The organism is Lentzea sp. NPDC054927 (assembly GCF_053610285.1).
Genome location: NZ_JBSGXZ010000020.1, coordinates 1 through 111514, shown reverse-complemented (window position 1 = coordinate 111514; position 111514 = coordinate 1). Strand labels below are relative to the sequence as shown.

The window sequence follows — 111514 nt, the reverse complement described above, 5'->3', positions numbered from 1 at the left end:
GGCACCGCCGGCGGGGCAACACCCTCACGCTCGGCGGCTACCAGTCCGCGGGCGGCATCCAGGGCGCGCTCGCACAGAGCGCGGAGGCCGCGTTCGCCACGCTGGACGACTCCGAACAGCACCTGGCCAAGCAGCTGCTGCTCCGGCTGTGCGCCGACGGCACCAAACGCCCCGTACCGCGCCACGAGGTCGTGGGCGAGGAAGTGCTCGACGTGCTCGCGGACACCCGGCTCATCACCGTCGACGAACACACCGTCGAGGTGACCCACGAGGCGCTGTTCCAGGCCTGGCCGAGGCTGCGTGCGTGGCTGGACGAGGACCACGAGGGCCTCAGAACCCACCGCAGGCTCACCGACGCCGCCCGCACCTGGCGGGAGCTGGGCGAGGACACCGACTCGCTCTACCGCAGCACCAGGCTCGCCGAGACGACCGAGTGGGTCGCGCGGACCCAGCCGGAACTGACCGGCACCGAACGCGAGTTCATCGGCGCCTCGAAGGCACGGGAACGCCGCCGCACCCGCCGCCTGCGCTGGACCGCGGCCGGACTGGCGGTGATGCTGGTGGCCACCGCCGCGAGCGCCGTCGTGGCCGTCCAGCAACGCCGTGAGGTCGAACGGCTCGGCTTGATCTCGCAGTCGCAACAGCTCGCGGCGGCGTCGGAGGCCCTCTCCGTCAGCGACCCCCAGCAGTCCGCCCGCAAAGCCGCCGAGGCCTATCGGGCCTATCCCACGCCCGAGGCCCGCAGCCGCGTGCTGAGCGCGTCGGCCTCGGCACGCGGACGCAAGCTCGACCAGCTCAACGCCTGGAGCTTCGCGTTCGGCAAGGACTTCGTCGGTCTGATGGGCCAGGAAGGACTGGTAGTGCACGACATGGCCACCCTGTCGCTGAAAGCCCGCTGGCGGCCGAGCATGATCGGCGTCGTCTTCTCCTGGGCCATCGCGCCGGACGGACGCACGATCGCGGTGTGCCTGCACGACGGCCGGATCGTGCTGTGGACGGGCCCGGACGACGAACAGGTCGTGCTGCAGCGGACCGGCACGCGCGGCGGAGTCGCCTTCAGCGCGGACGGCCGCTCGCTCGTCGTCGGTGGCGACGTCTGGGACCTCGCCACCCGCCAGGTGCGCTACTCGTTGCCGGTCGGGCCGATCAACGGCCCGTTCGACATCGCGGACGACCGGGTGCTGGCGCTCGTGACCGGCGGCGCGATCGCGTTGTGGGACATGGAGACGCGGCAGCGGACGGGCGGCCTGCAGGTGCAGTCCGGCGACATCACCAGGGTGAGGCTGCTGCCGGGCGGCAAGCTGGCCGCGCTCGCCACCACCGAGGGGCAGGTGCAGGTGCGGGACCTCGCGACCGGCGCCGTGGTCGCCACGCCTCCCGCGCACACCGGCGTCGTCAACAGCCTGTCGCTCAGCGACGACGGCAGCATGCTGATCTCCGGCGGTGAGGACGGCCGCGTGCACGTCTGGAACGTCGCACAAGGCACCGCCATCACGACCATCACGATCAACGAACCGGCCCGCAGCGCGCGGTTCGCCCCGGACGGCGGACTGGCCGTGCTCACCCCGCGAGCCCTGCGGTTCTGGCCGCCAGGCAGCGTGCCGCGGACCGCCGGCTACACCGTCCGCGCGCTCACCGTCGACGACGACGGCACGATCGTCACCCTCGACGAAGCCGGCGTGATCGAACGCCGGGACACCACGCTGCGCACGCTCAAACGCATCGAAACCGGTGTGCCGCAAAGCCGTTCGAGCCGCTTCAGCCCGAACCACGATCTGGTCGTCCTGAACGGCGATCTCCAGGTGCGCGACGCCAGAACCGGGGAGACGGTCAGCGAACCGGCCGTCCGGACCGGAAGCACGGTCACCGGCGTCGCGTTCGGCGACAACCAGATCGCCGTGGTGAACTCGGCCGAACCCGACGCGTTGTGGTCGTTGGACAAGCAGAGCAAGCCGGACTTCATCGGCGGTGACTCCAGCGGCCCGCGCACCGCCGTCTCGTTCGGCGGACGCGACGGACAGCTCGTCTTCGCGCGCGAAGACGGCGAGGTGCTGATCCGCGACGCCGGCACGCACTACCAGAACCTGGCACTGCCCCGCACCCACTCCGCGGCGGTGCGGGCGCTCGCGCTCTCGCCGGACCGCAAGATCCTCGCGACGGGCGGCGACGACGGCCTGATCGCGTTGTGGGACACCGCCAGGTGGCAGAAGATCGGCGAACTGCGCGGACACGCCGACGCGGTAAAGGCTTTGGAGTTCAGCCCGGACGGCAGCCGGCTCGCGAGCGGCGGCAACGACCGCGCGGTGGTCGTGTGGAACGTGCGCGAACAGACCGCCTGGGCGACGTTGCGCGGTCACACCCGCGGCGTCACGCACCTGGCGTGGCGCCCCGACGGCTCACAACTGGTGTCCGCGGGTGCGGACGCGATCCAGGTGTGGGGCCTGGACATGGCCCAGGCCCTCCGCATGGTGGAGAACTAACTCTTGGTGGAGTGCTAGCGGACGAGGTCCTTGCGGAGCTCATGCGGCAACGAGAACGTGATCCGCTCGTTCGCCGTGGTGATCTCCTCGACCTCGCCGTAGCCGTGCGACTCGAGGAACTTCAGCAGCTCCATCACGAGCAGGTCCGGCACCGAAGCACCAGACGTGACGCCCACGGTCTCGACGCCCTCGAGCCACGCCAGGTCGACCTCCTTGGCGTAGTCGATCAGGTACGAGGCCTTGGCGCCGTGCTGCAGCGCGACCTCGACCAGCCGGACCGAGTTGGAGGAGTTCTTCGAGCCCACGACGAGCACCAGATCGCACGACGGCGCCATCGTCTTCACCGCGGTCTGGCGGTTCGAGGTGGCGTAGCAGATGTCGTCCGACGGCGGGTCCTGCAGCTCCGGGAAACGGTCCTTGAGCTGCCGGACGCGCACCATGGTCTCGTCGACCGAGAGCGTCGTCTGGGACAGCCAGATGACCTTGTTCGGGTCGCGCACCTCGACCTTGGCCGCGTCCTCGGCGGTGTCGACGAGCTTCACGTGGTCGGGCGCCTCACCGGCGGTGCCCTCGACCTCCTCGTGGCCCTCGTGACCGATCAGGAGGATGTCGTAATCCTCCTTGGCGAAGCGCACCGCTTCTTTGTGGACCTTCGTCACCAACGGGCACGTGGCGTCGATGGTCCGCAACGAGCGGTTCGCGGCCTCTTCATGCACCGCGGGCGACACGCCGTGTGCTGAGAACACCACGAGTGCACCCTCAGGAACCTCGTCCGTCTCGTTGACGAAGATGGCGCCGCGGTCGGACAGCGTCTCCACGACGTACTTGTTGTGGACGATCTCCTTGCGCACGTAGACGGGAGCGCCGTACTTCTCGAGGGCGAGCTCGACCGTCTCGACGGCACGATCAACGCCCGCGCAGTAACCACGCGGCTTCGCCAACAGGACTCGCTTGGGCATGGCTCCAGGGTACCGGGGTGCGTTCCTAGGTCGTGTCCTGCGAGTCCCGTTCGATGAGAGTCACATCCGAGAGGGTTTCTGGCGGTGCCGCCGCGGCTCCCTCATACCGGGCGTATCTGGGAGTTGCGGCGGTGCCGTCAGAAACCCCCTCGGGTGCGGCTGTCGCGGACGGGACTCGCAGGACACGGCCTGTGCATTCGGCGCGCAGTTGCGGCAGGCTAGTGGGCATGAAGCCACTGCCATTGGGTGTCCGCGTCGCCGCTGGACTCGCGGTGACCGCCCTCGAACAGGCGCGCAGGCTGCCGCAGCAGCTCGCCGGACTCCCTCTCACGGTGGTCAGCGAGGCAATGCAGTTGTCCATGCGCGTCCAGCAGCATGTGACCGAACTCGCCATCAGGGGTGACGACGTCCTCTCCGGACTGAGGCCTGCCGAGGACGAGCCGGAGTGGGCGACGTTCGACGAGGACGAGACGCCGGTCACGGCGGTGCCGTCGGACGAGCTCGCCGCGGACGACCCGTGGGAAGAGGAGGAGCGGGCGATCGCCGAGGTCCCCGAGTTCCTGCCGATGTACGACGAACTGTCGATCGCCCAGCTGCGCGCCCGGCTGCGCAACCTGGACGTCGAGCAGCTGGAGGTGCTGTTGCGCTACGAACAGGCGCACGAGTCCCGGCCCGAGTTCGTCGGCATGCTCAACCGCCGGATTGCCACGGTCAAAGCTCAGTGACCGAAGGAAAATCCACGCCGGAGAACCCCTGGCCGGTGCGGACGGTCGCCCGCAAGCTGCTCGACTGGATCAACCGGCTCGGCGACGTCTGGGTCGAGGGCCAGGTCACCCAGCTCAACGCGCGCAGCTCGACGGCGTTCCTGACGCTGCGCGACCCGAGCGTCGACATGTCGATGTCGATCACCTGCAACGCCTCGATGATCCGCGAGCTGCAGCTGACCGAGGGCAGCCGCGTGATCGCGCACGGGAAGATCAGCTTCTACCCCAACCGCGGCACGCTGAGCCTGCGGGCGGACGACATCCGCGCGGTCGGCATCGGCGAGCTGCTGGCGCGCATCGAGCGGTTGCGCAAGCTGCTGCACGCCGAGGGCCTCTTCGACCCGCGCCGCAAGCGCCGGCCGCCGTTCCTGCCGAACAAGATCGGGCTCATCACCGGTCGTGCGTCGGCGGCGGAACGGGACGTGCTCACGAACGCGCGCAATCGTTGGCCTGGAGCGCATTTCCGCGTCGTGAACGTCGCCGTGCAGGGTCCGATGGCGGTCACCCAGGTGATGACCGCGCTGTCCACTCTGGACAGAGATCCGGAGTGCGACGTCATCATCATCGCCCGCGGCGGCGGCAGCGTGGAGGACCTGCTGCCGTTCTCCGACGAGGCGCTGTGCCGCGCGGTCTCCCAGTGCCGCACGCCGGTGCTGTCGGCGATCGGGCACGAACCGGACATCCCGCTCATCGACCACGTCGCGGACCTGCGTTGTTCGACGCCGACCGATGCGGGCAAACGGGTGGTTCCCGATGTCGCCGAAGAGAGTGAACGCGTCCGCCAGATGCGCGATCGCGGACGGCGCGCGCTGCACGGCTGGGTCGATCGGGAACGCAAATTGCTCGACGCTCTGCGCTCACGACCAGTACTTTCGGACCCGTACGGTCCCCTGGACCGCAGAGCCGAAGAGGTGAACAGGCTTCGCGAACAGGGCCGTAGGGCCGTAACGCAACGTCTCGATCGGGAAGACGTCCACCTGTCAGGGACGAAAGCCCGCTTGACGACCCTCGGACCAGCCGCCACGCTGGCCCGCGGATACGCCGTTGTGCAACTCGTCACACCCGACGGGCCCGACGGCGTCTTGCGTTCTGTGACGGACGCCCCGAGCGGAACACGGTTGCGGGTACGCGTCGTTGACGGTGCAGTGGAAGCAGTGGTCGCCAAGGCGGAAGGGGGAGGTACCGATGATGCGTGATGCCGTGTTCCTGCCCCTGACCATGGAGGCGGCCGGCAATTGCACGACGGGACTGCGGCACAAGGCGGAGGCGGCGAACAGGGCCGCGGCGGAGTGCTGGACGGCGATGGTGGGCGACTGCGACACCAAAAGCCGCCGGACGCTGATCCTCACGTTGCACGATTTGAGCGAGGCCACCGCCGGGACGGTGCAGTACCGGCGCGTCGCGGAGGCCGAGGCGCTCATCGACGAGGCGGTGCGAGAGGGTGACGGCGAGGAGTTCGCGGAGGCGCTGGTCGGGTACGACCTGGCCGTCGCGACCGTGTTGAGCCGCCTGAGGAGTCAGTCCGCGTGAGTTCGGAGACGTTGGGTTACGAAGCCGCCCGCGACGAGTTGGTCGAGGTGGTCCGCAAGCTGGAGGCCGGCGGCCTGTCGCTGGAGGACTCGCTCGCGCTGTGGGAACGCGGTGAAGCGCTCGCCAAGACGTGTGAGCAGCATCTCGCGGGCGCGCGTGAGCGAATCGATGCAGCTCTCGCTGTGGTCGAGGAGGACGTTTCCGAGGCGTGATCCCGTGCAAGGATTCAGTTGCCGATCACAAAATCCGGCACGCTGAGTAGTCGCATGGAGGCGCGCAATGGTGAACACCCCCGCGGAACGACGTCGCGAAGCCCCGGACCGGAACCTGGCGCTGGAGCTCGTGCGCGTCACCGAGGCAGCGGCCATGGCCGCCGGCCGGTGGGTGGGACGCGGCGACAAGAACGGCGGTGACGGCGCCGCGGTCGACGCGATGCGCAAGCTGATCCACACCGTGTCGATGCGCGGTGTCGTGGTGATCGGCGAGGGCGAGAAGGACGAAGCGCCGATGCTGTTCAACGGCGAAGAGGTAGGCAACGGCGAGGGTCCCGACTGCGACGTCGCGGTCGACCCGATCGACGGCACCACGCTGATGGCCAAGGGCATGCCGAACGCGCTGGCCGTGCTGGCCGTGGCCGAGCGCGGGGCGATGTTCGACCCGTCCGCCGTGTTCTACATGGAAAAGCTCGCCGTGGGCCCGGAGGCGGCCGACGTCATCGACATCACCGCGCCGATCGCGGAGAACATCCGCCGCGTCGCGAAGGCCAAGCACAGCGATGTATCCGACGTGAACGTCTGCATCCTGGACCGGCCGCGGCACGAGTCGATCGTGCAGGAGGTGCGGCGGGCGGGCGCGCGCATCCACTTCATCTCCGACGGCGACGTGGCGGGCGCGATCGCGGCGGCACGTCCCACGAGCGGCGTGGACATGCTCATCGGCATCGGTGGCACGCCGGAGGGCATCATCGCGGCGGCGGCGCTCAAGTGCGTCGGTGGCGCCATTCAGGGCCGGTTGTGGCCCAAGGACGACGAGGAGCGCGAGAAGGCGATCGGCGCGGGCCACGACCTGTCCCGCGTGCTCACCACGAACGATCTTGTCAGTGGCGACAACGTCTTCTTCTGCGCGACCGGCGTGACCGACGGCGACCTTCTGCGCGGTGTGCACTACCGGGCGGGCGGCTGCACCACGCAGTCGATCGTCATGCGTTCCAAGTCCGGCACCGTGCGCATGATCGACGGCTTCCACAGCCTGCACAAGCTGCGCGAATACGCCTCGGTGGACTTCGACCTGCCGGAGGACGTGCAGCAGCCGCTGCCGTAGTTCGCTGTGAAGGTGTGAACCGTTAACGGAGGGTCACCCTCCGAGTGACCCTAGTGACCAAGTCACTTTCGTCCTTAGTTTCCGTCCTGACCCCGGCAACCCTGCGCCGGGTTCAGGAAAGGAAACTCAACGATGAGGGCACGTACGTTGTTCTCCGCAGTCGTCGTGGCCGCGGGCGCTCTGCTCGCCTCGGCCGCAGCGGCCACCGCGGCTCCGGCTCCCACCGCTGACGGCGAAGTCACGCCGATGATCGTCGGCGGCACCAACGCGAGCCAGGTCTACCCGTTCATGGTCTCCCTGCAGAGCACCTCCGGTAGCCACTTCTGCGGCGCCTCGCTGATCAAGGCCAACTGGGTCGTGACGGCGAAGCACTGCGTCCAGGGTTCCTCGGCGTCCTCGATCCGCACCCGGATCGGCACCACGAACCGCACCAGCGGCGGTACCACCACCGGCGCCTCGCGGATCATCCTGCACCCGTCCGCCGACCTGGCGGTGGTGCAGCTCAACACCTCGGTCAGCCAGGCCCCGATCACCATCTCGGCGGCGTCCGGCCCGGTCGGCACCGCGACCCGCATCATCGGCTGGGGCCAGACCTGCCCGGTCCGCGGCGCCTGTGGTGCCCCGGTCACCCTGCAGGAGCTCAACACCTCGATCGTCGCGGACAGCCGGTGCTCCGGCATCAGCGCCGCCTCGGAGATCTGCACCAACAACACCGGTGGCAACAAGGGCGCCTGCTACGGCGACTCGGGTGGCCCCGAGGTGAAGTCGGTGTCCGGTCGCTGGGAGCTGATCGGTGCCACGAGCCGTTCCGGCGGCGGCGCGAACTGCGCCCAGGCTCCGTCGATCTACGTGGACGTCTCGTACTACCGCTCGTGGGTCAGCTCGAACGTCGGCGGCCTGTAACCCGGTAAACGCATTCCGAGGGCCCGTCTCCCATTCGTTATGGGAGGCGGGCCCTCGCCGTTGCAACCCGAGGACCCCTCCGGTCGTCTACTTCGGCAAGGGATGGATCAACCGGGGGGTGCGCGATGAGGATGCTGCTCGTGGCGGTCGCGTTGTTGTCAGTGGCGGGGTGCGCGCAGGGGGCCGTGCACGCCGAGACTCCCGCCGCGCCACCGCCTTCGTCGTCTTCGACACCGCTTCCGTCTTCGACACCGTCTCCGTCTTCGGCGCCAGTGCCACCTTCTTCCTCGGAGACGCCTCCCCCACCGCCACCTCCTCCGCCGGTCGTGAAGCCGACGCCGTGCACCATCAGCGATGGCGCGTGCATCCAGCTCTCCACGAACCAGACGTGGGTCCTGCGCGGCGACAAGATCGTCCACGGTCCGTCGCCGATCACCCACGGGCGCAAGGGTTACGAGACGCCGCTCGGCAACTTCCCGGTGCTGCGCAAGGTGAAGAACGAGTGGAGCCGGCCGTACAACGCGCCCATGCCGTGGTCGACGTACTTCACCGAGAGCGGCATCGCGTTCCACGAGGGCGAACTGGACGTCCCGTCGCACGGCTGCATCCACCTGGACCCGGCGGCCGCGCAGTACTACTTCAACAACCTGGCGATCGGCGAGACCGTGCAGGTCGTCGCTTGATCAACCAAGTGGTCCATAGGTAGATGATTCAGATCACCCGGTAGTGGTTACTCCACTACCGAGGGGTGATGAGAGATGCGAGTTCTGATCGCGACGGTGCTCCTGATCCTCGGCTTTGCTGTTCCCGCACAGGCTCAGGCGGGATGCACCGTCTACAACGGAGCGTGCCTGGAGAAGCACTCGAACCAGGCGTGGCTGGTCTTCAACGGCAAAACGAGCTACGGCCCGGTGCCGATCAGTCACGGCAAGCCGGGGTACGAGACCCCGGTGGGCACGTTCTCGGTGCTGCGCAAGGTGAAGAACGACTGGAGCGTCCCCTACAACGGCCCGATGCCGAACGCGGTGTACTTCACCACGAGCGGTATCGCGTTCCACCAGGGTGACACGAACGTCCAGTCCCACGGTTGCATCCGGATGTCCGCTGACGCGTCGGTGGTGTTCTACGACAACCTGATGATCGGCGAGCAGGTACAGGTGCTGCCATAACAGTTGTCCTGGAAGGCCTGGCCGGAACAGGTCAGGCCTTCTAGCAACTCACCCGCTTCTTCGCGAACTCGTCCGCGCTGAGGTACTCGAACTCGTACTGGACCTTGCCGTCCTTCAGCCCGTCGAGCGTGAAGTGAACGTCCGACGTGCCGGCGTTCTCCCGCTGCACGGACATCGCGAGGTTCTGGTCGCCCTGTGGAGGTTGCCACGCGACCTTCTCGACGGCACCTTCCGGCTTCTGGGCGACCGTGATCTCCCGAAGCCGCACCGGCTGTGCGAACTCGATCTTCCAGATCACCGGGTCCTTCTCGTCCAGCACCGCGTCGCCATCGACCGCCTGGATCTGCATCGACTCGACCTTCGGCGCGTCACACGCGTTGTCGACGAACTGCGGAAGCCCGGTCGGCGTCAGTTTCGCGGCCCACGTCGGCATCGGCGAACAGCCGCCGAGCGCGGTGACGGCGGCAAGTACCGCGACCAGCTTCAACCGGGTCATCCTGGGCTCCCTCAACCGATGGCTGCCCACCAGCATCCATCATCGCGTCCCAGCACCGAGACGCGGCCCGCGAGCCCGGTGGGCAGCCATCCGGTGAGCCGCTCGAGCTCCTTGCCGACCACGACCAGCGCCGTGCCGGGATCCGCGGACAGGTTGTCCAGCAACACGGGGACGTCCACCGCGCTGAAGTCCACATCGGACACCGGCCGCCCGGCTGTCTCCTGGTTCGCCCGGACGATCCGCCAGCCCTCGTGGCCCTCCCACGCCAGTTCCTCCGCCCGCAGCGAGGCCACGAAGTAGTCCGACGCCGCGTACGGCGACACGAGCGCGATCGTCCCGCCGAACCGCCCGGCCAGCGTGCTCAGCCGCAACGGGTGCTCGAGCTGTTTCGGTTCCGCCTTGACGCGCTCGTAGCGGACCCCCAACCGGCGCGCGACCCGTTCGACCGTGGCGTGCACGCCGTCCTCCAGCGCCGCCACGACCAGTTCGACGTCCCGCGACCGGTTGAGCGCGTCCGGCAGGGCGAGTTGCGCCACGGTAAACCCCGGCATCACCGCGATCTGGGCGCTCAGCCGGTCCGGCACCGTCAGCTCGACCAGCACGTCGCAGCCCCAGCCAGACGTGTCGACCTCGGCGTTGACCCGGCTCTCCACCAGGTCGGACAGCGGCTGCCAGTACACCGTGCGCGGCCGTTCGCGCGTGATCGGACCCGCCCACCACGGCGTTCCCGGCACCACGTCGGGCCAACAGACGTGAATCACGAAGCCCCCCAAGGGTTGTGTTGCGCGTCCCCCTGACACGCACAACCCGATGCCATCAGCCTCAGTTTATGGGCCTCGGCCGACGCACCGCTGACGTATCAGTGACGCTCACCCAGAAGGCGGTGAACCGTCGCCTCGATCGCGTCAACCCGCTTCAGCGCCGTCTCGTGGTCGGCGCCGTCGTCCTCCCTGGCCAGCGTGTAGATCACCCCGCCGGCGCTGGCGACGTGATCGGGCACCCACACGATGCCGCGTTCCTCGAGCAGGCCGGCCACGCCGTCGTCGGTGAGCTGGTTGTTCGCGGGGCCCACGATCAGCCTGACGCCGAGGTGCCGCACGGTCTCCGGACTCAGCACCCCGCCCACCGCCGCCGGGACGAGCACGTCGGCCTCGACCTGGTACGCCTCATCCGGATGCACCCAGCCGAACTCGTCCGTGCGCCTGCTCTCGTCCACATCGGACACCACGATCTCCGCGCCCTCGATGCCTTTCGCGATCAGCTCTCCCACCGAGCCGTAGCCGCTGATCACCACCTTCCGGCCGGTCAGGTCGTGCGTTCCGAAAACGTGCTGCGAGGCAGCTTTCAACGCTGCCAGCACACCGCGCGCCGTGGGCCCGCTGGACGAGCCCGTGCCGCCGTGTTCCTCCGGCAGGCAGTAGGCGTGCGGGGTGATCTCCCTGAGCACCACCATGTCGTCCGGACCGGTGCCGACGTCCGGCCCCGCGCGGTAGGCGCCGCCGAACTCGTTGATCAGGTCGGCGTGGTCGAGCAGCACGTCCCTGCGCAGTTCCGGCGTGAGCGGCCGGTCGACGACGATCACGCTTTTGGCTCCACCGTGCGGAATTCCGGCGGCCTCACACTTGAGCGTCATGGCTTTCGACAGCCGCAGCACGTCAGTGACTGCGTCGGTGATCTGGTTGTACGGCTTCATCCGGCACCCGCCGACCGCCGGCCCGGCCTCGGTCGAGTGCAGCGCGACCATCGTGGTCATCCCCGACCGCTTGCCGGTGCGGACGACCAACTGCTCGTGTTCCCACATCTGCGTTCCTTCCCGAACTTCCGCCATGCTCTGGCATCGAAGTTAGGGTGATCGCCAGCTGTGGGAGCGTGCTGCCGAACGTTATTCGGCAACTGGATCCGGGGAGCGAGATGGACGAACTTGATTCGGCGATCGTGCGGGAACTGCAGCGCGATGCCCGGCAGTCGAACCGCGACATCGCGCGCAAGGTGGGCGTGGCGCCGTCGACGAGCCTCGAACGCATCCGGCTGCTCCGCGAACGCGGCGTGATCCGCGGCTACCACGCCGACATCGCCCCGTCCGCGCTCAACCGCGGCGTGCAGGCGCTGGTGTCGGTGCAGGTCCGCCCGTTGAGCCGGACGGTCATCGACAACTTCAAGACGTTCGCCGTCGGGCTGCCCGAGGTGCTGTCGGCGTTCGTCATGGCGGGCAGCGACGACTTCGTCATCCACGTGAGTGCTCAGGACAACGAGCACCTGCACGCGTTCCTGGTCGACCGGCTGAGCCAGCGCAAGGAGATCGTCGGCTGGCGCACGTCGATCATCTTCCAGCACCTGGCGAAGCACGATCCGGCACCGCTGCCAGAAGCCTGACAACGGTGCCGGTCGCTCAGCCGACGTCGCTGGAGTGGCCGGGGAAGAGGTGCGCGGCCGGGTTGAGCATGACCGCGATGTTGTTGACCGCCGTCGCCGCCTCCCCGAACCCGGTCGCGATGAGCTTGACCTTGCCGGGGTACTGCGCGACGTCGCCGGCTGCGTAAACGCGGTCCAGCTTGGTCTTCATCGTGGTGTCGACGACCACCGCGCGGTGGTCGAGCTCCAGCCCCCACGACTCGATCGGCCCGAGGTCGGCCGTGAACCCGAGCGCCGCGACAACTGTCTGCGCGGGCAACGTCTTCACGTCCTCACCCTTGACCTTGACGTCCACTTCGGACAGCGGCTCGCCGCGCAGCGCCAGCACTTCGGCGTCCGTGATGATCTCGACGCCGAGCTCCTTCACCTGCCGCACGGTCGCCGCGTGGGCCCGGAAGTTGGCCCTGCGGTGGACGATCGTGACACTCGCGGCGATCGGGTGCAGCGCCAGCGCCCAGTCGAACGCCGAGTCGCCACCGCCCACGATCACCACGTGCTGCCCCGCGTGTTCGGCCAGCACCGGCACGAAGTGCACCATGCCGTTCCCCAGCCTGCCGTCCCCCGCGGGCAGCGGACGCGGGTTGAACTCACCCATGCCCGCCGTGATCAGCACAGCCTTGGTGTTCACCGACGAGCCGTCCGCGAGACCGACCCGCAAACCGTCCTCAATGGACTCAAGGGTGCGCGCCTGGTGACCGAGCAGGTAGGTCGGCTTGAACTGCCCCGCCTGCTCCACCAGACCGTTGACGAGGTCGCGCCCGCGCACGGCGGGAAACCCGGCCACGTCGAAAATCATCTTCTCCGGATACATCGCCGTGACCTGACCGCCTGGCTCTGGCAGGGCGTCGACCACAGCGACGTTCAGTTCCCGGAAGCCTGCGTAGTAGGCGGCGAACAACCCCGTGGGACCAGCGCCCACGATGAGGAGGTCGACGTCACGCTCCATGGTGGTGCCCTTCTGCCAGTGGTGGGTGGCAGTGCTGTGATCGACGATAGAGACTCGGAGGTATGTCTGAACAGGAGTACCGCGTCGAGCACGACACGATGGGTGAGGTCCGCGTGCCGATCGACGCATTGTGGCGCGCCCAAACACAACGCGCGGTCGAGAACTTCCCGATTTCGGGTCGAGGCCTGGACCGCGCCCAGATCAGGGCCCTGGGCCTGCTCAAAGGCGCCGCCGCCAGAGCGAACGCCCAACTCGGCGTCCTCGACGCCGACCTCGCAGAAGCCATCGCCTCCGCCGCCGACGAGGTGGCAGCGGGCCAGTGGGACGACCACTTCCCGGTCGACGTCTTCCAGACAGGTTCCGGCACGTCCTCGAACATGAACGCCAACGAGGTCATCGCCACCCTGGCAACGCGCTCGCTGGGCCGCGACGTGCACCCGAACGACCACGTCAACGCCTCGCAGTCGTCCAACGACACCTTCCCCACGACCCTGCGCGTGGCCACCACCGAAGCCGTGGTCAAGGACGTCATCCCGGCCTTCGAACACCTCCTGGGCGTGCTGGAATCACGCGCCGCGGAGTGGTCCGACCTGGTCAAATCCGGCCGCACCCACCTCATGGACGCCGTCCCGGTGACGCTCGGCCAGGAAGCCGGCGCCTGGGCCTCTCAAGTCCGGTATTCGATCGAACGGCTCACGTCGTCCGTCCCGCGCCTGGCCGAACTGCCGATCGGCGGCACGGCCGTCGGCTCCGGCCTGAACGCCCCCGAGGGCTTCGGTGCGGCCGTGGCAGCAGAACTCGCCTCGGCAACCGGCCTGCCGCTCGTCGAGGCCCGCGACCACTTCGAGGCCCAGGCCACCCAGGACGGCGTCGTGGAGATCTCCGGCCAGCTGCGCACGTCCGCCGTGGCCCTGTTCAAAATCGCCAACGACCTCCGCTGGCTCGGCTCCGGCCCCCGCACGGGCCTCGGCGAACTCGCCCTGCCCGACCTCCAGCCCGGTTCGTCGATCATGCCGGGCAAGGTCAACCCGGTGATCTCCGAAGCCACGATGATGGTCGTGGCCCAGGTCATCGGCAACGACGCCACCGTCGCGTTCGCCGGCTCGCAGGGCAACTTCCAGCTCAACGTGATGCTGCCGGTCATCGCCCGCAACGTCCTGGAGTCCTCGCGCCTCCTGGCCGCCGTGGCCCGTCTTCTGGCCGACAAGGTGCTGACCGGCGCCGAGGCCCAGGTCTCGCAGATGCGCGAGTACGCCGAGTCGTCACCGTCGATCGTCACGCCGCTGAACCGCTACATCGGCTACGAGGAGGCGGCGTCGATCGCCAAGCAGTCGCTGAAGGAGCGCAAGACGATCCGCGAGGTGGTGCTGGAACGCGGCCACGTGCCGGGCAAGCTCACCGAGGAGCAGCTGGACGCCGCTCTGGACGTGCTGCACATGGCGCGCGGCGGCCGTTGAACGACTTCAGGCCTGGGCCACCGGTGCAGCCTGTGGCCCAGGCCCGAAGTGCTCGTCGCAGATGGCTTCGACTTCGTCATCGGTGAGCTCCGGAACGACCCACTCCCGCGCCGCCATGTGCTCCAGGAACTCGGCAGGCAGCGCGACGTCGTACTTGCGCAGGTAGTGGATGAGCATGCCGTGCCACAGCCACACACCGTCGGTGAAGGTCTGACGCTGATCGACCTTCGGGCCATCCGGGTCGAGCAGATCGCTGGGACACGACATCGACATGACGATCCAACGCCCTTGCTCCAGGTAGCTCAGCGCTGCCTGCTTCCAGGGCTGCTCGCCCCCGGTCATGGCCGCTCGCACCTCATCAGCCGAACGGAACTCCCCAGCTTCCTTCAGCATCACGATCCCCCAGACGCAGATGCGAGGAACCGTAGCCCATCGCTGGTGGGACCATCCGCACGTGAACGCACTGTCGGTCGTGGCCAGAGGCACCTGGCTGTACGCGAACACCACGCCCATGCCGGTGGCCATCGTCTGCCTCGACCACGACCACTGGTACGAGATCGCCAAGGCGAACGGCGATCTCGAGAGCGGCGAAGTTCCCAACGTCGACGCGGAGGGCCACGCCTACTACGTCTCGTACAGCAACATCCGTGATGGCGGCACGTTCTTGCCGGACTCGCAGACGCACCGTTCACTCAGCGACGCCAAGGCCGACGCCGAGTCACGTGCGCCGTCACCGATCACCTGGAGCTAGGAGTACATCGCGAGCCAGATGGCGATGTAGTGGCAGATCGCCGCCACCACGGTCGCAGCGTGGAAGAACTCGTGATACCCGAACACCTGCGGCCAGGGGTTGGGCCACCGAGTCGCGTAGAACACCGCGCCGACGGTGTAAAGCGCCCCACCCACCAACAGCAACACCAGCGCGGCAACCCCGGCGTGGTGCAGCAGCTCGGGCAGCACGAAGACCGCTACCCAGCCGAGAGCGATGTAGATCGGCACCCCGAGCCACCGCGGCGCGTGCGGCCAGGCCATCTTCAGCGTCACACCGGACAACGCCCCGATCCACACCACCAACAGCACGACGTACCCGGTGCCGGGGTCCATGGCGAGCAGCGCGAACGGGGTGTAGGTGCCGGCGATGAACACGAAGATCATCGAGTGGTCCAGGCGCTTCATCCACGTGCGCACGCGGTCGGACTTCCACGTCACGCGGTGGTACAGCGCCGAGACGCCGAAGAGGCCCAGGACGGTGAGGCCGTAGACCGAGGTGGCCAGGGCGGCGCGGGCGGACACTGTGGACGCCGCCAGCGCGATCAGGGTCGCACCGGTGGCGACGGAGGCGATGAAGGACCAGAGGTGCAGCCACCCACGAAGGCGCGGCCGCAGTCCGGGCTGTGGAGGAATGGTCGCATTGGTCACGAGACCCTAGGTTACGCGACCGTAGGTTACGGACCATGGCTCAGTGATGAAGCTTGCACGGCGTACGCTGTTCGGACGTGGCACTCCGCACCCGTGTGAAAGACGTCGCTATCCACCTCTACGAGTGGATTCTTCGACGTGAGTTGAGCGGGACACAGGTGCCCAAGCACGTGGGCGTGGTCCTCGACGGCAACCGCAGGTGGGCCAGGGAGGCCGGGTTCACCGACGTCGCGCACGGGCATCGGGCCGGCGCGCGCAAGATCCTCGAGCTCCTCGACTGGTGCGGTGACGCCAAAGTGGAGGTCGTCACGCTCTGGATGCTGAGCACCGACAACCTCAACCGGGACGCCGAAGAACTGGCGCCGTTGCTGGACATCATCTCCGACATCACCGACGAGCTCGCCGCGGACGGCAATCCGTGGCGGGTCCGGCACGTCGGCGCCATCGACATGCTGCCCAGGGAGCACGCCGAGCGGCTCACCAACGCGGCGAACAAGACCAAGAACCGCACCGGCATCCAGGTCAACGTCGCTGTCGCGTACGGCGGCCGGCAGGAGATCGCGGACGCCGTGCGGAAGCTCCTGCAGGCGCACGCCGAGCGCGGCGGCACCATCGAGGAACTGGCCGAGGTGCTCGACGTCGACCACATCGCGGAGCACCTCTACACGTCTGGTCAGCCGGACCCCGACCTGATCATCCGCACGTCCGGCGAGCAGCGGCTTTCCGGCTTCATGCTCTGGCAGTCGGCGCACTCGGAGTTCTGGTTCTGCGAGGCCTACTGGCCCGGCTTCCGGCGCACCGACTTCCTGCGGGCCATGCGCGAGTACGCCAAGCGCCACCGCAGGTACGGCAACTAGCAGGCAACGGACGCAGCAAAAGGGGCGCCCACCGCGAGGTGGACGCCCCTTGAAGCAACTACGGCGAAATCACTCGCCGTCGTGGCCCCACTCCGCGCCGTCTTCGATGCCACCGGCGGCACAGGTCTCGGTGATCGACGGCGAGTTGATCGGCACGGCACCACCGAAGACACCGACGTTGTTGCCACACGCGCCCAGAACACCGTTCAGGTTGTTCGCGTTGCCGACGATCAGCAGCGGCGCGTTCTCCCACTCGTGGCCCTGAACGGCCATCGCCGGGGAACCAACAGCCAGGAACGCGGCAGCCACACCAACGGCGGCAACAGCCTGCTTCAGCACGATTATTCTCCTCATGAAGGTTTAACGGGTAAAACACATCTGGAGGCGCCAAAATGACGCCCCCAGACGCAGAACAAAGGGAGATCAGCCCTCGTCGACGATGCCGCCGGCGGCGCAGGTCTCGGTGATCGACGGCGAGTTGATCGGCACGGCACCGCCGAAGACACCGACGTTGTTGCCACAGGCACCGACGGTGCCGTTGAGGTTGTTGCCGTTCAGCAGGACCAGCAGGGGGCCGTTCTTCCAGTGGTGTCCACCGTGGCCCTCGCCGGCCATGGCGGCCGGGGCGAACGCGAGCGACAGCGCGGCTGCGGCAGCAACCACGGCACAGGCCTTCTTCATGAGATTCTCCTTCATGTCGGGTTATCCCCGTCATTTCCGGAGTCTTCGGGGATCTCCGGAGCGGTGGGGTCTCCGGGCGGAAACGCTATAGGTATTGATCTCGATTGGCGGCCCGCATGACCCCATTGTGTGACGTCAAGATCAACAACATTCCCCATACAGGTGGTCTTCGATTCACGATTCGGTCGCGAGTAAGGCCCTGTGGTAGACGCTCTACGCTCTTCGACTCATGGACGCCAACGAGCTGGTGCGCGGATATCTGGTGCTGGGGCTGCGCCTCGGGCGCCTGGTGTCCGGGTTCGTCGACTCGTTCACCGGCGACCCCGCACTGAGCCGCGCCGTCGACAACGAGCCGCGCCTCGACCCCAAAGCGCTCGCCTCCCACGCCCGTGAGCTGCAGAAAGAGCTCCCCGGCTCCGATCTCACGACCCAGCGCAGGCAGTTCCTCCAGGCGCATCTCACCGCGCTGGAGTGCACCGCGCGCAAGCTCGCCGGCGAGCGCGTCACGTTCGTGGACGAGGTCGAGCAGTACTTCCAGGTCCGCATCCGCCCTGGTGACGAGGACGCGTACGCCCAGGCTCACCGCAACCTCGACGTGCTGCTCGAGGGACCGGGATCGCTCACCGACCGCCTCAGCGCCTTCCGCGCGGCCGACGAGGTGCCCGCGCGCAGGCTCCAGGGCGCCGTGCAGGCCCTCTCCAGCGCCCTGAGGGACCGCGTGCGGCACAAGTACGCGCTGCCCGAGCAGGAGATCGTCGAGTACCAGGTCGTCACCAACAAGCCGTGGAGCGGCTTCAACTACTACCTCGGCGGCTACCGCAGCAGGGTCGCGGTCAACGCCGACCTCGGCCACCGCATGTCGAACCTGCCCCACCTGGTCGCGCACGAGTCCTATCCGGGCCACCACACCGAGCACTGCCGCAAGGAGGCCGGCCTGGTCGCCCGGCGCGGCCACGCCGAGCAGTCGATCTTCCTGATCAACACGCCGCAGTGCCTGATGGCCGAGGGCATGGCGGACCTCGGCCTGCACGCCGCGGTCGGACCGGGCTGGGGCGTCTGGACGGAGCAGATCTTCCGCGACCTCGGGTTGCGAATGGACGGCGAACTGTCCGAAAAGGTCGAATCGGCGGCGTCCGGCCTGCTCACCGTGCGGCAGGACGCCGCGCTGCTGCTACACGATCGAGGTGCGGATCAGGATGACGTGGTTGCGCATCTGCGCAGGTGGCTGCTAGTCCCCGACCGCCGGGCACGGCAAATGGTTCGTTTCCTGGCGGACCCGCTGTGGCGCGCTTACACCACGACTTACGTCGAAGGAGTGCGTCTCGTGAGGGCCTGGCTGGACGTCCGCGCGCCCGGCGAGTCGCTCGACTCCCGCTATCTGAGGCTTCTCGACGAGCCCCTCGTACCGAAATCACTCGAATCCCAGGTGAGGGACGGTCTGTCGTGGTTGGCCCGCAACACCCAAGAAAACAGCATCTGACCAGCTGAAACACGGCTGTGGTCACGTTTCGGGTTGTTTTCCGGCAGATGACAAATCGGGATTCACCTGTGTGGCTTCGTGCAGATGGGGCACTGCCGCAGGTAACTTCGTTCTTGGCGGGACGCGACCACTGCGGACCGCGCAGGGAGGTCCTGATCGTGACAGACAACGTCGCGAGGGGGCCGGCACCCGGCCCTCGTGGTCGACCTGCCTGACGCCACCCGGCGGACGGCGAGACGATCAATCAGGGTTGTGCCTGGCCCAGCGAGGAGCGGACGCGGGTGCCGCGTTCGTGAGGGAGTTGCCGTGAACGCACGACGTCCCGCGAGCCGTTCCTCAGGCTCATCGCGCACATCCTCCTCCAGGCGCAAGTCCGCCGCCCCAGCCCTCACGACATATGTGCTGGACACGTCGGTACTGCTGTCCGATCCACTCGCGGCCACCAGGTTCGCGGAGCACGAGGTCGTGCTCCCGCTCGTGGTGATCAGCGAGCTGGAGGGCAAGCGCCACCACCCCGAACTGGGCTGGTTCGCGAGGGAGGCCCTGCGCCTGCTCGACGACCTGCGCTTGCGGCATGGTCGCCTCGATTCGCCCATCCCCATCGGGGATGTGGGAGGCACCTTGCACGTCGAGCTCAACCACTCCGACCCGGAGGTGTTGCCATCAGGTTTCCGAACGGACTCCAACGACGCCCGAATCCTCGCCTGCTCCCTCAACCTCGCTGCTGAGGGGCGCAACGTCACCCTGGTGACGAAGGACATGCCGCTGCGAGTCAAGGCCGGATCGGTCGGCCTGCAGGCGGAGGAATACCGGGCGCACGACGTCACCTTGTCAGGCTGGACAGGAATGTCCGATCTGGACGTCGATCAGTCAGTGATCGACGGTCTGTTCAAGGAGAACGTCGTCGACCCCACCCAACACGAAGGTCTCGAGCACATCGCCGAACTGCCGTGCCACACCGGACTCCGGATGCTGGCGGGCACGGCGAGTGCGCTGGGAAGGGTGACCGCGGACAAGCAGATCAGGCTGGTTCGCGGGGATCGGGAGGCGTTCGGACTGCACGGAAGGTCCGCTGAGCAACGGATCGCGCTGGATCTGCTGCTCGATTCCGAAGTCGGCATCGTCTCGCTGGGCGGGCGTGCGGGCACCGGGAAGTCGGCGCTGGCGCTGTGCGCCGGCCTCGAAGCGGTGATGGAACGCAGGCAGCACCGCAAGGTCGTGGTGTTCCGGCCGTTGTACGCGGTCGGCGGCCAGGAGCTCGGGTACCTGCCTGGCAGCGAGAACGAGAAGATGGGGCCGTGGGCGCAGGCGGTGTTCGACACGCTCGGCGCGCTGGTGAGCCAGGCGGTGGTGGAAGAGGTGATGGACCGCGGCATGCTCGAGGTCCTGCCGCTCACCCACATCCGCGGCCGCTCGCTGCACGACTCCTTCGTGATCGTGGACGAGGCGCAGTCGTTGGAGCGCAACGTGTTGCTGACCGTGCTGTCGCGTTTGGGCAGCAACTCGCGGGTGGTGCTGACGCACGACGTGGCGCAGCGCGACAACCTGCGGGTGGGCCGGCACGACGGCGTGGCGGCGGTGATCGAGAAGCTGAAGGGCCACCCGCTCTTCGCTCACGTCACCCTGACCCGCTCGGAGCGTTCGCCGATCGCGGCTCTCGTCACCGAGATGCTGGAGGACTACGCCTCATAGCGGTGTTCTGAGCAGAACGGCCCCGCGCTTTCGTTGCGCGGGGCCGTTTTTGCGTATGTGATGTCTAGTCGAGCGCGCGCTTCATGAAGCCGCGCAGGCCGAGCCCACCGAAGCCTGCGATCGCGACGACGAGCACCACCAGCACGATCGGCAACGGGATGTGCGGCACGTTCGGCACCAGTGCCGCGCGCATGCCCTCGCTCACGTAGGTCAGCGGGTTGAGCGCGCAGACCACCTTGAACCACAGCAGATCGTCGCTCAGCGAGCGCCACGGGAACTGCGCGGAACCCGTGAACAGCAACGGGGTCAGGATCACCGCGAACATCACGTTGACCCGGCGCGCGGGCACCGACGTGCCGATGACCATGCCGACCGAACCGCCGGCGAGACAGCCGAGGACGATCACCAGCAGCGCGGCGGGAATCCCCGACCACTCCCACGAGATGTCGAGCATCACGAACCCGACCGGCACCATCAGCACGGCCGCGAAGAACCCGCGGACGGCACCGAACACGATCTTCTCCACCGCGACGAGCGGGATGGAGATCGGTGCCAGCAACCGGTCCTCGATCTCCCGCGTCCACGAGAAGTCCAGCACCAGCGGCAGTGTCGTGTTCTGCAACGCGCCCAGGAACCCGTTCATCGCGATGATGCCGGGCAGCAGCACCTGCGCGAAGTCGTTCTGGACGTACCCGATGTCCCCCAGCACCTTCGCGAAGATGAAGAGGATGAAGAACGGCTGGATGATCACCTGCGCGAGGAAGCTCGGCAGCTCGCGGCCCGTGACGAAGACGTCGCGCCACAGGATCGCCTGGAACGTCCTGAGTTGGCTCACCGAAGCTCCCTGCCGGTCAGGTGGATGAAGACGTCTTCCAGGCTGGGCTTGCCGATCGCGACGTCGCTGACGACGACGTCGAGGTCCCGCAACACGTTCAGCACCGCGGGCAGCGTGACCGAGGTGTCCGCGTCGGTGTAGACGCGGTACATGCCACTGACCTCCTCCACCCGTTGCGCACCGTCCACTTCGGACAGCGCGGCGCTGATCTTCTCGATCTCGTGGCCGTTCGCACCGACCGTGACGCTGACCGTGTTGCTGCCGGGCAGGCTCTTCGTCAGCTCGGACGGCGTGTCCAGGGTCAGCAGCTTGCCGTGGTCGACGATGCCGACGCGGTCGCACAGCTTGGTGGCCTCGTCCATGTCGTGCGTGGTGAGCACGACCGTGACGCCGTCCGCGTGCAGTGCGGCGACGCGTTCGTGGACGAAGAGCCTGGCCTGCGGGTCGAGCCCGGTGCTCGGCTCGTCCAGGAACAGCACCTTCGGCCGGTGCATCAGCGCGCGGGCGATCATCAGCCGTTGCGCCTGACCGCCGGACAACGTGTCGACGAGCGCCTTCTCGTGGTCCTTCAACCCCATCCGCTCGAGGATGTCGTCGGCGAGCTTCTTGCGTTCGGTCGGCCCGATGCCGTGATAGGCCGCGTGGAACAGCAGGTTCTGCTTCGCGTTGAGCGAGCGGTCGAGGTTGTTGCGCTGTGGCACGACGGCGAGCAACTGCCGTGCGCGCTTGGAGTCGGCGACCACGTCGACGCCCTCCACGAACGCCTGCCCCGAGGTGGGGCGGACGCGCGTGGTCAGGACGCCGACGGTGGTCGTCTTGCCCGCGCCGTTTGGCCCGAGCAATCCGAAGACCTCACCGCGGCGGACGGTGAAGCTCAATCCGTCCACCGCAGGTTTTTGTCCGGTTTTATAGACTTTGCGGAGATCTCTTACTTCTACCGCTTCGTCCATTCCTCACCATCCCCCTGGCAACGGCCTGCCTTCCGCGAATCCAGCCGCCGACTGGATGCCGAGAACAGCCCTGTCGTGGAATTCCTCGAGCGAGTTCGCGCCGGCATACGTGCAGGCCGAGCGGACGCCGGAGGTTATCGCATCGAGCAGATCCTCCACGCTCGGACGTACCGGGTCCAAGCGCATTTTCGACGTGGAGATGCCTTCTTCGAACAGCCCCTTCTTAGCCCGGTCGAACGCGTTGTCGCTGCGCGTCCGCGCCGTCACCGCCCGCTTCGACGCCATTCCGAAAGATTCTTTGTAGAGGTTTCCCCGCTCGTCGCGCTGCAGGTCACCGGGCGACTCGTAGGTCCCGGCGAACCAGCTGCCGACCATGACGCTGCTGGCCCCCGCCGCCAGCGCCAGAGCCACGTCGCGCGGATGCCGCACGCCACCGTCGGCCCACACGTGCTTGCCTAGCCTGCGCGCCTCCGCCGAACACTCCGCCACGGCGGAGAACTGCGGCCTGCCCACGCCCGTCATCATCCGCGTGGTGCACATCGCGCCGGGTCCGACACCGACCTTGATGATGTCGGCGCCCGCCTCGACCAGGTCCCGCACGCCCTCCGCGGTGACGACGTTGCCCGCCGCGATCGGCACGCTGGGGTCCGCTTCCCGGACAGCCTTGATCGCCGTGATCATCTTTTCCTGGTGCCCGTGGGCGGTGTCCACGACCAGCACGTCGACCCCGGCCTTGATCAACGCTTCGGCCTTGGCCCGCACGTCGCCGTTGACCCCGACGGCAGCCGCGATCCGCAGCCGCCCGTCGTCATCGGTGGCCGGCCGGTACACCTCGGCCCGCAACGCCGTCAGCTCGGTCAGCACCCCGCTGAGCCGCTGCTCGTCGTCGATGCCGAGCGCGATCTTGTGCGCGCTGTGGTGGAGCTGGTCGAACACGTCCTGAGGCTTCGTGTCGAGCGGCAGCTTCAGCACGTCGGTGTTCATCACGTCGCCAAGGCGCGTGAACCGGTCAACGCCCGTGAGCGCCGCCTCGTCGACAACGCCAAGAGGCCGCCCACCGTCGTCGACGACGACGACCGCGCCGTGAGCCCGCTTGTGCAGCAGGTTCCACGCGTCCGCCACCGCGTCGCCCATGGCGAGCGTCAACGGCGTGTCCCAGACGGGATGCCGCTCCTTGACCCAAGCGATGATCTCCGCGACCGCCTCGGTGGGCACGTCCTGCGGGATGACGACGAGCCCGCCACGCCGCGCGATGGTCTCCGCCATCCGCCGCCCGGCCACGGCCGTCATGTTGGCGACGACGATCGGGATGGTGGCCCCGGTGCCGTCCGAGGTGGAGAGATCGACGCCGAACCTGGACTCCACGGCGCTGCGGCCGGGAACGAGGAACACGTCGTCGTAGGTCAGGTCGTATGAGGGTCGATGCCCTTCGATGAACCGCACGTGCTTCCACGATACCCGCAGCGTCTCGTCACGGCTTCCAAACGTAACCCGTGGTCGTGGTGACCTTCACGAACCCGAGTCGCTCCAGGATCGGCCTGCTGTCCTCGGAGGCGTCGACCTGCAGGTACTTCACACCCCGCTCGATAGCTACGCGCGCCCGGTGCGCCACCAGCGCCCGGTAGATGCCCTTCCCGCGCCACTCGGCGAGGGTGCCGCCACCCCAGAGGCCGCCGAACTCGGTGCCCGGCACGATCTCGAGCCGCGAGGACGACACGACCCTCCCGTCGGCCTCCGCGATCACGGCGACAATGTTCGGGTCCTCCTTCTTCTCCATCAGCCGGTCGACCAGCCAGTCGTGCTTCCTGCCGAACACCTCGGTGGCGGTGGCGGCGAGCGAGAGCACGTCCGCCTCGTTCTCGGCCTCACGCACGACGACGCCGTCGATGTGCACCGGCGTCGTCATCTCCTCGGCGAGACCGACGAGCACGGTCTCCTCGCCTTCCGATTCGAATCCGGCCGCGAGCAGCCGTTCGGGCAGGTCAGCAGGGGTGTCATGGCCCCAGGTCTTCCACTCGACGGCCTGGCCGCGCTCGGCGAAGAAGTCGCGTTGCCTGGCGATCAGCTCGTCGAGTTCGGCGCCGGAGACGCCCAGGTCGGGTGGTCCACCCACGAAACCTGACCGTTTCGGCCAGCACACCCGGAAGACCGGGCCGTCGCGGTGGACGGTGGAGCCGGGGTCCAGAACGGTCCACTCGGCGGTGCGGGCCTGGTCGTCGAACGCGCGCAACAGCGCGGCAGCATCAGTCACTGGCCCGACGTTATTGCCGGAAGCCGCGAGGTCGCACGCGATTTACGGCGCTGAGCACCCGTGTCAGGCCTCGGGATTCAGTTGTGCGGTGGGCAGGAGTGCCCTCACCTCCTCGATCGTCGTCGCCTCTGACGGGTCCTTGTCCGGCCGATACCGCACGACGCGGGCGAACCGGAGCGCGACGCCGCCGGGATAGCGCGGCGAGACCTGCACGCCGTCCAGTTCGATCTCGATCACCAGCTCCGGGCGGACCATGACGACCCAGTCGCTCTGCTCGGTGGCGATCTCCTGCAGCGCCTTGGTCTGCCACTTGAGCAGCTCGTCGGTGAGGCCCTTGAAGGTCTTGCCGACCATCACGGGCGGGCCGCCGTCCGGATCGCGGGCGCCGAGGTGCAGGTTCGAGAGCCAGCCCCGGCGGCGGCCGCTGCCCCACTCGACGCCGAGCACGACCAGGTCGAGCGTGTGCACCGGCTTCACCTTCTGCCAGGCGCGGCCGCGGCGGCCGGCGGCGTAGGGCGAGGCCAGCGACTTCACCATCACGCCCTCGTGGCCACCGGACAGGGCAGCCGTGACGACCGACTCGGCCTCCTCCGGCGACGGGTCCAGCACGCCGGGGATGACGTGCTCGCCCGCGACCTGGCGGAGTGCGGCCAGGCGGTCGCGCAGCGGTTCGTCGAGCAGGTCCTCGCCGTCGAGGTGCAGGCAGTCGAAGAAGTACGGGTGCAGCAGCAGCTCACGCTCGTCCTGCGCGCCGAACCGGCTCATCGTCTCCTGGAACGGGCGGGGTCTGCCCTCGTCGGTCAGCGCCAGGGTCTCGCCGTCGAGCACCACCGACGTGCACGGCAGGCCGCGGACGAGTTCGACCAGCTCGGGCACCGTCTTGGTGATCTCGCGCAACGTGCGGGTGTAGATGTGCACGTCGTCGCCGGAGCGGTGCACCTGGATGCGGGCGCCGTCGAGTTTGTGCTCCACCACGCAGCTGCCGAGCTCGGACAACGCCTCGCCCAGCGACTCCGCCGGCGAGGCCAGCATGGGTCGCAGCGGCCGCCCGACCTCCAGCCGGAACGCCTCCAGTGCCGCCGCGCCGCCGTCCAGCGCGGCCACGGCGGTCTCGGGCAGGCGGCCGGACAGCATGAACGCGCGCCGCACCGTCTCGCCCGGCACGTCCGCCGCCGAGGCGATCGCGTCCAGCATCACGCCTTCCAGCGCGCCCTGGCGCAGCTCGCCGGTGAGCAACCGGCGCAAGAAGTCCTGTTCCGCCGCAGTTGCACGCCCGAACAACGCCGTCAGCAGGTCGACCCGGCGTTGCGCCGAGCCCTTGCCGGACGTCGCGGCCACCTCGGCGAGCGCGGCGTCGACCTCGGCGATCGTGAGCCCGGCCTGGTCGGCCGGCGGCACGGACAGGTCGACGACCGTGCGCCAACCTGCACCGATGCGACCCTGCCGCGGCGTGCCGATGAGGAACGACACCACCGCGATCACGACGTCGGCACTCGCCCCGCGCAGCAACGCGGACAGCGCCTTGACCTTGGCCAGGCGCGACCGGGTCGCCGCCACGGCGGCCGACGTGTCGACCACTTCGGAAAGGAGCACGTGTCTCATGGTGCACCCGAGCACTGACAATTTCTGGAGGCTCGGGCTAGGCTGCCCCGGACATTCGTCCGACCTGGGGGTTTACCGCACCATGCGTACGTTCAAGATCGTTGCCGCCGCCATGCTGTTCGCCGCCGTCGCGGCGGTCGCCAGCCCCGCGATCGGCCAGGCCCGCGAGCACATCCTCGGCGCCGACGGCGACGCCAGCGTGGACCGCGAGCACATCCTGAGTGGCGACGCCGGCACCCTGCGCGAGCACATCCTCTAGAGCCGGCACTAGGCCACGGCGGCGTTCGCGATCTCCCTGACCGCCTCCCGCAGACGGTCAGGGGTGAGCGACGCGTACCCCAGCACCAAACCGGGCCACATCGGCGTGCGCGTGTACTGCGCCAACGCCCAGACGTGCACGCCACGGTCCGCGAGCCTGCTCTTCAGCGCGAGGTCGTCCGTTCCGTCCGGCATGCGCAACACGACGTGCAGCCCAGCCGCAACGCCGATGGACTGCCACGCCGGCAGATGCTCCGCAACGGCCTCCAACAACGCGTCACGCCTCTTCCGATAGAGCGCGCGCGTACGTCGTAGATGACGGTCATAGCCACCCGTTCGCAACATGTGTGCGAACGCGGCCTGAGGGATCGTCGCGGTGCCCATGTCGTTGTACTGCTTGCGTTGCACGATGCCCTCACGCAACCGCTCCGGCACCACGAGCCACCCGAGCCGCAGCGCGGGCGCCAACACCTTGCTCGTCGTCCCCTGATACACCACGTGTTCGGGCGCGAGTGCCTGCAACGCCCCCAACGCCGGCCGGTCGTACCGGTGCTCCGCGTCGTAGTCGTCCTCGATGATCAACGCGTCCCGCTCGCGCGCCCATTCGACGAGCGCGCGCCGCCGTTCCGGATGCAGCACCACGCCCAGCGGAAACTGGTGCGCGGCCGTGACGAGCACCGCCTTGCAGTCCGTTTTGGACAGAAGATCGACCCGGATCCCCTTGTCGTCCACCGGAACCGGCACGGTGTGGAGGCCGTGCGACCGCAGCATGTTCTCACCGCCGAAGTGACTCGGCTCCTCGATCGCGATGCTGCCGTTCAAGATCCGGGCCGTGAGCTGCAACCCGTCCGCCGCACCGTTGGTGATCACCGCGTCCTTCGCGACCACCGCCCGCACCCGAGCCAGGTAGTCGACGATCTCCTTGCGCAGCCCCACGAACCCGGCCGGATCCGGGTACGCCAGGTCGTCGTCGGGCAGGTCGGCGAGCGCCGCCCGATGCGCCGCAACCCATTCAGCACGCGGAAACGCGCCCAACGCGGGCAATCCGGGCCGCAGGTTGTACCGCCACCGCTGCGGCGGCTCCGGCACACCGCACGCGCCGGCCGGCCCGAGGCTCGCGACCGTGGTCCCCGACCCCCTGCGACTGGTGAGGTACCCCTCCGCCACGAGCTGCGTGTACGCCGACGTCACCGTCCCGCGCGCCACCCCGAGCTGCGCCGCGAGATCCCGGCTGGACGGCAACCGCGTCCCCGGCACGAGCCGCCCGTCCCTGATCGCCCCGCGCAGCTCGACCTCCACGCCACGCCGCCGCTGATGCCCAGGCAACAGCAGCTCGCGAAAAGTGGTCCAGTTCGTAGCCATCGAAGTGGAGCTTAAACCTGGACCAGTTCAGCGCAAGGCTCTGCAGCATGAAACTCGGGGTGGCCGCGGGAGCGACAGCGGCAACGATCGTCGGCGCGTCAGTTCCCGTCACCGGCATGCTGGAGGGCTACCCGGTCCTGACCGGCCAGGCCATGCGCTACCTGCTGGGCGCCGCCGTCCTGCTGCTGGTGGCCCGCCGCCTCCCGATGCCGTCGTGGCGCGACATCCCACCGCTGCTGGGCGTGGTCGCCTCGGGCATGCTCGGCTTCAACGCCCTGCTCATCGCCGCCCAGCAATACGCGGAACCGGGCTTCGTGGCCGCCGTCATGGGCGCCTCCCCGATCGCCCTGGCACTGATGGCCCGCAACCGCTCCCTAGCAGCCGTGGTCGGCGCCGTAGTAGTGGCCGCAGGCGTGGTGGTGTTGTCCGGCGGCGGCGCGTGGCACGGCCCAGGCCTCGTGCTGGCGTTGCTCACGATGGTCGGCGAGGTCTGCTTCACCCTCTTCGCCGTAGGAGTGGTCCGCCGCCTGGGCGTGCTCGGCGTAGCCACCTGGACCTGCCTCCTGGCCGCGGCGATCGGCGCGGTGCTCGGCACCTTCGTGGGCGGCTGGCAGGTCCCGGACACCCGGCAATCGATCGCGCTGGTGCTGCTCGCCGTGCTGGTGACCGCCCTGGCGTTCGGCCTCTGGTACTTCGCCGTGAACCGCCTGGGCTCGGACCGGGCGGGCGTGCTCATCGGCCTGATGCCCGTGTCCGGCCTGGCGACATCCGTGCTGTTGGGCGTGCAGCAACTAACGCTCGTGTCCGTCGTTGGCGTCACCACGGTCGCGCTCGGGTGCGCCATCGGCCTCCGGAGGGGAACGCACCACACACACGACCCCGCCGGGGTTCCCCCAAAATCAACTATACCGAGTGGGTCTGACAGTCGGCCGGAAGTCGTTGCGCCGTAACGGTTATCAGGTCTCGCCGACCACGACGGCTCGTAGCCGATCAGGCTGTAGCACTCAAGACAGCCACGAAGCTCACAGGCTGACCTTGCCCAGCCACGACGCGGCCTCATCAGCCGGCAGCACCCGCGTGACGTCCACCATCGGCGTCATCATCGGGTACAACCGACCCGCGTTCCACGACCGCGCATAGGACGGCACACCCAGCACAACGACCCGGCGGCCCTCGAAAACCGGGATGTCGCAGGGACGTCCTTCGTTCCAGATCGTCTCGCCGAACCCGTCGGAAAGCTCGAACTGGCCCCGAATTCCGCCCGCCGGTTCGAGATCCGGGCCGACCGACGCCGCTTCCACCCACGACTGCAGCGGCGGCTCGCCGGGGATCAGCGACGGGACCAGGCGGTAGGCGAGCAACGTGTGCAGCTGGAAGTTGTCGCCGAGGCCGCCGATCGTCACCTCGAAGCCCTGCCCGGACGCGGGATGCAGCACCAGCAACGGTTCCAGATCCAGCACGAGCAGCAGGCCGTGCAACCACGTGTCGGACGGCACCTCGGCGAGCAGGCGGTCGCGGTGTGGCAAATTAGCGCGGATGTCCTCGTGCTGCATGGGGAGCACGAGGGCGCCCTCCCACTCGTCCGCGGCGGGATCCTTGCGCTCGAAGGCTTCCGCGACGCGCAGCGTCAGCGGTTCCAAGGCGGGCAACGTGCCCGTGAGATAGAGGACGTTGCCCAGCAACTGGTTCACCTGCACGTCCGACGACGAGGACAGCACCAGGGCCGCCGCCGACATCTCGTCGAACGAACGGCCCTGGGTCTCTTCCACGAATTTCTCGAACGCGCCCGGCTCGTCGCGAACGACGGATGCGGCGTAGTCGGTGAGCTCCACGCCGCGCAGGTTACGTGAGGTCCGGCCCCTGCGAGCGCAGATCGTCGACCTTCGACATGGCATCGCGCAGGTCGCCGAGCCAGCTGTCCGCGTGCTCGCCGACCAGGCGGACCGCCCACGCCAGGGCGTCCGCGCGGGAACGTGCCACGCCCGCGGCCACCAGGGTGTCGAGCACCTGGCGTTCCGGCTGGCGCAGGCGCGTCATCACCGGCACGGCCAGGTGCGTGAACAGCTCGCGGGTGCTGCCGAGAGCGGCGCCCCACGCGACCTTGCGGCCGTAGCGGTGCTCGGCCTGGCGCGCGATCTCGATGCGTTCGTCGCGCGTCTCCTCCCGCCAGCGGGCGATGCGGCCCGACTCGGCCGCGGAGCGCGAGGCGTCGTCGAACTCGCCTTCCAGGTCGGCGAGCGTGCCGACGACCGTGATCTCCTCGCGGTCGATGATCACCTCGGGCGCGCCGGTGAACCAGCCGTCGGGCAGCCTGCCCGCGAACCACGCCGCCGCGTCGTCGGCCGACGGCAGGTCAGCCTGCTGCCAGCCACCTCTTCCTCGCCATCCACGTCCCATGTCCAACACCCCTGATTACTTGATTACGTTGTAACCGACGTTACGCCTGCAATCAGTCAGAGGGTGTTCGCCGTCAGCGAAGTGACCAGCGCATCTGCGGAAACGACGGGCCTGTCGCACACGTAACCGCGACACACGTAGGCAGCCGGGGCCTCGTCGACCAACGGACGGTCTTCCAGCAACGGCACTGAGCCCGGCTCACCGGACACGACGACGCCGCCTCCTGGCACATGCGCAACCGCCGCCGCCCACAGCGACGCACGGCGCGAGTCATCACCGGCACCCACGACGGCCACCTGCAACGGGCCCGCGACCAGCGCTTCGGCGACGGACAACCAGTGGCCGGCGAACCGCGGCGCCCGAGCGGCCAGCAGACCGGCACGCGTCACCGCGTCCGAAGCAGCACTCGCATAACGCGAAGAGCGCTCGGCACCGGACAGCAACGAAGCCGTCAGCAACGCCGAGGCCAGCGAAGACGCACCCGAAGGAGACGCGTTGTCGGTGGAGTCGGCAGGACGGCGCACCAGCGATTCGGCATCGTCCGCGGTGTCGTAGTAGGCGCCCGGTGAGTCCGGCACGGCGAAACGAGAGAGAGCGGTGTCCAACAGGCCGCACGCCAGGTCCAGCCACCGGATCGAGCCCGTCACCTGGTGCAACGCGAGCAGGCCATCGGCGAGGCAGCCGTAGTCCTCCAGCACGCCGAACGACGGCCCCGCGACGCCGTCCCGCGAGGTCCGCAGCAGCCTGCCCTCGACCAGGTGTACCGAGGCCAGCAACGACGCCGCCTCCGAGGCCGCGACGATCCACGACGGCTCACCGAAGAAGGCGCCCGCCTCGGCCAAAGCCGAGATCGCCATGCCGTTCCACGCGGCGATCACCTTGTCGTCACGACCCGGCTGCGCGCGCTCGGCACGACGGGCCAGCAACGACGCTCGCACGTCCTCTCCCGGCTCGGACACGAACCTCAGCGTCGACTTGCCGTCCTCAAAATTCGGCTCCTCCGTCACCCCGAAAGCAGCAGCGGCCTCCCCGAGTTCCTCGTAAGACCACACGTAAGTCGAGCCCTCAACGCCTTCAGTGTCCGCGTCCAGCGAAGCCGCGAAGCCGCCCTGGGCCGTGCGCAGGTCACGCAGCAGGAAACCAACCGTGTCCCGCACGACCCGCTCATAGCGTTCAGAGCCTGTGACCCGCGTCAGATGCGTGTAGAAGCGGAGCAGCAAAGCGTTGTCGTACAACATCTTCTCGAAGTGCGGCACGACCCACGAGGCGTCGACGCTGTAGCGCGCGAACCCGCCGCCGAGCTGGTCGTACATGCCTCCGTTCGCCATCGCGTCGGCCGTCGAGGTGGCCATCGAGATCGCCTCGACCGAGCCGGTGCGTTCGTGGTGCCGCAGCAGGAACTCGACCACCATCGACGGCGGGAACTTCGGCGCGCCACCGAATCCGCCGTTGCGCCGGTCGAACTCGCCCAGCAGCGACACCACCGCGCCCGCCAGCGCGTCGGAGTCCACAGCGGACGGTGGCAGCGGCGCGGTGTGCCGGGAGATCTCCTCCACCACAACGGAAGCCGACTCCAGGATGTCGTCGGGGCGCGTGGTCCACGCGTCCGACACGGCCTCGACGAGCTGCGTGAACGACGGCATGCCCTGGCGCGGCGACGGCGGGTAGTAGGTGCCGGCGTGGAACGGGCGCGCGTCCGGCGTCAGGAACACGGTCATCGGCCAGCCGCCGGAACCGGTCATGGCCTGCGTGACCTCCATGTACACGGCGTCGACGTCCGGACGTTCCTCGCGATCGACCTTCACCGGGACGAACCGGGCGTTCACGAACGCCGCCACCGACTCGTCCTCAAATGACTCGTGTGCCATCACGTGACACCAGTGACAGGCCGCGTAGCCGACGGACAGCAGCACCGGGACGTTGCGCCGTCGTGCCTCCTCGAACGCCTCCGCGCCCCACGGCCACCAGTCGACCGGGTTGTCAGCGTGCTGCAGCAGGTACGGGCTGGTCGCGTCCGCAAGCCGATTGGTCATGCCAACCACAGTAAATGGGCAGCGCGGACCGCGACTCTCGATCAGACTCGACCTCGTGTTGCTGACCATGACCACGACCCACCAGCCGGCGACCGACCTCGGTCACCTGCTGCACAAACACCCGGACCGGGCCCAGTCGTTCTCGACGAGCTCGGGCACCGCGCACGTCTTCTACCCGAAGGCGTCGCCAGAGGAATGCACGGTCGCCCTTCTGCTGGAGGTCGACCCCATCGCGCTCGTGCGAGGTCCTGGCAGCACGCTCACGCAATACGTCAACGACCGCCCGTACGCGGCCGGGTCGTTGCTCACCGTCGCGCTCGGCAGCGTGTTCCGCACGGCCATGAACGGCCGCAGCGACAGCTTCCCCGAGCTCGCGCAGACACCGATTCCGCTGGTCATCCGCATTCCCGCGCTGCCGCACAAGCTCGCGGAGCGGCTGTTCACGCCACTCGGCTGGACCGTCGAGGTCACCGAGCACGGCGAGTCGCGCTACGGCGACGTCACTCTGACCGGAACACTCAAGGTCAGCGACGCCCTGAAGCACCTCTACGTGCTACTGCCCGTGCTCGACGGCGGCAAGCACTATTGGGTCGCCGCCGACGAGGTCGACAAACTGCTCAAGGCCGGTGACGGCTGGCTGTCGGCGCACCCGGACAAGGAGCTGATCACCACCAGGTACCTGGCGCGCAAGCGGCCGCTGGTGCTGTCCGCGCTGGAACGGCTCGCCGAGGTCGACGAGGTCGAGCCGGAGGAGCTGGACAACGCACTGGCCGAGCCGAAGATCTCCCTTGCCGCACAGCGCAAGGAGGCCGTGATCAAGGCCTTGAAGGAGGCGCGGGCCAAGCGCGTGCTCGATCTCGGCTGCGGTGGCGGTGCGTTGCTGCGCGAGCTCGTCAAGGAGCCGGAGTTCACCGAGATCCACGGTGTCGACGTGTCCGCGAAGGCGTTGCAGGAGGCCGCGCGCAAGCTCCACCTGGACCGCATGTCCGACCGGCTGCGCGAGCGGATCACGTTGCGGCAGTCGGCGTTGACCTACGCCGACACCGAACTCGCCGGCTACGACGCGGCGGTGCTGATGGAGGTCGTCGAGCACGTCGACCCGTCGCGCCTGCCCGCGTTGGAGCACTCGGTGTTCGTCGTCGCACGCCCTGCCGTCGTTCTGGTGACCACGCCGAACGTCGAGTACAACCCGCTGTTCGAAACGTTGCCGGAGGGCCAGATGCGGCACTCCGACCACCGTTTCGAATGGACTCGTGCCGAGTTCGCGGAGTGGGCGGACGGCGTTGCGTCGCGACGTGGCTACCGCGTGAGTTATGTGCCGATCGGGCCGGAGGACGCCGACCGCGGCGCGCCGACCCAGATGGCCGTGTTCAGCTTGGGGGAAGAGAACTGATGGACCTGAAGATTCCCGACCTGTGCCTGGTGGTGCTGATCGGCGCCTCGGGCTCGGGCAAGTCCACGTTCGCGCGCAAGCACTTCCTCCCCACGCAGGTGCTGTCGAGCGACTACTTCCGCGGGCTCGTGGCCGACGACGAGAACGACCAGTCGGCGTCCGCGGCCGCGTTCGACGTGCTGCATTACGTCGCGGCCAAGCGGCTGGAGGCCGGCCGCGTCACGGTGATCGACGCGACGAACGTGCAGGCGCCCGACCGCGCGAAGCTGATCGAGGTCGCGAAGAAGGCGAACGTGCTGCCGGTCGCGATCGTGCTGGACACGCCGACCGACGTGTGCCTGCGGCGCAACGCTTCCCGGCCGGACCGCGACTTCGGTGCGCATGTCGTGAAACGGCACCGGGCCGCGTTGCAGCGGTCGCTGAAGTTCCTCGGCAAGGAGGGGTTCAAGCGCGTGCACGTGCTGCGCTCCGAGTCCGATGTGGACAGCTCGGTGGTCGTGTACGAGCGGCTGCTCAACGACCTCAAGCACGAGACCGGGCCGTTCGACGTGATCGGTGACGTGCACGGCTGCCGCGCGGAGCTGGAGGAGCTGCTGGTCGAGCTCGGGTACTCGCTGGTGCGCGACGCCGAAGGACGTGCGGTCGACGCCGTTCCTCCTGCTGGGCGCAAGGCCGTTTTCGTGGGCGACCTCGTGGACCGCGGACCGGACACCCCTGGCGTGCTGCGCCTCGTCATGGGCATGGTCGCGAGCGGCCACGGGTTCTGCGTGTGCGGAAACCACGAGCAGAAGCTGGTGCGGGCGTTGCGCGGCAAGAACGTCCAGGTGCGGCACGGCCTCGCCGAGTCGCTCGCGCAGTTCGCCACCGAGGACCAGGACTTCCGCCGCCAGGCCGAGAAGTTCTGCGATCAGCTGGTGGCGCACTACGTGCTGGACGGCGGAAACCTCGTCGTCGCGCACGCCGGTCTGCCGGAGCGCTACCACGGCCGGGCTTCCGCACGTGTGCGCAGCTTCGCGCTGTACGGCGACACGACCGGAGAGACCGACGAGTACGGACTTCCCGTGCGCTACCCGTGGGCGAACGAGTACCGCGGCACGGCGATGGTGTTGTACGGCCACACTCCAACGCCCGAGGCAGAGTGGATCAACAACACCATGTGCCTCGACACCGGTGTGGTGTTCGGCGGAAAGCTGACCGCGCTGCGCTACCCGGAGCGCGAGGTCGTGTCCGTCAAGGCACACCAGGTCTGGTACGAGCCGGTACGACCGTTGGTCGCGCCTGTCGTCGAACGCGCACCAGACGTGCTGGCGTTGAGCGACGTCACGGGCCTGCGCCGGATCGAGACATCGCTGATGGGCGCCGTCACGATCCGCGCGGAGCAGTCCGCGTCGGCTTTGGAGGTCATGAGCCGGTTCGCGATCGATCCGCACGACCTGCTGTACCTGCCGCCGACGATGGCGCCGACCGCGACCTCGCAGCGGGACGACGTGCTGGAGCACCCGTTGGAGGCCTTCGCGGAGTACGCGGCTGCTGGCGTTTCTTCGGTGATCTGCGAAGAGAAGCACATGGGCTCGCGTGCGGTGTTGTTGGTGCGCAAGGAAGGTGGCGCGATCTACACCCGCACCGGGCGCGCCTTCTTCGACGGCGCACTGGGTTCCGAACTGCTGGACCGCGTGCGTTCGGCGTGCGCAGGCTTGTTCGACGAGTTCTCGACGGACTGGCTGCTGATCGACGCTGAGCTGATGCCGTGGAACGCCAAGGCTTCCGGGCTGATCCGCGAGCAGTATGCGGCGGTCGGAGCGGCTGCTGGTGGCGCACTGCCGGTGGCGGTCGGAGCATTGGAGTCGGCAGCTGCTCGCGGTGTGGACGTGGCAGAACTGCTGGCGCGCACGTCCGAGCGCGCGTCGAACGCCGCGGCCTACAGCGCTGCGTATGAGCGGTACTGCTGGCCGGTCACCGGGTTGGAGGGCGTGCGGATCGCGCCGTTCCAGCTGCTGGCGGCCGAGGGGCAGACGTTCCACGACCGTTCGCACCTGTGGCACCTGGAGACGCTGAGCCGGCTGGAGGGACCGCTGTTCCAGCAGACCCGACACCTCGTGGTCGACACCGCGGATCCCGCAGCCGGCGTGAAGTGGTGGGAGGAGCTGACCGCGGACGGCGGCGAGGGCATGGTCGTGAAGCCGCTGTCGAACTCGGCCGCGCGCGTGCAGCCGGGCGTGAAGGTGCGCGGGCGTGAGTACCTGCGGATCATCTACGGCCCGGACTACACCTCCGCCGCGAACCTCGCCCGCCTGCGGAAGCGCTCGCTCGGCCGCAAGCGCGGTCTCGCCCTGCGCGAGTACGCCCTGGGCATCGAGGCCCTGGAACGCGTCGCGCGCGGGGAACCGTTGTGGCGGGTGCACGAGTGCGTCTTCGGCGTGCTCGCGCTGGAGTCGGAACCGGTGGACCCACGACTGTGATCCTCGAAGCCGTGATCGGTTCGCACGCCTACGGGCTGGCGACCGATGAGTCCGATGTAGACAGACGCGGGGTGTTCGTCGCGCCCACGGAGTCGTTCTGGCGCCTGGAGAAGCCCCCGACCTCGGTCGAGGGCCCGTCGCCCGAGCAGCTCAGCTGGGAGGTCGAACACTTCTGCAGGCTGGCTCTGAAGTCGAACCCGACGGTGCTCGAAACGCTGGTGAGCCCGCTGGTCGAGATCAGCACGCCGATGGGAGAGGAACTGCAGGCGCTGCTGCCCGCGTTCCTCTCCCGGTACGCCGTGCGCGCCTACACGCGCGCGACGGAAATGCAGCTGTCGCGCGCGGGCCGAAACCTGAAACCCAAGCAGCTCATGCACGTCGTGCGGCTGCGGCTGGTGGGCCTGCACCTGATGCGGACGGGCTCGCTGTCCATCGCGGCGGACCGCTCGCTGCTGGCGATCCGCGACGGCTCGATGCCCTGGGACGACGCGGTGTCGTGGGCACACGCGCTCGGCGACGAACTCGCTTCGGCGAACGGCCCGCTGCCAGAGGAACCCGACCGGGCGCGGGTCGAGAACTGGTTGATGTCGGTGCGCAGGAGGATGTTGTGAGCTACGAGGTTCCGGACCTGAGCGCGGTCGTGGCGGAGCAGTCGCACGACCTGCTCTTCGCGACCGTGTCAGGCGCGCACCTGTACGGATTCCCGTCCCGCGACTCGGACGTGGACCTGCGCGGCGTGCACGTCCTGCCGCTGGCCGAGATCGTCGGGCTGCGGCACGGCCCGGAGACCAAGGAACGGATGTGGGTGCGCGACGGCGTCGAGATCGACCTCGTCACCCACGACGTGCAGAAGTTCTGCCGCCTGCTCACCCGCCCCAACGGCTACGTGCTGGAACAGCTGCTCTCGCCCCTGGTCGTGCACACCACCGACGGCCACCGAGCGCTGGCCGACCTGGCCGCGCACTGCCTGACCTCCCGGCACGGCCACCACTACCGGGGTTTCGCGGCCACGCAATGGCGGCTGTTCGAGCGGACCGGCGAGATCAAGCCGCTGCTCTACACGTTCCGCGCACTGCTCACCGGCGTACACCTGCTGCGCACCGGCGAGGTCGTCGCGCACCTGCCGACGTTGCTGGACAAGCTCGACGGGCCGGACTACCTGACCGCGCTGATCGAGGCCAAGATCCTCGGCGAGCACCGCGCGCTGGCAGGCGTGCCGGAGCGGCCTGCCCCCGAACGGCTGGAGGCGGACCTCGCGCACTGGCACGAGCAGCTGCGAGAGGCGCGTGAGACCACCGACCTGCCCGAGCACCCGTCGGCGTTCGAGGCGGTGCACGAGTTCGTGGTCGAGACCCGGTTGCGCTAGTCGCTCAACCCGTCCTGCCGATTGCCTGGCCCGAGGTCGAAGGTGACCATGGGCACGGGTCGGGAGAACTCAGCGGGGGTCGGCTGTGCGTTCTTCCGATTTCGACGCGTTCCTCTCGTACAGCCACGCGCTCGACAACCAGCTCGCGCCCGGACTCCAGAGCGGCATCGAGCGGTTCGCCAAACCCTGGTACAGGGTTCGGGCACTCCGAGTGTTCCGCGATGTCACGACGCTTTCGGCTGCCCCGGAGTTGTGGCACGCGATCGAGAAAGCACTCAGCCGGTCCCGGTGGTTCATCCTGCTCGCCTCTCCAGAGTCGGCGGCGTCGAAGTGGGTGGACCGCGAAGTCGCGTGGTGGCTGGCGAACCGGTCCTCCGACCGGCTGCTCATCGTGCTGACCAACGGAGACCTGCGCTGGAACGACGCCGAGGGACGGCCGGAGGCCGACGTGCTGCCTCCCTCACTGCGTGACGCCCTGCGCGGCGAACCTCTCTGGGTCGACGTCCGCTGGCTGCGGGACAGCACTCAGGTCGATGAGTCCCACCCGCGGTTCCGCGACTGCGTGGCGGACATCGCGGCCGCGGTGCGCGGCGTCGACAAGGACCTTCTCGTCGGCGAACACCTGCGCCAGCACCGCAGGACGATGAGGCTGGCTCGCGCGGCCATGTCCGTGCTGCTCGTGCTGACGGTGACAACCCTGGTCGCGGCACTGATCGCGCTCACCCAACGCGACAACGCACGTACCCAGGCCAGGGTCGCGACGGCCAGGCAGGTCGCCGCCACCGCACTGGCCAACGTCGGCAGCAGGATCGACGTCGCCCAGCTGCTCGCGGTCGAGGCGTTCCGCATGGACGACAACCCGCAGACGAGGGCCGCGCTGTTCCAGGCGACGACGTCCAGCCCGCACCTCGTGCGCTACTTCCACGCGGATCAGAAGATCACGGCCATCACCACGTCCGGAGACGGCCGGACAGTGGCCGCAGGAACGGCCGGCGGCAAGGTCCTGATGTGGCACCTGCCGGACGGAAAGCCCCGCGAGTTCTCGCCAGGAAGCCGGGCGGTCAGCAGCGTTGCGCTCAACGCGGACGGGTCGATGCTGGCAGCGGCCTCCGGTGAGCAGGGACTGGTGTGGGACGTCGCCGCGGACACTCCGCCACTGGTGACCGGGCCCGCCACGCTCGTCGCCCTGTCGCCGGAGGGCAGGTGGGCCGGCACCGTCCGGGACTCGACGCTCGTGCTGTTCGACCGCACCTCCGGCCAGGAGGTGGCGCGCACCAGCGACGTCTCCGCCACGGACCTCGCGTTCACCGACGAGTCGGCGATCATCGCGACCACCGGCTCCGGCGAGTGGCAACGGCTGTCCGCACCGTCCGGACGCCTGATCTCCCGCAGCATCCGCCCGCACGCGCCGATGACGGGCTTCGCTGCGGGAAGCTCGACGAACGGGGAGTTCTACGGCCTGGCGACCCTCGACGTCCTGGAGGTCTGGCGCACCTCCGCTGCCGACGACGTCGACGCCGAGCCGTTCGCCACGGCCTCGCTGCCGGTGCGCAGTCCGAACGCCGTGGCGGTGAGCCGGAACGGCAGGCGGGTGGCGGCAGCCGACAGCGGCACCCTGCACGTCAAGGCGACCCGCGTCGCGCAGAACGACGACTACGCGAGCCTGCGGCTTCCGGTGGCCATGACCGGCAACGACGACATCAGCGCCGTGCGGTTCCTCGACGACGACCACCTGGTCTCCGCGACCGGCGACCGACTGGCGCTGTGGGATCTGTCCCAGCCCGCGCGCTGGGCGGCGCCGTTCGGTCCAGAGCTGGCTCCGCGCTGCTCGGCGTGCGGACCACCGGCCGTCTCGATCTCCCCTGACGGGACCAGGCTGGTGGTCAGGAGCGAGGACCAGGTGATCACGGCGACCGTGCGGGACGTGAGCAACCCGGTCGTGCTGCTACGAGAGAGCACCGGGGCTCGGGCGCTTCAGCCGATGTGGAGTCCGGACGGCACCCGGCTCTACCTCGCCGGCGCGAGCGGCACCGGCATCGAGGTGTGGGACTCGGATCGGCACGTGCTGCTGGACCGGTGGCCGACGGCCGGCGTGGACCACTTCCTGGCGGTCGGCATCACACCGGACGGCGGGCGGATCGTGGCGGTGGACGCCGAGGGCACCATCGAGGTGATCACCACCGCCGACGGCCGCACCGAACGCACGGTGCCCGGCCGTGGCTCGGTGATCTCGGCGGCGGTGAGCCTGGACGGGGCCACCGTGACGATCAGGGAGTACGACGGGCCCGGCCGTGAGATCGACGCGCTCACCGGATCGGAACGGACGCCGCCTGGCACCGCGGCCCAGGACGATCCTCCGGCGGCCACGACAGCCGATGGTCGCCTCACCCTCCACTTGAACGAGGCGGGCACCGCGGAGCTGCGCGACCGCAACAGCGGCCCGGTCGGGACGTTCACCGTTCCGGCTCCGTGGCGTGACATCGTCGCCGATCTGCGCCGTTCGACCGGGGCCGCGTTCACCCCGGACGGAAGCGTGCTGATCACCGCGACCTCGGCCGGCCGGCCCATCAGATGGCCGCTGGACGTCCAGGAGTGGCGCAGGTCGGCGTGCATCGCCGCGGGCCGCGACCTCAGTTCCGACGAATGGCGGCGCCTGATCGGAACGAACCCGCCGACGGACCTCGGCTGCGAGCGGTAGCTAGTCCTTCTTCTTGGGCTCGGCCGAAACCGCCGCCTCGGTCTCCGCCGGCTTCTCAGCGGCTTCAGCCGGCTCGTCGAACGACGCCGGCACGCGCTTGAGGTGCTTGTTCATCGACTTGACCAGGAAGAACACCGCGATGAAGAAGACGATCAGCAGGACGAGGCCGACCGGGGAGGACTTGCCGAAGTCCTCACCCTGGCCGCCCTTGTCGTTGTTCGTGTTCGACGGCTGCACGGCGACGAAGGCCACCGTGCTGCTGAGGTCGAAGTCTTGCGAAGGGGTCACCCCTAGACCTTAACTCCGGCGAACAGGTCGTTCTCCGGCAGCGTCGAGTCGACCTGGGAGCGCACGAGTTCGTACTCCTCGGTCGGCCAGACGTCGCGCTGCAGGTCCATCGGGATCGCGAACCAGCGGCTGGTCGGGTCGATCTGGGTCGCGTGGGCCTTGAGGGCCTCGTCGCGGACGTCGAAGTAGTCCGCGCACTCGACCTGCGTGGTCACGCGGTCCATCACGTCCGGGCGATCGGCGTCCCAGTTCGCGAGCCATTCGGTGTAGGGGGACTCCATGCCGCGGGCTTCCATGGCCTCGTGGAACGCCAGGAGCTTGGCGCGCGAGAAACCGTGCCCGTAGTAGACCTTCTGGGTCTCCCACGGCGAGCCCAGCGAGGGCTCGAACGACGGGTCGGCGGCAGCGTCGAGCGCTGCCATCGAGATCTCGTGCGTGCGGATGTGGTCCGGGTGCGGGTACCCCCCGTTTTCGTCATACGTCACCACGACGTGCGGGCGGAAGTCCCTGATCGCTTCGACCAGCGACGGCACCGACTCCTCCAGCGGCACGAGGGCGAAGCAGCCCTCGGGCAGCGGCGGCTTCGGGTCGCCCTCCGGCAGACCTGAGTCCTTGAAGCCCAGCCAGCGGTGCTGGATGCCGAGGATCTTGGCCGCGCGGGCCATTTCCTCCCGGCGGACCTCGATGATGTTCTCGAGCACGTCCGGCCTGTCCATCGCCGGGTTGAGGATGCTGCCCGCACCACCGTCGGTACAGGTCACGACCATCACGTCGTGCCCTTCCGCGATGTAGCGAGCCATCGAGGCCGCGCCCTTGCTCGACTCGTCGTCGGGATGTGCGTGCACTGCCATAAGGCGCAGCTTTTCGGCCATGACCCCCGTGGTCCTCCTGTGTCAACGGTCCTGCGACACTCATCAACTGAACGTCGGGCACCATTGTTCCCCAGAGTCCGAGGAGGGCGCGGAGAAGTGGCACAGCGCGCGCTTCCTGAGGGGCGCTACAGCAAACAGAGTCGCAAGCCGCTGTCCAGATGGACACGCTGGGCGTTACTCGCTGTAGCCGTGGCAGTAGGTGCCCTGGTCGCCTTCGTCGGTTACCGAAATCTCGGCACAAAGCCGATCGAGGCCAAGCAGACCGCGTTCCACTTCCTCGGCGACGACCGCGTAGAGGTCAGTTTCGAGGTTTCCCGAGATCAACCAGAGCGTGCGGCTGTCTGCATCATTCGGGCCCGGTCCAAGGACGGGGACGAAGCGGGCAGACGAGAAGTTCTGGTTCCGCCGGGAAATGCCCTCGTCGTCGAGACAACAGTTCTCCGCACCTCGAAGCCGCCGGTCACCGGCGAGGTCTTCGGGTGCTCCTACCAGGTTCCCGCCTACTTGTCCACGAGCTAGCGGCCAAGCGGGTGATCTGCGGTTTAAACGGCGAGACGGGGAACAAATCGCCGTCGCTGAACGTTGTCTCCGTGTTACTATTGCCGCTCAAGCACGGCCCCGGCGCGGGCCGTGTTTTTCCGTTCCGGGCCCACGGCCCGGGAACTATCTGGGGCACACGTGTGCACCAGAGCAAGACGAGGAGTTGGTGACCGTGAGCGACACCCAGGTGACCTGGCTGACCCAGGAGGCCTACGACCGGCTCAAGGCTGAGCTGGACGAACTTATCGCGTACCGCCCGGTCATGGCTGCCGAGATCAACGCTCGCCGCGAAGAGGGAGACCTCCGCGAGAACGGTGGCTACCACGCGGCTCGCGAGGAGCAGGGCAAGCAGGAGGCGCGCATCCGCCAGCTGCACGAGCTGCTCCAGGCCGCCAAGGTCGGCGAGGCTCCCACCACGAAGGGTGTCGCTGCGCCGGGCACGGTGCTCACGATCCGCTACGAAGGCGACGACGAGGCCGAGACCTTCCTGCTGGCGACCCGTGAAGAGGGCGCGCACGGCGAGATGGAGGTCTACTCCCCGCTGTCGCCGCTCGGCAAGGCGCTCAACGGCGCGAAGGACGGCGAGACCGTGTCCTACGAGCTGCCGAACGGCAAGCAGCAGAAGGTCACGCTGATCTCCGCGGTTCCCTACCAGGCGTAGTGTCCCTGGCTTCAAAACATGCTTTGAACAGGCACAGGGGCGGTCACTTCGGTGGCCGCCCCTTCGCTTTCTTCACGCGTTCCAGGAGCGGCCGCACGCGTGGGGGCACGGGCGTGGAGAGTGCGATGGACGTCGACAGCCTTCGCACGTGCGGCACGTCCACGATGTGATCGACCACGCGCTGCAGGTCCGCGTTCGACCTGGCGACCATTCTCACGAAGAGATCGCCCTGACCGGTCGTCGCGTGCACCTCGCACACCTCGCTGATCGCGGCCAGCCCCTCGCACACCTCAGCTCGCCGGCCCTGCGCGATCTCGACCGTCGCGAACGCCGTCAGCCCGTAGCCCATCGCGCCGAGGTCGAGCGCCGGCGGGAACCCGGTGAGCACGCCTTTGTCCGTGAGCCTGTCGAGCCGGGCCTGCACGGTTCCGCGCGCGACACCCAGCCGGCGGGAGCATTCGAGGACCCCGAGGCGCGGTTCGTCGGTGAGCAGCAACAGCAGTCGCGCGTCCAGTTCGTCCACGGGCTGGTCAGAGTGCTCACTCTGCTGATCGTTGGCCACAGATCACTATACAAACTGCGCAGCGAAATCACTGACTGTTGCTCACCCTGCTAGGTCGACCCATGCTGATAGGCATGACGCAGCAGCTTGACGACGTGAGCTACGACCAGCTCCGGCAGCTCGTGGGGTTGGTCGACTACGACGCAACCAAGGACCCCTTCCCCGTGCGCTCCATGGACGCCGTGGTGTTCGTCGCGGGCAACGCCACGCAGACCGCGTGGCTCTACCAGGTGGCGTTCGGCATGGAGCTCGTGGCCTACGCGGGCCCCGAGACCGGTCAGCGCTCGCACAAGTCGTTCGTGCTGAAGTCGGGCTCGGCCCGCTTCGTGATCCACGGCGGCGTGCTGCCCGGCTCCGAGCTCCTCGACCACCACCGCCGCCACGGCGACGGCGTGGTCGACCTGGCGCTGGAGGTCGGCGACGTCGACCAGTGCATCAAGCACGCACGCGCACAGGGTGCGACCGTGCTGGAAGAGCCGCACGACGTGTCCGACGAGCACGGCACGGTGCGTCTCGCGGCCATCGCGACCTACGGCGAGACCCGCCACACGCTCGTGGACCGTTCCAAGTACAAGGGCCCCTACCTGCCCGGCTACGTGGCCCGGACGTCTTCGGTGAAGCGCCCCGAGGGTGCGCCGAAGCGCCTGTTCCAGGCCGTCGACCACTGCGTCGGCAACGTCGAGCTCGGCAAGATGGACTACTGGGTCGAGTGGTACAACCGCGTCATGGGCTTCGTGAACATGGCGGAGTTCATCGGCGACGACATCGCCACCGACTACTCGGCGCTGATGTCCAAGGTCGTCTCGAACGGCAACCACCGCGTCAAGTTCCCGCTGAACGAGCCGGCGGTCGCGAAGAAGAAGTCGCAGATCGACGAGTACCTCGAGTTCTACGAGGGCGCGGGCGTGCAGCACATCGCGCTGGCGACCAACGACATCATCAAGACCGTCACGGCCATGCGCGACGCGGGCGTGGAGTTCCTGGACACGCCGGACTCCTACTACGACGACCCGGAGCTGCGTGCCCGCATCGGCGAGGTCCGCGTGCCGATCGAAACGCTGAAGGAACACCGCATCCTGGTCGACCGCGACGAGGACGGCTACCTGCTGCAGATCTTCACCAAGCCGATCGGCGACCGCCCGACCGTCTTCTACGAACTGATCGAGCGCCACGGCTCGCTGGGCTTCGGCAAGGGCAACTTCAAGGCCCTTTTCGAGGCGATCGAGCGCGAACAGGAGCGACGCGGCAACCTCTGATGGCGATCCCCCGGTAGGCTGCCTTACGGGGGACTCACATCGTTGGGAGGTGGCATGGCACTCGTACGACGCGTGGCCGCGGTGATTCCGCTGGTCGGAGCCGTGACCACGGCTGCGGCACTGACCGGAGCGGCGTTCCTGACCGTGGCGCACGCCGGCTGCGACGAGGCCGGCCGCTTCGTCCGCACCGGCGACTCGATCCAGTTCGTCGGCGGCTGTGTCAACGGCGCCGACCTTCCGGCGGCGCCGACGGCCGACGCTGAGGACGTGGATCGGTTCGGCGGCTCCAAGAAGCCTTGACGGGCTGACAGACGTAGAAAGGCCCCTCCCGGCTGGGAGGGGCCTTTCGCGTGCGCGGGGGCGGGCGAGCGCCTGGGTGGTGGGTGAGCCCGCGTGGTGATGCCGCGCTGGGTAGCGGTGCACCCCCACGCCTCGTCAATGCCCACGCAACCACCCTCGCAAGGTGACCACCCGCACGGCACGCGACCACCCCGCTGGAACGCGACCACCCGCACGCAACCGCACCACCGCACGCTCGCGCAGGCGTCTCCTCTGATTTCAGGTCCCCCGCGGCCCAACGTACTCAGCCGGTCTGACACTGATGTCGGTCTGAACCTGACGTCGGTCTGACGCTGGTACCCCGATCGATCGCGTGGGCACCCCGCGCACGAAAAGGCCCCTCCCCGCACCGGAAAGGGGCCTCTCCACGTCACAACCTCAGCCCAGCGCCTCGATCAGGTCGGCCACCAGGTCGTCACCGGACTCGATGCCCACCGACACGCGCACCAGGTCCGCCGGCACCTCCAGCATCGACCCAGCGGTCGAGGCGTGAGTCATCTTCCCGGGGTGCTCGATCAGCGACTCGACGCCGCCCAGCGACTCCGCGAGCGTGAACAGCTTGGTCCGGGCGCACACCTCCAGCGCCGCGGCCTCGCCACCCTCGACGAGGAACGACACCATGCCGCCGAAGCGGCGCATCTGCTTGGCCGCGACGGCGTGGCCGGGGTGCGACTCCAGGCCGGGGTAGATGACCTTCCGGACGCGCGGGTGGCGGGTCAGGGCCTCGGCGACCAGTTCGGCGTTGTCGGAGTGCTTCTCCATGCGCAGCTCAAGGGTCTTGATGCCGCGCAGCGTCAGGTAGGCGTCGAACGGGCCGGGCACCGCGCCCGCGCCGTTCTGCAGGAAGCCGAACGCCGCGTCGAGCTCCTCGTCGGAGGTGATGAGGGCGCCGCCCACGATGTCGGAGTGGCCGCCGACGTACTTGGTCGTCGAGTGCAGCACCACGTCCGCGCCCAGCTCCAGCGGGGTCTGCAGGGCGGGCGAGGCGAAGGTGTTGTCGACGACGAGCTTGGCGCCCGCCTCGTGTGCGACGGAGGCGATGGCGGCGATGTCGCCGATGTTCAGCAGCGGGTTGGTCGGCGTCTCGATCCACACGAGCTTCGTCGCGGGCGTGATGGCCGCGCGGATCGCGTCCACGTCGGAGACCGGCGCGGGCGAGTGGGTGACGCCCCACTGCGAGAAGACCTTGTCGATCAGCCGGAACGTGCCGCCGTACGCGTCGTTCGGGATGACGATGTGATCGCCCGGCTTGAGGAACGTGCGCAGCGCCGCGTCGGTCGCACCCATGCCGGAGGAGAACGCACGGCCGTAGCGCCCGCGTTCGAGCGAGGCGAGGCAGGTCTCCAGCGCGCGGCGGGTCGGGTTGCCGGTGCGCGAGTACTCGAAGCCCTCACGCAGCCCGCCCACGCCGTCCTGGGCGTACGTGGACGTCGCGTAGATGGGCACGTTCACCGCACCCGTGGTCGGGTCCGGGTCCTGACCGGCGTGGATCGCCCTGGTGGCGAAGCCGTATGGGGTGCTCATGTCCGAACTGTACTCACCCATCTGGCGGTCGACGGCAAGAGTCCAAGCAGTGAACACCGGAAGGACGAGGCCCCGGAAACGGGCCAGCCCCCGGTCACTGGGAAGTGACCGGGGGCTGGTACGGCTGCTGAGGGTTCACCAACCCTGCTGCTGCTGTCCGTAACCCTGCTGCGGCGGCTGGCCGTAGCCACCCTGCTGCGGATAGCCACCCGGCTGCTGCTGCGGGAACCCGCCGGTCCCCGGCTGGCCGTAGCCCGGCTGCTGCTGACCGTAGCCACCGCCGCCGTTCGACGGGGTGTCCGGCCAGTTGATCACGACGGTACCGACGATCTTGTCCGAGTACGTGTCGTTCTTCGGCTTGTTCCACAACGGCGACAGGTAGTTGACCAGTGCACCGACGCCGCAGAGCAGGCCGAACGCGCCGTTGAGGAGCACGCGGAGGAACGCGACGCCGCCACCGGGCGGCTGCTGCGTGTCCTCCTTGACCACCTTGATCTTGGCGACCTTCTTGCCGAGCGACTGACCGGTGCTACCGCCGCGCAGGACGGTGTTCCAGATCAGGAAGCCGAGCCCGCCGCCGTAGATGACGAGGAGCGCGACCAGGGCGAAGATCCCGGCGACGTCCGGCGAGCCGGTCGAGGACCCGATCAGGCCGATGATGAACGCGATCAGGTAGAAGACGACACTCGGCGCCACGTAGTCGATCAGACCGGCGACGGCGCGCGGACCCCACTCGGCGTAGCCGGTGGGAGGCGGCGGGTACATGCCGGGCGCGCCACCGTAAGCGGGCTGGCCGTACTGCTGCTGCGGCTGACCGTAGGCCGGCTGCTGCGGCTGGCCGTACGGGTTCGACTGCGGCTGGCCGTACGGCTGCTGCGGCTGACCGTAGGCCGGCTGCTGCGGCTGGCCGTACGGGTTGGACTGCGGAGCACCGTAGGGCTGCTGCTGCGGGGCGCCGTAAGGCTGCTGCTGCTGCTGAGCGCCGTACTGGGGCGGCTGCTGAGCGGGGAACCCGCCAGAGCCGGGTCCCTGCGCCGGGAAGCCGCCCGAACCGGGGGCTGCCGACGGCGGCACCTGTCCGGGGCTGACGACCTGGGTGGCGTCCGCGTTGTGCTGCGGTGCGGCGGGTGCCTGACCAGGCGAGACGACCTGCGTCGCGTCCGGGTTCGGGTTCGCCGCGGACGGCTGCCCACCCCCCGGGACGATCTGCGTGGCGTCCGCGTTGGGCTCCTGCTGCGGCTGACCGCCGAACTGGTTTCCTGGCGGCTGCGGAGCGTTCATCCGGTTTCCAACCCCCTTGGCTGGGCCGTGTACGAGTAAGACTGATGATGATCTGGGGCGTCACGCTATCGGACGCACCCGCTTCTACGCTCAGCGACCAGCCAAGAACCCCAGAATGTCCTGCCGAGTTACGACTCCGGCAGGCTTTCCGTCCTCCAGGACGAGGGCCGCGTCCGCGTTCGACAGCGCGTTCATCGCGATTCCGACGGGCTCACCCGCGCCGAGCGTGGGCAGCGGCGGCGACATGTGCTTGTCGAGCCGGTCCGACAGCTGGGCCTTGCCGGTGAACAGCGCGTCGAGCAGGTCCCGCTCGTTGACCGCGCCGGCGACCTCGGCGGCCATGATGGGCGGCTCGGCGTTGACGACCGGCATCTGCGAGACGCCGAACTCGCGCAGGATCGCGACCGCGTCACCGACGGTCTCGTTCGGGTGCGCGTGGACCAGGTCGGGGAGCATGCCGCCCTTGCGGCGCAGCACGTCGCCGACGGTCGCGCCGGTCGAGTCCGGCGGGAGGAAGCCGTAGGACGCCATCCAGCGGTCGTTGAAGACCTTGGACAGGTAGCCGCGGCCACCGTCGGGGAGGATCACGACCACAACGGCGTCTTCCGGCAGGTCCTTCGCGACGCGCAACGCCGCGGCGGCCGCCATGCCGCAGGAACCGCCGACGAGCAGGCCTTCCTCGCGGGCGAGGCGGCGGGTGATGTCGAACGAGTCCGCGTCCGAGACCTCGACGATCTGGTCGCAGATGGTCTTGTCGTACGCCTCGGGCCAGAAGTCCTCGCCGACGCCCTCGACGAGGTACGGGCGACCGGTGCCGCCGGAGTAGACGGAGCCTTCCGGGTCAGCGCCGATGACCTGCACGGCGCCGTCCGAGATCTCCTTGAGGTAGCGGCCGGTGCCGGAGATCGTGCCGCCGGTGCCGACGCCCGCGACGAAGTGCGTGATCTTGCCGGCGGTCTGGCGCCAGATCTCGGGGCCGGTCTGGTGGTAGTGGCTCGCCGGGTTCTCCGGGTTGGAGTACTGGTCCGGCTTCCAGGCACCGGGGATCTCGCGGACCAGCCGGTCGGAGACGTTGTAGTACGAGTCCGGGTGCTCGGGCGCGACGGCGGTCGGGCACACCACGACCTCGGCGCCGTAGGCCTTGAGGACGTTGCGCTTGTCCTCGCTGACCTTGTCGGGGCACACGAACACGCACTTGTAGCCCTTGCGCTGGGCGACCAGCGCGAGCCCGACTCCGGTGTTGCCGGAGGTCGGCTCGACGATCGTGCCGCCTGGCTGAAGCTCGCCAGACTTCTCCGCGGCCTCCACCATGCGCAGCGCGATGCGGTCCTTCACGCTGCCGCCGGGGTTCAGGTACTCGACCTTGGCCAGCACCGTGGCCTTGATTCCCGTGGTCAGGGAGTTGAGCTTCACCAACGGCGTGTTGCCGACCAGATCGACGACGTGCTCGACGTACTCCACCGGACTACTCCCCACTCCCACTCTTCGAGATAGCGGAACGAAGCCTAGCTCTAGTCGCTGCGGAGGCTAATTCGAACAGCGGTACCGACGATTTCCTTGGAAAGGGGGTGTTGCGGATGATCGGACTGAGGACGCTGCGAGCGGTGGCGATGACCGCCGCGACGCTCGGAGGCCTCTCGGGCGCGCTGGTCGGATTGCTGAACGAGCAGGGCAGACGTGCTCGGACGGCCATCGGCGTGCTGGAGCACCTCTGGCCCGCGCCGGACGGCGTCTACCGGGACGACGGCAGCGATCCGCTGCGGCTGGCGGTGCTCGGCGACTCGATGGCGGTGGGCGTCGGTGTGACGCATCCCTCGCAGATGCCGGGCGTGCTGCTGGCCGGCGCGCTGGCGGAGGAGGCCGAACGGCCGGTGCGCCTGTCCACCTACGCCATCAGCGGCTCGACCACGCGCGACCTGGTGCCACAGGTCGACGCGGCCGTGCTGGACGAGCCCCAGGTGGCGTTGATCATCATCGGCGCGAACGACGTGACGTCGAAGATGGGCGTCCGCGAGTCCGCTGCGCTGCTGGGCGAGCAGGTGCGGAAGCTGCGCGCCGCCGGGTGCGGTGTCGTCGTCGGGACCTGCCCCGACCTCGGGATCGTGCGGCCCATCCCCCAGCCGTTGCGGATGATCGGGCACCAGTACAGCGTGCGGCTGGCGGCGGCGCAGACCGCCGAGGTGACGAGGGCCGGCGGCGTGCCGGTGTCGTTGGGCAACCTGCTGGCGCCGGAGTTCATGGCACGGCACGTCGACATGTTCAGCTCGGACCGCTTTCACCCCAGCGCGGTCGGCTACGAGGCCGCGGCCGGGGTGCTGCTGGCGCCGTTGTGCCAGGTGGCGGGCCTGTGCTCGGTCTGGATCGCACCCGCGTTGCCGGTGCGATCGGCGGCCGCCTTGGCCGTGCGGCCGTCCCGCGTGCCCGGATGGCTGCAAAGACGGCACGCGTGAGTTCCGGAATTCTCGTCACGTGCGCTGGCCGGGGTGAGCGGGCGTTAACTAGGCTCGACGGCAACCTTGACTCTCAACGAGGAGTTTCGTGATGCCTGAGGCCGTGATCGTCTCCGCCGCCCGCTCCCCCATCGGCCGGGCGGGCAAGGGCTCCCTGAAGGACCTGCGCCCGGACGACCTGGCCGCACGGATGGTGCAGGCGGCGCTGGACAAGGTGCCGCAGCTCGACCCCGCGCAGATCGACGACCTGATGCTCGGCTGCGGCCTGCCCGGCGGCGAGCAGGGCTTCAACATGGCGCGCGTCGTGTCCGTGCTGCTCGGCCAGGACTCACTGCCCGGCACGACCGTCACGCGGTACTGCGCCTCTTCCTTGCAGACCACGCGCATGGCCCTGCACGCCATCAAGGCGGGCGAGGGCGACGTGTTCATCTCGGCCGGCGTCGAGATGGTGTCGCGGTTCGCCAAGGGCAGCTCCGACTCGTGGCCGGACACGCACAACCCGCTCTTCGGTGACGCCGAGGCGCGCACGGTCGCCACCGCGACTTCGGGCGCCTCGGAGTGGGTGGACCCGCGTTCGCTGGACGTCGTGCCGGACGTCTACATCCCGATGGGCCAGACCGCCGAGAACCTGGCGCTGCTCAAGGGCGTCTCCCGCCAGGAGATGGACGAGTTCGGCGTCCGCTCGCAGAACCTGGCCGAGAAGGCCATCGCCGACGGCTTCTGGGCCCGCGAGATCACCCCGGTGACGCTGCCCGACGGCACCGTCGTCTCCTCTGACGACGGCCCGCGCGCCGGCGTGACGTACGAGGCCGTTTCCCAGCTGAAGCCGGTCTTCCGCCCCGACGGCCGCATCAACGCCGGCAACTGCTGCCCGTTGAACGACGGCGCTGCGGCCCTCGTGATCATGTCCGACACGAAGGCGCGCGAACTCGGCATCACGCCGCTCGCCCGGATCGTGTCGACCGGCGTCTCGGGCCTGTCGCCGGAGATCATGGGCCTCGGCCCGGTCGAGGCGTCGAAGCGCGCACTGGCCCTGGCCGGCCTGTCGGTGTCCGACATCGACCTGGTGGAGATCAACGAGGCGTTCGCCGCCCAGGTGATTCCGTCGTACCAGGACCTCGGAATCGAATTGGACCGTTTGAACGTGAATGGTGGCGCCATTGCCGTCGGCCACCCGTTCGGCATGACCGGCGCGCGCATCACCACGACCTTGATCAATTCCCTGCAGTTCCACGACAAGCAGTTCGGTCTCGAGACCATGTGCGTCGGCGGTGGCCAGGGCATGGCGATGGTCATCGAGCGCCTCAGCTGACCTGGAATTTCCTTCAAGATCTGCAAATTGACGCTTGCAAGTAGCTCCGCTTCACCCGAACGGAGCTACTTGCCTGCCGCCTTTCTGCCGATGAGATGAATCGTCGCGCAACGGCGTCATCCGGCGAGGGGAAGTCCGTCCCTACCGTGGAGTAAGGAGGGTCGGACATGCCGTATGTGTGGTGGCAAAGCGAATACGACCTGCAATGTCATGCTTTCTCTCTCGATCAAGCCAACGATGCGCGCAGCTTTTACGAGGCCGTCTGCGAACACTCGGTGCCCGATGAACGGGTGTCGCGAGCCCAGGCGGGCGCCCTTTGCACGACCTGCCTGATCAAGGTGGGCACGGAGATCCCGGACGTGCGCTGGCGGGCCTAAGCCCGCGCGGGCTTGGTTCGCGCAGGCTTGGTTCGCGGGTCGAGTTAGTTCGCACGATCGCGATACACACCGCGGTGCGCGCTCCCATTGCGTTGAGCGCCTTCAGCCCACGCACCGCGTGTGCGCGCTGTTCCTCGTCACCCAAGTGACGCGCGAGCAGTTGCGTCGGCACATCACCCGCATCGCCTCGTCCAAGCACTGGCGGGCCTAAGCCCGTTTCATGCCGACCGAGACCGGTGCGCTCTCAACGAATCCGTGCCGTTCGTAAAGCCGACGGCCGGGCGGGTCGGCCAGCAGGTTCACGTACGCGTTCGGCGCCACTTCGCCGATGCGCTTCAGCAACGCGGTCATGATCGCGTCGCCGATGCCTTTGCGTTGATGGTCCGGCAACACCGCCATGTCGATGATGTGGAAGTACCAGCCGCCGTCACCGAGCACGCGCCCCATGCCGACGGTTTCGCCCGATTCCACGTGAATGACGCATGCGCTGGCCCACGCGCCGTTGATGCCGTTCTCGGCTTCCTCGCGAGTTCGCGCACTCAGGCCCGACTCCTTGCGCAGCCGCAGGTAGTCGTCGACGGCCGGCGGTTCCATCTCCAAGCGGTACGCGTGATCCACGCATTGCAGCCTACAAACGCCGAAGGGGCGCCCCGCCGCAGCGGAACGCCCCTCCGAGAAACCCTGACGTCAGTCCGAGTTGAAGTACGACAGCAGGCGCAGGATCTCGGTGTACAGCCACACCAGGGTGACGGTGAGACCGAACGCGATCTGCCACGCGTACTTGGCCGGCACGCCGGCCCGGATCGCCTGGTCCGCCGCGTCGAAGTCGATCAGGAAGCTGAACGCCGCCAGGCCGATGCAGACGAGGCTGAAGATGATGGCGATCGTGCCGCCGGAGCGGATGCCGATGCCGCCGCCACCGTTGAAGAAGCTCAGGATCAGGTTGAAGAGCATCAGCACGCCGACGCCGATGATGGCGCCGGTGATCCACTTGGTGAACTTCGGGGTGACGCGGATCGCGCCGGTCTTGTAGACCACGAGCATGCCGAAGAACACGCCGAGCGTGCCGATCACGGCCTGGCCGATCACCGCGATGCCGTTGCCCGCCACCACGTTGTCGAGCGCGCGACCGATGATGTAGCTGATGCCACCGAGGAAGATGCCCTCGGCGACGGCGTACGCGATCACGAGCGGCGGGCTCGGGACGCGCTTGAACATGATGATCAGCGCGAGGACGAGGCCGACGATCGCGGCGGGGAACGCCAGGGCGTACAGGCCGGTCACGTAGGTCGCGACGGCGCCCGCTGCCACCACACCGAGCGTGATGCCGGTCTTGGTGACGACGTCGTCGATCGTCATCGGCCGCTCGCTGGTCAGCGGCGGCGGAGCCTGCTGGTAGCCAGCTTGGTCTGGCTGGCCGAAGCCTGCGTAGCCTCCGTAACCGCCGCCGGTCGGCAGGTTACGGAAAGCCGGGTTGCTGCTGGAGCGCACCTGGTCCTCCTGGGGCGTTGCTTTACGCCGTCACGGGTACAACGAGCACGCAGCGTGCCAGGTTCCCCGTCGGTAAAGGCGACTTTACCCCCGACAACGATCACACGTGCGCAAATACTCCGCTAACTCCGGAGCGTGATGAGACAACGGCGTGTCGCGGCGTGTCTGACTCAAACTGCGTAAGCCCCGTCACATTCCAATCACGTTCACACTCTCCGTGACGCCAGACTGCCCCCTTGTGGCGGCTTGTCCCCGATGTGGGGTACCGACAGGCTTGCGCGGGATTACCACAGGTCAGAGGGGATCACGATTCACCATGGGCTGGAAACGTCTAGCCGCCGTGGCGATGGTTTCGGGGCTCGCGCTCCTGACCGTCCCCGCGACGGCGACAGCAGTCGGCGTCAAGGGCATCGGCCACAACGCGTCAGGGCTCCAGCCCAACGCCACACCGGGTAGCGAGTGGCACGGGTCATACATCTGGCAGGACAAGCAGGTGTGGTGCGTGCAGTACGCACTGCCCGCGCCGGACAGCAACGTCGGTTACAAGGAAGGCGACGCGCTGCTCACCAAGGCGGGCAAGCCGCTCGCCACGGACATCGCGGCGAACATCTCCTACCTCCTGCTGCGCTACTCGACGACCAAGTCGCCGGACGAGGCCGCCGCACTCGCGCACCTGCTGCACACCTGGACCTCCCCCGTCGACGGAGCGGTGAACCTCGAGGCCAAGGACGCGGCGCACCTCGCTTACGACACGGCGTTCTACGCCTCGAAGCTGCCACCGGTCGTCATGGAGACGGTCGCGCGCCTGAAGTCCGACGCCGAGGCCAACCGCGGCCCGTGGACGCTCAGCGCCGCCGCCCCGAAGGAACCGCTGATCATCGGCACCGAGTCCACCTGGACGCTGTCGCTGGTGAAGGCCAACGGCAAGGGCGTCACGAACGCCGCGATCGCCTTCACCCTGACCGACGCCACGCTCGCCGACGGCAAGACCAACGGCCAGGCCACCACGGGCGCCGACGGCAGCCCGGCCGTCGTCAAGATCATCCCGACCGGTCCGAAGCCGTCGATCGCGGCCGTCGCGGACTCACCCGCCGACAAGCCGGTCGTGCACTTCCCGATCCAGACGGAAAACATGCAGCGCATGGTCACGACCGGCGGCGAGAAGAAGCTGAACGCCTCCGCCAACGGTCAGGCCAAGACCGCGCCCGGCATCGTGAAGATCACGAAGATCGACTCCGAGACCAAGAAGGCCATCGCGGGCGTCGCGCTGCGCGTCACGGCCAAGGACCAGACGAGCCCCGCGGTCAAGCAGGACGACACGCCGCTGGTCGGCACCGACGGCAAGCCGCTGGTGCTGCAGACCGGTTCCGACGGCACGGTGGCCGTTCCCGACCTGCGCACCCCGCAGGAGATCTGCCTGGTCGAGGTGGCCGCGCCGAAGGGTTACGAGGAGTTCTTCGACCCGAAGGCGCCGCCGGCCGCGTGCGGCACGGTCGCGGCCGGGCAGACGCTCGCGCTCGAACTCGTGAACAAGCCGAACAAGCCGGTCGTGCCCAGCACGATCCCGGCCGGCACGGAGGGGCAGACGCCGATCGCGACCGCCTCGTTCGACACGCAGCTGCGTCCGGGTCTGATGCTCGCGGTGGGTGGCCTGGTGCTGCTCGGTGCGGCGCTGGCAGGCTTCCTGGTGTGGCGCAGGCAGTGAGTCCCAGAGCTTTTCTGACCGGCGTGCTGGTGGCGGGCGTCGCCGCCACCAGCGTGCTGGTCACCACGTCCGAGACCGCGGTCCTCAAAGGGCACGCGGTCGCGGACGAGATCCCCGTGGTCGGACCGGGACCGGTCGCTGACAGCCTCAGCACCGGCCGCGGCGCCGATCTCACCGGGCTGATCGGCGGGGCGAACACGAACAACGCCACGCCCGCCGAGCCCACCGCACAACAACCCGCGCCACCCAAGGCAGGCCCCGGTTCGGTCCGGCTGCCCTCCGGCGGTTCGGCCACGCTGGTCCGCCGCGAGGTCAAGGACGGCGTGCTGCCCGTGCCCGACGGCATCGGCGAGGCCACCTGGTGGGGCACCGAGCTCGCCGGCGCGGAAGGCGCCACGGTGCTCGCCGGGCACGTCGACTGGAAGGGCGCCAAGGGTCCCTTCGCCGAGCTGTGGCAGGCGCAGAACGGCCGTGAGGTCGTCATCGCCGACAGCGCGGGCAAGGAGTTCAAGTTCCGCATCAAGCAGATCGAGACCGTGCGCAAGGAAGAACTGCCGGCCCGCGCCGTCGAGTTCTTCGGCCCGCGCGGCCCGCACCGGCTGGTGCTGGTCACCTGCGGCGGTACGTGGATCGGCGGACAGCAGGGGTACGAGGCGAACCGAGTGGTGATCGCCGAACCCGTTGTGTGACCAGTTGCTCTCGCCGCGCAACCCCTTCGGGTGACAAGCCGTCTCCTTAAGTGTGAAACGGTGGGGATGGTTGACCACGGGCCTGGCACTCGTACTGGTTCTTGTGATGGTGGTGACCCTGGGGTCGCACAACGACCCGGAGAACCAGGCCGACAGCGGTCCCTTGCCGATGGCGCCGCGGTTGCCCGCGCCCAAGGACGTCGGGCCCACGCCGACAGTGCCCGCGCCCACCCCCGAGCAGCTGCAGAAGCAGCCCTGGATGCACAAGCTCGGGCCGGGCGAGAAGCCTCCGCAGTTCGTGCTGTTCTCCTTCGACGGCGCGGTGTCCAAGCAGCACTGGGACAAGGTCCTGCCGATCGCGAAGGCGAAGAAGGCGCACGTCACCGGCCTGCTGTCCGGCGTGTACATGCTGGCCGACCAGGACGGGAACCAGTACCAGCCGCCGGCCGGGCTGAAGCGAGGTCTCTCGGACATCTCGTTCGGTGGCACCAGGCAGGACATCTCGGCTCGCATCGGCTACCTGAACCAGGTGATCGCCGACGGGCACGAGATCGGCACGCACTACAACGGCCACTTCTGCACCAGCGGCAGCCAGCCGTCGGTCGACAAGTGGGACACCGCGGCCTGGAACGCCGAACTCGACCAGTTCAAGCAGATCGTCGACAAGGCTCGCGCCGCCGGCTTCAACCTGCCGGCCGACGCCGTCCGGGGTGGACGGACGCCGTGCCTGGAAGGCAACTGGGATCAGGCTTTCCCGGCGATGGCCGCGCACGGACTGGTCTACGACACCAGCAAGGTCGCGCTGGGCGTGCAGTGGCCGTCCGTCCAAAACGGACTTTACGAGTTCCCGATGCCCGAGGTGCGGGTTCCCGGGCTGGGCAAGCAGGTCGTCATGATGGACTTCAACCTCTGGTACTCGCTCAACAAGGCGAAGGAAGAACCCCAGCGCGCGGCCGACTTCGCCCAGATCGTGCTCGACACCTACAAGTCGGTGCACCAGGCCGCGCTGAACGGCAACCGCGCGCCGATCGTGGTCGGCAACCACTTCAACGAGTGGAACGGGTCGGCGTTCTCCACCGCGATGGAGCAGTTCATGGAGTACGTGTGCGACAAGCCGGAGACGGTGTGCGCCACCTACACCGAGGTGATCCAGTGGATGCAGCTGCAGGATCCGGCGGTGCTGGACCAGCTCCGCCGGATGCCCGCAGCTCGCAACTAGTGCTTGCCGGCTAATGCTTGCCGACTGACGACTCTCAGCCGTCCGTGGACAGGATCCGGTCGTCGGTCGAGCCCGGCGTACCGTTGGCGTCCTGGTTGGACGTGCCGAGCCACAACGTGCCGTCCGGCGCCGCGGCGACCGAGCGCACCCGGCCGTAGCCGGTGAACACGGACTGCGGGTTGCCGAGCGAGGTGCCGCTCACCGGGATCTTCCACACGCGCTTGCCGGTCACCGCACCGATGTACAGCGCGCCCTTGTACAGCGCGATGCCCGTCGGACCGGCCTGGCTGTTGGGCCAGGTCTTGACGGGGTTGGTCATGCCGGCGACGTTGCAGTTGCCTTCGCAGTTCGGCCAGCCGTAGTTCTTGCCGGCCTCGATCTTGTTCAGTTCGTCGGTCTGCGCGTCGCCGAACTCGGTGGCGTACGCGGTGGTGCCGATCCACTCGATGCCCTGGACGTTGCGGTGGCCGATCGAGTAGACGACGCTGCCGGCGCGAGGATTGCCGGCCGCCGGCTTGCCGGTCGTGTCGAACCGCAGGACCTTGCCGCCCAACGAGTTCCAGTTCTGGGCGTTCGGCTTGTTCTGCCCGTCACCCGTGGTCGCCCACAGGAAGCCGTCCGGGCCGAACTCGAGGCCGCCGCCGTTGTGGTACCGGTTCTTCGGGATTCCGGTGACGATCGGCTCCGGCGTCCCACCGAGCTTGAGCTTGGAGACGCGGTTGTCGTTCGCCGTCGAGTAGTAGATGAAGACCGTGTTGTCCGTCGCGAAGCTCTTCGACAGGGCGAGGCCGAGCAGGCCTCCCTCACCCCCGGTCGTCTGGGCCTGTTCCACCGTGTCCAGTTCGGTCACGGCTGTGCCCTTGAGCTTCTTGATCTTCCGGGTGTCCCGTTCGGTGAAGATGCCGCTGCCGTCGGGCGCGAACTCGATGTCCCACGGGATGTCCAGCTTCGTGGCGAGTGTGCGCACGGCCTGCGCGGAGGGGCCGTCCTGTGCGGAGGCTCCTGGGATCACGCAGAGGGATGCGGCCACGGCAGTACAGGCTGCCGCCACCGCGATACGACGAGCACGCATGTGTGCTCTCCTTTGGGTCCGCTCGTGAATTAGTCTGCGGCGGGCGGTGTTGCAGGGCGTATTTACCCAATCACACGCCGGATTAACCCACAACGGTCATCGGATGTTCCGGGACGCCCCTCGCCTCCGAGCGGGTGAAGCGAGGGGCGTTCTCAACTACCTCAGGTAGCCGAGCTTCCGGTATCAGCTGCCGTCGGCGAGGTGGATGCCGCCGGGCGTGATCACCCACAGTGATCCGTCGGGACCCGCGACCTCGTCACGCGTGCGGCCGAGGTTCGTGTAGATCTTGCCGCCGTTGCCGTTGGTGTCGAGCTTGTACGTGCCGCCCTTGAGGGAGGCCATGTACAGCGAGCCCTTGTAGGTGGTGAGGCCGGACGGCGTGGCGGACGAGGTCGGCCACTGCTTGACCGGGTTCGTCATGCCGGAGGTGCCGCAGGAGCCCTCGCACTTCGGCCAGCCGTAGTTCTTGCCGGCGTCGATCTTGTTGAGCTCGTCCACCTTGCTGGCACCGATGTCCGAGACGTAGAGCTGCGTGCCGACCCAGGTCAGGCCCTGCACGTTGCGGTGGCCGTAGGAGTAGACCAGCGAGTTGAACGGGTTGCCGGGCGCCGCCTTGCCGTCCTTGGTCATGCGCAGGACCTTGCCGCCCAAGGAGTTCTTGTTCTGCGCGTTGTCACCGTTCTGGCCGTCACCGGTACCGGCGTAGAGGAACCCGTCGGGACCGAACTTGATGCGGCCGCCGTGGTGGAACTGCGAGCCGCGCGGAATTCCGGTGACGATGGGCTTCGGAGCCCCGCCGCCGATCTGCCACGTGGCGATCCGGTTGTCGCTCCCGGTGGTGTAGTAGAGGAAGAGCGTCTTGTCCGCGGCGTACGAGGGCGACACCGCGATGCCCAGCAGGCCGGCTTCCTTGGTCACCGAGATGCCGGGGATGTCGCCGACCTTGGTGACCTTGCCGTCCTTGGTGATGGTGGAGACGGTCTTGGCGTCCTTCTGCGTGAAGATGCCGGTGCCGTCCGGCAGGAAGTCGATGCTCCAGGCCTGCTTGAGACCGCTGGCGATGGTTTTCACGGCCATCGTGCCGACTTCGCCGCTCTCGGCCGCGGACGCCAGCGTGCCGCTGGACAGTCCTACCGCAAGTGCGAGGACGCCGACGTAAGCACTTCGACGAGCACCCATTGTGCTGACCCCTCAAACTTTCGCGTCGTGCGGCGACGGAGGAGGGCATCCAGATACAACCACGGTGTGTAGTCGAGCTCGCATCCGCCGATCGGGTAACCCATCCGATGACTTTAGGTAACTTTATGTACGGTCTAGACCTTGACGGGGCGAAAGACATACCGTGTGGTTCGCCGCCGCGCCCCACGGAAAGCGCTTGCACGCCCAACTTCGGGCATGCAGGCCGGAGACCCGAGGAGTTGCGCCATGAACGTTGCCGTCACCACCACCGAGACGAAGCTTCCCGAGGTCAAGCGCGAATGGGTCAAGCCCGACTTCCGCGACTTCGAGACGCCGATGGAGGTCACCGCCTACGCAGCCCGCAGCTGACGTCGGGCTTTCGCCGGGGTTCCCGACTTCTGCCGGGAGCCCCGGCCCCACGCCTCGCCGCGTCTCTTCCTGGTTGACCGAGGAGTTTCCGCCAATGACTGCCGTTCCTCCTGAGGAGTTCGTCGCCGAACTCCGCGCCCTCGCACCCCGGTACTGGGACAGTCACCCGTTCCACCTGCGCATGCACGCGGGTCAGCTGAGCAAGCACGAGCTGCAGGCGTGGGCCGCGAACCGCTGGTACTACCAGCGTTGCATCGCCCAGAAGGACGCCGCGATCCTCTCCAACTGCCCGTTGCCGGACATCCGCCGGCAGTGGCGCGAGCGGATCATCTGGCACGACGGCACGAAGCCGGGCGAGGGCGGCGCCGAGAACTGGATCCGCCTCGCGGAAGCCGTCGGGCTCACGCGGGAGGAGGTGCTCGACGAACGCCACGTGCTGCCCGGCACCCGGTTCGCCGTGGACGCCTACGTGAACTTCGCGCGTACCAAGCCGTGGGTGGAGGCCGTTGCCTCCGGTCTGACCGAGATGTTCTCGGGTGCGTTGATGCGCAAGCGTTTGGCGGCCTTGCGCGAGCAGTACCCGTGGATCGCCGAGGAGGGTTTCGCCTACTTCACCAACCGCATCCAGGCGGTCGCCGGTGAGGGGCGGGCCACTGTGGACATCGTGGTCGAGCACGCGGTTTCACGTGAGCAGCAGCTGGCGGCCCTGTCCGCGCTGTCGTTCAAGTGCGACGTGCTGCGGGCCGTGCTGGACGCGGTCGACTACTACTCGGGCAAGGGCAAGCCGTGACGTCCGTCGTCGCGCTGGACGCCGTGCCGCACATCCGGCGCGGTGTGAAGTGCACCTACGACCAGATCCGGTCGGCGCACGTCGTGCTGTTCCCCGAGGGCGTGCTGGTGCTGAACGAGACCGCTGCTTCCGTTGTGGCGCTGTGCGATGGCGTTCGATCCGTCGGCGACATCGCTCTTCTGCTGGCTGATGAGTACGACGGCGTGCAGCCAGAGGACGTGGTCGAACTGGTGGTGCGATTGGTCGAGCGCAGGGTGGTGGACGTCGATGGCTGAGGCTCCTTTCGGTCTGCTGGCCGAACTGACGCACCGCTGCCCGTTGCAGTGCGGCTACTGCTCGAACCCGGTCGAGCTGGTGCGCCGCAACGCCGAGCTGGACACCGAGTCGTGGCGCAGGGTCTTCGACCAGGCCCGCTCGCTGGGCTGCCTGCAGATCCACCTGTCGGGCGGCGAACCGTTGCTGCGACCGGACCTGCCCGAGCTCGTGGCGCACGCGAACAGCCTCGGCTGTTACGTCAACCTGGTCACGTCGGGAGTAGGTCTGTCCCGGGACCGGTTGCGGGATCTGGCTTCTCGCGGTGTCGACCACGTGCAGCTCTCCCTGCAGGACGCGACGCGCGCCGGCAACGACCGGATCGCGGGCATCAAGGCGTTCGACCGGAAGGTGGAGGCCGCGGCGTACATCCGTGAGGAAGGCCTGCCACTCACCGTCAACACCGTGCTGCACCGCCAGAACCTCGACAACATCGCCGGCATCATCGCGATGGCCGAGGAGATGGGCGCCGAACGCCTGGAGCTCGCCAACACCCAGTACTACGGCTGGGCGCTGCGCAACCGCGCGGTCCTCCTGCCGACGCGGGAACAGCTCGCGGTCGCCGACCCGATCGTCGCCGCGGCCCAGGAGCGCTTGCGTGGCCAGATGGAGATCGTCTACGTCATCGCGGACTACCACGAGGCGCACCCGAAACCCTGCATGTACGGGTGGGGCGCCCGACAGCTGACGGTGGCACCGAATGGCGACGTCCTCCCCTGTCCCGCCGCCACGGTGATCTCGTCGCTCACGATCGAGAACGTGCAGAACTCGTCGCTGCACGAGATCTGGCACAACTCGTCGTCGTTCAACGCCTTCCGCGGCTTCGAGTGGATGAAGGACCCCTGCCGTTCGTGCCCGCGCAAGGAGATCGACTTCGGCGGGTGCCGCTGCCAGGCGTTCCAGCTGACCGGCGACGCCGCAGCGACCGACCCGGTGTGCTCGCTGTCTCCTGAGCGGTCCACTGTGGACCTGATCCTGGAGACCGAGATGACGCCGGGTGTCGTGCCCGCGATGGCGATGAGGAAGATGAGTTGAAAGCGGTTCTGCTCGGCACGACGGCCGGTGGCGGCTTCCCGCAATGGAACTGCGCGTGCGACCTGTGCGTGCGCGCCCGTTCCGGTTCGTTGCCCTCGCGTTCCCAGGACTGCCTGGCGATCAGCGGCAACGGCACCGACTGGTGGCTGGTCAACGCCTCCCCGGACATCCGCACTCAGATCACCGCTTGTTCTTTCCTGAACCCCGGCCCCGGACGCCGGGACACGCCGTTGCGCGGTGCCCTGTTCACCGACGCCGAGCTGGACCACACGCTGGGCCTGCTGACGTTGCGCGGCGGGGCCGGTTTGACGGTGTGGGCTCCCGGTGCCGTCCTGCACGCGTTGCAGGACCAGTTCGACCTGCGCACGGTGATCGACGGGTACTCGCCGTTGAAGTGGCAGGAGGCCTCGAACCGGTTCGATCTCGACGGCTTGATCGTGACCGCGATCCCGATCAGTGACAAGCGCCCGAAGTACGCCCGGTCGTCCACTGTGGACGGCCCCTGGGTAGTGGCTTACCGCTTTCAGGACCCCGTTTCTGGCGGTGTGCTGGTCTACGCACCATGCCTCGCGTCGTGGCCGGAAGGCTTCGACGAGGTGGTGGCCGACGCTCAATGCCTGCTGCTGGACGGCACGTTCTACGCGGCGTCGGAGATGGGCACGGCGACCGGCAGCTCGTCCGGGCAAGCCGCCATGGGCCACCTGCCGATCACCGCGAGCCTGCCCTCGCTGCGGCGGTTTCCTCACGTGCGGCGGATGTACACGCACCTCAACAACACCAACCCCGTGCTGGACCCCTCGTCTCCTGAATCTTCGGCGCTGCGGGAAGCCGGTGTCGAGGTTCCGCTCGACGGCACGGTGATCGAGCTCTAGATAGGCAAGAATCGGCGGATGTCCTTTGTGATCGGTGGACGTCCGCTGGCCTCGCGTCTCCTCGCGGAGCTGCCGTCGTTCGTGCGGCTCGTGCTCGCGGAGATCACCGAACGCGTGCCCGCCTACCAGCAGCTGCCCACCGAGGAGCTGACCGGCGACATCACCCGCGTGATCGAGGGAACGCTACGTGCGTTCGCCGAAGTCCTGCGCACCCGCGAACTGCCGTCCCCCGACGAACTGCGGTTCCTGCGCGAGTCCGCGGCCCGGCGCGCCGAGGAGGGCGTGCCCGTCGACGTCGTGCTGACGGCGTACCACGTGGGCATCCAGGTGGTCTGGGACGTGCTGGTGCCCGAAGCGCGCCCGGACGAGGTGGGCGAGGTGCTGGCCCTCAACTCGCTGGCCATGCGCTACCTGCAGGTCGTGACGCCGGTGGTGAGCGCCGGGTACCTCGACGAGCGCCAGACCATGTTCGACGACGAACGATCCGCCCGCCACACGCTGCTGACCGGCCTGCTCGACGGCACGCGCGACGCCGACGGCCCGATGGTCGTGCTGGCCATGCACGTACCGCCGCACCCCGACGAACTGCTCGACGGCGTGGACGCGGCGGTGGCCGGGCGCCGCAAGCTCCGTCGGCTGCGAACCGAGCTGGAACGCCACAGCCGCGAACCCGTGCTGTCCTCACTCACCCCAGCCGGCGGCCTGGCACTGGTGCCCGGTGACGACGCGCGCCTGGACCAGATCGTGGCCGACGTGGGTCGGGTGGCCGGCGTGGCTCTGACGGTGGCGGCGGCCGCGGCCCCTCCCTCCGGGGTCGCGGCGGCCGCTCGCCTTGCCCGCGAGGTGCTTTCCGTCGCGGTGCGCTCAGGTCCCGGCTTGTACCGGCTTACCGACGTGCTGCTCGAGTACCAGCTGTCCCGGCCGAGCGCGGCGCTGGAACCGCTGGCCGCGGTCGTCGCCCCGCTGTCCGACGAGCTGGTGGAGACGCTCGAGGTCTATCTGCAGCGCGGGTCGCGGCGGCCGGCGGCTTCGGAGCTGCACGTGCATCCGAACACGGTGGACTACCGGTTGCGGCGGGTGGCGGAGCTGACCGGGCTGGATCCGACGCGCATCGAGCACGTCACGCTGCTGGCGGCGGCCTTGGCGGCGCGCCGGGCACGCTGACGGACGCGAGCCCTGCTGGATCCAACGCCGATCGAGCACCTCACTGCGCTGGCCGCAGCCCTTGGCGGCGCGCCATGGGCTGCCGAGCCGACCCTGCTGGACCCCGACGCGGATCGAACACGCCTACCTTGCCGACCGCTGCATGGGCACGCTGACGCACAAGACATGAGACCGAACTGACCCGCCTCGACCCAATCGGATCGAGCACTCCCCAGCTGGCCACGGCCCCTGACAGCAGGCGGGGCACACCGACGTGAGGCGCAGCTGACCTGGCTCGACCCGACTGCAGAGCGAGCCCGCCACGCTGCTGCACGCCGCCCTTGCAGCACGCCGGGCACGCTGACGCAGGGGTACCCCCTCGCTGGGAACCCCTGCGTCATAACGTACTCACGCGGTCCGACAAGATCAGCCGCCCAGCAGCGGCCAGACCGGAGTCGAGCAGTCCGGCGCCCGCGCGGCCGGCGGATCCAGGGCGTTGAGCACCTCGCGCAGCGCCACGTGGTCGAACGCCAGCGCCAGGTGGTCGGCGAAGTCGTTGGCGCACAGGTCCTGCAGCACGATGTTGCGTCCGCCGTCCAGGAACTGCGACCGGTACGGCGTGACGATGCCGTCGTAGCGGGTGGCGATCGTCGTGTACCGCACGCCCGGCACGACGTCCGGGGTGATGTTCATCCGGTTCATGAACGGCGAGCCGCGAAGTTGTTGCAGCGCAGCGGGATCGGTGGCGCTGATGACACCTTCCAGCGCGGGGAACACCTGGAGCAGCGACCAGATCCACCGGTCGAAGCCGGCCGCGTCCGAACCGTGGCTCGTGGGCGCGAGCCCGACGACGTCGTGCACCTTCGCAGCGCCACCGAGGAACTTCGCGTAGTACTGGGCGAGCAGGCCGCCCTGCGAGTGCTCGACGAGGTCCACTTCGGACACTCCGGACGCAGCCAGCACCCTGTCGACGAACGCGGCCAGTTCCACGCCCGAGTCCTCGATCGGGCCGGTTCCCGCGACCTGTCCGAACCGCAGCCCGCCGTAGTTCAACGCGAAGACGCAGTAGCCGTTGTTCTTCAGCAGAGGCGACAGCGCGTTCCAGTTGAGCGCCATGTTGGCGTGCGTGCCGTGCAGCAACACGACCGGCCGCTTGGAGCTTCGGCACGCCCAGTCGTTCGCACCGGGCGGCGCCGCGCCGGGGTGGCTGATGCTGACGGCGACCGCGGGCAGCGAGTGGTAGGTGACCGGCATCGGGGCCAGGGTCAGCCCCGCCGCGAGCAGTAAGGCGATCACCTGGCGGCCTTGGCGACCGCGGTTCCGAACGCCTGCATGCCCGCCGCGTTCGGGTGCAGCGGCGCGGCGATCGTCGTCGGGATCAGGCCCTCCAGGTAACGGTCAGCGGGCGCCGCGCAGATGTCGTGCCCGACGGTCACCGCAGCGAAGTCCACGAACGTCGCGCCGCGCTTGGCGGCTTCCGCCCTGGCCGTCGCGCTGATCCGGTTCATCACGCTCTGCAGGTAGTCGCCATCGCGGCCCCACACCGGCTGGCGCGGGTAGCAGCCGCCCGGCCTGATGTAGGTGCCGTAGCCGCTGACCAGCAGCTTCGCGTTCGGGGAGCGCCGCTTGATCTCGTCCAGCGCGGCGCCGAACTCCGGGGCCCACGCAGCGACGGCGGCGGCGAGCTGGTCCGTGCCGCCCGCGTTGTAGCGGTCCTGACAGGAGAGGCCTGCCGGTTCGGGCAGGAGGTTGATGCAGCTCAACGCGGTCTGGAACAGCCCGATGTCGTTGGCGCCGATCGTCAGCGACACGAGGTCGGTGGACGACTTCAGCGCGTCGTACTGCGGCGCGACGAAGCCGAACTGGCGGCCCGCGAAGTCATCGGTCTTGGCGCCGGAGCAGGTGACGTCGGTGAGCGTCGCCCCGAGCTGTTTCGCCGCGACCTGCGGGTAGTTGCGGTCGCTGCGCAGACACCACAGCGCCGGATCCTGGTTCGGGATCAGCGGCCCCGCCGCCGCCGAGTCGCCGAGTGCCACGTAGTCGAGGGTGTCCGCCTGTGCTGTGGTTGTTCCAGCGACCAATGCCGCCACGAACGCCAACCCGGCCACGATCCGCATCCCGAACCTCCAACGTCATCGTCAGGTCTGCTCATCGTGGTGGCACTGGTCACTTGAGCGGGTGGGACGTTGCCCAGAGTCATCCGGTCGTGTTTGTGACGCATCACAATGGAGCCGTGACTCCTGGGGAACTCCTCGCGCTGGCCGCGCAGTCCTGCGTGGATGCGGCGAAGCTGTTGCAAGACATGCCGGTCGACGTCGCGCTGAAGGGCACGTTCGACCAGGTCAGCTCTGCCGACCTGGAACTGGAGGCGTTCCTGCGCCGAGCACTCGTGGCCGGCGCCCCCGGCTCGGCGGTGGTCGGCGAGGAGCTCGGCAGCTCCACCGCGCGGATCACCTGGTACGTCGACCCGATCGACGGCACGCGGAACTTCGTGCGCGGCATCCCGCTGTCGTGCATCTCGGTGGCGGCGGCGGTCGAAGGCTCGCTCATCGCGGGCTGCGTGCTCGACCCGTTCCGCGACGAGCTGTTCACGGCGGCTCGTGGTGTGCCGTTCAGCGTGCGGTCGAGCGGCCTGACGATCACTCCGGGTGTGAGCCCGCGGCCGCTCGTGCTGACCGACATCCCGTTGCCCGGCACCCCGTATCACGGCGAGATGGACCTGCTGGGCGAGCTGATGAACATCGCCGACGTGCGCCGCGTCTACTCCACCGCCCTGTCGCTCGCCTGGGTCGCGGCCGGCCGGGCGGACGCCGCGGCCAACCTCGGCATCCACCCGTGGGACGTCGCGGCAGGCGCAGTGCTGGTCCGCGAGGCGGGCGGCACGTTCTGCGAGGTCGGCCGCGACGGATTCGTGGCCGGCCGCGGTGAGATCGTCGACTGGCTCGCCGAACGACTGGAAGGCATCGTCACGTGATCGATCTCAACGGCAAGGTCGTGCTGGTCACCGGAACCGACGGCACCATCGGCACCGGCATCGCAGCCAGCGCGTGGTCTCCGCCGCCTTCGAACAGCACGGCCGCCTGGACGCCGTCGTCAACAACGCAGGCGTCCAACCCGTAGAACCGTTGCCGGACATGACGATCGAGCAGTGGCAGTCCGTTGTGGACACCAACCTGACGGCCCCGTTCGCCGTCACCCAGGCCGCCGTGCACCACCTCCCTGCAGGCGGCTCGGTCACGCACATCGCGTCCATTGAGGGCTCCCAACCGGCACCGGGCCACGCCCACTACGCCGCCTCGAAGGCCGCCCTGATCATGCACGCGCGTGCCGCGGCGCTGGAGTACGGCCCGCGCGGCATCCGCGTGAACACGGTCTCGCCAGGCCTGATCGCCCGCCCCGGCATCGAAACGCAATGGCCGGAAGGCGTCGCGCGGTGGCAGGCGGCAGCACCGTTGAGCCGGCTGGGTTCTCCGGACGACATCGGCAACGCGTGTGTGTTCCTCGCGAGCAATTTGGCGTCGTGGATCACCGGCCACGACCTGGTGGTGGACGGCGGCGTCACGGCCCGCCCGACCTGGTAGCCGCACTCACGGTTCAGCGCTTCCCGATCACCTGACGATGTGGTTCAAGAGCGCTTGGACGTCACTGGACTCCAGACCGCTGGCCACCGCGGGCTCCTCTTCAAGATCGGAAAGCTGCTGGACCGAAGGATCGTCGAGGATCTTGCCCATGAACTCGAGCTTCTTCGCGAGGCGAAGTTCGACGACTTCGTCGATCGTCCCGCGCGCGGCGAGCACGGTCACCCGCGTCTCGACATCGGCGGCGAGACCGAGCCGGTGGATGCGGTCGAGGCTCTGCAAGAACCTACCGGCAACGAAGTCCCGATCGACGTAGACCGCGTCGTGGCAGACCTGGTGGAGGCTGATGCCTTCGCCCAGGGTCGCCGGGTTCGACACGAGAACCATGCAATCTGGGTCGTTCTGGAAGCGGTCAAGTTCCTCAGCGCGTTCAACCGTCCCGCCATGGACCATGGCAGGCTCGAACATGGCCAGGAGCCTGTGCAGCGTGGTGAGGCTGCGCACGAATGTCGTCCATACCAGTGTCTTCCGGCCTCGCGCGGCGTTCTCGGCGACGATCGCGGCGGCTTCCTGGTACTTCGGGGACAGCTCGTAGTCCGGCAGCCTCTTCAGCAGCGAGGGCAGCGAGTCGCCTTCAGGAACGTCGAGCGGCGGCAGTTGGTACTCGAGCGGCTCGTACCTCGTGCCGCCTTCTACCAGCAGCGCCGGGCTCGTCGCGGCCATCAGCAAACGCAGCGCGGTCTTTCCCAGCGCGGTGAGGTCATCGCGGCCTGAGCGACTCGCTTCCTTTCCCACGATGGCGTCGTAGATCTCACCATGGAGCGCGGGCATGTCCACATAGCGAACCTTCGTCTCCATCGGAGGCAGCCCGAGTTCAAGCTTCGTAGTACGTACGAACAACGGCCGGAGCACAGTGCTCGCGCGCGCCAGGTCGCCGCCCGCTACGGCGCTCGCAACGGTTCGATGGCCGTACCCCGGCCACGCGAAGCCCATGAGGCTTTCAAGGTCCTTGGCCCCGTTGGGGGCCGGGGTGCCGGTGAGGATCAGCCGACGGCGAGCAAGTGGCCCGAGCGCCATGCAGGCAGAACCGTAGGCACCGCGGGTGCCGAGCTTCATCCGATGCGCCTCATCGAGGATCATCATTGAAGGCCCGGCCTTCAACCAGGCCGCGAGTGCAGTCGAAGCCCTGGCCAGACGTTCGTAGTTGATGATCAGAACCTGGGTGTCCGGCTCGATGGAGCGCTCGTACAACTGTGTGCGCAGCGGCCTTCCGAAGCACTCCATGCTCTCGAACTGCCACGACTCGTACGCGGATTTGGGGCATACGACGAGCAAACGCTCAGCGCTGCCCTGAGCGCGCTGAGCCGCGAAGACCGCCAGGCCGACCCTCGTCTTTCCCGCGCCAGGCACGCTGAAGTTGGCACCGTGCCGCAGGGACAGCAGCTTTGCGATGTCCCTCTGCTGGAACCCACGGAGGTCGCCCTTCCAATCGTCCCCCAGTAGGAACACGACGTCCTCGGGGTCAACCGCGCTGGTCTGGCCGGGTGTGTCCAGCTGCCGCCGTACCGCCGTGGAGTCCTCAACGTTGCTGCGGACGAGCTCAGCGAGCTCGTCCGCCCACTGCACACTGGCCGGGCTGGGCCAGTTGGAAAGCAGCCCCAGCTGGGAGAGAAGGTCGTCGAGGTCGACGGTGATCGCCAGCGGGCCGAGCTGCGCCCCGGTGCGGAAACGCGTCGCCAGTCGCACAAGGTCGTCACGGTGCGGCTGCACTGTCCTCATGGTGACCTTGGTCCGCGTTTCGTCGAAGTCGAGGCGCAGAGACGGCTCCATCTGGCCGTTGTTCACCGAATTCCTCCAGGCGAGGTCGCGTCGAGCAGCCATGCCACACCATCACCGGGATCCTGCAGGCCCCGTCCGGCTTGCTTGGCGAGCTTGCGGAGACTGTCCCGCAGCTTCAGCACAGCATCGTCGAACGCCTCCTCGTCGAGCGAGCGCGAGCTGCGCGCTTGCACGAGATCGGCAACGCACTGGTCAATGCTCGCACTGGCATCAGCCAGCCGAGCCGGTGCCATCTGCTTGCGCTTCTTGAGACGAGCGCTTCGTCCCGCTGTCTCGAGTGCCAAGTCGAACGCATCCTTGAGCTGGCTGTAAGCCTCGCCAGAGACGCGAATGTCCTCGTCCGGCAGAACGCCAGCCGCTCCCCGTGCCGCCTTTGCTTTGAGGATCTGGTCAGTGAGGGCGCGGGCAGCAGAGACTGCACTGGAACTACCTGCAACGCTGAGGTCCAGGCCAGGAATGCTCACCGACGCGCTGTTGGACTCGGCGGGGGCAAATTCCGCGGGCAGCCTCTCCTCCAGATACTTCTCCCAGAACTCTTCACCGTCTTCGATGAGGCGCACGTCGGTCTTCGCGAACCCAAGGCTGATCGCGGCGAGCCTCGTCTCCATGAAGACGTCAGCACGGTCCGGGTCGATCGCCCTCAACTTGTGGTAGGCGCGGTGCAGCTCCTTGAACTTCTCCTGGTCCTTCTCGAAGTCGATCAGCCTCAGCGCGACTCCGTGTTCCTTGCTCCTCTCGATCTGGTCGTAGATCACGCCGAGAATCCACCTGTCCATGCGATAAGTCTCAACGCGGACCCGAAACTGCTTGGCGATCGCCTCCGGCGTCAGCCCGTACGCAGCTTGCTCTTCCATCGCCAACAACCTGTTGATGTACGAGTAGTCGCGCCGATGGTCATCGCGCAGCTGCAGTGCGAGCTCGACCGAGTCAACGTCCGCAGACGTGAACGACTCCGGCAGCACGCCGACGCGCATCGACTGCTTGCCGAGCTCGCGCAATGCGGCCGCACGTGTGTTGCCGTTGACCAGAACACCTTGGTGCGTGATGAGCCCCGGTTCGTTCTGACCGTACTTCTGCAGACTTTCCAACAGGTCGTCGAACTCGGCGTCCCTTCGTTGCGGATCCGCCGGCGAGGCCTGCAGCAGGTACTTCAGGTAGTCCTGGCTCGGCGCACTGTAGGGGTCGGCGTCCAGCTCCGCGTCCCGCTTCGGGTCGTGCGTGCGCTGCGCCCGGATGCGGTGCGTCGCGGGGTTGAAGTACAGGCTGCTGAGCGGTGACTCGATCACGTCGACGTGCAGCAGCTGGCCGTTCCAGTCGACCGTCACGGTCTCGCGCGTCCCGCCGGCGTCCTTCACCTCCGCGAGCCTCTTCTTCACCAGCTCGCTGAACTCAGCGGCACGGGGTGGCGGAGGAAATTCCCGATGCATCAAATCCTCACTCCAAGTTCTTCGTCCCCGAGGACTTCGCGCCGCACAGCCGCACGGGAGTCCGCCGGCATCGCGCGATAAAGGCCCCACAGCCGTTCCAGGCCACGGAGCCGCCGTTCGTCCGCGGAGAGCCAGGCGCCGAAGATCTTCTTCTCCAGCGGGCTGAGAGATTCCATCAGACGCAGAATCCCTCCGAGATCCACGATGCTGCCACGCCCCCCGACGCGGCATTTGTTGCACTCAGTGCTCAACTGGGTTTCCTCGGTGCCGTCAGGAAGAAGAACCTGACGCCGTGCGATGTCGAGTTGCGCCGTCGCCCCGTCGTCGAAGCTGTCCCCGCCCGCGATGCCGCACGACCGGCAGAGCCAGCCGTCGCCCTCCATCACCTTCTGGCGCTGCGCCGCAGTGACCCCGAGCTTCGGCTTGACAGTCTTCGCCTGGCCAGGAATCCACACCTCTGCACCAACCTTGACCAGGCGCTGTTCGTCCTGCTTCAGCCCAGGGTCTTCACGGTACGTGTCGATCTGCCAGCCGTAGTCCCTCAGGTCACGCAGCCGGCGGTCGATCTGCGAGATGTCCGGAAAGGCTTCACGCAGATCGGTCTTCGTGAAGATGCCACCGACACCAACTTGCTGCACTAGCCACAGCGCACCTCTCACCATGCTGCCGCGCTTGCTCTCCGCGTCCCTCCACGAGGGCATCGTCATGGTTCCTCCCCTGAGCCAAGTAACGAGCTTACGTACACGGCGCCGTGAGTGCCGTGTGCACCTAACGGCGCCTAAGACAAGAAGAGCACGCCCCATGGACTTGATCCAAGCAATTCTTGATGAGCAATGCATCGCGCAACAAGAAACGAAATTTTCGTGTTGCGCGATACATTCTGGAACATCCGTGTCTACGCAGACGGCGTACAGTCAGGCGGAACTGCACGCGCATAACAAGGGGTGGGGATGCAGTCCGGAGTTTGGACCTCTGAGATCAGCAAGGACCTGCCCGAACCTCGGCAGAGGCTCGCCCAGGCGTTGCGTGACCTGTTCGACTGCATCCCCAATCAGAACGGCAAGCGGCTGTCCCACGCCCGATTTCTCAGGGGCATGGGGGCCGGCCGGGTAGGCCCGTCGAGCTTCAGCAGGTACTTCAAGGGCGACAACGTGCCATCGGCGCGCTTCACGAGGGACTTCCACACACGGATCGGCGGCTACACCAGCACGACTCTGCCCCTGACCTGCGAGGAGCTGATCATCCTGCACAAGGAGGCGGAAGCAACCGACAAGCGCCTGCGCGAGACCCAGAACAAGGTCGCAGAGGCCAGCGCACGCAAGATCGAGAAACTGAAGCAACAGGTCCTCGAACTGATGGCGGCCAAGGCGGAGACTGCCGCCCTGCCGGTCCCCCGCACGGCAGGGGACCGGCAGGGCACCGAGTTTGCCGGGCACCCCGCACCACAGGCGGCGATCGAGGCAATCGAACTGACTACGCGAGGACGCCACGAGCAAGCTCTGACATTGCTGTCGCAGCTGTCCATGCATCTCGACGCTCGCGAGGTGGCGCTGTGCCTCGCACATTTCCGCGCCCAGCAGCACGATGAACTGGCCGACACCTTGATGCAGATCTACGGCCGCGACAACGAGAAGTCGCACGTCGTCCGGCTGGCAATCGCACTGCGCGACTGCGAACTACCAGCCGACGCCGACGCCATGCTCCTGATGATCATTTGACGGCAAACGTGCAGGTGGACTGTGCCGGCGGGCTCTGACCTCAGCTGATCTTCGACTTGTTCTTGCTGAACAGGTCGTGGCGGACATGGTTCTCCTGCCCGACGAACGCCTTGAACTTGCCCAGTTTGAACTTGGCGACACTGGGCTTGCTGTCGTCGATCTCAACCTCGAAGTCCTTGTTCAGCAACGAGATCCGGTGTTCCAACTCGTGCGCTTCGAGCTCTTTGCCGATCGCCTTCGAGATCTGCGCCGCGGTCAGGAAGTCGCCGGCGTCGCGAAGCGCGCGATAGATCGGGTCGTGCTCGGTGTCGACATCGCGATCAACCGGGTCACCCTCCTTGAGCAGCGCCGACTTGATCGCGAGCCCCACCGCCTTGGCGACCGGCGGCGGAAAAGCGTTGCCCACCTGGCGATACCTGGAAGTCTTCATCCCCACGAACTGCCACTCGGACGGCTGCCACCCCTGCAGGAGCTGCACCATTTCAGTCGTGAGCTTCGGCCCGACCTCGAACTCCTCGTCTTCGGCCGGCGCCTCGTTCGCGATGCCCCACGCATCGACCCCGAGCTGCTCCCAAGCCTTCTTGGCACGAGTTGGGCCGAGGTCAGCGCCACCGTGCTTCTTCGAACCGCCAACGATGGTGGGTGCGATGCCGTTGGCCTTCTCAACCCACTTGTCCAAGCCCTTCCAACCGCGAGCGCCCATGAGATCCTTGAGGGTCTCACCGACCGTACGCGGCTCGCCCTGCTTTTCGGGCCAGTGGAAGTACGGAGCGAACTCTTCCTGCAGCGCCACGAGAACGAACCGCGGCCGCAACTGGGGCACGCCGAAGTCAGAAGCTTGCAGCAGCCGCCACTCCGCGACGTACTTCATGTCGATCAACTGGTCGAGGATCTCCTGCCGATAGGCGGAGAACCTGGGCATGCTGAGGCCCCGGACGTTTTCGAGAAGCAGAGCGCGGGGCTTAAGGGTCTGACACTGGTACACCGCCCACGCGAACAAGTCACGCTCATCAGTCGAGCCGTGCTGCTGGCCCGCCAGGCTGAACGGGGGGCACGGAACTCCTCCAGCCAGAAGATCGAAATGTTCCGGCAGTGCCAGGTTCGCACCGTGCGCCTTGTCCCAGACCTTCTTGGACGCGACGTCACCGGTGATCACACGATCAACGATCTCCACGGGCGCCGGGACCTGAGGAGTCTTCTTGCTTCCGCCCCTCTTGGTCGCGAACAGTTCTGGCCGCTCGGGGAGACCATGCCAGGCTCGCAGGTTCACGCGAAGGGTGTTCGCTGCTGTGGGATCCAGCTCGATCGCGAGCTCGTGCTCGAAGCCGGCCTGCATGAGACCAAGGGCCTGACCACCCGCGCCGGCACAGATCTCAACGACCTTCAGCGGCTTCTCGGCCTCGGGGGCTTCCACAGGCCCTCCCTTCGTTTGTTCGCGTCACAAGCGGACGACAAGACTGGGGTATCTTCCGGCACCAACGTCTTTGGTTCCAACCCGGCCGGCCAGTGGGGATGACGGTGCCCGAAGAAGACCCCAGAACTCGACGTGAGCGGGCTCATGCCGACGGCGTTTACCCTGCCCCTCTGAACGAGGGCCGATCGCGGAACATGCAGGCCAATCGGCGCTCGGGAACCAAGCCCGAGGTTGCACTGCGTAGTGCCCTGCACCGGCGCGGAATGCGCTATCGGAAGGATCACCTGCTGCGGTTCGATGACGGCGTCAAAGTCCGGCCCGACATCGTCTTCACGGCGCGCAAGATCGCCGTCTTCGTCGACGGCTGCTTCTGGCACGTATGCCCTGAGCACGGCCGTCAACCGACGACCAACGACTGGTACTGGACGCCGAAGCTGCGGCGCAACGTCGAGCGTGATCGGCGGGCAGACGAAGTGCTGTCCGCAGCGGGCTGGGCCGTGATCCGCATCTGGGAACACGAATCCCTGGACACCGCAGTGGAGCGGGTCACCACCGTCGTCGAACACGGGTTCGAACCTAGCTGATCTCGTGCGTGTGCGCACGAACCACGCCGAAGCCCGGGAATCAGATGGACAAGAGCACCTTGTGCCTCCCCACAGCGTCACCCGATCTCCGCCCGCGTCTCTGCGCCTGCCCAAGCTGAGAAGAACGCATCAGCGGCGGCCACTGAACTTGTGCAACAACGCGCTCCACAAGTCGAGGCCTGCTAAGAAGGATGTGATGACCAGCGGACCGCTCCCAGCACCAGGTGATCTATGCCAGCCCGAGCCTCGTCGGGCAGGGCCACGCGACGAGCACATCATTGACGCGCCGGCGGATGACGACGAGCTTCAGCAGGTCCACGCGTGGCTGACTGCGCAGCCGATCGCCATCCTGCTTCGCACCGCGGTCGATGACGCGGTCCGCTATGTGCTCGACGGGGCTCGAACCTGGCGATTCGACCTGACGAGCGACAAGGTCGACTCCGACGAACGCTCTTCCGTCGGAACCAAGCTGCAGTACCACGTCATCGAGCACCTGAAACTCCTGAAGGAGCCACCTCTCGACACAACGATCGTCGGCATTCCCGTGGAGATCAAAGGCACCGTCGGGAAGACCTGGATGATCCCGCGGGAAGGTCAGTGCGAGATCACCCTGATGGTCCAGATCAACGCTGGACAACATCAGTTCCGCACGCTGCTCATGCGCACCCACCGGGCATGGCTGACCGGCGGACAGGGCAACCGCGACGGCAAACGCAGTCCACGCGCCGACGCGATCAAGCAGTACGCCATTGAGGTAGTGCCTTGGAGCGATCTGCCGCCTGAGCCGCTGCGCAACCTCAGCCCGGCGCAATTGCTCGAAGTCTTCGGCCCCTATGGACTTCGGCGGCGCCTGATCGCCTTGTTCGGTTATCTGCCGGAGAAGGTCATCCCCCGAAGCAGCATCGAGACAGTGGGCGCCGGCCTGAAGGACCCGACGCGGCGAGCTCGCGAAGCCAAGCCACATGTCATGAAAGAACACGGCTTGGTCGTCTTGGTCGGAACGTGGCATGTGGAACTCGACGCAGCAGCCCAGCTCGGCCACGACCTCAGCAACGACGCATGGGTCGCGGTCCCCCACGCGAAGCTGGAGTCGCACGGATTCAAACCGGACGTCTTCCTGCGCCAGCCATCTGCAGCAGACTCCAACCAAGAGCCCTCGTGACGAACACCACCCTGATTGGCACATCAGTGCCAGTCAGACCGGCTTCGCGCCCCCCGCGCGTAACCACGCGCGCCGAAGAAGTCCCTGACCTGCCGCTACGACACCCGACCAAGATCACTCCGTCCGGCGTCGCCGGAAGCGCTGAGCATGATCGACTCGCGGTTACTCTCCGACTACTCCCCGCACATCACCAGTGAGTGGCAGGCTCGACCGAACGGGCCAGCCGAGCAACGCGGATGAGCGGTAAAACACCTGTTCAGGCAGCATGAACTGCCTTATTTTCAAGTGGTGCCCCCGACGGGATTCGAACCCGTACTGTGATCCTTTTAAGGGACCTGCCTCTACCGATTGGGCTACGGGGGCGACGCGGAGCCTAAGCCTTGATCGTCGGGCTGTGTGAGCGGATGGTCGTTTCTCGCCCGCACGGCCCAGCGAATTGGACTAGAACGAGCATTCGGGTAAGGGTTGAACGGACCCGAACATCAGCGTCCCCTCCCGGCTCCGAGCAGCTCCTTGAACCTCAGCGCCACCCAGTCGTGCACGGCGGCGGAGACGGAGTTGTCGCCTGCCCGGTGCTCGAACCAGCGCCAGTCGCAGTTGACGTTGATCTCCAGGAACACGTGGTCGTTGCCGGTCACCAGCAGGTCGAAGGCTGCTACCTGGACGCGCCAGTGGCGGGACAGGGCCAACAGGCGGTCTTGCAAAGAAGAAGGCACGGAGGTTGGTGTCACGCGTACTGCGTCCGGGTCCACCCAGAGTTGGGCCGGGTCGAGTTTGTCGACCTGGAAGGCGATGCAGCGTTCTCCCACCACGAAAACGCGCAGTTCGGTGTCCGAGGGCACGTACTCCTGGACGATCACCGGGGCCGGCTCGGGGGCGTCTGAGGCGCGCGAGGTTTCCAGCGGGCGTGGGAAGAGGCCGTGTTGCACGCCTGGGCGTGGTTCCAGCAGGTGGCGGCCTGCGGTTTTCACGATGCAGCGGCCGCCGCCTGGGCGGGTACGGCCTGGGCGGGTTGTCACGGCTGTGCGAGGGACGCGGAGGCCGAAGGAAGACGCGTCGGAAAGCTGCGTCAGACGGTCCAGATGCGTCGAGAAGCGCGAAGGGTTCACATGAGCCCAGTCGGAGCGTGAGGACAGCCAGTTGGCCACTGAGGCCCATTGATCGACGGCGTAGGCGCCGGCCAGGGTTCCTGGCTCGACGGGGACCGCGGAGAGTTCGAAGTGGCGGCGCCAGACCAGCAGTGGGCGCAGCAGCCAGCGGTCCAGTTCGATCAGGGGCTGGTCGGTGTAGACCGAGAGAGGAAGGTCGACGCAGCGGTCGGCGTCGATGCGGGCCATGCGGATGCCGCGCTCTGCCAGGGCGATGGAGAGTTCGTTCATCTCCATGTCGGCGGCGCGGGCCAGCACCAACACACAGGGTTGGGGGTTGCCGTCGCCCTCGTCGACCATGCCGAGGCGGTGGACCTGTTCCTGGAAGTCCAGGCATTTGGGCGGTGAGCGGAAGAGGTACTCCTGGCCCTGCAACAGCAGGGGCCTGGCAGCCTCGGACGGGGCACCTGGCACCCGCCCGTCAGCCGACCTGCTCAATCGTCCTTCTTGCTGCGGAAACTCTGCCCCGCCTGCGCGTACTCTGCGGCGTACTGCGCCAACGCGGGGTCCTCGATCTCACCGCGACGAAGCTGTGCGGCCAGCTCCTCGAGAGACATCGGGATCACCTCTCTCCCCACACGGCGAATCACGCATTCAGGTGATGCACCAGCCGTAGTCTCAGGTTCACGTAACGCAATGTCAAGGCAGCCCTCAGAGCTTTACTCCGATTGGGCGCTTAAGTTCCGCCTCCGGCCCACAGCAGTGCCCCGAACGAGATAACGTCCGGGGCACCTGTGCACTCACGCGGAGTAAGTAGCAATACAGAGCGTCAGCTCCACATCGCGCAGCGAATCAGCTCTGCACCGCGCGGTCGAAGTCCGACTTCGGGTCGTTGATCTGGCCGAGCGCGACGACCTCGCGGCCGTAGAACAGCGCCTGCGTCCAGTCCATCAGCACGCGCAGCTTGCGGTTCACGGTCGGCATGAACGCCACGTGGTAGCTGCGGTGCATGAACCACGCGGGCAGGCCCTTGAAGCGCAGGCCGAACACGTCCGCCACGCCCTTGTAGAGGCCGAGGCCGGCGACCGAGCCGAGGTACTTGTGGAAGTAGTCCTTCGGCTTCTGGCCGCGCAGCGTCGCGACGATGTTCTTGGACAGCAGCTTCGACTGACGGATGGCGTGCTGCGCGTTCGGCACGCACGTCGCCGTCGGGTCCTCCTCGGTGCGCGAGAGGTCCGGCACCGCGGAGCAGTCACCGGCGGCCCACACGCCGTCGAGGCCCTGGACCTGCATGGCGGCGGTGCACCGGACGCGGCCGCGCTCGTCGAGCGGGAGGTCCGTGTTGCGCAGCACCGGGTTCGCCTTCATGCCGGCGGTCCAGATGATCGTGTCGGAGTCGAACTCGGTGCCGTCGTCGAGGATGACGTGGCCACCCTCGAGCGACTTCACGCGGGTGTCGAGGTAGATCTTGATGCCGCGCTTCTCCAGCGCCTCGACGGTCCACGCGCCGAGCTTGGCGGACACCTCCGGCATGATCCGGCCCATCGCCTCGACGAGGACCCAGTTCATCTCTTCCGGCTTGACACCCTCGTAGTACCGAAGCGCATACCGCGTCATGTCCTCGAGCTCGGCGAGCGTCTCGATGCCCGCGAAGCCGCCACCGATCACGACGAAGCTCAGCAGCTTCTTGCGCAGGTCCGCGTTGTTCGTGCTCGCTGCCTGGTCCAGGCGCGACAGCACGTGGTTGCGGACGTAGATCGCCTCGCCGATCGTCTTCATGCCGATACCGACCTCGGCCAGGCCGGGGATCGGAAGCGTGCGGGAGATCGCACCCAGCGCGGAGACGAGCACGTCGTACTCGATCTCCTCGACGTGGCCGTCCGACAGCTCGGCGGTCACGATCTTGCGCGCGTGCTCGATCTTGGTGACGCGGCCCGTGACGACGTGGCAGCGCTTGAGCACCTTGCGCAGGGGGGCGACGACGTGGCGCGGCTCGATGGAGCCGGCTGCCGCCTCAGGCAGGAAGGGCTGGTAGGTCATGTGCGGCTGCGGGTCGATGACGGTGACCGACGCCTCACCGGAGCGCAGCTTCTTCTGCAGTCCGAGAGCCGTGTACATCCCGACGTACCCACCGCCGACAATGACGATTCGCGTGGGTTGCGACTTCACAGCAGCCATACACATATGGTCGCACCACGACCCCCTTTTTCGCGCGTCCAGAGGGGCCGTTGTGACTACCGTCGCCGGGTGATGCCGAACACCCTCGCGACTGACCTGCGGCTTGAGTCGGATTTGAGGAGTTCTCGCTGAGAGAGTCGATTCAGAATCTCAGCGCGACGACCGCGATCACGACCGTCAGAGACCCCAGTCCGAGCAGCTCCACGAGGCCGATATTAGGCCCCGATGGGACGAACGCCGCGAAGCCCGCGACAACGAACGAGAGCGCTTGGACAATGGCGAACCGGCGCACTGGTGCTTTCAGCGCAGCGGGCTCGATTTTCGTTTTCACCGGAACGACCGCGGCAAGTGCGGACGTCACGTGAATCAGATGTAGCGCCGGGATCATCACCAGCACGCCCAGCCGCAACGGGTGCCCGTCGGCGAACGCCATCGCCAGCGCCGCGTACCCGATCAGCAACGCCGCGCCCGCGCTGCCCGGCATCAGCACCGTGAGCGCCGTCAGCACCGTGACGATGATCAGTGGCGCGATCGTCTCGGACTGCAGGTGCAGGATCAGCGCCACCGGCAGCGCGGCGAGCACGATCGCCAGTCGCATCAGCATTCGGGCGTCACCGCCACCCCGTGCCCGATCATGCGCTTGAGCCGCAGCCGGTGTTCCGCGGCGATCATCTCCGCGGCCACCTCACCCCACGGCGTCTCGGGGTCGGGCTTCAACGGCAACGGCAGCGTGTTGATCGCCAGCACGACGTGACCGTGCTTGCGCGTCTGCACGGCCAGTTCGGCGATGTCGTCGTCGAGGAACGGCGACAGCAGCACGACCACCGACCCGTGCGGGAGCTTCCGCAACGCCACGCGTGACGCCCATCCCGCGGCCTGCACGCACACGACGAGCTGCGTGCGGATGCGCATCAGGTGCCGGCGGCCGACACCGGAACGGACGTTGAGCTGCGGCCGGCTCAGGTCCATCAACGCCACCCGGTCGCCTTGACGCAGGTACCCGGCGGCCATCGACGCCGCCCTGCGCACCGCGCGGTCCAGGCTCCCGTCGGGACGCGTCGTCGCGCCGTAATAAGGAGACGACCAGTCCGCCACGTTCGCGCCGACATCGGTCCGCGTGTCGATGGCCAGCACGATCTCCGCATCGGCCTCGGCGTGCCGTTCGCGGACGTGGACCGTGCCGGTGCGGGTGGTGACGCGCCAGTCGATGCGCTTGAGGCGATCGCCAGGCTGGAACGCCCTGATGTCACGCAGCTCGGTGGAGTCGCCCGCACGCGGCGAACGGTGGATGCCGACCAGACCGGCGGGGCGCGGTGGCAGCGGTCCAGACGGGTGGTGCTCGACCGGCGGCAGGATCGTGCGGACGTGCTCGGTGCCGACGATCGGGCCGTAGACGTGCATGCCGTCCGGTCCCGCGAAGAGGTGGTCCAACCGGAGGTCGACGCCGGGCCCCCACGCGTCGCGCCGGATCTCCACGGGCAGATCGGGCGAGTGCGCGGGGACCGCCTTGGATCCACCCGGCAGCTTGACGACCGCGATCTCCGCGTCCGCGCCGTCGACGTGCGCGACGGTGTGCACGACACCGGCGCCCGCACCGCGCGGCACCGGACGGACGCTGACGGTCGGCGTGCCCTTCGGTTTGCTGGTGAGCAGCACGCTGAGGACGAGCGGGACGCCGAACAGCACCATCTCGACCTGGTGCAGGAACAGGCCACCGACGACGAGCCCGACACCGAGCCACACGGCGCGCGTGTATGCGTCCGTCGCGTGCCAGTGGGCGCCGTGCGACTGGGCGAACGCGTCCCTGATCTTGTCCGCTCTGCTCATGAGCTGGGCGGGCCCGGAACCTTGCCGAGCAGCTCGGTGACGACCTGCACGCCGTTGACGCCGGACGTCCACGTCTCAGGCTTCATCACGAGCCGGTGCGCCAGCACGGCGACCGCGCACTCCTTGACGTCCTCAGGCGTCACGTAACCGCGTCCGTCCAAAGTGGCCACAGCGCGGGCGACGAGCACGAGCGCCTGCGCACCTCGTGGCGAGGCGCCGACCTCGACCGACTGGTGCTGCCGCGTCGCGACGGCCAGATCCACGCAGTACCGCAGGAGATCGTCGTCCACAGAGGTCTTCTCGAGCTCGGCCTGGAGTTCGAACAACCGCCCTGCCGCGAGGACCGGCGCTACCTCGGCGTCCTCCTGCTGCCGCGCGATCCGCCGGCGCAGGACCTCGACTTCTTCTTCCACGGGCGGATAGCCGATGTCGAGCCGCACCAGGAACCTGTCGAGCTGCGCTTCGGGCAACGGGTAGGTGCCCTCGTACTCCACGGGGTTCGAGGTGGCGAGCACGTGGAACGGCCTGGGCAACGGGAACGTGCGCCCCTCGACCGTGACCTGCCGCTCCTGCATGGCTTCCAGCAACGCGGACTGCGTCTTGGGCGGCGTCCGGTTGATCTCGTCGGCCAGCAGCAACCCGGTGAACACAGGCCCCTGGTGGAACTCGAACTCGCGGCTGCCGGGGTCGTAGAGGAACGACCCGGTGACGTCCGCGGGCAGCAGGTCCGGCGTGCACTGCAGGCGGCGGAAGTCGAGGCTGAGCGCCTGCGCGAGCGACCGCGCGATCAGCGTCTTGCCGAGCCCCGGCACGTCCTCCAGCAGCACGTGCCCGCCGGCCAGCACGGCCGCGAGCGCGAGCCGCACGGTCCGGGTGCGCCCGACCACGACCTTGCCGATCTCGGCGAGAACGGCTTCGGCCTCCCCCGCAATGCTGTTGGTCACTCGACCCTCCTGAGCCTTTCCGCGAGTTCCTTCGGGTCCGGCATCTCGGATGCCTCGATCCCCAGTCGTGCGAGCCGGGCGCGGAACCGTTCCTGGTAACGCCTCGGGTTCTCCGCCGCCTCCGCCAGCCTGGTCGCGAGCGTGCTGGCGTGCGCGGAACTGATCGAGCCGGGCGGCGGCGGCGCCGAACTCCACACGATGTCCGTGGCCCGCGGCAGCCTGGTGACCAGCACGGCGAACGCGGTGGGCGGCACGGCCAGCGCCGTCGCCCACATCGGCGAGGCGCCGAGCCACCAGATGACGACGCCGATGATCACCCCGATCACCAGTGCCAGCACGGTTTTCATGCGAGCTCCCGGACGATGCGGCCCAACTCTTCCCGCGCCTGCCGAGCCTGCGCGGCGGTCACGTCCTCATGCCCGAAACGCGCCCGCTGGTAGAGGTCCTTGAGAACCACGGCGTCGACGCCGAGCTTCTCGGTGAACTCGGTCGGCGTCTGATGCGGCTTGCGGGGCTCGGCTTCCTCCAGCGCGAGCCAGGCAGCGATCACGGCGTCGCGCGGCGGCCGTTGCGGATGTTCGGTGAACTCCTGCAACGCCTTCTCGACGCGGTGGACCACCGACGTGGTCGGCGCCATCTCGAAGCCCTCGATCTCCACCCCGCGCACGCCACGACGGCGGCGCCAGCGCGGCAGCTCGATCGCCAGGACGATCCCGACCAGTCCGAACAGGACAAGCCCGGCGAGGAACAGCACGACCACCGTCAACGGCACGGCCACCGCGTCCGGCAGCTCCTGCGGCACCGCCACGTCCAGCGCGACCCCGCCGTTGTCCGGCGGCGCGCGGTCGTCCAGGCGGTTGACGAGCGTGATCGGCGACGAACCGCTGGCCGCCACGACGACGATCAGCAGTGCCGCCACCGCCACCACGGCCCGCCACCACTTCATGCGGGTCAGCCTTACACGGTTCGGCCCGATTGGGATGATCCTTTGGCCAACTTGAAAGTGTCAGACGGGGAAGGGCAGGAAGCGCCAGACGGGACGCTGCGGCTGCACGTCGCGGAGGTGCGGCACCACCTTGCGCAGCGCCGCCGAGTGCTCGCCGATGCGCTTGCGCACCACGTGCCCGCTTCCTCCGCCGTCAGGCACGTCTCGCTCCGGCCCCAGCCCGTAGGCGACGTAGAGAGCACTCAACTCGGCGGAAGCGCTCAGCTCACGAACCCACACCGTCGTGCTGACGCCCCGCTCACCCCCGTTGCCGCTCCACACGTCGATCTCGATGCTCAGGTTCCCGCGCTCGTACCGGAGGCCGCCGTGCTGGTGGAAGCCCTCGGGCTCGATGGTGTGCGGGCCGGTGAAACCGTGCTGGTCGACCAGGAACGAGAAGGCCGGCGGTCCCTCGGTCCACAGCACGTGCGCGGGACTCCGCTTGCCCATCAGCCCACCCCCTCGCCCCCACATCCTGAAGCATTTCTCCCTGCCGGCGTCACCACTTTGGCTAAGGTTCGCCGGTGGAGTTGACCATGGACCTCGGTGAGCGGCAGGCCCGTCAGTACGAGTGCGGGTGCTGCAACGCCCCGATCGATCGTGTGTGGAACTTCGTCCACCGCGACGGCCAGGCCCACGCGGTGTACTTCGCGAACTCCTACCACCACCGGGATCAGCCGCACGAGACGTGGATCGACGTCATCCTGGGCACCTGGGGCACGGACGCCGCCGAGGACCACGTCACGTTCGGCTGCCGCGTGGGGCCGGTCGAGAACAGTCCTCAGCCCGCGGCGACCCTGGTGCAGGCCTGCATGGACGGATCGAGCGGGCCGGTGCACGGCGCGGTGCTGTCACGTGAGGACGGCCTGGCGCACCCCCGGCTGCCGGAGTTCTGGGCGGTCGTCGACTTCGTGCTGGAGAACGACCCGACGGTCAACGCCCACCTGTACGGCTAGCCCTCCGCAGCACGTCCTGCAGCATCTCCTGGGTGAGCTTGCCGGTGAAGGTGTTCTGCTGCGAAACGTGGTAGCACCCGAACACCCGCAGCCCGCCCAGCGACACCTCCACCCCGTGGCCGAACTTGGGCCGCGCAGAGCCGAGCAACGGCAGGAACGCCTGCCACCCGAACGCCCCGAGCACCACCACGGACCGCAGCGACGTCATCAGGCCGAGCTCCTCGCGCAGGAACGGCGAGCAGCGGTCTCGTTCCTCGGGCGTCGGCTTGTTGGCGGGCGGCGCACATCGCACTGGCGAGGCGATGCGGACGCCGTAGAGCTCCAGGCCGTCGTCCACAGACCACGCCTCGGGTTGTGAGGCCAGCCCGACCTCGTACAGCGCGCGGTAGAGGAAGTCGCCGGAGCGGTCGCCGGTGAACATCCGGCCTGTCCGATTTGCGCCGTGCGCGGCGGGCGCGAGGCCGACGATCAGCAGCGACGCGTCCAGAGGTCCGAAGCTCGGAACCGGCTTGCCCCAGTAGGTCTCCGAGCGGAAGGCGGCGCGTTTCTCCACCGCGACCAGCTCCCGCCAGGCGACCAGGCGGGGGCACGCTCGGCAGGCCGTTATTCGATCGTCGAGTTCCGTAGTGTTGCTCCTATGTCCGAGGAGAAGACCGAAGAGAAGCCCGAGTCTCCGGCTGATGACCTGGTCACCACCCAGCACAGCATCACCGTCAAGGGCCGCGAGCTGAACTACACCGCCGTCGCCGGGCGTGTCGTGCTCAAAGAAGAAGTGATCAAGGACGGCGTGTTCGAGGGCCACAAGCCCAAGGCCGAGGTGTTCCTGACCGCGTACACGCTCGACGGCGCCGACCCTCTCAAGAGGCCGGTGACGTTCGCGTTCAACGGTGGGCCCGGATCCGCCAGCGTCTGGCTGCACATGGGGCTCCTCGGGCCTCGCCGGGTGCTGAGCGGCGACGTCGGCAACCTCACCGCGCCGCCGTACGGGATCGCGGACAACGAGGAAAGCCTGCTGGCCGAGAGCGACCTCGTGTTCATCGACCCGGTGTCGACCGGCTTCAGCCGGGCGGCGAAGGGTGAGAAGCCCGGCAGCTACCACGGCTACCAGCCCGACATCGACTCCATCGCGGAGATCATCCGGCTCTGGACCTCGCGCAACGGCCGGTGGATGTCGCCGAAGTTCATCTGCGGCGAGTCGTACGGAACGCTGCGCGCGGCGGGTCTCGCCGAGCAGCTGCAGAAGAAGCACGGCATGTACCTCAACGGGCTCATGCTGATCTCGTCGGTGCTCGACTTCGCGACGCTGGAGTTCAACGAGGGCCACGACCTCGGCTACACGCTCTTCCTGCCCACGTACACGGCCATCGCGCACTACCACGGCCTGCACGGCGACCGTCCGCTCAAGGAGGTGCTCGCCGAGGCCGAGGAGTTCGCGGTCCGCGACTACCCCTACGCGCTGGCCCGCGGCAACAGGCTCAGCGACGTCGAGCGCGCCGCGACGGTCGAGAAGCTGGCGCGGCTGACCGGCCTGTCCGAGGAGTACGTGGACGCGGTCGACCTGCGCATCGAGCACATCCGGTTCTTCACCGAACTGCTGCGCCGCGACCGCAAGACCGTCGGCCGCATCGACGGCCGGTTCACCGGCTGGGACAAGGACTACGGCCGCGAGGAGATCTCCGCGGACCCGTCCATCGACGCGATCCTCGGCCCGTACGCGGCCTCGCTCAACCACTACCTGCACGCCGAGCTCGGGTACTCGAACGACCTGCCGTACGAGATCCTCTCGCGGGCCATCGAACAGTGGTCCTACAAGGAGTTCGAGGGCCGGCACGTCACCACCGCGGGCAAGCTCTCGGCGGCGATGCGGGCGAACCCGCACCTCAAGGTCCACGTCGCGTTCGGCTGGTTCGACGGTGCCACGCCGTACTTCGCGGCCGAGCACCTCCTCGCGCACCTGCAGATCCCGAAGGAGCTGACGGCGAACATCGAGTCGGCCTACTACCCGGCCGGGCACATGATGTACGTGCACGAGCCGAGCAGGATCCAGCAGTCCGAGGACCTGGCGAACTTCGTGCGGAACTCGTCCAACACGTGATCCTGGACCTGTCCGACGACACCGTCCTGCACGAGTTGTGGACGGTGCAGCGGCTGGCTTATGCCGTCGAGGCCGAGATCATCGGCTTCGACGGCATTCCCGCGTTGCACGAGACGCCCGCGGAGCTGAAGGCGTCCGGCGAGACGTTCCTCGGGCTCTACGACGAGGAAGGGCTCGTCGGCGCGGTGTCCTACGAGCTGGAGGGGTCCACTGTGGACATCTGCCGGCTCGTCGTGCACCCGCGGGCACACCGGCGCGGCATCGCGACCAAGCTGCTCGACGCGTTGCCGGACGGGCCGCAGACCGTCAGCACCGGCAGCAAGAACGAGCCCGCGCTCCGGCTGTACCGCAAGCGCGGGTTCGTGGAGACCGGCGAACGCGAGGTGGCTCCCGGCGTGTCGATCACCGACCTCGCCAGGGACAGCGCTTGAGCGAACCCGCGCCCAGGGAAGCGCGGGTTCGTCGAGCTAGGCCCACTTGGTGTCGGAGCAGTTCGCGTCCACGTAGTCGCGGACCAGCGCCGGATCGCCGGACGAGGCCTTCGCGGCCGCGTCCCGCACGAACTGGCGTCCTGCCGTGTCGTCCTCCGGCGGGTACCGGGTCACGAGGTGCTCGATGGCGTCGAGTGCCGTGGCCGCCTGCGCCTTGTCGTCCCGCAGAACCGCCGCGTCCCACGAGCGGTACCAAGCACAGGTGTTCACGACCGCCAGCGCCTGGCGCGCGAAGCCCTGCTCACCCTCGGCCGGTGCGGTCGCCTTGATCAGCGCGTCCAGATCAGGGTGAACATCGGCCGGCCACTTCATCGTCGAATGAAGTGAGCGAACCTCATCCGGATATCCCGCCGGCTCAGCGGCGCTCGCGCCACAACCCGCGACGAACAACAGCAGCAGGAAAACGAACCGCATTTGTCAGCTCACGTTCCACCGGACGTTGCCGTTCCACGTGTCCGTGGTGTTGCTGCCGTACGACTTCGCGGAAAGACAGAAAACGGTGCTCGCCCGGAAGCCGGAGCCGATCCGGACGTACGGCGTCGGGTCGGCGTTCTGCAGCCGCACCGCAGAGCCCTCGGCACCACCTGAGCAGCGGCGCCACTTGACGTCGATCTCAGGGCCGTCCGTCTTGCGCACGTAGATGTTGGAGCCGCCGACGGTCACCGTGCGCTGAGTGCCGTAGTGGACCCACTCGCCCTTCCGCAGATTTCCGGAAAGCCCGCTGTCGGACGCGCTGGCGGGCACGGCAGTGGCGACCAATGCGCCGATGATTCCGACTGCGACCAGGAACGTTTTCTTCATCGCTGTTTACTCCCCAGGCATCAGGAAACTGAACGCGATGAAAATTAGTGATCGGCGACCGACCGGGCATACCGCCGGAAGAGCAGCGGTCCACGCGCCGGAGTATTACTTGGTTAATCACCAACTAGGCCGAAGGCGTGACGGCAATCCACCACGTGGGCGACGCCGCACACGGTGAACGCTAGAAGGCCCAGCACAACGAAGGAAGAACCGCACTGACAGCGCGGCCCTTCCCGCGGATGAACTTCAGCCTTCCTTGCGGTGACGCTTCGCCGCGCGGACCTGTTCGCGCAGGCCCTTGCGCAGTTCCCGGCGCGTCCTCCAGCGGTTCCACGGGAAGACGTCGGGTTCGGCCTGGGCGAACTGACCGAGGGCCTCGATGCGCTGCTGGTACTCGCCGAACGCCTTGCGGTCGAGCTTGCCCGCCTTGCGCTTGTCCGCGTACATGAGCAGAACTTTGCTGACGGCGAGCTGCGTGATCATGGCGCAGTGTGCCTTGTGCGTCCGGCGGTCCACCCGGTGAGTCTGCGCCCGACCCGCTGGGCAGGCCATCACGCAAAAGAGGGGCCGCGCCCACCGGCACGACCCCTCCTCCAGCTGAAACCGACTCAGACGACCGAGCGCTCCTCGGCGAAGTGGCACGCGGCGGGGTGGCCCCCGTTGCGCGACACCAGCTCCGGCACCTCGGTGGCGCAGATGTCCTGCGCCTTCCAGCACCGCGTGCGGAACCGGCAGCCCGAGGGCGGGTCGATCGGCGAAGGCACGTCGCCCGTCAGACGGATGACGTCACGCCGGCCGCGCTGGGTCGGGTCCGGCACCGGCACGGCGGACAGCAGCGCCTGCGTGTACGGGTGCATCGGGCGTTCGTAGATCTCGTCCTCGGTGCCGATCTCCACGATCTTGCCGAGGTACATCACCGCGACGCGGTCCGACAGGTGGCGGACCACCGACAGGTCGTGCGCGATGAACACGTACGACAGGCCCATCTCGGACTGCAGGTCGCCCAGCAGGTTCATCACCTGCGCCTGGATCGAGACGTCCAGAGCGGACACCGGCTCGTCGCACACGATCACCTTGGGCTTCAACGCCAGCGCGCGGGCGATGCCGATGCGCTGGCGCTGACCGCCGGAGAACTGGTGCGGGTACCGGTTGATGTGCTCCGGGTTCAGGCCGACGATCTCCAGCAGCTCCTGGACCTTGCGCTGCCGGTCGCCCTTGGGCGCGACCTCGGTGTGGATCTCGTAGGGCTCACCGACGATGTCGCCGACCGTCATGCGGGGGTTCAGCGACGTGTACGGGTCCTGCAGCACGATCTGGATGTCGCGGCGCAGCTTGCGCAGCTCCGCACCCTTCATCGCGAACATGTCGCGGCCCTCGAAGCGTGCGAGGCCCGCGGTCGGCGGCTCCAGGCGCATCAGCACCTGAGCCAGCGTGGACTTGCCACAACCGGATTCGCCCACCACACCAAGGGTTTCGCCCTTGTTGAGCGCGAACGAGACCCCGTCGACGGCCTTGACGTGGCCCACGGTGCGCTTGAACAGCACGCCGACGCGGACCGGGAAGTGCTTGACGAGGTTCTCGACCTCGAGGATTGGCTCAGCCACGAGCGACAACCTCCTCCGCGATGTGGCACCGGCTGGTGCGGCCCATGCCGAGGTTGTGCACGGCGGGCACCTCGGTCGAGCACCTGTCGAACACGCGCGGGCAGCGCGGGTTGAACGGGCAGCCGGGTGGGATGTTGGTCAGCGACGGCGGCAGGCCCTTGATCGTCTTGAGCTCCTGGCCGCGCAGGTCCACGCGGGGCAGGGACTCCAGCAGCGACTCGGTGTACGGGTGCCCCGGCGCGCGGAACAGCTCGTAGACGTCGGCGTGCTCGACGATGCGGCCCGCGTACATGACCGAGATCCGGTCCGCGACGTCGGCGACCACGCCGAGGTCGTGGGTGATCAGGATCATGCCCATGTCGCGTTCCTTCTGGATCTCCGCCAGCAGGTCCATGATCTGGGCCTGCACGGTGACGTCCAGAGCGGTCGTGGGCTCGTCCGCGATCAGCAGCTCCGGGTCGAGCGCCAGCGACATCGCGATCATCGCGCGCTGCCGCATACCGCCGGAGAACTGGTGCGGGTAGTCCGAGACGCGACCCTTGGCGTTCGGGATCTTCACCTGGTCGAGCAGCTCGACCGCGCGCTTGCGAGCGTCCGCTTTGGACATCCCGCGGCGGACCTTGAGCTGCTCCTCGATCTGGAACCCGATGGTGAACACGGGGTTCAGGGCCGAAAGCGCGTCCTGGAAGATCATGGCGATGCCCTCGCCACGCACCTGACGCCGCTCTTCCGCCGACTGGGTCAGCAGGTCCTCACCGCGGAACTTGATCGAACCGTTGGTGATGAACCCCGGCGGAGTGTCCAGGATGCCCATGATCGTCTGGGCGGTCACGGACTTGCCGGAACCGGATTCACCCAGCACAGCAAGGGTTTCGCCCGCCGAGACGTGGTACGAAACGCCGTTGAGCACCTTCGCGACACCGTCGCGGGTGCGGAATTCCACGTGGAGATCCTCGACCTCCAGCAATGGCTGAGTCACAGGATTCCCCTAACGGGACTTGGGGTCGAGGGCGTCGCGCACGGCGTCGCCGAGCATGACGAAGGCCAGCACGGTGATCGTGACGAAGCCCGCGGGGAACAGCAGCATGTGCGGAGCCGACTGGAAGTAGTCGCGCGACTCCGAGATCATCACGCCCCACGACACGACCGGCGGACGCAGGCCGATGCCGAGGAACGCCAGCGTCGCCTCGGCGCCGATGAAGGCACCCAGGGCGATCGTCGCGTACACCAGCACGGGCGCCACGGTGTTCGGCAGCAGGTGCCGGAACACGATCCGCAGCGGGGACGCACCGAGCCCGCGGGCGGCCTTGACGTAGTCCTGCTGCTTCGCCACGAGCGTCGCCGAACGCATGATGCGCATGGCCACCGGCCACGACAGCACGGCGATCGAGAGCACCACCTGCGTGATGATCCGGAAGACGCCGGGGTTCTCCGTCGGGGCGTTGAGCGTCGTCAGGATGACGATCGCACCGAGCACGAACGGGATGCCGGCGAAGATGTCGCTGAACCGCGACAGCACGCTGTCGAGCCACGTCTTCGCGTAGCCGGCGATGATGCCGACGGTCGACCCGATCAGCACGGTCAGCAGGGTCGCGAAGATGCCGACGAGCAGCGACGCGCGAGCGCCGTGCATCGCACGGGCGTAGACGTCGTAGCCCTGCAGGTCGTAGCCGAACCACGCGCTGCCCGAAGGCGGCTGCAGCGACTTGTCGAGATCCGCGTGCCGCGGGTCGACCGACGTGAACAGCGTCGGCCAGATCGCCATCAGCACGATGATCGCGATGATCACCAGCGAGATGATGAACGTGGGCTTCGTGCGCAGCTCGCCCCACGCGTCGCTCCAGAGCGAACGCGGCTTCTTCTGCTTCTGCGACGAGTCGTCGACGTGGCTGAGCTGGTCGACACCTGCCGCCGCGGAGGCCTCGAGTCCGGCTCCACCGGACACGGATCCTGGGTCACTCATAGCGAATCCTCGGGTCGAGAACGGCGTACAGGAGGTCGACGATCAGGCTCATCAGCAGGTACACCAGCACCAGCAGGGTCACGATGCCCGTGACCATGATGCCTTCCTTCTCCTGGATGCCGCGGAAGATCAGGCCGCCGATGCCGTTGATGTTGAAGACGCCCTCGGTGACGATCGCGCCACCCATGAGGCTGCCGAGGTCGGTGCCGAGGAACGTGATCACCGGGATCAGCGAGTTGCGCAGCAGGTGGATGCCGACGACGCGGGTCGTGGGCTGGCCCTTCGCGATGGCCGTGCGCACGTAGTCGGCGCGACGGTTCTCCACGATGCTCGAGCGGGTCAACCTGGCCACGTAGGCCATCGAGAGACTGCCGAGCACGAAGCCGGGCAAGATCAGTTCACCGAACGTCGGATCGGAGCTGACCGAGGTGTCCATGAAGTCGAAGCCCTGCGGGCCGAGGTAGAGCCGCAGCACGAAACCGGTGACGAACACCGGCAGGGAGATCAGGAACAGGGTCGAGACCAGGACCAGGTTGTCCAGGAAGCCCTGCTTGCGCAGACCCGTGAGGACACCGGCGGTGATGCCGATGATCGCCTCGATGACCAGCGCGATGATGCCCATCTTGAGCGTGATCGGCCACGAGGTGGCGATCTGCTCACCGACGGACACGCCGTTGAAGGTGGTGCCGAAGTCACCGGTGATGAGGTTGCCGAGGTACTTGAAGTACTGGAGCAGCAACGGGTCGTTGAGGTTGAGCTTTTGGCTCATCTCCGCGATGTAGGCCGGATCGCACGGCCGCTGGCCGCACTTGCCCGCGAACGGGTCCTGCGGAATCGCCCAGACCAGGGCGTAGATCAGAAAGGTGGTCCCGAGGAAGACCGGTATCAGCTGCAGCAGACGGCGCAGCACATAGCGACCCATTAGGTCGGCTCCTTGCGTGGTGGGGGGCGCTCCTGATCCTGAACACCGCTCCGGCCCCACGCCCGTGAACGCTCGACGGACGCAGGGCCGGACGGGTCAATCAGAACTCAGGTGTTCGGCAATCAGGCCTTGACGCGGAACGACTCCAGAGCGCCCTGACGCTTGAACGACATCTTGGCGGCGAGCAGGTTCTTGGACCGGCCACCGATGCCCTTCTCGTTCCAGGTCGGCATGGAGGGCAGGTCCTTGGCGATGATGTCCTCTGCCTGCTGGTAGAGCTTGATCGCCTCGTCCTCGTTGGCCGTCTGGTCGGCCTTCTTGAGGAGCGCGTCGACCTCGGGCTTCGAGTAGTTCGAGTCGTTGGACGAACCACCCGTGCGGTACAGCGGGTTGAGGAAGTTCTCGATCGACGGGTAGTCGGCCGACCAGTCCGAACGGCTCATGCCGGTCAGCTGCTTGCCGTCGACGATCTGACGGAACGCACCGAAGTTGGTGGCACCGACGAACTCGCAGTCAACACCGAGCGTCTGCTTGATGCTGTTGCACGCCGCCTCGAGCGGCTCCTTGCGGCCACCGTCCTGGTTGGACTGGATGGTCAGCTTGCCGGTGAAGCCCGACTCCTTGAAGAGCTCCTTGGCCTTCTCGGGGTTGAACTTGCAGTACTCGCCGCAGGTGTCCGCGCGGTAGCCCTTGATGCCGGGCGAGACGAAGCTGGTGGACGGCACGTACGAGCCGGCCAGCACGGTCTTCGTGATCTGCTCCCGGTTGATGGCCATCGAGACGGCCTGGCGCAGCTTGACGTTCTGGTACGCCGGGATGTACTGCGGGAACGCGATCGCGCTCTGGCCGAGCAGGTTCGCGGTCACGACGGCGTCACCGAGGTCAGCCTTGTACTTCTCGCCGACCTTGGCCGACGGGGGCAGGGCCTCCATGAAGTCCAGCTTGCCCGCGACCAGGTCCTGGTACGCGGTCTCCTGGGAGGAGTAGATCTTGTAGTCCAAGGTCTTGAAGTGGACCTTGTCCTCGCCCTTGTAGTCGTCGAAGCGCTCCATCTTGATCAGCGCGTTCGGCGTGCGGGAGACGAACTTGAGCGGGCCGTTGCCGATCGGCTTGGCCTCGGCGGCCTTCGGGTCCGCGAAGAACGAGTCGGCCATCGGCGAGAACGGCGTGTAGCCGATCATCGTGGTGAAGACCGAGGTCGGGCCGTTGAGGGTGACCTTGAACTCGTAGTCGCCCACCAGCTCGAGGCCGGACATCTTGTCCTTGGCCGGCTTGGCGTTCTCGTCGGCCGGGTGGACGTCGTCGAAGCCCGCGATCGGGGCGAAGAACGATGCCGCCTGCTGAGCGTTCGGCGCGTACGCGGCCCAGTTCCAGGCGTCGACGAAGTTCTTCGCCTTGACCTCGGTGCCGTCGTGGAACTTCCAGCCCTGCTTGATCTTGATGTTGTAGACCTTGGCGTCATCCGACTTGATCGAGTCGGCCATCAAGTTGTAGGGCGCGCCGTCCTCGGTCTTGTAACCGACCAACCGCGAGAACAGCGAGTCGGTGACCTTGCCACCGCCGGCCTCGGTCGTGTTGGCCGGGAACAAGGTGCTCTTGGGCTCGGTGCCGTAGATGGACACCGTGCCGTCCGGGTTGTCCTTGCCATCGGTGGCGTTGGTGCTACCGCCACCGCCGCCGCATGCGCTGAGCGTCATGGCGAGCGCGGCTGGCAAAGCCACCCACGCAACCCGTGATCGCGACATCAGTCTCTCCCGCCTTTCCCCGGCGCCGCTCCGCAGATATTGCGTGCGCGCGCCTCCCCGGGAGGCCTCGTCCACCTCCCAAAACGTGAGAGGACGTTAACCGGGGCGTCCAGTAGTACGCGCATCGAAAGCGGTCACAAAGTCGTCACGATCACCTCAAGCCGACCTTAATTCGGCTCTAGACCAGCGAAAACGCGATGCCGTCGAGGATGTCGTGCTCACTGCACACGAGCGTGCGAATACCCGCGCGATTCGAGAGCTCCTCGGCAATCGCACGCAGAACCACAGCTCCACCGCAGATCACGTCCACTCGACCGGGGTGCATGGGCCCGAGCGAGGCACGCTCATCATGAGTCATGGAGAGGATACGGTCGGTGATTTTATGAACATTGTCAAGTGTGATCCTGCTGAGGTGAATATCGTCGCTGTTGTACACCTCCAGGCCTTGGACCAGGGCTGACAACGTCGTAACAGTGCCGGCGACGCCAATCCAGGTCTTCGCCTTCTCCACGGGCACCACTTCGAACGCTTCTTTGATCGCCGCGCGCGCAAACGCTTCCGCTTCGGCGATTTCCGCCTTCGAGGGCGGATCGGAGTGGATGAACCGCTCCGTCAGCCGCACGCACCCGATGTCCATCGACCTCGCGGCCTCGACCTCCGTGCCGCTGCCGAGGACGAACTCGGTCGAACCTCCACCCAAATCGGTGACGAGGAAGGATCCCTCGTTCGGGTCAAGATCGGCCACCGCACCGAGGTAGGACAGCCTTGCCTCCTCGTTCCCGGTGATCACCTCCGCGGGCGCGCCGAGGATCTCCTCGGTCATCCCGAAGAACTCGTCCCGGTTGCTCGCGTCGCGCGTCGCACTCGTGGCGACCATGCGTGCCGTCTCGACGCCCTTGCGTTGCATCGTGCGCGCGTAGTCGAGGAGGGCTTCCTTGGTCCGTTGGATCGCGTCGGGGTGCAACCGCCCGGTGGCGTCCACGCCCTGCCCGAGCCGGACGATCTTCATCTCGCGGTGCACGTCCCGCAGCCACGCGGTGCCGTCGTCGCGCTTGGTCACGTCCGCCACGAGCAGTCGGATCGAGTTGGTCCCGCAGTCGATGGCCGCAACCCGCGACATGATCACCCCTACTTCAGCTGCCGATACTCCTCGGCAAGCATGGCGTAGACGAAACAGTCGGCCCACTCGCCCTTGAAGAACTCGTGGTGCCGGAAGTGCGCCTCCCTGCGCATGCCCAGCCGTTCCATCAGCCGCCACGACGCCTCGTTGCGGACTTCGCACTCGGCGATGATCCGGTGCAGTCCCATCACCTCGAACCCGAGCCCGAGCAGCGGCTCGGTGGCCTCACGCGCGTAGCCCTTGCCCTGGAACTCCGGGTTGAAGATGTAGCCGACCTCGCCCTGGCGGTGTTCCGCGCTCAGCCACTTGATGTCGACCTCGCCGATCACGCGGCCGTCGAGCGTGACCGCGAACGCCAGCCACTGCCCCTCCTCGGCGATCTCGCGCTGGTTCACCCACTTCGCCAGGTTCTCCGCGGCCTCCGCGCGGGTGTACGGCTCGTTGTGGAGGTAGCGGTTGACCTCGGGGAGCCTCCGGTAGGCGAGGACGTCGTCGAGATCGGTGAGTTCGAACGGGCGGAGGGCGAGCCGGGCGGTCCTGATCGGGAAGTCAGGCTTGAGCACGCTCGTACTCCTCCGCGAGCAGCGCGTAGACGTAGCAGTCGCCCCAGGCGCGCTTGAACATCTCGGACTCCCTGAAGTGCGCCTCCCTGCGCATCCCGAGCCGTTCCATCAACCGCCACGACGGCTCGTTGCGCGGGTCGCAGATGGCCGTGATCCGGTGCAGTTCCAGCTCCTCGAACCCGATCTTGAGCATGGCCTCGGCTGCCTCACGCGCGTAGCCCTTGCCTTGGTGGGCGGGGTTGAGCGTGTAGCCGACCTCGCCCTGGCGATGTTGTTCGCTGACCCACTTGAGGACGACGTCGCCGATGACCTCGTCGTCCAGCACGACCGCCAGCACGAGCCACTGACCTTCCTCGGTCAGTTCGCCCATGGTCAGGCTCCGCTCGAGGCGCTCGGCGGACTCCTCCGGCGTGGCGGCCTCGCCGTAGAGGTAGCGGCAGACCTCGGGGTTCGAGCGGTAGGCGTGCAGGTCGTCGAGGTCACCCGGTTCGAAGGGGCGGAGGAGGAGACGGTCTGTTTTCAGCGGGTAGTCGGGGCGCACGCCTTCACAATGCCAAGGAACGCCGCCCACGCCTCACGATTTACGGCGAGGTGGGTGGCGGGGGCCTTGCTGTCGCGGATGCCGATGCCGTGACCGACCTCGACGCACTCGCTTCCAGTTGCGCTGTAGCTGCTCTTGCGCCAGGTCGACATCCGGTACGCCTCCTCAGGACAGCATGCTGTTGATCAGCCACCTCGATTCTTCCGCGTCCAAGGCGTCTCGATCCAGCCCTTTCAACGCGTCGGCGAAGGTGTCGAGCGATCCCTTGTCCTCCAGGAACAGTCCCGCGTTGTAGTTGTCGAGGTAGACAACTGGTTCGAACTTGTCGTACTCGAGCATCGTGAACGAGCTGGACAACCCTGCGTGCGCTCCGATGGCGGTCGGGATGATCCGGAAGGTGATGTACTGCCGCACCAACATCACGTTGATGTGGTTCAGCTGCGCCCGCATCACATCGGGACCGCCGACAGGCAACCGAAGCGACTGCTCGTGCACGTAGAACACGAACTGGCGGCCAGGTCTGAAGATCGCCTGCCGTTCGAGCTTCGCTCGGATCAGCGCATCGATGTCCGCTGGATTGATCCGCGGCCACTTCTCTGCAACTGCTCGGATGTAGCCGGCGATCTGCAGAAGGCCGGGGACGAGATTCATCGACCAAACGATGATCTTGCTGGCGAGGCGTTCCTGGTTGATCAGGGTCCGCAGTTGTTCCGGCACGCCGTCCTCAGGAAACTGCAGCCAGCCCTTCTCCCGTGACTCGCGGAAGAGGGTGAGCAGCCGCTCGACTTCAGCGTGGGGGACGCGACAGTAGGAGAGCAGCCGTACGACGTCGGCCTCGCTGACGCCGCCCTTGCCCTGCACCATGTCGGAGACCTTGGCCTCCTGCCAGTCCAAGAGCTCGGCGAGTTTGCGCTGGGTCAAGCCGCTCTGCTCGATGGCGTCACGGACGCCATTGCCGAACTCCCGGCCCACCACGCTTGAGTTGCGCTTCGGCATGCACAGAAGCTAGGAGACGAACTCCCCTTCGCTCCAACGTTTCTGCCCGAATCGCCCCGAACGAAGTACGACTTGGAATCGTTCCAACGCGACACCCCGTACTAGCTGGGCGTGCTCGTGATCAAGCTGCTCGAGGTCGGCTGGACCGAACTGCTGCCGGCGCTGCTGCTGTTGTTCGTCGAGGACTGCGAAGTCCCGGACGAGGACTGCGGCGGAGTCGACGGCTCGGTCTGCGGCGGGTTCGAGGACGGCGGCGTCGAGGACGGTGGGGTCGAAGACGGCGGCGTCGAAGACGGTGGGGTCGAGGACGGCGGCGTCGAGGACGGCGGGCACAGCGGGTTCGACGGGGTCGTGGTGGTCGGCGTCGTGGTGGAGGTGGACGTCGGCGTGGGCAACGGCGTCGGGCACTGCGGTCCGGACGGCGTCGACGGCGGCGTCGAGACCGGCGGGTTCGACGGGGTGTTGCCGTTGTTCGGCGGAGTGCCGGGGTTCTGCGGGTTGTTCGGCGCCGGGTTCTGCTGGTTGTTGCCGTCGTCCGGCAGCAGCGGCAGTGTGTCGACGTTCTCGCTGTACTGCTTGGCCCACTTGAGGACCGTCTCCACGTAGGTCGTGGAGTTGTTGTAGCGGAAGACGGCCTTGGCGCGGTCGGCCTGCTTCGTCAGGTCGCCGCCGCCCGCGCACAGGTAACGCCCGGCGCCGAGGGCTGCGTCGTAGATGTTGTTCGGGTTGACGATGCCGTCTTCGTTGAGGTCGCCGCTGAAGCTCGCCCACGTGGCGGGGATGAACTGCATCGGGCCGACCGCGCGGTCCCAGGCGGTGTCGCCGTCGAGGCGGCCTCCGTCGGTGTCGCGGATGGGAGCCACGCCGGGGCTGCCGTTGAGGACCGGGCCGAGGATCTTGGGGGTGGCGTCGCCGACGGCGTTCACGCGGCCGTTGTTGGCGTGGTTCGACTCGACCTTGCCGATGCCGGCGAGCAGGGCCCAGTCGAGGCGGCAGCCGGGCACGAGCTCGGCCATCTTGTCCTCGGCGCGGAGGTAGGCCTCCAGGACGACGCCGGGGATGCCGTGCTCGCTCGGGAAGTCGTCGATCAGGCCGGGGTCGTTGTCGAGGTCGTCATCGATGTCGCCGTCCTCGAGGTCGGCGATCAGCGCGGCGCTCAGCTCCTCGGAGAGCGGCAGCCTGCCGGACGCGCCGAGCTCGGCCGGGTCGAAGCGCAGGGCCCCGTAGACGTCGGCCTGGCCAAGGGCCACGTTGATGTTCTGGTGCTTGGAGAGGTTGACCCAGTCGACGAGCTTGGTGCCGACGATCATCGCCGGCGCGAGCATCGCAGCCAGCGCAGCCACGGCGAAGCCCTTTTGCCTGGGGCTCAGCGCCGATGGACCGCGCAGTTTGGCCATTGCCACGAATACTCACCTCTCGTGCGTCATCGCGGCGCGCCGTCCTGCAGTTACGGCGCTGCCCCCATCGCTGACCCGTTCCACCCTGCCCCACTCCTGAGACTAGGTGTACCCAAGACGGAGTGAAGCGTGCGTTCGGTTCCGTTGACTGTTAACTCAGGCTGAATCTAGGCGCAGTCGCCGGTGGGCCAGAGCAACTGCTCCTGCAAGAGTGCCAGGGCTTCGTCCCCCATGGGATTGACCCCGGGGCCCTTCGCGAGGGCATGAGCGACGTGCACGTGAAGGCACTTGACTCTGCTCGGCATGCCGCCCGCGGTGACTTGCGTGCCCAACGACTCGATGGCGTCCCTCTCCGCGAGGTACGCCTCGTGCGCCCGCAGGTAGGCAGCGGCGAGCTCTTCGTCCTCCGCCAGACGCTCCTGCTGCTCCTTCATCAGCCCGCCGCCTTCCAGCGTGCTGACCAGCGAGTTCAGCTTCGGGCAGGTCAGGTAGTACAGCGTCGGGAACGGCGTCCCGTCAGGCAGCCGCGGGTCCGTCTGCACGACGTTCGGGTGCCCGCTGGGGCACCGCGAGGCGATCGCACGTGTCCCGCGCGGCATGCGGCCGAGCTGCTGAGCGACCGTTTCCAGGTCAGCAGCACTTACTTGTGCGTCACCGATTCCCACAGTTCCTCGTACCAAGACCCTTGTGCCGCGGGCTTGCCCGACGGCCTCTCCGATTCAGTGTTGCGACTCTCGTCACCCGGCAGTTGCACGATGTACGGCGTCTCGCCCGGTCGCACCCAGTGCAGCCGTTTGCGTGCCTCGATCTCGACGTACGCCGGGTCGTTCAGCTGCGCCTTCCGCTGTTCCAGAGCGGCGACCTGCTCACGCAGCTTCTGTTGCTCCGATCCCACGTCACGCAGCTCGTCGCGCTGCGAGAGGTAGGTCCGCAACGGGACCGCGATGCTCAACGCCAGTGCGCACAGCACCATCGCGAACATCGCGGCCCGCCGCGTACCGGTCATGCCGAACGCGCCACCCGTGCCGTCACTACGACGCGATGGCGCCTTCGGACGTGGTGGCTTCCGCGCGCGCGTAGGCCGCGCCTCCCGCTCTTCGCGGGGGCGACGGGGACGACGCGCGCGCTCGGCCATACCTCAGCTTCTCAGCTCTCCGGCGTGTAGCGCGGGAACGCGAGCTCACCGGCGTAGCGCGCCGCGTCACCGAGCGACTCCTCGATGCGCAGCAGCTGGTTGTACTTCGCGGTGCGCTCACCACGGGCCGGCGCACCGGTCTTGATCTGACCGGCACCGGTCGCCACCGCCAGGTCGGCGATGGTGGTGTCCTCGGTCTCGCCAGAGCGGTGCGACATCATCGACTTGTAGCCGTACGACGTGGCCAGCGAGACCGCGTCCAGCGTCTCGGAGAGCGTGCCGATCTGGTTGACCTTCACCAGCAGCGCGTTGGCGGCGCGGCGGGAGATGCCCTCCTCCAGGCGCTCCGGGTTCGTGACGAACAGGTCGTCGCCGACGATCTGGACCTTCTCGCCCAGCTCGGCGGTCATCTGCACCCAGCCGTCCCAGTCGTCCTCGGACAGCGGGTCCTCGATGGACACCATCGGGTAGTCGCGCACGAGCTCGGAGTAGTACCCGATCATCTGCTCGGCGGACCGCTTGTTCTTCTCGAACGTGTAGGCACCGTCGGAGAAGAACTCCGTGGCGGCCACGTCGAGCGCGAGCGCGATGTCGCGGCCCGCCCGGTAACCGGCCTTCTCGATGGCCTCGAGGATCAGGTCGAGCGCGTCGCGGTTGCTGCCGAGGGACGGCGCGAAACCACCCTCGTCACCCAGACCCGTGGCGAGTCCCTTGCTCTTCAGCACGGACTTCAGCGCGTGGTAGACCTCGGTGCCCCAGCGCAGGCCCTCGCGGAACGTCTCCGCGCCGATCGGCGCGATCATGAACTCCTGGATGTCCACCTCGGTGTCGGCGTGCGAGCCACCGTTGAGGATGTTCAGCATCGGCACCGGCAGCACGTGGGCGTTCGGTCCACCGATGTAGCGGAACAGCTCCAGGCCGGAGCTCGTCGCCGCCGCCTTCGCGACCGCGAGGCTCACGCCGAGGATCGCGTTGGCGCCGAGACGCCCCTTGTCCGGCGTGCCGTCCAGGTCCACGAGCTTCTGGTCGACGATGCGCTGCTCGACGGCCTCGATGCCCACCAGCTCCGGGCCGATCTCGTCGAGCACAGCGGTGACCGCGCGCTCAACGCCCTTGCCCAGGTACCGCTTGGCGTCGCCGTCCCGCAGCTCCACCGCCTCGTGCTCACCGGTAGAAGCACCCGACGGAACAGCAGCACGCTCCAGCGTGCCGTCGTCCAGCGCCACCTCGACCTCGACGGTGGGGTTGCCGCGCGAGTCCAGGATCTCGCGTGCTCCGACCTGCTCGATGACCGCCACTTGCGCTCCCTGTTTCTCCTGCGTCTCGTCTCGCGACGAGCCTACTTGGGCCAGGTGACCGGCCGGGGCTCGCCACCTGCACATCACAGTGGGCCACGCGTGCCGATCAACTGAATCGTGCCAGACGCGTTCCGTGCTGAACACGCCTGATCGGTCAGGGCCGGTCGAGGCGTTCGGTGACCCAGCTGATCTCCGAGCTCACCAGCCCGAACTCGCTCACCACCGCGTCACGAGTGCTGTCGAGATCAGCGGCCGAGTCGACGTACACGGTCGTTCCTTCGAACGTCGCGTCGGTGTACCTGATCAGGCCCGCGATCCCGAACGACGCCTTCACCACGGCCAGCTTCAGCGGTCCGAGACCGTCCATCTGGTCGACGAAGACGAGTCCGAACTTCTTCGACAGTTCCTCCGGGCTGAACAGCATCAAAAGGAGCGGAGAGTTTCCGCTCGTCGGCCATCCGAAATCGGGCAGCTGCTCAATCGCCACGCCACACCCCGGATCCACGTGTCCGCGCACTGCATGGATTCATCGAAGGCTCAGTGCGCTTCAACGGCGGCAGGCAGGTCCGACAGCTCGGCGATGTCCTCGGCGACCAGCGGGCGGTCATAGATCACGACGTCGTCGATGCCACCACTCCAGTAGCCGTCCGGGTTGCCTTCGTGCATGCCTCGACCGACGACGAGCTGACCGGACGCATCCCACGGCGTCTCATGCCTGGACGCGCCCTGGTCGACACCGTTGACGTAGAGCCGGACCTCCTTGGACACCCCGTCGTAAACGCCGATCAGCCGGGTCCACGCACCCGTCTCGGCCGGTAGGACCGATGCGACCGAGCTTTCCGCGGCACCGTCAGCGTCGGGGCCGGGGAGGGCGAACACCCACTTGTCCGACGAGGGCGAGTACTCCAGCGCGAACCCGCTGCGGCGGTCGCCGTCCTGGCTGACCGCGGTGAATCGGTCGCCCTTCTGGTCGAGCTTCACCCACGCCGCGACGCTGAAGCTCCGGTCGGTGCGGACGCCGAAGTCCGAAGTGGACAAAGTGCCCTGCTGCGCCCGGTCCAGCTGGGCGGCCTCGCCGTCACGGCCGGAGATCCAGGTGACACCGTTCTCAGAAGCGGCCATCGGGTGCAGGTTGTCCACGACGTCGTCACCGTTGCCGTCGAGCAGCCACCGGCCCGCGGACGGACGCAGCTGCTCGACCAGGAACTGGTACCGAACCGGCTGCCCGGCGTTGACGTTTCCCGCCCTGTCGACACTCTGCACGTACAACGTGTTGAAGCCCGCTCGCCGCGCGGTGACGTTCACGGTCACCCCACCACCGAACTGGTCGGCGGCGACGTAGTTCGCCGGCGGGTTCTCGTAGCCGTAGTAGAAGCCCTTGACGTCGGCGACGTTGTTGGCGTTGAAGGTGAACGCCCCGGTCATGCTGGTGCCGCCGTGGAACTCGCCGTCGTCGGGGAAGTCGGTGGAGGAGACCAGCGGCGGCCGGTCGGGCCGCACCGTGTCCACCTCGAACTCGCACGGCCCGGAGCGGTCTGACGACTCGTGGTTGTCACTGGCCTCCGCGCTGAAGGTGTACTTCCCACCGTGGACGAAGGTGCCCGGCGGCGGACTGACGCGCGCGATCTCGCCGTTGGGCACGCTCCCGACGCTCACTGACCCCGTGTCGCCACTCCCGACGGGACCCCAGTGGAAGCGGGCGTTCAGGAGCGGGTTCGCACTGCCGTCATGGTCGGTCAGGCGAGCGCTGAAGATCGGGGTGGCGGTGCGGATGAAGGGCCGGGCGTCGCCGACCGCGCAGTCCACGCCGTCGACCTTCAGCTCGCTCGGCGCGTCCGGCCTGGCGTTGGAGCCCGGAGCAGCCTGTGCCGGGACGCTGCCCAGGCCCAGTGCTGCGACTGTGAATGCTACTGACAGAACCTGCGGCACGCGCGCATGCGCATGCCGCGTCGCGGAACGACGCGACATTCTGCACTTCCCCCCAAGTTGGCCAAACCCCCGTTAGCGAGAGCCAGCTTCAGGCAACACCGAACCGGCGACAAGAGGCCGATCGGCCTAACAGAGGGTCACGGCGACCAACTGTGAGTAACACGCGCGTGCACTCATGGACTTGCCTTCAGCAGGCTCTCAACGGCGCGCGGCAGCACCTTGGGCAAGAACTCCCTCGCCGGAGCCTCGCCACTCGTGAAGACCGCGATCGTCATCACCACGTCCCCGCGCACGAGGAACGCTTCACAGATCCAGGCGCCCTCGCGCCGGTCAGGAACGCTGTGGCAGAACGCGTACGAACCATCAACGCCAGGAAGCTCAGGTAGCTCAGCGTCGGCCTTGACCGTCCGCAACGGCTTGTTGATCGTCCCGATGTAGGTCTGACACGAACGAGCCTTGGTACGCACGGTGTCGAGGACTTGGGCACCGGTCACCCCGATCAGCGCGTACACGTCCTGCTCGACGACCCTCAAGCCCATCCACACCCGCTTGCGTGAGGTGGAGACGCCGGTGTCGACCCGAGCACCCAGGCACACCTCACTGAGCTTGCCATCCGTGTTGCCGACCTCATCCGTCAGCGCCGGCCGGTCCAGCAGGAACTTGGTGCCGAATTCGTTGAAGGTTTCCGGTGCCATCAGCGCCGCCTTCACCTTCGGTTCCAGCGCTCGGACCATGTCCGGCGTTGACGCCGTGGACGTGGTGGTTGGTGCGGAGGTCGCAGGCGGCGGTTCAGCGGGTGCAGGTGTGCAGGCTGTGAGCGCGACCAAGCAAACGGCTAGAACGAAACGCATGACCTTCCCCCAGGTCGACACCACGACATCAGCGGTGGTCAGGTGAGCGTGACCGGCAGGTGCTTGATTCCGTTCTGGAAGTTCGACCTCAACCGCGCGATCTCCCCGTCGAGCCGCAACATACCCGGCAGGTCCAGCACGGCGTCGAAGATCGCCCGCATCTGAGCCCGAGCCAACTGCGCCCCAAGACAGAAGTGCGGCCCGTGCCCGAAGCTCAGGTGATCAGCCTCCCGCCGCCCCACGTCGAACCGATCAGGCTCGGTGAACACGAGCTCATCCCGGTTGGCCGACGAGAACCAGACGACGACCTTGTCCCCGGCCTTGATCTCCACCCCGCCCAACGACGTGTCCTGCACGGCCGTGCGCCGGAAATGCATCACGGGCGTCCACCACCGCAGCATCTCCTCGACGGCGGTGGGCAACAACGAACGGTCAGCACGCAACCGCGCGTATTGGTCCGGGTGTGAAAGCAGCGCGATCATGCCGCCGGGGATCCCGTTGCGGAGGGTTTCGTTGCCCGCCACGGAGAACAGCCAGAAGAGGTTCTCGAACTCCTCGAGAGAGATGTCCTCGGACATGAGGTTGCTCAGCACATCATCAGAGGGATGCGCACGCTTGTACGAGCCCAACGCGTGCGCATAGGCGTAGAGGTCCGGCATACCGTCACGTGCACGCGGATCGCGGCCATCGGACGGACGCAGTTCCAACGCCGCCAACGCCATGTCGGTCATGCCGACGGTCGAGCTGGAGGACAGCGCGTATTCGGTGTCCTGGAAGCCGATCACGCGGTTGCTCCAGTCGTAGAGCAGCGCGCGGTCCTGCCGGGGCACGCCGAACACGTCGGCCAACATCAGCAGCGGCAGATCGGCTACGTCGGCGGCGAAGTCGCCAGACAGACCAGCGATGATCGAGCGGGCGTTCGAGCGGATCCCGTCCTCCAGCCTGGCGACCGCGCGAGGGGTGAAGGCGCTGGTCAGCAGGCGGCGCAGCCGGGTGTGCGAGGGCGGGTCCTGGTTGAGCATCATGCGTTGGACGTACTTCAAGTCCTCAGGCAGAGGGTCGCGGATCTGGGTGGCGCCGCGGAAGGACGAGAAGACGGCGGGTGAGCGCAACACGGTGCGGACGTCGGCGTGGCGGAAGACTGCCCAGAAGTCGTCGATGCGCACGACGTTCTTTTCGCGCAGCCGGGTGAGTGCGTCGTGCGGTACGCCCGAGGTATACGTGTCGGGGTCGACGATCAGGTCGGCATCGGTCCGCATAGAACGGGATTCTGACGTGCTTCATGTCGAACGTGGTGGAAACGGGCCGTTGCTGGTGCTGTTGCACGGCCTGGGCGCGACCGGTGAGGTGTGGCAGGACGTCGTGAGCGAGTGGAAGGGCAGCTGGCTGGTGCCGGACCTGCCTGGTCACGGCCGCAGCGGACCCATCGCCAGGTACTCGTTCGGCTCGCTCGCATCGGCCATCGCGGACGTCATCCCGCGCGAGCCCGTCACGGTCATCGGGCACTCGCTGGGTGGTGTGGTCGGGCTGGCGCTGGCGAGCGGCTGGTTCGGCGTCGACGTCACCACGTGCGTCGGGGTCGGGATCAAGGTCCAGTGGACGGACGAGGAGCTGGAGAAGGCCGCGGCGCTCGCCGCCAAACCGGCCAAGGTCTTCGCCACCGAAGAAGAAGCCGTCGAGCGGGCGTCCAAGATGGCCGGCGTGAAACTCCGGCACGGGGTGTCCGAAGTGGACGGCGGGTGGGCGCCGAGCCTGGACATGCGGGCGTTCGGGGTGGGGCGGCCGGACATGCCGGGGCTGATCATGGCGGCCGAGGCCGAGATCGTGCTGGCGGCGGGTGAGAACGACCCGATGAGCCCTCAGGAGCACCTGAAGGAGTTGGTGCCCGAGCCGGTGATGTTCCCCGGCGCGGGCCACAACGTGCACGTCGAGTCGCCCTCGTCCCTGCACACCGTGCTGGCTCAGCTGGCCACGTAGCCGCCGTCGGCCGTGAGGACCGCGCCGGTGACGTAGCTCGCGCGGTCGGAGGCCAGGAACACCACCGCGTCCGCGATCTCGTCCGGCTCGCCGACGCGCCTCAGGGCGGTGAGGTCGGTGATCGTCTCGAACAGCTCGCCGGCGCCCTGGATCGCGGCGTCGGTGGCGATCGGGCCGGGTGCCACGGAGTTGACGCGGATGCCGGCCGGGCCGAACTCGGTGGCCCACGAGCGGGTCAGCGCGTCCATCGCGGCCTTGGAAGCGTTGTAGACGGAGCCGACCGGGGTGCCGATCACGGCGGCGATCGAGGAGACGTTGACGATCGAACCGCGACCCTTGGCGACCATCGCGGGCACGAGGGCGGCGGTGAGGAAGTAGGTGCCGCGCACGTTGACGTCGAACACCTGCTGGTAGCCGTCGAGGGACTGCTCGGGGGTCGGCGAGAACGGGAAGATGCCCGCGTTGTTCACGAGCACGTCGACCTCGCCGACTTCCTCTGCCAGCTTGCGGACGTCGTCGATGTTCGCGACGTCGGCGACGATGAAGTGGCCGGTCCCGCCGGCCCGCTCGATCAGTTCGACGGTCTCCTTGCCCAGTTCGGCGCGACGGCCGCTGACGTAGACGGTGGCACCCGCCTCGGCGAGCTTGACCGCGATGGAACGGCCGATGCCCGAGGTGGCTCCGGTGACGAGTGCCTTCTTGCCTTCGAGTTCCTTGGTTGACATGTCTACGAACTTGCCGAGCGCAGATCGTCATGCCATAAATTCGGGATGAATCAGCTGGTCAGAACCGGTGCGCGCCAGCCGAAGTACATCCGCACGAACCGCGGCAGGCGGTAGCGGCCGAGCACCAGCGGTTCGATCAGGTGCACGTCGGCCAACGCCTCCAGCACGTACTCGATCGCTCCCGGCTCGACCCCGGCCATCTCCGCCGCCGCGCAGATGTCGATCACGTCGGTCTCCCGGCGCGAGAAGCACTGCAGCAGGTGGCGTTCCTGGTCGGAGAGCTGCTGCTCCGCCTTGATCATCGGGGCCAGCACGGCCTGGCAGTCGGACGGGATGGCACTGCCGAGCTGCGTTTCCCGTTCCATCTGGGCCAGCAGCATTGCGACGGTCCAGTGCGGGCGGCCGGTGAGCTTGCCGCCGAGCACGCGGATCGGGTTCGGCAGGTGCGAGACGCGGGACAGCACTTCCTCGGCGACGTCCGCCTCGGCGTCGACCCGCGCCGGCTCGAGAACCCTCCGGAAGAACTGGCGGGCCTCGTCCTCGGTCAGCCCGGCGAGCTTCAGCCAGGTCACGCCCGGCAGCGCGTTCAGCCTGCGCACACTCGTCAGGATCATGGCCGAGCCCGGCGTGTGCAGGTCCGCGAGCCCGGCGGGATCGACGACGTCGTCGACCACGATCAGGAACCGCTTGCCGCGCGCCTTTTCCCGCCACAGCGCGGCTTTGTCGCCGTGCGGGTTCTCGACGCCGACCGCGCGCAGCAGCTCGTTCGCGACGTCGTGGGACCGCACGAAGATCTGACCGTCCGGGAACTGGTGCTTGGCGAGGTGTGCCACGTGGGTCGCGAGCGCGGTCTTGCCGCTGCCCTGCATGCCGGTGATGCCGACGGTCTGCGGCAGCGTCCGCAGTGCGGCTGCGATCTCCACGGTGCGGCCGGTGAAGTCGGGCAGGCCGGGCGGCAGCTGTTCGGGGCTGCGGGCCAGTTTCAGGTCGCCCTTGAGGATCTGCGCGTGGATCTTGCGCAGCTCCAGGCCTGGTTCGAGGCCGAGGTCGTCGTTCAGGAGCGCGCGCACCTGGTGGTACTGGTCCAACGCCTCGGCCTGCCTGCCCTCACGGAACAGAGCCTGCATCAGCAGAGCGCGCGGGCGTTCCCGCAACGGGAAGGCCGCGACGTGCTTCTGCAGTTCGAGGACGTCCAGCTCGCGTTCGAGCAGGGCTTCGCGGCAGTGCAGCCGCTCGTTGCCGATCCTGACGCGCTGGGCCTCGAAGTAGGTGCTGGTCAGGCCCACGAGCGGTTCGTCGCGGCAGTCGTCGAAGAGCTCGGCCCGCAGGGTGTAGCCGCCGTCCTTGGACTTCAGGTCCAACTCGGGGATCGCCTTGCGGATCTTGTACATGTACGTCCGCAACGCCATCACGGCGCTCGGCGTCGGGTCGTCCCAGACCATGCCGATCAGCTGGTCGTTGCTCAGGCGGATGCCGTTGTTCAGCAGCAACGCCGCCAGCACCGCGCGCTGCTGGCGCGGGCCCAGGTCGATCTCCTCTTCGTCGCGCCAGGCTCGTACCGGACCCATCAGTGAGAAGCGCAGGCTCATGCAACAGCACAACGTCCGCGGGCATTCCCCGCTTCCCGCGGCTCACGGACGGGTCGGCAACGGGCGCGGCTCGATCACCTGCTTCATGACGATCGTCGAGGTCAGGCCACGTACGCCGGGCAGCTTGGCGAGCGTCTCCTCGTACAGCCGCTGGTACGACGCGAGGTCCGCGGTGACCACGCGCAGCAGGTAGTCGGGGCTGCCGAACAACCGCTGCGCCTCCACCACGTTCGGCACGTCGATCAACGCCCGGTCGAAGTCGTCCATGCACTCCAGCCGCAGCTTGGCGAACACCAGCGCCTCGAAGCCGAACCCGATCGCGGCGGCGTCCACCACGGCCCGGTAGCCGCGGATCACCCCGGCGCGTTCCAGCTCGCGCAGGCGGCGCTGGCAGCGGGAGATGCTCAGCTGCACCTTGTCGGCCAGGTCGGTGACGGTCAGCCGGCCGTCAGCCTGCACCTCAGCAAGAATCTTGCGGTCGATGGCGTCCATGCAGCAAAGAATGGCAAACACTTCCTCCGCCGACTCTCCTAGCTTTGCCCAATGAACCCGTTACGTCAGCTTTCCCTGGACCAGCTGAGGCAACGCACGAGCATGAAGTGGCGGTACTACCCCGAGGACGTGCTGCCGGTGTGGGTGGCCGAGATGGACGTGCTGCTCGCCGAACCGGTCGCGCGGGCGATCACCGAGGCCGTCGAGCGAGGTGACACCGGCTACCCCAACGGCACCGCGTACGCCGAGGCGCTCGCCGAGTTCGCGAAGAAACGCTGGGGCTGGGCGCCGGCGGTGGAACGGACCGCGATCGTGCCCGACGTGATGCTGGGCGTCGTCGAGATGTTCCGGCTGGTCTCCCACCGCGACGCGCCCGTCGTGGTCAACTGCCCGGTCTACCCGCCCTTCTACCAGTTCATCGAGTCGCTGGGACGGACTGTCGTCGAGGCTCCGCTCGGCGAAACCTGGCGGATCGACTTCGCCGCGCTGCAGGACGCGTTCGTGCGCGCCGGCGAAGGCGCGGTCTACCTGTTGTGCAACCCGCACAACCCGACCGGCACCGTCCACACCGCCGCTGAACTCGACGAAGTCGCCGAACTGGCGCGCAGGCACGGAGTTCGCGTAGTGGCGGACGAGATCCACGCGCCCCTCACGACCGCGGACTTCGTGCCGTACCTCAGCGTCGCGGACGACGGGCTGTCGGTGATGTCGGCCACCAAGGGGTGGAACCTGGCCGGGCTGAAGGCGGCGCTCGCGATCGCGGGTCCGGACGCCGCCGAGGACCTCGCGCGGCTGCCGGAAGAGGTCGGCCACGGCCCCAGTCACGTCGGGATCATCGGCCACACCGCGGCGTTCCGCGACGGCGGCGACTGGCTGGACGAGCTGCTGGCCGGGCTCGACGAGAACCGGCGCCTGGTGACCGATCTGCTGGCCGCCGAGTTGCCCGCGGTCCGCTACCAACCCGGCGAGGGCACCTATCTGGCCTGGCTGGACTGCCGCGGGCTGGGCCTCGGCGACGATCCCGCCAGGACGTTCCTGAAGCACGGCAAGGTGGCGCTGAACTCCGGACTCCCGTTCGGCACCGGCGGCGCGGGGTTCGTGCGGATGAACCTGGCGACGTCGCCGGAGGTGATCACCGAGGCGGTTCGCCGGATGGCCGTCGCGTGGAACGAAACCTCGTCCTGAGTGGTCCTGCCTGGTAGTCCTGGACAGCGTGCGGATCAAACCCGGCTTCGCGGTCACCACGGTGCTCGTGTGGGCCTCCGGCTATCCGGTGGGCGCGCTCGCCGTGGCCGTGGCTCCCCCGTTCCTGATGACCACGATCCGGTTCGCGCTGGCCGCCACGCTGATGGCGCTGGTAGCCCTGGTGAGCAGCGCCCCGTGGCCGCGGGGACGGCCGCTCGTCCACACGTGCGTCGCGGGGCTGCTCGTGCAGGCGGGCCAGTTCTCCGGTGTTTACCTGGGACTGCGGCTGGGCGTGCCGGCGGCGGTGACGGCGTTGGTCATTTCGTGCACGCCGGTGCTCACGGCCGTTGTGGCCGCTTGGGTGTTCCGTGTCCGAATTGGACTCAAGCAGCTGCTGGGACTCGCGCTCGGCATCGCCGCGGTGCTGGCCGCGCTGTGGGACCGGCTGGGATCGTTCGGGTCCGGCGCGGTGTTCACCGTGCTGGGCATGCTCTGCTTCGTCGCGGGTGGCGTCTACCAGCAGAAGTTCTGCCGGGACACGGACTTCCGCAGCGGCAACGCGGTGCAGCACGCCGTGTCGGTGCCGGTGGTCGGGCTGCTGGCGCTGACCGAGAGCGCCGGGGTGACGGACTGGCCGCAGCTGTGGCTGACGCTGGTGTTCCTGGTGCTGGTGAACTCGATGGGCGGGGCGTCGCTGTTCCTGGTCGGGGTGCGCGACGGCGGTGCGGCGGCGATGACCACGCTGTCCTCTGTGGTCCCGTCGGTGACTGCGCTGATCGCGTGGCCGTTGCTGGGACAGGCGCCGACGACCGGCGTGGTGGCCGGTCTGGTGCTCGGGTTCCTCGCGTGCTGGCTCGGGACCGCCACCCCTTCGAGTTCTGTCGCCCGGACGGCAGTCGAAGAACGGCCGAACGCTGGGTAACGTTGATCGAATGACGGACAGCACCTTCGAGGCGTTCCGGAAGGCGGAGGCTTTGATGGCCCAGCGCAGGCCGCTGGAGGCGCTGCGCGAGCTGAAACAGGTGCTGGCCGAGGCCGGGGAAGCGCCTTCCGTGCAGCTGCTCGCGGGCCGGGCATATCTCGGGTCCGCCCAGCTCAACCGGGCGGAAGAGGCGTTCCGCAAGGTTCTCGACCTCGACCCGAGCGACCACTACGCACGGTTCGCGCTGGGCAAGACCCTGCAACGGCTGGCCCGGCTGCCCGAGGCGTTGGCCCAGCTGAGGATGGCTGTCGCGATGAACCCGTCACCCGAGTACCAGGAAGCTCTCGGCGAGGTGCGCGCCCGGATGGCCGTCGAACGGGACCGGTGACTGTCCACTGAGGACCGTTTAGCACGTTGCTCCATATGGACGCATGCTCAGCGGTGAGTGAGCGACTAAGTTCTCTTTGAGGCCACCATGGGGGCCGCACTGGATCTGGGGGGATCTGACAACCGTGAGCGCGGTTTGCGCTGCCCTCGTTCTGGTGTGCTGAAACGGCCGCGAACAGAGGGGTTTTTCGCAGTGAAGATGGTCAAGCTCTCGGCATTGGCGGCGGTTGCCGCCACCGCAGCACTGCTGGCGTCGACCACGCCGTCACTCGCGCAGGGGCAGAGCAGTCCCTCCGCGATCACGCCTGAGGTCAAGGCGTTGATGACAACTCAGGACAAGCTCCACAAGATCGCCGACCGGTTCGAGAGAGGCAACGGCTTCGGCGGTCTCTTCGTCGACGCCGGCAGCAAGACGCTGAACGTGTACTGGAAGGGCAAGGCCCCGGCCAAGGTCACGGCGGCCGCCGCCGTCGCCAAGGCGCAGGGCCTCACCGTGAAGGTCCACTCGGCGAGGTACTCACAGGCGGAGCTCAAGGCCGAGGCCTCGCGCATCGTCAAGAGCAACCCGGCGATCCAGAGCATCGCCGCCAAGTACGATGGCAGCGGCCTCGCGGTCAAGCAGGCGGCGACGGGCTTCTCGGCGAAGTCCGCCGTCCCGAGCTCGGTCGCGGTCGAGGTCGAGACCGGCGCCGTCGAGCTGGCCGCGTCCCGGCTCGTCGACTCGTCGCCGTACAAGGGCGGCGCGTACATCGTGAACCGCAGGGACGGCGTGGCGCAGGGCTCGTGCAGCTCCGGCTACACCGTGGTCGACAACGCCACGGGCGCCGACAAGCTCCTGACGGCCGCGCACTGCGGTGCCCTCGGCACTTCGTACACCAACGGCGCCGGCGAGCCCGTCGGCCAGATCACCAGCCGTTCGGTGGCGTCGGACAGCGAGATCATCAGCCTCGTCGGCACCGGAACGGGCCAGGCTCGGGTGTGGATCGGCGACTCGATCCAGACCGAGTCGAACCAGTACGGCCTCGACGTCATCGGCTCCTCGGCGACGATCGCCGGCGACTGGCTGTGCGACTCGGGTTCGTACTCCGGCACCATCTGCGACATCCGTGCGATGAACGTCGGCCTGACCGTCTGCCTCACCAACTTCGGCTGCGTGAACAACTCGGTCGAGGCACTGCACCAGGGCGGCTACAGCGCCGGCGGCAACGGCGACAGCGGCGGCCCGATCTTCTCGGTGCAGCAGCCCGGTGACAAGCTCGTCGCCCGCGGCACGCTGACCGCGATCTCGGTGGCGGCGGCCGACCTCCGCCAGTGCAGCGGTGTGCCGGCGGGCAACGGCCGCCAGTGCTCGCAGCGGATCATCTTCCCGGACGTCACGGCCCAGATGGCCGACCACAACTTCCGGATCAAGACGATCGCCTGACCTGGCTCGAACAAACGGGCCCGCGTCCTCCGTGGACGCGGGCCCGCCTGTTTTCACATCGCTAGTGTCCTGAGTCGCAAGTTCGCAGCCAGTCATCCCGTCTGGCTGGGTGGCGTCTGCAAGTACCGCCAACTCTTGATCAAATCGCCTGTAACT

General features: G+C 67.8%; 120 protein-coding genes and 1 tRNA gene (1 of these 121 cut by a window edge). 52 read left to right on the top strand and 69 right to left on the bottom strand.

Going from position 1 to position 111514, the window contains the following annotated elements; genetic code table 11:
• On the top strand, positions 1 to 2480 hold the 3' portion of the coding sequence (locus tag ACWGE0_RS25435; RefSeq protein WP_452263392.1) for an nSTAND1 domain-containing NTPase. Its footprint begins 898 nt before the window's first position; 2480 of the gene's 3378 nt are visible here — the last part of the coding sequence; its start codon lies beyond the left edge, outside the window; the stop codon is at positions 2478 to 2480.
• Positions 2481 to 2494: 14 nt separating this feature from the next.
• Here the strand turns inward: ACWGE0_RS25435 and ACWGE0_RS25430 are convergent, their stop codons facing one another.
• Positions 2495 to 3439: a 4-hydroxy-3-methylbut-2-enyl diphosphate reductase gene (locus ACWGE0_RS25430; RefSeq protein WP_452263391.1), complete on the bottom strand. Its 945-nt coding sequence runs from the start codon at positions 3437 to 3439 to the stop codon at positions 2495 to 2497.
• A 227-nt stretch (positions 3440 to 3666) separates the two neighbouring features.
• On the opposite strand from ACWGE0_RS25430, the gene ACWGE0_RS25425 reads away from it, so the two are divergent.
• From ACWGE0_RS25425 to ACWGE0_RS25390, 8 genes are all read left to right on the top strand, one after another.
• Positions 3667 to 4164, top strand: coding sequence for a lipid droplet-associated protein (locus ACWGE0_RS25425; RefSeq protein WP_452263390.1), 498 nt, complete (start codon positions 3667 to 3669; stop codon positions 4162 to 4164).
• Positions 4161 to 5399: an exodeoxyribonuclease VII large subunit gene (gene xseA / locus ACWGE0_RS25420; RefSeq protein ID WP_319972247.1), complete on the top strand. Its 1239-nt coding sequence runs from the start codon at positions 4161 to 4163 to the stop codon at positions 5397 to 5399. Before ACWGE0_RS25425 ends, xseA begins: the two co-directional genes overlap by 4 nt.
• Positions 5389 to 5733, top strand: coding sequence for a sugar ABC transporter substrate-binding protein (locus tag ACWGE0_RS25415; protein WP_319972246.1), 345 nt, complete (start codon positions 5389 to 5391; stop codon positions 5731 to 5733). The genes xseA and ACWGE0_RS25415 overlap by 11 nt, the downstream gene beginning before the upstream one ends.
• A complete protein-coding gene (locus ACWGE0_RS25410) occupies positions 5730 to 5945 on the top strand; it encodes an exodeoxyribonuclease VII small subunit (RefSeq protein ID WP_229813098.1) in 216 nt (71 codons plus the stop codon). Before ACWGE0_RS25415 ends, ACWGE0_RS25410 begins: the two co-directional genes overlap by 4 nt.
• 67 nt (positions 5946 to 6012) lie before the next feature.
• Positions 6013 to 7053, top strand: coding sequence for a class II fructose-bisphosphatase (gene glpX / locus ACWGE0_RS25405; RefSeq protein WP_045309944.1), 1041 nt, complete (start codon positions 6013 to 6015; stop codon positions 7051 to 7053).
• Between the two features lie 132 nt (positions 7054 to 7185).
• Positions 7186 to 7956 (top strand): S1 family peptidase, encoded by a 771-nt coding sequence (locus tag ACWGE0_RS25400; protein ID WP_452263389.1) that lies wholly within the window; start codon positions 7186 to 7188, stop codon positions 7954 to 7956.
• A 125-nt stretch (positions 7957 to 8081) separates the two neighbouring features.
• Complete coding sequence (locus ACWGE0_RS25395) at positions 8082 to 8639, top strand: L,D-transpeptidase (protein ID WP_452263388.1); 558 nt, start codon at positions 8082 to 8084, stop codon at positions 8637 to 8639.
• A 75-nt stretch (positions 8640 to 8714) separates the two neighbouring features.
• Positions 8715 to 9125, top strand: coding sequence for a L,D-transpeptidase (locus ACWGE0_RS25390; RefSeq protein WP_452263387.1), 411 nt, complete (start codon positions 8715 to 8717; stop codon positions 9123 to 9125).
• 40 nt (positions 9126 to 9165) lie between these two features.
• Here the strand turns inward: ACWGE0_RS25390 and ACWGE0_RS25385 are convergent, their stop codons facing one another.
• The 3 genes from ACWGE0_RS25385 to ACWGE0_RS25375 form a co-directional block, all read right to left on the bottom strand.
• The gene (locus ACWGE0_RS25385) at positions 9166 to 9621 is read right to left on the bottom strand and encodes a hypothetical protein (protein ID WP_452263386.1); all 456 of its coding nucleotides are present in this window, start codon (positions 9619 to 9621) and stop codon (positions 9166 to 9168) included.
• Positions 9622 to 9632: 11 nt separating this feature from the next.
• Complete coding sequence (locus ACWGE0_RS25380) at positions 9633 to 10382, bottom strand: hypothetical protein (RefSeq protein WP_452263385.1); 750 nt, start codon at positions 10380 to 10382, stop codon at positions 9633 to 9635.
• A 98-nt stretch (positions 10383 to 10480) separates the two neighbouring features.
• Positions 10481 to 11422: a Glu/Leu/Phe/Val dehydrogenase dimerization domain-containing protein gene (locus ACWGE0_RS25375; RefSeq protein ID WP_452263384.1), complete on the bottom strand. Its 942-nt coding sequence runs from the start codon at positions 11420 to 11422 to the stop codon at positions 10481 to 10483.
• A gap of 110 nt (positions 11423 to 11532) precedes the next feature.
• On the opposite strand from ACWGE0_RS25375, the gene ACWGE0_RS25370 reads away from it, so the two are divergent.
• The gene (locus ACWGE0_RS25370; protein ID WP_452263383.1) at positions 11533 to 11994 is read left to right on the top strand and encodes an Lrp/AsnC family transcriptional regulator; all 462 of its coding nucleotides are present in this window, start codon (positions 11533 to 11535) and stop codon (positions 11992 to 11994) included.
• Between the two features lie 16 nt (positions 11995 to 12010).
• Here the strand turns inward: ACWGE0_RS25370 and ACWGE0_RS25365 are convergent, their stop codons facing one another.
• Complete coding sequence (locus tag ACWGE0_RS25365; protein ID WP_452263382.1) at positions 12011 to 12979, bottom strand: NAD(P)/FAD-dependent oxidoreductase; 969 nt, start codon at positions 12977 to 12979, stop codon at positions 12011 to 12013.
• 62 nt (positions 12980 to 13041) lie between these two features.
• Here ACWGE0_RS25365 and ACWGE0_RS25360 point away from each other — a divergent pair, with 62 nt between their 5' ends.
• On the top strand, positions 13042 to 14436 hold the full coding sequence (locus tag ACWGE0_RS25360) for a class II fumarate hydratase (protein ID WP_452263381.1): 1395 nt from the start codon (positions 13042 to 13044) through the stop codon (positions 14434 to 14436).
• 6 nt (positions 14437 to 14442) lie between these two features.
• Here ACWGE0_RS25360 and ACWGE0_RS25355 read toward each other — a convergent pair whose 3' ends face one another.
• Positions 14443 to 14829: a hypothetical protein gene (locus ACWGE0_RS25355; RefSeq protein WP_452263380.1), complete on the bottom strand. Its 387-nt coding sequence runs from the start codon at positions 14827 to 14829 to the stop codon at positions 14443 to 14445.
• A gap of 61 nt (positions 14830 to 14890) precedes the next feature.
• Between ACWGE0_RS25355 and ACWGE0_RS25350 the strand changes: the two genes are divergently transcribed.
• A complete protein-coding gene (locus ACWGE0_RS25350) occupies positions 14891 to 15187 on the top strand; it encodes a hypothetical protein (RefSeq protein WP_452263379.1) in 297 nt (98 codons plus the stop codon).
• On the opposite strand, the gene trhA is transcribed toward ACWGE0_RS25350, so the two are convergent.
• A complete protein-coding gene (gene trhA, locus ACWGE0_RS25345; protein ID WP_452263378.1) occupies positions 15184 to 15855 on the bottom strand; it encodes a PAQR family membrane homeostasis protein TrhA in 672 nt (223 codons plus the stop codon). The genes ACWGE0_RS25350 and trhA overlap by 4 nt on opposite strands.
• 77 nt (positions 15856 to 15932) lie before the next feature.
• Here trhA and ACWGE0_RS25340 point away from each other — a divergent pair, with 77 nt between their 5' ends.
• Positions 15933 to 16712 (top strand): isoprenyl transferase, encoded by a 780-nt coding sequence (locus ACWGE0_RS25340; protein ID WP_452263377.1) that lies wholly within the window; start codon positions 15933 to 15935, stop codon positions 16710 to 16712.
• Positions 16713 to 16781: 69 nt separating this feature from the next.
• Here ACWGE0_RS25340 and ACWGE0_RS25335 read toward each other — a convergent pair whose 3' ends face one another.
• Complete coding sequence (locus ACWGE0_RS25335; RefSeq protein WP_452263376.1) at positions 16782 to 17051, bottom strand: hypothetical protein; 270 nt, start codon at positions 17049 to 17051, stop codon at positions 16782 to 16784.
• Between the two features lie 84 nt (positions 17052 to 17135).
• Positions 17136 to 17393 (bottom strand): hypothetical protein, encoded by a 258-nt coding sequence (locus tag ACWGE0_RS25330; RefSeq protein WP_452263375.1) that lies wholly within the window; start codon positions 17391 to 17393, stop codon positions 17136 to 17138.
• Positions 17394 to 17622: 229 nt separating this feature from the next.
• Here ACWGE0_RS25330 and ACWGE0_RS25325 point away from each other — a divergent pair, with 229 nt between their 5' ends.
• Positions 17623 to 18873 (top strand): DUF885 domain-containing protein, encoded by a 1251-nt coding sequence (locus ACWGE0_RS25325; RefSeq protein ID WP_452263374.1) that lies wholly within the window; start codon positions 17623 to 17625, stop codon positions 18871 to 18873.
• A gap of 399 nt (positions 18874 to 19272) precedes the next feature.
• Positions 19273 to 20565, top strand: a complete 1293-nt coding sequence (locus ACWGE0_RS25320) for a PhoH family protein (RefSeq protein WP_452263418.1) — start codon at positions 19273 to 19275, stop codon at positions 20563 to 20565.
• Positions 20566 to 20629: 64 nt separating this feature from the next.
• Here the strand turns inward: ACWGE0_RS25320 and ACWGE0_RS25315 are convergent, their stop codons facing one another.
• The 5 genes from ACWGE0_RS25315 to ACWGE0_RS25295 all read right to left on the bottom strand — a co-directional run bounded on the left by ACWGE0_RS25315 (position 20630) and on the right by ACWGE0_RS25295 (position 26194).
• A complete protein-coding gene (locus ACWGE0_RS25315; protein ID WP_452263373.1) occupies positions 20630 to 21400 on the bottom strand; it encodes an ABC transporter permease in 771 nt (256 codons plus the stop codon).
• Positions 21397 to 22350 carry an ATP-binding cassette domain-containing protein gene (locus ACWGE0_RS25310; RefSeq protein WP_452263372.1) on the bottom strand — a complete coding sequence of 318 codons (954 nt, stop codon included), beginning with the start codon at positions 22348 to 22350 and terminating at the stop codon, positions 21397 to 21399. Before ACWGE0_RS25310 ends, ACWGE0_RS25315 begins: the two co-directional genes overlap by 4 nt.
• 3 nt (positions 22351 to 22353) lie before the next feature.
• Positions 22354 to 23793, bottom strand: coding sequence for a GuaB1 family IMP dehydrogenase-related protein (locus tag ACWGE0_RS25305; protein ID WP_452263371.1), 1440 nt, complete (start codon positions 23791 to 23793; stop codon positions 22354 to 22356).
• Between the two features lie 28 nt (positions 23794 to 23821).
• A complete protein-coding gene (locus tag ACWGE0_RS25300) occupies positions 23822 to 24601 on the bottom strand; it encodes a GNAT family N-acetyltransferase (protein WP_452263370.1) in 780 nt (259 codons plus the stop codon).
• Positions 24602 to 24664: 63 nt separating this feature from the next.
• Positions 24665 to 26194: an ATP-dependent DNA ligase gene (locus ACWGE0_RS25295; RefSeq protein WP_452263369.1), complete on the bottom strand. Its 1530-nt coding sequence runs from the start codon at positions 26192 to 26194 to the stop codon at positions 24665 to 24667.
• A gap of 91 nt (positions 26195 to 26285) precedes the next feature.
• On the opposite strand from ACWGE0_RS25295, the gene ACWGE0_RS25290 reads away from it, so the two are divergent.
• Positions 26286 to 26462 (top strand): hypothetical protein, encoded by a 177-nt coding sequence (locus ACWGE0_RS25290; protein WP_452263368.1) that lies wholly within the window; start codon positions 26286 to 26288, stop codon positions 26460 to 26462.
• Positions 26463 to 26470: 8 nt separating this feature from the next.
• Here the strand turns inward: ACWGE0_RS25290 and pdxR are convergent, their stop codons facing one another.
• On the bottom strand, positions 26471 to 27823 hold the full coding sequence (gene pdxR, locus ACWGE0_RS25285) for a MocR-like pyridoxine biosynthesis transcription factor PdxR (protein ID WP_452263367.1): 1353 nt from the start codon (positions 27821 to 27823) through the stop codon (positions 26471 to 26473).
• 47 nt (positions 27824 to 27870) lie between these two features.
• Between pdxR and ACWGE0_RS25280 the strand changes: the two genes are divergently transcribed.
• Positions 27871 to 28773, top strand: coding sequence for a DMT family transporter (locus ACWGE0_RS25280; RefSeq protein WP_452263366.1), 903 nt, complete (start codon positions 27871 to 27873; stop codon positions 28771 to 28773).
• A gap of 72 nt (positions 28774 to 28845) precedes the next feature.
• Here the strand turns inward: ACWGE0_RS25280 and ACWGE0_RS25275 are convergent, their stop codons facing one another.
• Genes ACWGE0_RS25275 through ACWGE0_RS25265 form a run of 3 tightly spaced genes read right to left on the bottom strand, consistent with a single transcriptional unit; the run spans position 28846 to position 32253 of the window.
• Positions 28846 to 29655: a hypothetical protein gene (locus tag ACWGE0_RS25275; protein ID WP_452263365.1), complete on the bottom strand. Its 810-nt coding sequence runs from the start codon at positions 29653 to 29655 to the stop codon at positions 28846 to 28848.
• Between the two features lie 10 nt (positions 29656 to 29665).
• On the bottom strand, positions 29666 to 30220 hold the full coding sequence (locus tag ACWGE0_RS25270; protein ID WP_319971610.1) for a hypothetical protein: 555 nt from the start codon (positions 30218 to 30220) through the stop codon (positions 29666 to 29668).
• A gap of 56 nt (positions 30221 to 30276) precedes the next feature.
• Positions 30277 to 32253 (bottom strand): thioredoxin domain-containing protein, encoded by a 1977-nt coding sequence (locus ACWGE0_RS25265; RefSeq protein ID WP_452263364.1) that lies wholly within the window; start codon positions 32251 to 32253, stop codon positions 30277 to 30279.
• 55 nt (positions 32254 to 32308) lie between these two features.
• Here ACWGE0_RS25265 and ACWGE0_RS25260 point away from each other — a divergent pair, with 55 nt between their 5' ends.
• The 5 genes from ACWGE0_RS25260 to ACWGE0_RS25240 all read left to right on the top strand — a co-directional run bounded on the left by ACWGE0_RS25260 (position 32309) and on the right by ACWGE0_RS25240 (position 40169).
• A complete protein-coding gene (locus tag ACWGE0_RS25260) occupies positions 32309 to 33646 on the top strand; it encodes a 3' terminal RNA ribose 2'-O-methyltransferase Hen1 (protein ID WP_452263363.1) in 1338 nt (445 codons plus the stop codon).
• Positions 33646 to 36105, top strand: a complete 2460-nt coding sequence (locus tag ACWGE0_RS25255; RefSeq protein ID WP_452263362.1) for a polynucleotide kinase-phosphatase — start codon at positions 33646 to 33648, stop codon at positions 36103 to 36105. The genes ACWGE0_RS25260 and ACWGE0_RS25255 overlap by 1 nt, the downstream gene beginning before the upstream one ends.
• Positions 36102 to 36716: a nucleotidyltransferase domain-containing protein gene (locus ACWGE0_RS25250; RefSeq protein ID WP_452263361.1), complete on the top strand. Its 615-nt coding sequence runs from the start codon at positions 36102 to 36104 to the stop codon at positions 36714 to 36716. Before ACWGE0_RS25255 ends, ACWGE0_RS25250 begins: the two co-directional genes overlap by 4 nt.
• The gene (locus ACWGE0_RS25245) at positions 36713 to 37471 is read left to right on the top strand and encodes a nucleotidyltransferase domain-containing protein (protein ID WP_452263360.1); all 759 of its coding nucleotides are present in this window, start codon (positions 36713 to 36715) and stop codon (positions 37469 to 37471) included. The genes ACWGE0_RS25250 and ACWGE0_RS25245 overlap by 4 nt, the downstream gene beginning before the upstream one ends.
• A gap of 85 nt (positions 37472 to 37556) precedes the next feature.
• Positions 37557 to 40169: a hypothetical protein gene (locus tag ACWGE0_RS25240; protein WP_452263359.1), complete on the top strand. Its 2613-nt coding sequence runs from the start codon at positions 37557 to 37559 to the stop codon at positions 40167 to 40169.
• On the opposite strand, the gene ACWGE0_RS25235 is transcribed toward ACWGE0_RS25240, so the two are convergent.
• Positions 40170 to 40421, bottom strand: coding sequence for a hypothetical protein (locus ACWGE0_RS25235; RefSeq protein ID WP_452263417.1), 252 nt, complete (start codon positions 40419 to 40421; stop codon positions 40170 to 40172). It abuts the gene before it with no gap.
• A gap of 38 nt (positions 40422 to 40459) precedes the next feature.
• Complete coding sequence (gene mca / locus ACWGE0_RS25230; protein WP_452263358.1) at positions 40460 to 41329, bottom strand: mycothiol conjugate amidase Mca; 870 nt, start codon at positions 41327 to 41329, stop codon at positions 40460 to 40462.
• Here mca and ACWGE0_RS25225 point away from each other — a divergent pair.
• Together ACWGE0_RS25225 and greA are read left to right on the top strand one after the other, a co-directional pair.
• Positions 41291 to 41848, top strand: a complete 558-nt coding sequence (locus tag ACWGE0_RS25225; protein WP_452263357.1) for a DUF4307 domain-containing protein — start codon at positions 41291 to 41293, stop codon at positions 41846 to 41848. The two genes, mca and ACWGE0_RS25225, sit on opposite strands and share 39 nt — an antisense overlap.
• 187 nt (positions 41849 to 42035) lie before the next feature.
• Positions 42036 to 42530, top strand: a complete 495-nt coding sequence (gene greA, locus ACWGE0_RS25220) for a transcription elongation factor GreA (protein ID WP_177320718.1) — start codon at positions 42036 to 42038, stop codon at positions 42528 to 42530.
• A 43-nt stretch (positions 42531 to 42573) separates the two neighbouring features.
• Here greA and ACWGE0_RS25215 read toward each other — a convergent pair whose 3' ends face one another.
• Positions 42574 to 43053: an Lrp/AsnC family transcriptional regulator gene (locus ACWGE0_RS25215; protein WP_452263356.1), complete on the bottom strand. Its 480-nt coding sequence runs from the start codon at positions 43051 to 43053 to the stop codon at positions 42574 to 42576.
• Positions 43054 to 43166: 113 nt separating this feature from the next.
• Here ACWGE0_RS25215 and hppD point away from each other — a divergent pair, with 113 nt between their 5' ends.
• Both hppD and ACWGE0_RS25205 read left to right on the top strand, forming a co-directional pair.
• Complete coding sequence (gene hppD, locus ACWGE0_RS25210) at positions 43167 to 44348, top strand: 4-hydroxyphenylpyruvate dioxygenase (RefSeq protein WP_452263355.1); 1182 nt, start codon at positions 43167 to 43169, stop codon at positions 44346 to 44348.
• Between the two features lie 54 nt (positions 44349 to 44402).
• The gene (locus ACWGE0_RS25205; protein ID WP_452263354.1) at positions 44403 to 44648 is read left to right on the top strand and encodes a hypothetical protein; all 246 of its coding nucleotides are present in this window, start codon (positions 44403 to 44405) and stop codon (positions 44646 to 44648) included.
• Positions 44649 to 45065: 417 nt separating this feature from the next.
• Here the strand turns inward: ACWGE0_RS25205 and ACWGE0_RS25200 are convergent, their stop codons facing one another.
• The 3 genes from ACWGE0_RS25200 to ACWGE0_RS25190 form a co-directional block, all read right to left on the bottom strand.
• Positions 45066 to 46211 (bottom strand): cystathionine gamma-synthase, encoded by a 1146-nt coding sequence (locus ACWGE0_RS25200; RefSeq protein ID WP_452263353.1) that lies wholly within the window; start codon positions 46209 to 46211, stop codon positions 45066 to 45068.
• A 135-nt stretch (positions 46212 to 46346) separates the two neighbouring features.
• Positions 46347 to 47492, bottom strand: a complete 1146-nt coding sequence (locus ACWGE0_RS25195) for an RDD family protein (RefSeq protein ID WP_452263352.1) — start codon at positions 47490 to 47492, stop codon at positions 46347 to 46349.
• Between the two features lie 90 nt (positions 47493 to 47582).
• A complete protein-coding gene (locus ACWGE0_RS25190) occupies positions 47583 to 48953 on the bottom strand; it encodes a cystathionine beta-synthase (protein ID WP_452263351.1) in 1371 nt (456 codons plus the stop codon).
• Positions 48954 to 49069: 116 nt separating this feature from the next.
• Here ACWGE0_RS25190 and ACWGE0_RS25185 point away from each other — a divergent pair, with 116 nt between their 5' ends.
• From ACWGE0_RS25185 to ACWGE0_RS25175, 3 genes are all read left to right on the top strand, one after another.
• Positions 49070 to 49942 carry an SGNH/GDSL hydrolase family protein gene (locus ACWGE0_RS25185; protein WP_452263350.1) on the top strand — a complete coding sequence of 291 codons (873 nt, stop codon included), beginning with the start codon at positions 49070 to 49072 and terminating at the stop codon, positions 49940 to 49942.
• 91 nt (positions 49943 to 50033) lie between these two features.
• Entirely contained in the window at positions 50034 to 51254 is a 1221-nt protein-coding gene (locus ACWGE0_RS25180; RefSeq protein WP_452263349.1) for an acetyl-CoA C-acetyltransferase, read from the top strand.
• Between the two features lie 167 nt (positions 51255 to 51421).
• A complete protein-coding gene (locus tag ACWGE0_RS25175) occupies positions 51422 to 51631 on the top strand; it encodes a hypothetical protein (protein WP_452263348.1) in 210 nt (69 codons plus the stop codon).
• Between the two features lie 207 nt (positions 51632 to 51838).
• Here the strand turns inward: ACWGE0_RS25175 and ACWGE0_RS25170 are convergent, their stop codons facing one another.
• Together ACWGE0_RS25170 and ACWGE0_RS25165 are read right to left on the bottom strand one after the other, a co-directional pair.
• On the bottom strand, positions 51839 to 52249 hold the full coding sequence (locus ACWGE0_RS25170) for a GNAT family N-acetyltransferase (RefSeq protein WP_452263347.1): 411 nt from the start codon (positions 52247 to 52249) through the stop codon (positions 51839 to 51841).
• 69 nt (positions 52250 to 52318) lie between these two features.
• Entirely contained in the window at positions 52319 to 53122 is an 804-nt protein-coding gene (locus ACWGE0_RS25165) for a Bax inhibitor-1/YccA family protein (protein ID WP_452263346.1), read from the bottom strand.
• A gap of 346 nt (positions 53123 to 53468) precedes the next feature.
• Here ACWGE0_RS25165 and ACWGE0_RS25160 point away from each other — a divergent pair, with 346 nt between their 5' ends.
• The 3 genes from ACWGE0_RS25160 (at position 53469) to ACWGE0_RS25150 (ending at position 56735) form a co-directional block, all read left to right on the top strand.
• The gene (locus ACWGE0_RS25160; protein ID WP_452263416.1) at positions 53469 to 54827 is read left to right on the top strand and encodes an MSCRAMM family protein; all 1359 of its coding nucleotides are present in this window, start codon (positions 53469 to 53471) and stop codon (positions 54825 to 54827) included.
• Positions 54812 to 55516 carry a class F sortase gene (locus ACWGE0_RS25155; protein ID WP_452263345.1) on the top strand — a complete coding sequence of 235 codons (705 nt, stop codon included), beginning with the start codon at positions 54812 to 54814 and terminating at the stop codon, positions 55514 to 55516. Before ACWGE0_RS25160 ends, ACWGE0_RS25155 begins: the two co-directional genes overlap by 16 nt.
• A 106-nt stretch (positions 55517 to 55622) precedes the next feature.
• On the top strand, positions 55623 to 56735 hold the full coding sequence (locus ACWGE0_RS25150) for a polysaccharide deacetylase (protein ID WP_452263344.1): 1113 nt from the start codon (positions 55623 to 55625) through the stop codon (positions 56733 to 56735).
• Positions 56736 to 56769: 34 nt separating this feature from the next.
• Here the strand turns inward: ACWGE0_RS25150 and ACWGE0_RS25145 are convergent, their stop codons facing one another.
• Together ACWGE0_RS25145 and ACWGE0_RS25140 are read right to left on the bottom strand one after the other, a co-directional pair.
• Complete coding sequence (locus ACWGE0_RS25145) at positions 56770 to 57807, bottom strand: PQQ-dependent sugar dehydrogenase (protein WP_452263343.1); 1038 nt, start codon at positions 57805 to 57807, stop codon at positions 56770 to 56772.
• 183 nt (positions 57808 to 57990) lie between these two features.
• A complete protein-coding gene (locus tag ACWGE0_RS25140; protein WP_452263342.1) occupies positions 57991 to 58986 on the bottom strand; it encodes a PQQ-dependent sugar dehydrogenase in 996 nt (331 codons plus the stop codon).
• 246 nt (positions 58987 to 59232) lie between these two features.
• Between ACWGE0_RS25140 and pqqA the strand changes: the two genes are divergently transcribed.
• From pqqA to ACWGE0_RS25110, 6 genes are all read left to right on the top strand, one after another.
• Positions 59233 to 59355: a pyrroloquinoline quinone precursor peptide PqqA gene (gene pqqA / locus ACWGE0_RS25135; protein ID WP_166045134.1), complete on the top strand. Its 123-nt coding sequence runs from the start codon at positions 59233 to 59235 to the stop codon at positions 59353 to 59355.
• A gap of 94 nt (positions 59356 to 59449) precedes the next feature.
• Positions 59450 to 60145 carry a pyrroloquinoline-quinone synthase PqqC gene (gene pqqC, locus ACWGE0_RS25130; protein WP_452263341.1) on the top strand — a complete coding sequence of 232 codons (696 nt, stop codon included), beginning with the start codon at positions 59450 to 59452 and terminating at the stop codon, positions 60143 to 60145.
• Positions 60142 to 60420 carry a pyrroloquinoline quinone biosynthesis peptide chaperone PqqD gene (gene pqqD, locus ACWGE0_RS25125; protein ID WP_452263340.1) on the top strand — a complete coding sequence of 93 codons (279 nt, stop codon included), beginning with the start codon at positions 60142 to 60144 and terminating at the stop codon, positions 60418 to 60420. The genes pqqC and pqqD overlap by 4 nt, the downstream gene beginning before the upstream one ends.
• The gene (pqqE, locus tag ACWGE0_RS25120) at positions 60413 to 61492 is read left to right on the top strand and encodes a pyrroloquinoline quinone biosynthesis protein PqqE (protein WP_452263339.1); all 1080 of its coding nucleotides are present in this window, start codon (positions 60413 to 60415) and stop codon (positions 61490 to 61492) included. Before pqqD ends, pqqE begins: the two co-directional genes overlap by 8 nt.
• A complete protein-coding gene (pqqB, locus tag ACWGE0_RS25115; protein ID WP_452263338.1) occupies positions 61489 to 62364 on the top strand; it encodes a pyrroloquinoline quinone biosynthesis protein PqqB in 876 nt (291 codons plus the stop codon). Before pqqE ends, pqqB begins: the two co-directional genes overlap by 4 nt.
• An 18-nt stretch (positions 62365 to 62382) precedes the next feature.
• Positions 62383 to 63528, top strand: coding sequence for a PucR family transcriptional regulator (locus tag ACWGE0_RS25110; protein ID WP_452263337.1), 1146 nt, complete (start codon positions 62383 to 62385; stop codon positions 63526 to 63528).
• A gap of 405 nt (positions 63529 to 63933) precedes the next feature.
• Here the strand turns inward: ACWGE0_RS25110 and ACWGE0_RS25105 are convergent, their stop codons facing one another.
• Both ACWGE0_RS25105 and ACWGE0_RS25100 read right to left on the bottom strand, forming a co-directional pair.
• Complete coding sequence (locus tag ACWGE0_RS25105) at positions 63934 to 64803, bottom strand: esterase/lipase family protein (protein ID WP_452263336.1); 870 nt, start codon at positions 64801 to 64803, stop codon at positions 63934 to 63936.
• Positions 64800 to 65624, bottom strand: a complete 825-nt coding sequence (locus tag ACWGE0_RS25100; RefSeq protein ID WP_452263335.1) for an SGNH/GDSL hydrolase family protein — start codon at positions 65622 to 65624, stop codon at positions 64800 to 64802. The genes ACWGE0_RS25105 and ACWGE0_RS25100 overlap by 4 nt, the downstream gene beginning before the upstream one ends.
• 116 nt (positions 65625 to 65740) lie before the next feature.
• On the opposite strand from ACWGE0_RS25100, the gene ACWGE0_RS25095 reads away from it, so the two are divergent.
• The 3 genes from ACWGE0_RS25095 to ACWGE0_RS25085 are packed head-to-tail and all read left to right on the top strand — an operon-like array spanning position 65741 to position 67088.
• Positions 65741 to 66481: an inositol monophosphatase family protein gene (locus ACWGE0_RS25095; RefSeq protein WP_452263334.1), complete on the top strand. Its 741-nt coding sequence runs from the start codon at positions 65741 to 65743 to the stop codon at positions 66479 to 66481.
• Positions 66478 to 66627, top strand: a complete 150-nt coding sequence (locus tag ACWGE0_RS25090; protein WP_452263419.1) for a hypothetical protein — start codon at positions 66478 to 66480, stop codon at positions 66625 to 66627. The genes ACWGE0_RS25095 and ACWGE0_RS25090 overlap by 4 nt, the downstream gene beginning before the upstream one ends.
• Entirely contained in the window at positions 66588 to 67088 is a 501-nt protein-coding gene (locus ACWGE0_RS25085) for an SDR family NAD(P)-dependent oxidoreductase (protein WP_452263415.1), read from the top strand. Before ACWGE0_RS25090 ends, ACWGE0_RS25085 begins: the two co-directional genes overlap by 40 nt.
• Before the next feature lie 27 nt (positions 67089 to 67115).
• Here the strand turns inward: ACWGE0_RS25085 and ACWGE0_RS25080 are convergent, their stop codons facing one another.
• Genes ACWGE0_RS25080 through ACWGE0_RS25070 form a run of 3 tightly spaced genes read right to left on the bottom strand, consistent with a single transcriptional unit; the run spans position 67116 to position 71058 of the window.
• Entirely contained in the window at positions 67116 to 68930 is a 1815-nt protein-coding gene (locus ACWGE0_RS25080; RefSeq protein WP_452263333.1) for a DEAD/DEAH box helicase, read from the bottom strand.
• Positions 68927 to 70351 carry a transcriptional regulator gene (locus tag ACWGE0_RS25075; RefSeq protein WP_452263332.1) on the bottom strand — a complete coding sequence of 475 codons (1425 nt, stop codon included), beginning with the start codon at positions 70349 to 70351 and terminating at the stop codon, positions 68927 to 68929. The genes ACWGE0_RS25080 and ACWGE0_RS25075 overlap by 4 nt, the downstream gene beginning before the upstream one ends.
• Positions 70351 to 71058, bottom strand: a complete 708-nt coding sequence (locus tag ACWGE0_RS25070; protein ID WP_452263331.1) for a hypothetical protein — start codon at positions 71056 to 71058, stop codon at positions 70351 to 70353. Before ACWGE0_RS25070 ends, ACWGE0_RS25075 begins: the two co-directional genes overlap by 1 nt.
• 243 nt (positions 71059 to 71301) lie before the next feature.
• Here ACWGE0_RS25070 and ACWGE0_RS25065 point away from each other — a divergent pair, with 243 nt between their 5' ends.
• Entirely contained in the window at positions 71302 to 72069 is a 768-nt protein-coding gene (locus ACWGE0_RS25065) for a hypothetical protein (protein ID WP_452263330.1), read from the top strand.
• 40 nt (positions 72070 to 72109) lie between these two features.
• Here the strand turns inward: ACWGE0_RS25065 and ACWGE0_RS25060 are convergent, their stop codons facing one another.
• Positions 72110 to 73405, bottom strand: a complete 1296-nt coding sequence (locus ACWGE0_RS25060; RefSeq protein ID WP_452263414.1) for a DNA cytosine methyltransferase — start codon at positions 73403 to 73405, stop codon at positions 72110 to 72112.
• A gap of 176 nt (positions 73406 to 73581) precedes the next feature.
• Between ACWGE0_RS25060 and ACWGE0_RS25055 the strand changes: the two genes are divergently transcribed.
• Positions 73582 to 74067, top strand: coding sequence for a very short patch repair endonuclease (locus tag ACWGE0_RS25055; protein ID WP_452263329.1), 486 nt, complete (start codon positions 73582 to 73584; stop codon positions 74065 to 74067).
• 196 nt (positions 74068 to 74263) lie between these two features.
• Entirely contained in the window at positions 74264 to 75229 is a 966-nt protein-coding gene (locus tag ACWGE0_RS25050; protein WP_452263328.1) for a NaeI family type II restriction endonuclease, read from the top strand.
• 286 nt (positions 75230 to 75515) lie between these two features.
• On the opposite strand, the gene ACWGE0_RS25045 is transcribed toward ACWGE0_RS25050, so the two are convergent.
• The 10 genes from ACWGE0_RS25045 to ACWGE0_RS25000 all read right to left on the bottom strand — a co-directional run bounded on the left by ACWGE0_RS25045 (position 75516) and on the right by ACWGE0_RS25000 (position 82701).
• A tRNA-Leu gene (locus ACWGE0_RS25045) sits at positions 75516 to 75592 on the bottom strand.
• Between the two features lie 119 nt (positions 75593 to 75711).
• Positions 75712 to 76815 carry an ATP-grasp domain-containing protein gene (locus tag ACWGE0_RS25040; RefSeq protein ID WP_452263327.1) on the bottom strand — a complete coding sequence of 368 codons (1104 nt, stop codon included), beginning with the start codon at positions 76813 to 76815 and terminating at the stop codon, positions 75712 to 75714.
• Positions 76812 to 76934: a hypothetical protein gene (locus tag ACWGE0_RS25035; RefSeq protein WP_269083663.1), complete on the bottom strand. Its 123-nt coding sequence runs from the start codon at positions 76932 to 76934 to the stop codon at positions 76812 to 76814. Before ACWGE0_RS25035 ends, ACWGE0_RS25040 begins: the two co-directional genes overlap by 4 nt.
• Positions 76935 to 77169: 235 nt before the next feature.
• On the bottom strand, positions 77170 to 78495 hold the full coding sequence (locus ACWGE0_RS25030) for an NAD(P)/FAD-dependent oxidoreductase (RefSeq protein WP_452263326.1): 1326 nt from the start codon (positions 78493 to 78495) through the stop codon (positions 77170 to 77172).
• A gap of 142 nt (positions 78496 to 78637) precedes the next feature.
• Complete coding sequence (locus ACWGE0_RS25025) at positions 78638 to 79099, bottom strand: hypothetical protein (RefSeq protein ID WP_452263325.1); 462 nt, start codon at positions 79097 to 79099, stop codon at positions 78638 to 78640.
• Positions 79093 to 80322, bottom strand: coding sequence for a DUF58 domain-containing protein (locus ACWGE0_RS25020; protein WP_452263324.1), 1230 nt, complete (start codon positions 80320 to 80322; stop codon positions 79093 to 79095). The genes ACWGE0_RS25025 and ACWGE0_RS25020 overlap by 7 nt, the downstream gene beginning before the upstream one ends.
• On the bottom strand, positions 80319 to 81266 hold the full coding sequence (locus ACWGE0_RS25015) for an AAA family ATPase (protein ID WP_452263323.1): 948 nt from the start codon (positions 81264 to 81266) through the stop codon (positions 80319 to 80321). Before ACWGE0_RS25015 ends, ACWGE0_RS25020 begins: the two co-directional genes overlap by 4 nt.
• Positions 81263 to 81613 carry a hypothetical protein gene (locus ACWGE0_RS25010; RefSeq protein ID WP_452263322.1) on the bottom strand — a complete coding sequence of 117 codons (351 nt, stop codon included), beginning with the start codon at positions 81611 to 81613 and terminating at the stop codon, positions 81263 to 81265. Before ACWGE0_RS25010 ends, ACWGE0_RS25015 begins: the two co-directional genes overlap by 4 nt.
• On the bottom strand, positions 81610 to 82212 hold the full coding sequence (locus tag ACWGE0_RS25005; RefSeq protein ID WP_452263321.1) for a DUF4129 domain-containing protein: 603 nt from the start codon (positions 82210 to 82212) through the stop codon (positions 81610 to 81612). The genes ACWGE0_RS25010 and ACWGE0_RS25005 overlap by 4 nt, the downstream gene beginning before the upstream one ends.
• Before the next feature lie 60 nt (positions 82213 to 82272).
• Complete coding sequence (locus ACWGE0_RS25000) at positions 82273 to 82701, bottom strand: hypothetical protein (RefSeq protein WP_452263320.1); 429 nt, start codon at positions 82699 to 82701, stop codon at positions 82273 to 82275.
• 74 nt (positions 82702 to 82775) lie between these two features.
• Here ACWGE0_RS25000 and ACWGE0_RS24995 point away from each other — a divergent pair, with 74 nt between their 5' ends.
• A complete protein-coding gene (locus ACWGE0_RS24995; RefSeq protein WP_452263319.1) occupies positions 82776 to 83207 on the top strand; it encodes a hypothetical protein in 432 nt (143 codons plus the stop codon).
• Here ACWGE0_RS24995 and ACWGE0_RS24990 read toward each other — a convergent pair.
• On the bottom strand, positions 83185 to 83814 hold the full coding sequence (locus tag ACWGE0_RS24990; RefSeq protein ID WP_452263413.1) for a uracil-DNA glycosylase: 630 nt from the start codon (positions 83812 to 83814) through the stop codon (positions 83185 to 83187). The genes ACWGE0_RS24995 and ACWGE0_RS24990 overlap by 23 nt on opposite strands.
• Before the next feature lie 30 nt (positions 83815 to 83844).
• Here ACWGE0_RS24990 and ACWGE0_RS24985 point away from each other — a divergent pair, with 30 nt between their 5' ends.
• Both ACWGE0_RS24985 and ACWGE0_RS24980 read left to right on the top strand, forming a co-directional pair.
• A complete protein-coding gene (locus ACWGE0_RS24985) occupies positions 83845 to 85302 on the top strand; it encodes a S10 family peptidase (protein WP_452263318.1) in 1458 nt (485 codons plus the stop codon).
• On the top strand, positions 85299 to 85733 hold the full coding sequence (locus tag ACWGE0_RS24980; RefSeq protein WP_452263317.1) for a GNAT family N-acetyltransferase: 435 nt from the start codon (positions 85299 to 85301) through the stop codon (positions 85731 to 85733). Before ACWGE0_RS24985 ends, ACWGE0_RS24980 begins: the two co-directional genes overlap by 4 nt.
• Before the next feature lie 36 nt (positions 85734 to 85769).
• On the opposite strand, the gene ACWGE0_RS24975 is transcribed toward ACWGE0_RS24980, so the two are convergent.
• The 21 genes from ACWGE0_RS24975 to ACWGE0_RS24875 form a co-directional block, all read right to left on the bottom strand.
• Positions 85770 to 86207: a hypothetical protein gene (locus ACWGE0_RS24975; RefSeq protein WP_452263316.1), complete on the bottom strand. Its 438-nt coding sequence runs from the start codon at positions 86205 to 86207 to the stop codon at positions 85770 to 85772.
• 3 nt (positions 86208 to 86210) lie between these two features.
• Positions 86211 to 86594, bottom strand: coding sequence for a hypothetical protein (locus tag ACWGE0_RS24970; RefSeq protein ID WP_452263315.1), 384 nt, complete (start codon positions 86592 to 86594; stop codon positions 86211 to 86213).
• 246 nt (positions 86595 to 86840) lie between these two features.
• Complete coding sequence (locus ACWGE0_RS24965; protein ID WP_452263314.1) at positions 86841 to 87110, bottom strand: hypothetical protein; 270 nt, start codon at positions 87108 to 87110, stop codon at positions 86841 to 86843.
• A gap of 92 nt (positions 87111 to 87202) precedes the next feature.
• On the bottom strand, positions 87203 to 88198 hold the full coding sequence (locus tag ACWGE0_RS24960) for an ABC transporter ATP-binding protein (protein ID WP_452263313.1): 996 nt from the start codon (positions 88196 to 88198) through the stop codon (positions 87203 to 87205).
• On the bottom strand, positions 88191 to 89177 hold the full coding sequence (locus ACWGE0_RS24955; protein ID WP_452263312.1) for an ABC transporter ATP-binding protein: 987 nt from the start codon (positions 89175 to 89177) through the stop codon (positions 88191 to 88193). Before ACWGE0_RS24955 ends, ACWGE0_RS24960 begins: the two co-directional genes overlap by 8 nt.
• Positions 89178 to 89186: 9 nt before the next feature.
• Positions 89187 to 90161 carry an ABC transporter permease gene (locus ACWGE0_RS24950; RefSeq protein ID WP_452263311.1) on the bottom strand — a complete coding sequence of 325 codons (975 nt, stop codon included), beginning with the start codon at positions 90159 to 90161 and terminating at the stop codon, positions 89187 to 89189.
• Positions 90154 to 91083, bottom strand: coding sequence for an ABC transporter permease (locus ACWGE0_RS24945; protein ID WP_452263310.1), 930 nt, complete (start codon positions 91081 to 91083; stop codon positions 90154 to 90156). The genes ACWGE0_RS24950 and ACWGE0_RS24945 overlap by 8 nt, the downstream gene beginning before the upstream one ends.
• Before the next feature lie 122 nt (positions 91084 to 91205).
• Positions 91206 to 92828, bottom strand: coding sequence for a peptide ABC transporter substrate-binding protein (locus ACWGE0_RS24940; protein ID WP_452263309.1), 1623 nt, complete (start codon positions 92826 to 92828; stop codon positions 91206 to 91208).
• 178 nt (positions 92829 to 93006) lie between these two features.
• A complete protein-coding gene (locus ACWGE0_RS24935; protein ID WP_452263308.1) occupies positions 93007 to 93948 on the bottom strand; it encodes a Ppx/GppA phosphatase family protein in 942 nt (313 codons plus the stop codon).
• 8 nt (positions 93949 to 93956) lie between these two features.
• Positions 93957 to 94511, bottom strand: coding sequence for a GNAT family N-acetyltransferase (locus ACWGE0_RS24930; RefSeq protein ID WP_452263307.1), 555 nt, complete (start codon positions 94509 to 94511; stop codon positions 93957 to 93959).
• Complete coding sequence (locus tag ACWGE0_RS24925; protein WP_452263306.1) at positions 94498 to 95052, bottom strand: GNAT family N-acetyltransferase; 555 nt, start codon at positions 95050 to 95052, stop codon at positions 94498 to 94500. The genes ACWGE0_RS24930 and ACWGE0_RS24925 overlap by 14 nt, the downstream gene beginning before the upstream one ends.
• Positions 95031 to 95204, bottom strand: coding sequence for a DUF397 domain-containing protein (locus ACWGE0_RS24920; RefSeq protein ID WP_452263305.1), 174 nt, complete (start codon positions 95202 to 95204; stop codon positions 95031 to 95033). The genes ACWGE0_RS24925 and ACWGE0_RS24920 overlap by 22 nt, the downstream gene beginning before the upstream one ends.
• A gap of 13 nt (positions 95205 to 95217) precedes the next feature.
• Positions 95218 to 96048: a helix-turn-helix domain-containing protein gene (locus tag ACWGE0_RS24915; protein ID WP_452263304.1), complete on the bottom strand. Its 831-nt coding sequence runs from the start codon at positions 96046 to 96048 to the stop codon at positions 95218 to 95220.
• A 101-nt stretch (positions 96049 to 96149) separates the two neighbouring features.
• Complete coding sequence (locus ACWGE0_RS24910; protein WP_452263303.1) at positions 96150 to 97451, bottom strand: lytic transglycosylase domain-containing protein; 1302 nt, start codon at positions 97449 to 97451, stop codon at positions 96150 to 96152.
• Between the two features lie 161 nt (positions 97452 to 97612).
• A complete protein-coding gene (locus ACWGE0_RS24905) occupies positions 97613 to 98044 on the bottom strand; it encodes a DUF501 domain-containing protein (RefSeq protein WP_452263302.1) in 432 nt (143 codons plus the stop codon).
• Positions 98045 to 98085: 41 nt separating this feature from the next.
• Positions 98086 to 98451, bottom strand: coding sequence for an FtsB family cell division protein (locus tag ACWGE0_RS24900; RefSeq protein WP_452263301.1), 366 nt, complete (start codon positions 98449 to 98451; stop codon positions 98086 to 98088).
• A gap of 140 nt (positions 98452 to 98591) precedes the next feature.
• Entirely contained in the window at positions 98592 to 99878 is a 1287-nt protein-coding gene (gene eno / locus ACWGE0_RS24895; RefSeq protein WP_030482071.1) for a phosphopyruvate hydratase, read from the bottom strand.
• A 154-nt stretch (positions 99879 to 100032) separates the two neighbouring features.
• A complete protein-coding gene (locus ACWGE0_RS24890) occupies positions 100033 to 100302 on the bottom strand; it encodes a hypothetical protein (RefSeq protein ID WP_452263300.1) in 270 nt (89 codons plus the stop codon).
• A gap of 113 nt (positions 100303 to 100415) precedes the next feature.
• Complete coding sequence (locus ACWGE0_RS24885; RefSeq protein WP_452263299.1) at positions 100416 to 101846, bottom strand: LamG domain-containing protein; 1431 nt, start codon at positions 101844 to 101846, stop codon at positions 100416 to 100418.
• 134 nt (positions 101847 to 101980) lie between these two features.
• Positions 101981 to 102541 (bottom strand): hypothetical protein, encoded by a 561-nt coding sequence (locus tag ACWGE0_RS24880; protein ID WP_452263298.1) that lies wholly within the window; start codon positions 102539 to 102541, stop codon positions 101981 to 101983.
• Positions 102542 to 102696: 155 nt separating this feature from the next.
• Positions 102697 to 103917 (bottom strand): cytochrome P450, encoded by a 1221-nt coding sequence (locus ACWGE0_RS24875; RefSeq protein WP_452263297.1) that lies wholly within the window; start codon positions 103915 to 103917, stop codon positions 102697 to 102699.
• 16 nt (positions 103918 to 103933) lie between these two features.
• Here ACWGE0_RS24875 and ACWGE0_RS24870 point away from each other — a divergent pair, with 16 nt between their 5' ends.
• Positions 103934 to 104635 (top strand): alpha/beta fold hydrolase, encoded by a 702-nt coding sequence (locus tag ACWGE0_RS24870; RefSeq protein WP_452263296.1) that lies wholly within the window; start codon positions 103934 to 103936, stop codon positions 104633 to 104635.
• Here ACWGE0_RS24870 and ACWGE0_RS24865 read toward each other — a convergent pair.
• From ACWGE0_RS24865 to ACWGE0_RS24855, 3 genes are read right to left on the bottom strand one after another with little or no spacing between them, the layout of a single operon-like run.
• On the bottom strand, positions 104620 to 105360 hold the full coding sequence (locus ACWGE0_RS24865) for an SDR family NAD(P)-dependent oxidoreductase (protein WP_452263295.1): 741 nt from the start codon (positions 105358 to 105360) through the stop codon (positions 104620 to 104622). The two genes, ACWGE0_RS24870 and ACWGE0_RS24865, sit on opposite strands and share 16 nt — an antisense overlap.
• Positions 105361 to 105410: 50 nt before the next feature.
• Positions 105411 to 106949 (bottom strand): BTAD domain-containing putative transcriptional regulator, encoded by a 1539-nt coding sequence (locus tag ACWGE0_RS24860; RefSeq protein WP_452263294.1) that lies wholly within the window; start codon positions 106947 to 106949, stop codon positions 105411 to 105413.
• A gap of 42 nt (positions 106950 to 106991) precedes the next feature.
• Positions 106992 to 107441, bottom strand: a complete 450-nt coding sequence (locus tag ACWGE0_RS24855; protein ID WP_452263293.1) for an Lrp/AsnC family transcriptional regulator — start codon at positions 107439 to 107441, stop codon at positions 106992 to 106994.
• 51 nt (positions 107442 to 107492) lie between these two features.
• Between ACWGE0_RS24855 and ACWGE0_RS24850 the strand changes: the two genes are divergently transcribed.
• The 4 genes from ACWGE0_RS24850 (at position 107493) to ACWGE0_RS24835 (ending at position 111358) form a co-directional block, all read left to right on the top strand.
• Positions 107493 to 108626 (top strand): MalY/PatB family protein, encoded by a 1134-nt coding sequence (locus ACWGE0_RS24850; protein ID WP_452263292.1) that lies wholly within the window; start codon positions 107493 to 107495, stop codon positions 108624 to 108626.
• 28 nt (positions 108627 to 108654) lie between these two features.
• Positions 108655 to 109548, top strand: a complete 894-nt coding sequence (locus ACWGE0_RS24845) for a DMT family transporter (protein ID WP_452263291.1) — start codon at positions 108655 to 108657, stop codon at positions 109546 to 109548.
• Between the two features lie 10 nt (positions 109549 to 109558).
• A complete protein-coding gene (locus ACWGE0_RS24840; protein ID WP_452263290.1) occupies positions 109559 to 109936 on the top strand; it encodes a tetratricopeptide repeat protein in 378 nt (125 codons plus the stop codon).
• Positions 109937 to 110128: 192 nt separating this feature from the next.
• Positions 110129 to 111358, top strand: coding sequence for a hypothetical protein (locus tag ACWGE0_RS24835; protein WP_452263289.1), 1230 nt, complete (start codon positions 110129 to 110131; stop codon positions 111356 to 111358).
• The last annotated feature ends 156 nt before the right edge of the window (positions 111359 to 111514 follow it).

Coding starts and splice junctions, on each gene's coding strand:
- ACWGE0_RS25060 (WP_452263414.1), bottom strand. CDS start 73,405: ATGCAGGCCGGCTTCGAGCACGAGCTCGCGATCGAGCTGGATCCCACA.
- ACWGE0_RS24905 (WP_452263302.1), bottom strand. CDS start 98,044: ATGCCGCGCGGGACACGTGCGATCGCCTCGCGGTGCCCCAGCGGGCAC.
- ACWGE0_RS25430 (WP_452263391.1), bottom strand. CDS start 3,439: ATGCCCAAGCGAGTCCTGTTGGCGAAGCCGCGTGGTTACTGCGCGGGC.
- ACWGE0_RS25000 (WP_452263320.1), bottom strand. CDS start 82,701: ATGGGCAAGCGGAGTCCCGCGCACGTGCTGTGGACCGAGGGACCGCCG.
- ACWGE0_RS25310 (WP_452263372.1), bottom strand. CDS start 22,350: ATGGACGAAGCGGTAGAAGTAAGAGATCTCCGCAAAGTCTATAAAACC.
- ACWGE0_RS25050 (WP_452263328.1), top strand. CDS start 74,264: ATGACCAGCGGACCGCTCCCAGCACCAGGTGATCTATGCCAGCCCGAG.
- ACWGE0_RS25075 (WP_452263332.1), bottom strand. CDS start 70,351: ATGCATCGGGAATTTCCTCCGCCACCCCGTGCCGCTGAGTTCAGCGAG.
- ACWGE0_RS24935 (WP_452263308.1), bottom strand. CDS start 93,948: ATGTCGCGGGTTGCGGCCATCGACTGCGGGACCAACTCGATCCGACTG.
- ACWGE0_RS24885 (WP_452263299.1), bottom strand. CDS start 101,846: ATGTCGCGTCGTTCCGCGACGCGGCATGCGCATGCGCGCGTGCCGCAG.
- ACWGE0_RS25205 (WP_452263354.1), top strand. CDS start 44,403: ATGGCACTCGTACGACGCGTGGCCGCGGTGATTCCGCTGGTCGGAGCC.
- ACWGE0_RS25035 (WP_269083663.1), bottom strand. CDS start 76,934: ATGTCTCTCGAGGAGCTGGCCGCACAGCTTCGTCGCGGTGAGATCGAG.
- ACWGE0_RS24855 (WP_452263293.1), bottom strand. CDS start 107,441: ATGGACGCCATCGACCGCAAGATTCTTGCTGAGGTGCAGGCTGACGGC.
- ACWGE0_RS24875 (WP_452263297.1), bottom strand. CDS start 103,917: ATGCGGACCGATGCCGACCTGATCGTCGACCCCGACACGTATACCTCG.
- pdxR (WP_452263367.1), bottom strand. CDS start 27,823: ATGGCTACGAACTGGACCACTTTTCGCGAGCTGCTGTTGCCTGGGCAT.
- ACWGE0_RS24865 (WP_452263295.1), bottom strand. CDS start 105,360: ATGTCAACCAAGGAACTCGAAGGCAAGAAGGCACTCGTCACCGGAGCC.
- ACWGE0_RS25145 (WP_452263343.1), bottom strand. CDS start 57,807: ATGCGTGCTCGTCGTATCGCGGTGGCGGCAGCCTGTACTGCCGTGGCC.
- ACWGE0_RS25355 (WP_452263380.1), bottom strand. CDS start 14,829: ATGCTGAAGGAAGCTGGGGAGTTCCGTTCGGCTGATGAGGTGCGAGCG.
- ACWGE0_RS25160 (WP_452263416.1), top strand. CDS start 53,469: ATGGTTTCGGGGCTCGCGCTCCTGACCGTCCCCGCGACGGCGACAGCA.
- ACWGE0_RS25030 (WP_452263326.1), bottom strand. CDS start 78,495: ATGGCTGCTGTGAAGTCGCAACCCACGCGAATCGTCATTGTCGGCGGT.
- ACWGE0_RS24945 (WP_452263310.1), bottom strand. CDS start 91,083: ATGGGTCGCTATGTGCTGCGCCGTCTGCTGCAGCTGATACCGGTCTTC.
- ACWGE0_RS24860 (WP_452263294.1), bottom strand. CDS start 106,949: ATGAGCCTGCGCTTCTCACTGATGGGTCCGGTACGAGCCTGGCGCGAC.
- ACWGE0_RS25375 (WP_452263384.1), bottom strand. CDS start 11,422: ATGTGGGAACACGAGCAGTTGGTCGTCCGCACCGGCAAGCGGTCGGGG.
- ACWGE0_RS24975 (WP_452263316.1), bottom strand. CDS start 86,207: ATGCGGTTCGTTTTCCTGCTGCTGTTGTTCGTCGCGGGTTGTGGCGCG.
- ACWGE0_RS25070 (WP_452263331.1), bottom strand. CDS start 71,058: ATGACGATGCCCTCGTGGAGGGACGCGGAGAGCAAGCGCGGCAGCATG.
- ACWGE0_RS25255 (WP_452263362.1), top strand. CDS start 33,646: ATGGACCTGAAGATTCCCGACCTGTGCCTGGTGGTGCTGATCGGCGCC.
- ACWGE0_RS25010 (WP_452263322.1), bottom strand. CDS start 81,613: ATGAAAACCGTGCTGGCACTGGTGATCGGGGTGATCATCGGCGTCGTC.
- ACWGE0_RS25370 (WP_452263383.1), top strand. CDS start 11,533: ATGGACGAACTTGATTCGGCGATCGTGCGGGAACTGCAGCGCGATGCC.
- ACWGE0_RS25200 (WP_452263353.1), bottom strand. CDS start 46,211: ATGAGCACCCCATACGGCTTCGCCACCAGGGCGATCCACGCCGGTCAG.
- ACWGE0_RS25175 (WP_452263348.1), top strand. CDS start 51,422: ATGCCGTATGTGTGGTGGCAAAGCGAATACGACCTGCAATGTCATGCT.
- ACWGE0_RS25185 (WP_452263350.1), top strand. CDS start 49,070: ATGATCGGACTGAGGACGCTGCGAGCGGTGGCGATGACCGCCGCGACG.
- ACWGE0_RS25290 (WP_452263368.1), top strand. CDS start 26,286: ATGCGTACGTTCAAGATCGTTGCCGCCGCCATGCTGTTCGCCGCCGTC.
- ACWGE0_RS24840 (WP_452263290.1), top strand. CDS start 109,559: ATGACGGACAGCACCTTCGAGGCGTTCCGGAAGGCGGAGGCTTTGATG.
- ACWGE0_RS25025 (WP_452263325.1), bottom strand. CDS start 79,099: ATGCTGATGCGACTGGCGATCGTGCTCGCCGCGCTGCCGGTGGCGCTG.
- ACWGE0_RS24985 (WP_452263318.1), top strand. CDS start 83,845: ATGTCCGAGGAGAAGACCGAAGAGAAGCCCGAGTCTCCGGCTGATGAC.
- ACWGE0_RS25065 (WP_452263330.1), top strand. CDS start 71,302: ATGCAGTCCGGAGTTTGGACCTCTGAGATCAGCAAGGACCTGCCCGAA.
- ACWGE0_RS25265 (WP_452263364.1), bottom strand. CDS start 32,253: ATGACCAATCGGCTTGCGGACGCGACCAGCCCGTACCTGCTGCAGCAC.
- ACWGE0_RS24890 (WP_452263300.1), bottom strand. CDS start 100,302: ATGCTGTTCAGCCCGGAGGAACTGTCGAAGAAGTTCGGACTCGTCTTC.
- ACWGE0_RS25180 (WP_452263349.1), top strand. CDS start 50,034: ATGCCTGAGGCCGTGATCGTCTCCGCCGCCCGCTCCCCCATCGGCCGG.
- ACWGE0_RS25280 (WP_452263366.1), top strand. CDS start 27,871: ATGAAACTCGGGGTGGCCGCGGGAGCGACAGCGGCAACGATCGTCGGC.
- ACWGE0_RS25150 (WP_452263344.1), top strand. CDS start 55,623: ATGGTGGTGACCCTGGGGTCGCACAACGACCCGGAGAACCAGGCCGAC.
- ACWGE0_RS24940 (WP_452263309.1), bottom strand. CDS start 92,828: ATGTCGCGATCACGGGTTGCGTGGGTGGCTTTGCCAGCCGCGCTCGCC.
- ACWGE0_RS25325 (WP_452263374.1), top strand. CDS start 17,623: ATGGACGCCAACGAGCTGGTGCGCGGATATCTGGTGCTGGGGCTGCGC.
- ACWGE0_RS24970 (WP_452263315.1), bottom strand. CDS start 86,594: ATGAAGAAAACGTTCCTGGTCGCAGTCGGAATCATCGGCGCATTGGTC.
- ACWGE0_RS25100 (WP_452263335.1), bottom strand. CDS start 65,624: ATGCGGATCGTGGCCGGGTTGGCGTTCGTGGCGGCATTGGTCGCTGGA.
- ACWGE0_RS25005 (WP_452263321.1), bottom strand. CDS start 82,212: ATGAAGTGGTGGCGGGCCGTGGTGGCGGTGGCGGCACTGCTGATCGTC.
- pqqA (WP_166045134.1), top strand. CDS start 59,233: ATGAACGTTGCCGTCACCACCACCGAGACGAAGCTTCCCGAGGTCAAG.
- ACWGE0_RS24880 (WP_452263298.1), bottom strand. CDS start 102,541: ATGGTCCGAGCGCTGGAACCGAAGGTGAAGGCGGCGCTGATGGCACCG.
- ACWGE0_RS25385 (WP_452263386.1), bottom strand. CDS start 9,621: ATGACCCGGTTGAAGCTGGTCGCGGTACTTGCCGCCGTCACCGCGCTC.
- ACWGE0_RS25425 (WP_452263390.1), top strand. CDS start 3,667: ATGAAGCCACTGCCATTGGGTGTCCGCGTCGCCGCTGGACTCGCGGTG.
- ACWGE0_RS25195 (WP_452263352.1), bottom strand. CDS start 47,492: ATGAACGCTCCGCAGCCGCCAGGAAACCAGTTCGGCGGTCAGCCGCAG.
- ACWGE0_RS25390 (WP_452263387.1), top strand. CDS start 8,715: ATGCGAGTTCTGATCGCGACGGTGCTCCTGATCCTCGGCTTTGCTGTT.
- ACWGE0_RS25365 (WP_452263382.1), bottom strand. CDS start 12,979: ATGGAGCGTGACGTCGACCTCCTCATCGTGGGCGCTGGTCCCACGGGG.
- ACWGE0_RS25055 (WP_452263329.1), top strand. CDS start 73,582: ATGACGGTGCCCGAAGAAGACCCCAGAACTCGACGTGAGCGGGCTCAT.
- glpX (WP_045309944.1), top strand. CDS start 6,013: ATGGTGAACACCCCCGCGGAACGACGTCGCGAAGCCCCGGACCGGAAC.
- pqqC (WP_452263341.1), top strand. CDS start 59,450: ATGACTGCCGTTCCTCCTGAGGAGTTCGTCGCCGAACTCCGCGCCCTC.
- pqqE (WP_452263339.1), top strand. CDS start 60,413: ATGGCTGAGGCTCCTTTCGGTCTGCTGGCCGAACTGACGCACCGCTGC.
- ACWGE0_RS25270 (WP_319971610.1), bottom strand. CDS start 30,220: ATGGGACGTGGATGGCGAGGAAGAGGTGGCTGGCAGCAGGCTGACCTG.
- ACWGE0_RS25330 (WP_452263375.1), bottom strand. CDS start 17,393: ATGAAGAAGGCCTGTGCCGTGGTTGCTGCCGCAGCCGCGCTGTCGCTC.
- ACWGE0_RS25110 (WP_452263337.1), top strand. CDS start 62,383: ATGTCCTTTGTGATCGGTGGACGTCCGCTGGCCTCGCGTCTCCTCGCG.
- mca (WP_452263358.1), bottom strand. CDS start 41,329: ATGGCCGAAAAGCTGCGCCTTATGGCAGTGCACGCACATCCCGACGAC.
- ACWGE0_RS25395 (WP_452263388.1), top strand. CDS start 8,082: ATGAGGATGCTGCTCGTGGCGGTCGCGTTGTTGTCAGTGGCGGGGTGC.
- ACWGE0_RS24915 (WP_452263304.1), bottom strand. CDS start 96,048: ATGCCGAAGCGCAACTCAAGCGTGGTGGGCCGGGAGTTCGGCAATGGC.
- hppD (WP_452263355.1), top strand. CDS start 43,167: ATGACGCAGCAGCTTGACGACGTGAGCTACGACCAGCTCCGGCAGCTC.
- ACWGE0_RS25020 (WP_452263324.1), bottom strand. CDS start 80,322: ATGAGCAGAGCGGACAAGATCAGGGACGCGTTCGCCCAGTCGCACGGC.
- ACWGE0_RS25225 (WP_452263357.1), top strand. CDS start 41,291: ATGTGCGTGCACTGCCATAAGGCGCAGCTTTTCGGCCATGACCCCCGT.
- ACWGE0_RS24900 (WP_452263301.1), bottom strand. CDS start 98,451: ATGACCGGTACGCGGCGGGCCGCGATGTTCGCGATGGTGCTGTGCGCA.
- ACWGE0_RS24920 (WP_452263305.1), bottom strand. CDS start 95,204: ATGTCGACCTGGCGCAAGAGCAGCTACAGCGCAACTGGAAGCGAGTGC.
- ACWGE0_RS25140 (WP_452263342.1), bottom strand. CDS start 58,986: ATGGGTGCTCGTCGAAGTGCTTACGTCGGCGTCCTCGCACTTGCGGTA.
- ACWGE0_RS25400 (WP_452263389.1), top strand. CDS start 7,186: ATGAGGGCACGTACGTTGTTCTCCGCAGTCGTCGTGGCCGCGGGCGCT.
- ACWGE0_RS24950 (WP_452263311.1), bottom strand. CDS start 90,161: ATGAGTGACCCAGGATCCGTGTCCGGTGGAGCCGGACTCGAGGCCTCC.
- ACWGE0_RS25360 (WP_452263381.1), top strand. CDS start 13,042: ATGTCTGAACAGGAGTACCGCGTCGAGCACGACACGATGGGTGAGGTC.
- ACWGE0_RS25415 (WP_319972246.1), top strand. CDS start 5,389: ATGATGCGTGATGCCGTGTTCCTGCCCCTGACCATGGAGGCGGCCGGC.
- ACWGE0_RS24850 (WP_452263292.1), top strand. CDS start 107,493: ATGAACCCGTTACGTCAGCTTTCCCTGGACCAGCTGAGGCAACGCACG.